This is a genomic window from Spirochaetota bacterium, assembly GCA_004297825.1.
GTDB lineage: Bacteria > Spirochaetota > UBA4802 > UBA4802 > UBA5368 > FW300-bin19.
Window position 1 is genome coordinate 1 of the sequence record SCSX01000047.1, and the last position, 112631, is coordinate 112631.

Consider the following 112631-nt stretch of genomic DNA (forward strand, 5'->3'; position numbering starts at 1 on the left):
AGAAAAATTGATCCGAGGGGGAGAATAAGGGAAATGAGAAAACGTGTCATAACAACCTCCGTAAATATCCTGTTACCGGGAATGGCGGCCGCATGAAGTTATTCGCGGCATCCGTACCAGCCCGGTTACCACAAATTAAGGCGACTTATTGGGTGCCTGTAAATGGGAGTAATTTCTCATTTTTATAAAAAAACTTTTACTGGGGGGAAATTCCCAGGCACTAGTCGACATTTTTCATACCAAGGAGCAATCCAACCAGACCGTTGCGGTTTTTTACGCCCGTTTTTTGGAAAATATTATATACGTGATTTTTTACCGTATCATCGGTGATATCCAGCGCCCGGCTTATTTCGCGGTTGGTTGAACCGCCTGCGATCATGCCGATGATCTCCTTTTCTCTGCGGGTTATCCCGTACCTTTCGCAGAGCTGGCGTAGCGCATCGGGCGGAACACGGTTTTTCCCCGATAATTCCATGTTCTTTTTCCGGAAAATGCCGCTCGCCTGCTTCAACACGATGACTGCAATGAGCGCCGCAATCATTCCGGTGGCGGCGTGAATTCCGACACGGTATGCAAGGTTGAAGGAGAGTTTTCCTGAATTCCAGAGGAGAATTACGAGTCCGACTGTCAATCCGATAAAAACGCCGTGAAGTGAAGTCTTTTCGCAAAAATCCAGGATATGCGCGGATACGGGATCTCCCCGTTTCAAGGAATCCCCGCCCAAGGCGACGCGGAAAGCGGTAATCACCCTGTCCAAAGGCCATATGGCGAGTGCCGTAATCGGGGGAAATAACAGAATGAGAAGTAACGGGGAAAGTGCGACCAGCGAGAGGATGTCGCCTCCTTCAAGGTATATCGAGAATGCAAGCACCCCTAGCACAAGTTCAAGGATGAGGATAAGTCGGCTCATGGCTGAACGTACGATGACGCGAAAATTTGTTCAAATCATATTTATTTATGACCGCAGCCTGTACTCAGCAGACAGTGATAATTAATTGACTTTTGCTTGTCGTTCGGCAATGTATAAACAACCATTCAGCATTGCATGGGCCGGCGCTGAGTGTTCATTTCATGAGCCGTGTTCTGGTTGGTGACATTATAAAGCGTTTTCTTAAACGAGGCTGAATATTTCTGGGAAATTAAGGATTTAACATGAAAATGATTCTAATAATTTGCGCCTCTTGCGCCGTCATTTATGGAGTCGCCCTGGCCATCGCTACCTTTTCAAATGCGAAGAAAACGCAGAAACCCTTCTTGAATCATCTTGCCAAATTCACCGTATCCGGCCACCGCGGCGCCTCCGTCGAGGCGCCCGGCAACACGATGGACGCCTTCAGGCTCTGCCACGAGATCGATCCGGGATCCCTGTTCGAATGCGACGTCTGGGAATCGAGCGACGGGGTCGTGATGATTTCGCATGACGGCGACCTTTCGATATGCACGAACGGGAAGGGGAATATCGGGGATTTCCCGCTGGGGGAGCTCAAGAAGCTTGATGCCGGTTACAATATAAGCTTTGACGGAGGTGCGATATATCCCTTCCGCGGAAAGGGATACGTCCTCGCGACCCTCGAAGAGCTGCTCGCGGCATATCCCCGGAAACTTCTCTCGATCGATATCAAGTACCATGCCCCGGTGTTCGCGAAAAAGGTGGTCGCACTCGTTCAAAAATATCACGCAGAAGAATATGTCGTGATCGGCTCTTTCAGCGATTCCGTTTTGTCCATGATACGCAGGGAATACCCGTCGCTGTGCAGTTCATTCGGGGTGCACGACGTCATCGTGTTCATGCTCCTGCAAAAAATCGGTCTTGCGCGCCTGTACGCGCCGGCGGGCGACGTGATCATGGTGTCCGAGTTCTCTAATACCAATTATCCCGAGGACTCGCATGGCGCGCATCGGCAGGGATTCCGGATCATCACGGAGCGCTTCATCCGCGACGCGCACGGCATGGGTGTCCCGGTGTTCGCGTGGACCATCAACAGGGCGGACAACATGAAGAGGCTCTACGGGTGGGGGATCGACGGCATCGTTACCGATAATCCGCGTTTGTTGAAACAGACGGTTCCCGGAAATAATTAATTTCGGGATTCCGGTAACCGGCACACCGGAAACGATTTCTCGCAGTGCAGGATTTTGCCCGCCTTCATCACCGCGGCGGGCGTGCGGCAGGCGGTGATGTCTTCCAGCGGATTCCTGTCGAATAGCGCCAGGTCGGCGAGCTTTCCCTCCGCGACGGTGCCGATCCTGTCCTCCATGCGCACGATCCTCGCGCCGTTCACGGTGGCGCAGCGTAGAATTTCGGCGTTCGTGAGGCCCGCGCGCGCCATGCATTCGAGCTCGCGGTAGTAGCCCCCGAAATAGCAGAAGGGCATGCCCGCGTCGATCCCCACGCCCATGGGGACGCCCGCGTCGCGCATCCTCTTCACGTTCCGCATCCCGTACTTCATGATCCCGAAATAGACCGCCGGGTCGACCAGGTAAATATGGTTCTCCCAGAGCTTTTCGAGGCCGGGGTGCCGATAATACCTGAGCACGTCCATATTTGCCGCGTGAAGATCGGGATCGCAGTGGCGCAGGGCGTCCGAACGCAGGTAGGCGCGCCGCGCGGCGAGCTCTTCGCGCATGAGGTCGTCGTCGAACCCGTCCGGAATCTTCCCGTACGCCTCGTCGAAAAGATACGACTGCGCCACCGTCAGCGTGGGCACGACCGATACGCCTTTCTTCACGAGCGTATCGAGCTCCGCGTCCGAGAGCAGGGCATCGCACACCGTGTGCTCCAGCGAGTGTATCGGGTATTTCATCATGCGGTCGAAGCCCCACTTGCGATGATGGTGGCAGGCGACGGGAAGGCCCTGCTTCGCCGCGTAGTCGAAGATCAGCGCGAGCTGTTCGTCGCTGTAGCAGGGAATGTCTCCCGTGCGCGGAAAGATCGACTTGTTGTCCACCGTGAGCTTGATGAAGGAAGCGCCCCGTGCGTTCTCGTCCATCACGCGGCGGAGCTCGGCCGTGTCCTCGAAGTTCGTCATCATCATCCCGATGAACAGCGACGCCGGTTTCGCGAAGACGGAGACCTCGGAGACCGGTATGTCGGGGTGGCTCCCGGCGATGTTCAGGATGGAGTTGCAGTGAACGACCCGGGGGCCTATCAGCCCCCCCTCGTCTATGTCCTTCATGAACCCGTGAAGAAGGGGAGGGAAGGCGCCCATGTCGCGGACCGTGGTTACGCCCGATTCGATCGAGGCGACAAAATGGCGTTTCTGCATCGTGGCGTGCTTGAACATGTCGAGCGGGCTCATCGTGAACACGGGCGAGGCCGTGGTGTGGCAGTGCGCGTCCACGAACCCGGGGGTAACGAAGCGCCCCCCCGCATCGATCACCGCGGCGCCGGGGGCATCGATATCGTCACGCTGCGAGAGCGCAAGTATCTTTTCGCCGCGAATGCGCAGCGTGGCGTTTTCCATGAGCGCGCCCGAAACGGTATCGATCACGGAACAGTTCTTAATGACGAGCCCGCGCGTATAGTCGATCCGGGGAAGCGGTTTCGCGGGAAGCGAGACGCACCCGGGGATGCCCGGCACGGCCGTATACGCCGCGAGCGCCCCGGCGAATTTCAAAAGCTCCCTGCGCGACATGCCCTTTCCGAGCTTATCTTTCATGGGTTCCTCTCCCCGTCCGCGATTCCGTTTTACCTGACACGTCATTCTCCGCCCGTCAATTCTATTTTTGCTTGCCATCGTCCCCGAAAGTATTTATGATACCGAATTCCATCCGCGGTGCACCAGTGACCGCGGCGCGCGTACGAGGGGGGACAATGCCGCCAAAATCGAAATCCGCAGCTAAGAAAAAAGATAAGCGCAGCGACGAGGCGCGGGTGTGGTGGAAGCACGGCGTGATCTACCAGATATACCCGCGCAGCTTTCTCGACGCGAACGGCGACGGCATAGGTGACATCGCCGGCATCACCCAAAAGCTCGACTATATAAAGGACCTGGGTGTGGACGGGGTCTGGCTCTCGCCCATCAACACCTCGCCCATGTACGATTTCGGTTACGATATCTCCGACTACCGCGGAATCGAACCCATTTTCGGCACGTCAGCGGATTTCGACCGGTTCATCAGGGAGGCGCATAAGCGAAAAATGCGCGTCATCATGGACCTGGTGCTCAACCACACGTCGCACATGCATCCCTGGTTCATCGAGTCGCGCTCCTCGCGATCGAGCGCGAAACGCGACTGGTATATCTGGCACGACGGGAAAAACGGGAATCCGCCCAACAACTGGATGGCCGCCTTCGGGGGGCGCGCGTGGGAGTGGGACGAGGAGACGGGCCAGTATTATTTGCATTCCTTCCTCAAGGAGCAGCCGGACGTAAACTGGCGCAATCCCGCCCTCAAGAAGGCGATGTGGGGCGAGGTCAAATACTGGCTGGACAGGGGCGTGGACGGCTTCCGGCTGGACGTCGTGAATTATTTCGTCAAGGACGACCGGTGGCGGAGCAACCCGTGCACGATCGGGGAGCACCCGCGGCCCTACGACATGCAGAGGCATATCTACGACCGCAACCGCCCAGAGATGCACGATATCGCCAGGGAATTCAGGAAGCTCCTGGACCGCTACGACGAGCGCATGTCGGTGGGCGAGGTCTACGCCGAAAAGCCCGGCGACCCGGAGCTTTCCGCGAGCTACCTGGGAAACGGGGCCGACGAGCTCCACCTCGCGTTCGATTTCTCGCTCATCTTTTCGAAGTGGAACGCGCGCGTGTTCAGGGAGCGCGTGGCCATGTACGACGCGCACGTGCCGCCGGAGGGCTGGCCGTGCTATGTGCTCTCCAATCACGACCAGCCCCGCAGCATAAGCCGTATCGGCGGCGGACGGGACGCCCAGGCGCGCGCGCGCGTTGCCGCGACGATGCTCCTCACCCTGCGCGGGACGCCGTTCGTCTACTACGGCGAGGAACTGGGCATGCGCAACGGCGCGATCCGGAAGCGCGACATACAGGACCCCGTGGGAAAAAAATACTGGCCGTTCGACAAGGGGCGCGACCCGGAGCGCACGCCCATGCAGTGGACGCCCGGCGCGCACGCGGGCTTCACGACCGGCGAGCCATGGCTTCCCGTGGGCGCGGATTACCGGTCGGCGAACGTGGAGCGCGAGGAGGGGGATCCCGGTTCGCTCCTCGAGTTCTACAAATCGCTCATCCGGCTCAGGGGGGAAAAACGCGCCCTGCATCGGGGGGCGTGGATTTCCATAACCGAGCTTCCCCGGGCAGTGATGGCGTACTACCGGATATACCGCGAAGAGGAATGCTTCGTGGCGCTCAATTTCAAGGGCTCTTCCCGCACGGTGCTTGTGGAAGACGAATCGCTCTGGAAGGTGATCCATTCTACGCACAGGCCCCATGGCGAGGTGCTGACCCAGCTATCGTTCAGCCTGGCCGGGTACGAGGCGCTTGTGCTAGAAAAGATCCGCTGAGGCGACCGCACGCGTATTCCATGATTTTTTGTAATGGTCCGATCCTTTCTATCTCGCCATCTCCCATGAAGGGCGCCTGCGGAAGCTGCATGTTAGTATGAAAGCCCGTTCTCATTCATGGCGTTTGGCGCTTCCCCTTTTCCTGAATTCTCCGGGCGTGCTGCCGGTCCATTTCCTGAACGCGCGGTTGAACGCGCTCTGCTCCGAGAACCCCAGGAGCAGGGCGATCTCGCATAACGACATCTCGCCGCGCGTCATGCAGCCCTCCGCAGTCTCGCTGAGCGCGCGGTCCCTGAGCGCGCGGAAGCCCGTTCCCTCTGCCGCGAGACGGTTCTGGAGCGTTCTTGCCCCCGTCCCCAGCGTCCTGGCCACGGCCTTGAGCGACCGGTCGTCCCCGGACAGTATCGCCGCATCTATCGCCTCGAGCGTCGCGTGCGCCCAGCGGTCCCGCGCGTACAGCTTTTCATGGAGCCCCTGGGCGTAGCGTGCGAGCGCTTCCCGCGCCCCGGCGTTCGCGAAGGGGAGGGGCCTCGCGAGCGCCTCGTGCGCGAAGCGTATTTCATTGCGTAGAGCGCCGAATTCCACGGAAGTGTTGAACACCTTCCGGTACTCGCCGCGCTCCGGCGGGGCCTCGTGGCGGAAGCGGACCGCGATGACGGCAACGGCGTTTCCCGTTATCCTGCGCAGCACCGAGACGATCATCGAGGCCGTCGATTCGGCGAGCTGGCGTCCTATCGCGGAAGGCACCGTGACGCCGATCACGGTGATGACGGCCTCGCTTCCCTCCTCCGCGAGGCGGGGTCGCACGCGGTCGGACATGAGGGCGTGGTAGCGGAAAAATATTTCCAGCGCCCTCCGGACGTCCGCCGAGTTCATCATCATCGCATGAAGGAAATGCCCCTCCATGAGCGTTCCGAACGCCGCGCCGAAATGCAGGCCAAAGAAGGGATCCTCAAGCGCGGGGCGCAGGCCGGCGAGAATCGCGTCGAACTCACCGGTGGAAACGCGCGCCCCGGGAGCGTCGAGCGCGTGCGCCTCCAGTCCGGCGGCGCGTAGGGCGCGCGCCTTTTCCGCGGGGGAAATCGCGGTATAACGCATCACCATCCTGACCAGGTCCGCCGAAACCGTCGATCCCCCGCGACGCGCGTCCGTCATAATACCCCTCCGTTTCCCGTCCATGGGGCGAAGGACACCCCCGGCAAAAAAATAGGCCGCCTTCGCGGAAAATCAAATCCTTTTCGTGATGCGTCAAGACGTTTGCGCCGTTTCATGTGATACTATCCGTATACTTTTATTGAAACGGAGGCTGAAATGAAACGCTCACGTGCTTTTATAAGGGCCTGTTACTGGGCGGGCGCGCTCGCCGACCTTATCGCGACGGCGCCGCTCGTCTCACCGCGCGCCGCATCGTTCATGTTCGGCGTGGACCCGTCCGCCGCGACCGACGCGTACTTCTACGTCGCCAGGGTGGGCGCCTCCCTCATGCTCGGATGGACCTTCCTGCTCGCGTGGGGGGCCAGGAGGCCTATCGAGCGAAGGGGCGTCCTGCTCATCACCGTATTTCCCGTTCTCGCCGGGATCATTACGGCGGGCATCCTTGCGGTGGCATCCGGGTTCGTCATGCCCGAACGCATGATACCCACGTGGATCTTCCAGGCGCTCATAACCCCGGCATATATCATCGCATGGGTCATGGCGGGAAGGATTGCGGCGCAGGGAGGCCGTGATGAATAGCCCAATCATTGAAGCATTACTGCGAAACAGGCACCATGCTCCGAACAGGGCGCACCGGCTAGGGCGCAGGGAGTAGGGGAGTCGGGGATGGAAAAAATGGGGGTACGGCCTCGATGAAGGTGCGGATCCGAATCCGCACCTTCATCGAGGCCACTATCTCCCATGAAGGGCGTCTCCAGTATTTGCATTGACGGGGATTGTTCGGTTCAGTCCCTGAGCGTCACGATCGTGACGCCGTCGCCGCCCTCGCCCATTTCACCGGGACGGAAATCCATCACGTAGCCCGAATGGGGGAGGGTGCTGCGCACCGCGGCCTTGAGCGCGCCCGTCCCGTGGCCGTGGATGACCACGGCCACGCGTATGCCGCTTCGCGTCATCCTGTCGAATTCGCTTTCCATTTTCGCGAGCGCCTCTTCCACGCGCATGCCGCGCATGTCCACGGTGTTGTAGCTCGTCTGCACCGTGAGCGGCACGAACTTTTCCTCGGGCTCCGGCTCCTTCGGCTTTTCCTTGCGGGGCGGCGCGGGGGGAGCGCCGCGCGGGAGCATCAGGTCCTTCCAGCGGTACCGGCTCTTGAGGCCCCGGCCCAGTACGACCTCCGCCGTTCCGGCGGCGCGGTCGAGCGGGCCCAGCGTCCCCTCTTTTTCGAGGGGGATTACCAGGACGCGCGCGCCCGGGATCGCAGCGTCCGGATCAAAATTCGCATAACGGTCCAGAAAGCGCGCGGGGCCCTCGTTCTGCATACGCCCGCGGACGCCCGCCTCGATCGCGAGCGCCTCTTTCTGGAGCGTGACCGCGTCCTTCATCCCCGCCTGCTGTATTTCCTTCATGCGCGAGGCTATCTTCACGCGGAAACTGCGGAGCTCGTCCAGGAACTCGACGCCGCGCTCGAACTTGAGCTCCTCGGCGGTGTGGGCCTGGCGGCGCACCTTGTCGGCGAAGGCGCGCTTCTCCTTATCGAGCTCCACCTGCGCGTCCCCGAGCCGGGCGCGCTCCTCGTCCAGCTCGCGCGCGTGCCGCTGCAGGGATTCTATCAGCCCCTCTGCGGTGGTGCTGCGCTCGTCCAGGAGCGCCTGCGCGCGGGCGAGCACGTCCTCGGGCACGCCGTAGTTGCGGGCTATCTCGATCGCGTAGCTCGCGCCGGGGATTCCCACGTGCAGCCGGTAGGTGGGCGCGAGCGTTTCCATGTCGAAGGATACGGACGCGTTCACGAAGCGGGCGTCGCCCGATCCGAGCTCCTTGAGCTCCCCGTAATGCGTGGTGACGATGATGCTCGCGCCGGATTCCACGAGCCTTTCGAGGAGCGCCTGCGCGAGCGCCGCCCCCTGGCGCGGGTTGGTTCCCTGCGCGATCTCGTCGATGAGCACGAGGCTTCCCGGCCGGGCGCGCTCGATCATCTCGCCCATGACCACGATTTGCCCGGAGAACGATGAGAGGGATTGGGCGATGCTCTGGTCGTCGCCGATATCGGCCATGATGTCCGTGTAAAGCCCTGCCCGCGAATCGGGACCTGCGGGCAGGTGAAGCCCGTGCATGAGCAGGAGCGCCGACAGGCCTATGGTCTTCATGAGCACCGTCTTGCCGCCCGTGTTCGCGCCCGAGATGATGAGGCAGCGGTACGGGTCCCCAAGCGAAATATCGTTGGCGACGGTGCCGCCCGGGTTCATCAGGTACAGGAGCGGGTGGCGCGCGCCATAGAGCTGCATGCGCGGCTCGTCCAGGACCTCCGGCGCGCTCCCCCGGATGTGGGCGCTCAAGGCGGCCGCGGCGCATAGAAAATCGAGGTAGGCGGCGCGCTCCAGGTTCGCCATGAGCTCGTCGGCATGAGCGCCCACAAGCTCCGAAAGCTCCCGCACGATGCGCCCTATCTCCATCTGGAGCTCGACCGAGAGCGAGATAAGCCGGTTGTTCGCCTGGTGGACGCCATCGGGCTCCATGTAGACGGTCTGCCCGCTTGAGGACACGTCCAGCGCGGTGCCCCGCACCGAGTTCTTGTACTGCGCCTTGACGAGTATCACATAACGGTCGTTGCGCGTGGTGAATACGCGTTCCTGGACGGCGCGCTCCATCGAGGGCGCGTAGACGAGCGCGAGGAGCGCCTTCTCGGTCTCCTGGCGCAGGCGAAACATTTCTCCCTTGAGGCGCGCGAGTACGGGGTAGCGCGCCTCCGAAAGCTCGTTTGCGTCCGTGAGCGCGGGGATGAGCGATGCGCCGATCTCTTTTAAGGGGCTCGTCAGGGAAAGCTCGTCCGAGAGGGAGGGTATATCGGCGCGGTGCAGGGTGAGAAACCCGCGCAATGCCTGCGAGGCAATCACGAATTCGCGCACCGCCGCGATCTCGGCGAGCTTGAGGCTCCCGCCCTTGCGCGCGAGGACGCAGGACGGGGCGATATCGGTCACCCCGGAGAACGAGGGGGCTTCACCCTTGCCCAGGAGCTCCTTGATCTCGGTGATCATGCGGAGCTGCGGCTCTATCCGCTCTTTCCCGGCCGGTGCGAGCGCGCGCACGCACTGCGCCCCCGGTTCGCTGCTCGTGCGCGCCGCAAGCTCGCCGAGCACCTGATCCCATTCGAGGATCTTCAGCACGCGCGCGGAGAGTGGGGCGTTCATGGGATGTAATGCGCGGCTACTTCTTTCCCCTGGGCGGGAAAAAGACGGAGGCGAGAATGGAAACCAGGAGTATTCCGCCTACGACCCCCAGCGCGACGCTTATCGGTATTTTAACGTCGAAATAGCCGGTAACCAGCATTTTGGCGCCCACGAACACGAGTATGGCGGATAACCCGTAGTTGAGATAATGAAAGAGGGGCATGATGCCCGCCATCGCGAAATAGAGCGCCCGCAGGCCCAGGATGGCGAAGATGTTGGACGTGTAGACGATGAAGCGGTCAAGGGTTATCGAGAGAATGGCCGGGATCGAATCGACCGCGAAGACGACATCCGTCGTTTCGATGACCAGGACCACCACGAACAGCGGGGTGGCGAAAAGCTTTCCCTTCTCCCGCACGAAAAAGCGGGCCCCGTGGTAATCCTTGGTCACGGGCATGAATTTGCGGAACAGCTTCAGCATCGGGTTGTTCTCCGGATGCACCTCCTTCTCCTTTTCGAACGCCATCTTGACGCCGATAAAAATCAGGAATGCCCCGAACACGTATATTATCCAGTGTATGCGCTCGATCAGCTCGACGCCCGCGAGAATGAACATGGCCCGCATTACGATCGCGCCCACGATGCCCCAGAACAGCACCTTATGCCGGTACTTGGGGGGGATCGCGAAATAGTTGAAGATCAGGATGAAGACGAAGATATTGTCCACGCTCAGCGAATATTCGATGAGGTAGCCCGTCAGGAATTCGAGCGCACTGTCGGCTCCACGGTAATAGTATATGCCCGCATTAAAGACGATTGCCAGGCTTATCCAGAATGCCACCCATTTGAAAGACTCCCGGACATTGATCTCGTGGTGCGTCCGGTTCAAAACCTTGAGGTCGAACACCAGCAGTGCCACGATGAAAAAGACGAACCCGCCCCAGATTAACAGCTCGTGCATGTTTAACCAACCCCGCCGCCGGAAAATTTAGATCATCTAAAACCACTTGCGCTTCTTGAAAATCGCGAGCATTCCAAGACCGATAAGGATCATGACGCCCATCGCGATGAAATATGCGTACGGATTCTCGAGCCCCGGCATGAACTTGAAATTCATCCCGTATACCCCCGTGATAAAGCTCAGGGGAATGAAGATCGTCGTGATGATCGTGAGTACCTTCATGATCTCGTTCATACGGATGTTCAGGCTCGACAGGTAAATGTCCACCATGCCCGAAAGCATATCGCGGAAAACCTCGATCGTGTCAATAATTTGTATGGTATGGTCGTAGATATCCTTGAAATATACCAGGTTCGCCTGGCTTATCATGGGCGATTCGCCCCGTCCCAGGCCGCTTACCACCTCCCGCAGCGGCCATACCGACCTGCGAAGCAGTATCATCTCGCGCTTCATGAAATGTATGTCGTTGATCGTGTCCCGGTCGGGGTGGCCGATCACCTCTTCCTCGATCGCCTCGATCTTCTCCCCCAGTTTTTCGAAAATGGAGAAGTAATTGTCCACGATCGCGTCCAGGAGCGCGTAAAACAGGAAATCGGCGCCCTGTTTCCGGATGCGTCCCTGGTCGTTCATGATGCGGTCGATCACCGGGATGAAGTCGTCGCCCGCGGTTTCCTGGAAGGTGATGACCAGGTCCCGCCCCAGGATGATGCTCACCTGCTCGGGCACGATTTCGCCGCTCTTCTCGTCAAAGTGGAGGATTTTCAGCACCACGTAGGTGTAGTCCTCCCAGACGTCGAATTTCGGCCGCTGGTTGGTGTTCAGGATATCCTCGAGTACGAGCGGGTGAATTCCAAACGTCTTGCCCAGTTCGCCAATCAGATCCACCTTGTGGATGCCCACAACGTCTATCCAGCGAATGGAATTCTCGAAAGCGCTGTCGCAGCAGGCGGAAATTTCGCCTATGTCCTTGATGTTGAACTTCTGCTCGTTGTACTCGACGAGGAGAACCCGCACCTCCTCGGTCTTTTTCTCGCCCACGTGCACCAGCGAACCGGGGGGCAGCCCCTTCTTTTTCGAAACCCGGTTGACGAGCTTTTTCATTGGCGTGTTATCCCCCCGCGCGCCTCATTTGTCAATGTTAATATGGACGATCGTCGCCCCCCAGTTCGCCTTGTCGTCGTGAAAGGATAGGACCGCCGGGTGGGCGGCGAGGGCGGCGAGGGTGATGGACTTGAGTACGGAGCGTCCCCTGCCGTGGACGATCCTCACGCGGGCAAGGCCCTTCGCGCGCGCGTCGTCGATAAAATCCACCACAAGGTTTTTTGCGTCGCGGGGGCTGAAATGGTGCAGGTCGAGCTCTTCCCCGGGTTCGATCCTGAACACGCCGGGTTCGTCCACGCGAACCCTACCAGATGAAGAGAAGCGGATTGAGGACCTTGCCGTGGCGTGTCATCATGAAATGCAGATGGGGTCCGGTTGACAGCCCCGTCGATCCCACGAGGGCAATCACCTGATCCCGGGCGACCATGTCCCCTTGTTTCGCCTTGATGGCGAGGCAGTGGCCATACATCGATTCGTATCCGTCGGGATGAATGATCTTGATCGCGTGGCCGTACCCGTCCAGCCAGCCGGTGTATGAAACGATTCCCTCGCGGATGGGATAGATCGGGGCGCCCATGCGCGATTGGATGTCCACGCCGTTATGAAACTCCATCTTGGTGTGGTAGGGCGCGACCCGGTCCCCGAAGAGCGACGAGTACAGCCCCTCGGTCAGCGGGTGCTGGTAGTTTCTCCTTATATTGTAAAGCATTTGGAGCTGCCGGCTCACGAGGTAGGGCTGCGCGCCTTTGAAAAAGGCGAGGCGCATGTCGTCCATGGAGAAAAGGCGGAAGGGGGAATGGATGTAATTGCCCAGGATGGGGCCCTTGTGGCCCAGGAGGCGTTTCATGCGCAGGGCGTCGATAAAACTGTCGCAGGGCACGAGCACGCCGGTCTCGAGCGGAACTGCGATCTCGGTCCCTTCCTTCGCCTGCATCGAGGTGAGGAACGGGTTCGCCGCGATGATCGTGTCGACGTTGATGTTATAGCGGCGCGCGATGTCCCAGAAGGACTCCCCCGACTGGACCGTGTGAAACTTCAGCTTCGTCCCCGGGTTATGCGGGTAGGATTTCAGGAACTTGATGTAGTCAGGCCCGGAGGTGAAAAAGGGAAATCCCTCCCGGATCGTGTAACCCTGGGGATCCACGACGACCTGCGTGACCACGAAGACGGCGATGATGTTGCCCACCACGAGTACGGCGGAGATCGCGATGGCTATAAGCGCCAGGGCCCACTTGACCTGTTTTAGCTGGTACTGCGTTACCGGCCATCCGTTCATGCCTTGGTGTCCCCCAATTTTGCGGCCTTAACGGTTGCGGCTTCCACGGCGTCCATGACAATTCCCGAAAAGCCTGATCTTTCAAGGATGTGCACACCCTCGATGGTAGTGCCGCCCGGCGAGGTAACCTTCCCGCGAAGTGAGATCGGGTTTTCATTCGATTCGAGCACCATCGCCGCCGCGCCCGACACGGTCTGGGCGGCGAGCATGAGCGCCTCCCTGCGGGGAATGCCCATCTTGACCCCCCCGTCGGCAAGCGCCTGAATGAACGTGAACACGTATGCCGGTCCGCTGCCGGAGAGGCCCGTGACCGCATTCATAAGCTTTTCCGGTAAAATGAGCGTCCTGCCGCTGCACGCGAATACCTCTTCTACCAGGTCTATCCCCTCCGGGGCAGTGTGCCCGTTCGGCGCGAGAACGCTCATTCCCTCGCCCAGGAGCGCGGGGGTGTTCGGCATGACCCGTACGATCTGCTGGCCGGGAAGACTCATCGCCCCGAGCGCCTCCAGCGTGACGCCCGCGGCGATCGAAACGAGTATCTTCCCCCCGAGCGCTTCCCGGATCCCGGCGACCACGGCCGGTACCGTGTCGGGCTTTACCGCGAGTATCACGATATCGGACATCCTGACGAGGTCCGTGGCGGCAGCGGCGCATGAAAGCCCGTGCTCGCGCTGCAGCGAATCGACCCGGGAGGCGTCCACGTCGAAACAGACGATGCGGCAGTTCGCGTCGCGGCGGAGCAGCCCCTGGATGAGCGCGCCGCCCATGTTTCCCGTACCGATCACGCCGACGGTTCTATTGTCCAGCCTTTTCATTCCCTAATCCCTGGTCCCGAATATGGCAGTCCCGATGCGCACCATGGTCGCCCCCTCCTCGACGGCGATACGGTAGTCCGACGACATCCCCATGGAAAGCTCCTGCATATCGGTTCCCAGCGCCGCGTTCGTCTTCGTTAGAATTTCCGCGAGCATGCGGAACGAGGCGCGGACCCTGTCTTCGTCCCCCGTAAGGGGCCCAATGGTCATAAGTCCCCGGAGATCCACGCTGGGGAGCTCCCGCACCGCACGACAGAGGGCTATCGCGTCATCGGGACGGACCCCGCTCTTGCTGTCTTCGCCCGAGGTGTTCACCTGGACGAGCACCTTTTGCACCTTATCGATTTTCCGCGCCTCCGTGTCAACCATTACTGCGGTGCCGTGTTTGTCGATGGAATGGATCAGCTCGAATAGCGCGACCGCGTCCCTGGCCTTGTTCGACTGGAGGTGGCCCACCAGGTGAAAGCCAAATTCGCCCTTAAGCAGCGGGATTTTCGCCCTGGCCTCCTGTATCCTGTTCTCGCCGAACAGCCGGATACCTTCATTTATGGCCTTTTGTATAGTATCGGCGTCATGCGTCTTGGAAATCGCTATTATCTGCACGCCGCGCGCGTCTCCCCCGCGCGCATGTGCGATCGCGTCGATCTCCTCGCGTATGCCGTGTACCTTCTCTATGTAGCTCATCGGGCGCTCGCGGGGTTATGGTGAATCCGGATAACTGCGCTCTCCACGTTATTTCCAGCTTTATGAAACCCGGGCAAGGCGATATGTCAATATCTTTTTACCGGGCGGACGGTCGGTTTTTTTGATCGCGGGCGGGCCGTCATCCAGGGATACTATGCATGGCTTTCTGTTCCTTTTACGGCCATCTACCCATTACCCACATCACACAAACTGTCTAAAGAGGCCCCCTAAATCCCCCGGAGGGGGACTTCAACAATCGGCAGAATATGCATTTTCTGTCATTGGCAGATATCGTTGCCCCCCATCGGGGGGTATGGGGGGTGTTTTTTGACTTGTGGGTAATGGGTAGTACGGCCATAGGGGTCCGATATCACCCGCTGCTGCCTCCGGTTGAGATATTTTCCTTGAGTCGAATCGGGTTTGCGAATATAATCCGATGCATTCGGTTGCGTGAGCGGCCCCGAAAGAGGCCCGATAAATATGTGTAAGAGCGGAATACATGAAAATCACCCGAAAAAGCCTGTCGGCGAAGATTACCTTTATACTCGTGCTTATTATACTCGCGGTAACCGCGGTCATGGCCGGAGTGGCCTACGTGCGGACGCGCGCGAAGGTGCTCGACGCCTATAAAGAAAAGGCCGGGGAGTTTGCGAGCATCGGCGCGGAACTGGCGCGCGAGCAGATCGAGAACGAGATCGATTCGGGAAGGCACAAACTTGCCGAATTCATTAACTTCAAATACAAGGAGCTTTCCGTGGGAGAGTGCGTGAAGCTCTGGGTGCGCCCTGAAGACAGGGAAAGGCTGCCCAAGGATTATCTCCAGAAGGTGTTCGCCTCCCGGGAGACCCGCAAGGATGGGAGCATCGACAGCTTTCAGCGCTTCATGCCTGAATACGGCGACGACGAGCAGTTTGCCGGCCGCATGCGCCGCCTGGTGGACGGCTTCCTCAAGGTGCCGGAGGTGGGAATAACCGCCCTGATGGATAAAAACGGGCTGGTTCCCTTTCATAATTCGAGAAATTCCCAGAAGCTCACCGGGGATTTGAAGAAAGACATAGAGGGGTCCCGGACGAACAGGATATGGGACTACCTGGGAAAAAACTTCGAGCCGGATCGGATCAAGTCTGCCGATTACGTGCGTGACACGGGAGAGGTCTATATAAACAGCTATGCGCCCATCCGCATCAAGGGCCAGTTCTGGGGCGGCGTCATCCTGGCGTATTACGCGAAGGACGTAAACCGCCAGATCGTGACCGAAACGATCTTCACCGTGAGCGTGATCCTCATCGGGGCGGTCATCATATTCATCGCGCTCAACCTCCTCATCACGCGAAACCTCCGGCCCATCGTGCGGGTCTCCGAAATCCTGAAAGAGGTCGCACGGGGCGATTTCACCAGGAGGGTCGATTACGAGGGCGAGGACGAGGTCGGGATGATCTCCACGAACCTGAACATCATGATCGAGCAGTCCAGCCGGACCATCGAATTCCTTAAAAACGCGGCCACCTCTCTCGCCGCGTCCAGCGAGGAGCTTACCTCCACCTCGATGACGATGGGCTCCAGCAGCACCGCGCAGGCGGGCTCCGTGCGGGAGATCACCGTGGAGCTCAACCTGGTGCTGGACTCGCTCAAGGAGACCACGGAGTACATCAACGAGCAGGTGGAGGACGTTTCCCGGGCGGCGGAGTCGATATCGAGCCTGGAGGACATGTCGAAGAAGATCGCCGGCAACATGCAGGTGGTCAGGGACCAGAGCGCGCGCTCCATGTCGATCTCCAGGGACGGGGAATCCATGGGCGAGTCCACCGCGGACGCCATGAACCTCATCGTGGAGTCCTCGAAACGGATCACCGACATGGTGAACATCATCAACGACATATCCGACAAGATCAACCTGCTCTCCCTGAACGCCTCCATCGAGGCCGCGCGCGCGGGCGACGCGGGAAGGGGTTTCGCCGTGGTGGCCGACGAGATTGGAAAGCTCGCCGACAATACCAGCCGGCAGGTCAAGGAGATCCAGACCCTATCGACCGAGATCGAGCACAACGTGGGCACCGGCAGCCAGATGGTCGGAAAAATCCGCCAGGCAATCGCCACGATCATGCAGATCATCGAGAACAATTCCAACCTTATCGAGGAGATCGCCGGCCTCTCGAACCAGCAGGCGGATAACCACAACCGCATTCGCGAGGTGATGAGCCGGCTGGAGGAAAAGGCCGCGAATATAATCAAGGTATCGGAGTTCCAGCGGTCTAACAGCGAGTCCATGAAAGACGCGATGCGCCGGATACAGGAATTCGCCTCCGAGAACGCCTCGGGGGCCGAAGAGATCGCCGCCTCATCCGAGGAGCTCTCCTCGCGCGCCGAGGGCCTGCACCAGCTCATCGAGGGGTTTAAAACCTTGACAATGGAGGAACTGGACCGCAAAGATGGCGCCGGAAATTCCTGAACCGGAGACGCGCGGCGCCCATGAGCGGCACTTTTTCCATAAAAACCCTTGGCTGCAAGCTCAACCAGTACGAATCCTCGAAGATCGCGCACGATCTGGCGCACGCGGGGTGGCGTTCCGTGCCCTTCGGGGAGCCCGCCGATCTCGTGATCGTGAACACCTGCACGGTGACGGACCGCAGCGATAAAAAATGCCGCAACTACATCCGCCAGGGGGCCGGATATTCACATTCGGGCCTCGCGCTCGTGACCGGCTGCCTCGCGCGCCGCGATCCCGGGGGGCTTCGCGCCATGCCCCAGGTGGGCGCGCTCGCCGCGGAGTCGCATCGCGCGGAACTATGGCGCGCGATCCGGGAGGTCACGGGGGAGGACGGCCCGGTACCGTACACGGCAGAGGAAATATCGGCCCCCGAAAATCCGTGCGCCCCTCTCCCGTATCTTCACACGCGCGGGTTTCTGAAAATCCAGGACGGGTGCGACGGTCACTGCTCCTATTGCGTGGTTCCGAGCGTGCGCGGGGCGCCCCAAAGCAGGGATTTCGGCGAGATACTCGACCACGCACGGGCGCTCATCGACCACGGCTGCCCCGAGCTCGTGCTGACCGGCATTACCATAGGCAAATACGAGCACGGGGGACATGACCTTTCCGTCCTCGTCGAAGCGCTGTGCGGGCTTCCCGGCGCATTCAGAGTCCGCATCACCTCCATAGAGCCCCTTCACCTCAACGACAGGCTTATCGGGCTTTTGGGCGAGGGCAAGGTGTGCCCGCATATCCATCTCCCCCTGCAATCCGGATCCGACAGGATACTCGCGGCGATGAACAGGCCTTACACCGCGCGCGAATATCTTGAAATCATCACTAATATAAGGAAGAAAACCCCCGAGATTGCGATCGGAACGGATATAATCGTGGGCTATCCGGGTGAGGAAGACCCGGATTTCGACGAAAGCCTCGCGATGATCGACCGCGCAGGATTCGCCTATGTGCACCAGTTCAGCTTTTCGGCGAGGAGCGGCACGCCCGCGTCGATTGCGTCCGGCCGGGTCCCCGCCGCAAAGGTCCGCGCGCGCTCTGGGGCGATGAAGCGCGCGGGCCGGGACGCGGGTGAGCGCTACCGGGCGCAGTTCATGGGCAGAATACTTTCCTGCGTCATCGAAAAAGGCCGCGGCAGTGAAGGGTATACCGCCGTGAGCGACAACTATATCAAGATCGGGCTGCCCGGCGGCGCCCCGGAAATCGCGCGTGCCGGAATTGCGGCGCGCGTGCTCGTCACCGGCCTCACACCGGCGGGCGCGACCGGCATTCTCGCACCCGCCCAAGACTGAATCCGCACCGTGAAGTGGTCATCGAGTGACCATAGCGGCCACTTCCCCTGAAAAAATCCTCATTTTTTTCGTGTGACATAATTTTTTTACTTGAATAATTGGGATTATTAATCTCATACTCTGCCAATTTATTCGTGATGAGCATTAATTTTTGGCCACCATCGGCCGGCCGGGATGTCGCGGGCGGTCCTGGAGGGTGAATAAAGCTCATCATAAATTGAGAGAAGTGTTACAAAATGTTTTATGTTTGTTTTTGGGAAATTTATTTCTCGGGAAACGGGGCAGGGGATAAAAAAATATTTGAAATATTTGTTTTTTCTCGGCCTAATTGATTAATGTTCTTGAAAATTTTGCTATAGTTCAGTGTATGGTTTGGAGCAATCGCAAGGGGGGGTGATATTTCTTACAGGTCGCAATACCTGTGAATTGCCAAACAACGCGAAATGAAGGGCCGGCGGGCAGGCAGAATAGACGGTACCCGCTGTAACCCCGGATAACGGCTAGAGGGATCTAAAATCCCCAGGGCATATCTTCAAGCGTGAAACAGTCTTAAAGCATACACTCACGTAAGTGTAGAAGATATTTAATGAATAGAGGTTTTGCCATGGAGGGTTTGGGGACGCACTTGATAGCGGAACTCTTCAACTGCAACGTGTTCCACATTAACGATGTAAAAAAGGTTGAGGAGGTAATGATGGCCGCTGCCGAACTCTCTAGTGCCACGATAATAAAACCCTTCTTCCACAAGTTCTCGCCCTATGGAATAAGCGGCGTAATCGTAATCGCAGAGTCGCATTTCACCATTCACACGTGGCCGGAGTACGGCTATGCCGCGGTGGATGTGTTTACATGCGGCGACCTGGACTACACCGCCGCCGTGGATCACATTAAAAACGAGCTCGAAGCAGAGCGGTGCTCCATCTTCCAATTCCAGAGGGGAATACTCTCGGAAAATACCAAGCCAAAAGAGATACTTTCCTTCAGGGAGGTCGAAAATGCAGGCTACGTTGAATAGCGAACGCATACTCAAGGCAATCCCCACGATTGACAACTTCAACGAGCTGGGCGCGTGGGGATTATACAGCAGCGTGGATATTCACAACTGCGATCCCATGATCATCAGGGATTCCGAGATGATCCGGCAGTATGTGATCCAGCTCTGCGACCTGATCGAGATGAAGCGCTTTGGGGAGACCCAGGTGGTCAATTTTGGAGAGGACGAGCGCGTGGCCGGGTATTCGATGACTCAGCTTATCGAAACTTCGCTCATATCCGGGCATTTCGCGAACCTGACGAACACCGCGTATATCGATGTGTTCAGCTGCAAGTATTACGATCCCGACGTCGTGGCCCATTTCACGCTGAGCTACTTCAAGGGCACCGATTATACGCTTAACATTACCTTGCGCAAGTAACGATTATTTGAAATTCCTGATATTAGTCGGGGGGATACTTCCCCGGCTAATATTTTTTATGGGGGGTGAAAACTATGCCCATGGAATCGCATCTGTGGTTCGAAGAAATTCTTGAATTTGACGCCGGCCGCACCCTCAAAATCAAGATTAACAGCCTGCTCGAGAAGAAAGACTCGAAATTCCAGCGGATAGAAGTCTATGACACGAAGCCGTTCGGGCGCATGCTCGTCCTGGACGGCGTAATCATGTGCACGGAGTACGACGAGCATGCCTATCACGAGATGATAGCGCACGTGCCGCTGTGCGCGCATAAGAATCCCGAAAACGTACTGGTGATCGGGGGCGGGGACGGGGGTACCATCCGTGAGACCCTCCGGCATCGCGGGGTGAAACGGGTAGACCTCTGCGAGATAGACGGCGAAGTGGTTGAAGTGTCCAGGAAATACCTCCCGAAGATGGCGTGCGGGTTCGATGATCCCAGGGTCAAGGTCTACCATGAGGACGGTGCCCGATATATCGAGGCGCATCCCGACACGTATGACGTCATCATGGTCGATTCCTCCGATCCCATTGGTCCCGCCGAGGTGCTGTTTTCGGAGGAATTCTACGTGGCGATGAAGAAGTCGCTGCGTGCCGACGGCATCGCGGTGACCCAGTCCGAGTCATTCTACTATCACGGCGATATCGTGAAGCGCCTTACGGGGTACGCGAAGAAGCACTACGCGGTTTCCGGCTATTATTTTACCGTGGTGCCCACGTATCCAAGCGGTATTATCGGATTCACCTTCTGCTCCAAGAAATATCATCCCCTGGCCGATTTCAACGAGGCGAGGGCCAGGTCTCTGGAGCCGGAACTTACCTATTACAATGCCGAAATTCACCGGGGCTCGTTCGCGCTGCCCAATTTTATCAGGCAGCGGATCGACCGGTAACGCGGGCGGCAACCCCATCGGGATGGGGTTGCGGGATCACGGGACCTCCACCTCGCAGGTGATGAGCATACGCTTTTCCTCCTGGTCGGGGCGCACGCGGTAGATGACGCCCTGCTCCCCGGCGACAAGGCTGCGCGCCTGCAAAAAGGTGCGGTATTCGGACTTCACCCCGCACACCTTCACGATAACGGCCCCCGAGAGCCGGGCGCCTCGAACGAAGATGGCATTATCGCGCGCGAACTTGTCGTCCATGGTCTCCTCGCGGTGCGGTGAGAAGGTGGGAATAAAGACGAGGCCTGCCCCGCGGCGCTTCATCTCGAGGAAGCTTTCATCCCTGAATACATCTGCGCAGATGAGAACCCCGAACGTGATACCGTACGCCTGGAAGGTGCCGAACTCCGTCCCCGGGGTGATTTTCCCCTCTTCCGCGAAAAACAGGTTCTGCTTGCGGTAGAAACCTATCTGCCTGCCGCGGTCGTACACGAAACTCGTATTGTAAAGAAGTTCCCCGGACTGCTCCGGCATCGATCCGCCGATAACAATCGTATTCAGGCACCGGGAAAGCCCGGCAAGCCGCGTGTGCTGGCGGTGAAAATTGTGCGGGGTTTGGGCATGGTTTCCCAGGCGCCGATTCACGAAGAAATACTCCGGGAAGCACACGAAGTGGGGACGGTATTCGCGCATGAATGCCGCATCGATGTGCGTTACCGTTTCGCCGAGCGGCATCTGGCACAAAACGATCCTTACGGCTTTCATGGGGGAAGTGTGTCCTTTCCCGGCCTCCCCGCAAGCATTATTTGGGGAGCCGGCAGGGAATGATCGCCCGTACGGGGGGCATGTCCCGGTGAAATTTACTTGCCCTGCGCGGACAAGTAGGCTATACCGTGGCAATCGGACAACCGCCGGCGATTATCCACGCGCGCCCGGAAGACATATATTGCAATTTATAGAAGAGGTACTATGGCACGTATCCGCAAATTCAGGGTGATTCCCTATCTGCCCGAAAAACTGAAACCCCTGGCCAAGATCACGCACAATCTCTGGTGGGCATGGAATTTCGAAGCGATCGAGCTGTTCCGGAGGCTCGACGTCGAGGCCTGGCGCGAATCGGACCATAATCCCATCGCCCTCATGGGTATGCTTTCGCAGGACGAGTTGGACGCCGCCGCGGAGTCAGAGAGCTTCATCGCGCACATGCAGCGCGTCGAGGAGGAGCTCGACTGGCACATGACGAAAAAGTCCTGGTTCGAGGAAAACTACCCCGACATGAAGGACGTGCGCATCGCCTATTTTTCCGCCGAATTCGGCATCCACGAGTGCCTGCAGATCTATTCCGGCGGACTGGGGATCCTTGCGGGCGATCACCTGAAATCGGCGAGCGAGCTCGGGATCCCGCTCACCGGCGTGGGGCTGCTTTACCGGCTGGGCTATTTCCACCAGTACCTGACGATCGACGGCTGGCAGCAGGAGAGCTTTCCGGTAACCGATTTCCACAACATCCCCGTGTCGCCCGTACGCGGCGACGGGGGCGAGCCGCTGGTCGTATCGGTAGAAATGTCGGGGAGGAAGGTTCACGCCCAGGTGTGGGAAGCGGTGGTGGGGAGGATCAATCTGTACCTCCTGGACACCAATATCGACCTGAACAGCCCCGAGGACAAGGCGATCACCGACCAGCTCTACGGCGGGGATTCCGAGATGCGCATCAAGCAGGAGATGATCCTTGGAATCGGCGGGGTCAGGGCGCTCAGGGCCCTGGGTAAAAAGGTGACCGTGTATCATATGAACGAGGGCCATTCGGCATTTCTTGCGGTAGAGCGCATCGCGAACGCGATGACGGATCACGGGCTGACCTTCAGCGAGGCCCTCGAGTTCGTGGTCCCCGGCAACGTGTTCACCACTCACACGCCGGTTCCCGCGGGCAACGACCGATTCGACCCCCCGCTCATCAACCAGTACCTGTCGAGCCATTATAAAAAGCTGGGGCTCACCGGCGAGGAGTTCCTGGCCCTGGGCCGCGAGAATCCCTCCGACCCGGATGAAAGCTTCTGCATGACGGTGCTCGCGATACGGACCGCGGCGGGGTGCAACGGGGTGTCCAAGCTGCACGGATCGGTCTCGCGGAACATGTGGAAGAATATCTGGCCCTCGCTCCCCGTGCACGAGGTGGGGATAGGGCACATCACGAACGGGGTGCAGATACTCTCCTGGACGTCGGACGAGTTCATGCGGCTTTTCAACCGGTACCTGGGACCGCGCTGGATCGACAACCCCGTGGACAAGCAGATGTGGAACAATATCGACTCCATACCCGACTCGGAGCTTTGGCGCTGCAGGGACCGGCTGCGGGAGCGCCTGGTCGCCTTCGCGCGCAAGAAGCTCTACGACCAGCTCATCGCCCGGGGCGTGCCCAGGAGCGAGGCCGAAAAGGCGAATGCCGCCCTCGATTCCGAGGCGCTCACCATTGGGTTCGCCCGGCGCTTCGCCACGTACAAGCGCGCGACGCTCATTCTCCGGAACATGGAGAGGCTCGAGCGGCTGCTCCTCAATAAGGAGCGCCCCATCCAGATCGTGTTCGCGGGCAAGGCGCATCCCCGCGATACCGAGGGCAAAAACCTCATCAAGCACATCATCAACCTCGTACGTGACGACCGGTTCCGCAACAAGATCGTCTTCGTGGAAGACTACGAGATGAATATCGCACGCTACCTGGTCCAGGGGGCCGACGTCTGGCTCAACACACCCATAAGGCCCAAGGAAGCGTCGGGAACGAGCGGCATGAAGGTGCTTCCCAACGGCGGCCTCAACATAAGCACCCTGGACGGCTGGTGGATGGAGGCCTATAACGGCGAGAACGGGTGGGCGATTGGCAAGGGCGAGGAATACGAGGACCTCGAGTACCAGGACGAGATCGAGAGCCTCTCCCTTTATAATATTCTCGAGAAGGAAGTGGTGCCCGCGTTCTACGATCGCGGCGCCGACGGGCTTCCACGGCAATGGATCGCCAAGATGAAGGAATCCATGAAAACCAACTGCCCGCGGTTCAATACGAACCGCATGGTCCACGAATACTCGGAAAAGTTTTACATCCCCGCGCACATGAATTCGACGGGCTTCACCTCGCATCATTTCGCCCGCTCAAAGGAATTCGCGGAATGGAAACGGTGCATCAACTCACAATGGGGAAAGGTCTCCATCAAGGACCTTCTTTTCGGCGAAGAGCGGGAGGTCACCGTGGGTTCGAAGGTAAAGGTCCGCGTCGAGGTGGGCCTGGGAGATCTCACCCAGGAAGACGTGCAGGTGGAGCTCTACTTTGGCGGCCTGAATCCCGTGGGCGAGATCATCGAGGGTGCCGCCCTTCCCATGCAGGTCGCGGAGACCAGGGAGAACGGCCTCTACGTATACGAAGGCCAGATGCTCTGCCTGAAATCGGGCCAGTTCGGCTTTACGGTGCGGGTAATCCCCGTCCACAAGCACCAGGTGAGGAAATTCGAGCCCGACCTGAGTATTATGTGGGCATAAAAATAAAAAAGGCGCGTCGCCCGATATGAAATTATCACCCTCACCGGTTTCCGGGAGAGCGTTGCCGACGCTCCTGGCGGGTATCCTTTTCGCGTCCGTGATCGTATCCGGCGGCGCCGGGTTCCTCTGGATGAGCCGGCTGGTCGATGAAACAGGCCGCCAGGCGGAGGTGATCCGGCTGAGCGTCGAGGCGCTGGACGGAAGCGTCGACGCGCAGGGGCGGGGGAGAATGAACGACGCCCTGGCAGCGCAGGCGGCGGCGTGTGCGCAGGGACGCGCGAAGATCATCGCGAGCTTTGCGCTCATGGCGGGGGGGCTCGTCGCGCTCATCGCCCTGGCCGCGTTCCTGGGACGGCGGCACGCGCGCACGATCATCCGGCCGCTCGTGGAAATCGACAAGCTCATAGACGCGTATTTTCCCTCCGGGAAATCGGGGGAGGAGGAAAAGGGCGATTTCAGCCCCATGCGTATCGCCGCGAAGCTCGACGAGTTCATAACCTTCACCCTGACCGCGATCAAGGAGCTCAAGGACACCACCGGCAAACTGCTCGAATCGGTGGACACGATGTCGCAGGTGCTCGACTCCCTCTCCAAGCAGGCCTCGAAGCAGTCCGAGGCGGCAGACGGCGACCTCGCCACCATCCAGCGCATCAGCGCGATGATCGTGGAGATATCCGAAGGCGCCGACGAGCAGCAGATCAACCTGGGGATCCTTATAGTGCGCATACTGGATTTCACGAAGATCATACAATCGATAAATACGGATCTGAAGCAACAGATCGTGCTCATCAACCGGATTTCGGAGGTTTCCGGAGCCGGGAAATCGTACCTCGACCAGCTTTCGGGAAACATGGAGAAGATCAACACGAGCTCACGCCAGATGACCGAGATACTCGAGCTGATCAACGACATATCGGACCGGATCAACCTGCTCTCACTAAATGCCGCGATCGAGTCCGCCCGGGCCGGGGAGCACGGGCGCGGGTTCGCCGTCGTCGCCGACGAGATATCGAAGCTCGCGGACCAGACCGCGCGCAGCATCAAGGATATCGACTCCCTGATAAAACGGAACAGCGTGGAGATCGCCGACAGCATGGACAACGCGGCGAACACGGTGAAGACCATCGCGACGATGGTCGAAGGCGTGGGGACGATACGCGAAATGATGGACAAGTCCTACACACGTATCGAAGCCCAGATACAGAATAACTACATGGTGACCCAGGAGTCCAAGGAGATCGGGGAGCGCGGGCGTGAGGTCAACTTCGCGATCGCGCGTCACAAGGAGGAGCTCGACCTGCTGGTAAGTTCGATTTCGAATATCAAGGAATCGTCCCAATATTTTTCCTACCTCACCGGCCGCATCGTCAACAATTCACAGGACCTCATCTCATCGGCGAGCACCCTGAAGGGGACCATCGATTCCTTCCTCAAGATCAAGTCGTAAGTCGGCTATACATATATTTCTGGACAGTTTATTTGAACTTGTTTAATTTCATTGAAAAAAGTGATAAAAACGCCTCATTTTGACGTTGCTTTATAATTTGTGATCCGCAATATCTATATCTTTGCAGAGAGCGGGGCATACGGGAAAAGGGTCCTGCGCCCCGGGGAGGCGGCTGTATGCATATAAAAAATGAGATCGCGGTGGGGGTTCTCTTCACCACGGCCCTGATCATACTCGGGTATTTCACCATCATGGTGAAAGATGAGATTTTTCAGCCCAGGGACTATTATGTCATGCATGTGAAGTTCGACAACGTCGAGGGGCTTGAATCCGGGGACGATGTGAAGGTGAACGGGGTCAAGGCGGGCGTTGTGGACAAGATAGCCCTGGAGGCGGAATCCATAGACGTCCAGCTCAAGATGTTCAGCTCCTTCAGGATGTTCGAGAATTACCGCATTAAGATCGCGAGCCAGTCCGCGCTGGGGGGAAAGTATATCAGTATCTACCCGGGGGCGCGGATGCTGCACGGCACGATACACAAGGAAATTTCCGATCGCAGCGAGCTTACGGGCATTTCCGGGGACGACCCGATAGCGCTGATATCGGACCTGGTGTCGGAGAACCGGGAAGGCATATATCAGACCATTAAAAACATAGAGATGATCACCGGCAAGCTGAATTCGGGAAGCGGTACGCTCGGCAAGCTCCTGACAGATACCAAGGTCCACGACAACGCGAACGACCTGGTCAAGGAGCTCCGCGATACCGTCGAAGACGCGCGTGAACAGGCCCCCATCACGAGCTTCATCCGCGCCGCGCTCACCGTATTTTAAAGGGATGGGGCGAGTTCGGCCGGGCAGCGGTTCTCGTTATTGGGATGGGTGACATCACGCGGCGATTCGCGGCGGGGGAGCGGCTGCGCCCCGTTTTTCTCCATACTATACGCCTGCCCGGCGGCGTGGTCTGAATTTAAAAGGGGCGCATTTTTAGTATTGACTTTTTGCCCGGTTTAAATAGTCTTTGCACCAAAATTTTTTCTTCCCGGAACGCCGTTTCCTCATACTCTTTCTTCATATGGGATGTGATTTATGAGACACTGGAAAAAACTGATGATCGCCATACTTCCGCTGCTGGTGATCGTATCGTTCATTTCATATTCGGCCGCGTACAAGTTCGATTTTACGACGGTGAGCGACGTGGTAAAGAAGGTGAGGGACAAGTTCTCGTCCATTGACTCCTACCAGGCGAATTTCAAGATCAATTCCGATAAGATGGGCAAGCGCTCCGCGCAGAGCGGCACCGTCCGCTACAAGTCCTCCAGCAGGCTGCTCGTCGAATTCGACCAGCCCTACGGCCAGAAGATCATAACGAGCGGGAATACCATGTGGATATACATCCCCTCGATGAACGTGGTGGCCGAGCAGGATCTCAAATCGTCATCGGACTCGCTTTTCACCTCCAACACGGCCAGCGGCCTGCAGAGGCTTTTTTCCAAGTATCACTATAAATTCGCATCCCGGGAGCAGCCGGAGCCCCAGGCTGACGGATCGAAGAAATATACCCTCATGCTCCAGCAGAAGGAGAGCCGCAGCGGCTTCCGTACGCTCAAGCTCTGGATTTCCGAGGATTACCTGATAACGCGCGCTTCCGGAGAGACCTCCAACGGCAAGAAGGTCGATATCGATTTCTCCAATATCAGGACGGACGTGGACCTGCCCAACGGCCTGTTCAAGTTCGATATTCCCTCGAAGGCGCGCGTCATCAAGAACCCCATGATAGCCGAGGAGTAAGAGCGTGGAAAGCATTGGCGAAAAAATGCGGATGGCCCGCGAGGCGCGGAGACTGACGCAGAAAGACGTTGCGAAAGAGACAAACATCGTACTGAAATATATCGAGGCCCTCGAGGACGAGGATTTCGAGAAGTTTCCCAGTGAAACCTACGCCATGGGCTTTCTCCGGAGTTACGCCGAGTACCTTAAGCTCGACGCCGACGAAATGATCCAGTATTACAAGGCCTACAAGATAGGAGAGAGCGCGACGCCGCTGGAGGAGCTCACGCGGCCCACGCGCACCCCGGTCATGATGACGGTGCAGTCCCTCTATAACCAGTACCGGAATTACGTGGTGATCGCCGGCGGGGTCCTGGGCGCGATCATCGTCATCATGCTCTTCCGCTCGATATTCCTTTCGAATATAAACGTGGATAAAAACGACTCGGTGAAGAGCATCAAGGACGAGTACAACCTCTCCAAGCACAACCTGGGAATCGACAACATCCGGACACTGCAGCTCGCGAACGACGCGGGATTTATTCTCCTGTACGGCAACGAGGCTGTGCAGTTCATGGTGGACAACAAGGAAGTGCTGCTCATCCTGAAAGAGATTAAGAAGGAGAAGGTATACGTCGAGCTGCTCCCGGGTGAGAAGGACGAAACCCTGGAGATGGAGAGGGCCTTCACGGTCAAGCTCCCCGAGATCCGGCGCGAGATCACCTTCACCCTGAAGGGCCTCACGGAGAATCGCGCCAAGGTGCAGATCGTACTCGGCCAGAAGGGCGAGGTCGAGAAGGAAGGCGCAGACGGCGAAAAAGTCGCGGACACCACGACGGTAGTCGCCCAGAACAAGAAGAACCTGAAAATCGTGTTCGAGGCCGAGTTTCTGCAGAACACCTACATAGAGCTGTACCTTGACGGCGCGGACAAGCGCAAGGGCTTCGTCGAGGCGGGCACCCGCGAACGATGGGAGGCCGCGTCCATGCAGGTCAAACTCGGGAACGCCGGCGGGGTGCGGGCGCGCATCAACGGGAAGGACTTCAATTTCGGAAATCCGGGCGAGGTGGTGAACAAGGTCATCACCTGGGAGGGCGATATCAACAATCCAAACCTGTACCGGGTGGTGGTAAGAGACGGCAAGTAGGTGTTTTCCCCCGACGATATTTCATATCACATCGTATCCCTTGGCTGTTCCAAAAATCTCGTAGATTCCGAGCGGATCAACGGCGGCATGTCCGCCGCGGGTTTCCGCGCGTCCGCCGCGGCCGAATCGGCGGACATTGTCATTATTAATACGTGCGGGTTCATCGAGGACGCGAAGCGCGAATCGATTGACGCGATCCTCCAGGCGGCCGATCTGAAAGACGATAGTACGACCTGCGCGGAAGGGGCCCCGCTTCGCGCAGGCGCGCGTTCCTTCCCGAAAAAGCTTGCGGTTGTCGGATGTCTCTCGAAAAGATACCGGGAAGACCTCGCGAGGGACATGCCGGAGATCGATTTTCTCTATGGCGTCGTGGACGATGATCTGGTGCCCTCGCTCTGCCGCGCAATGGGCATACGGCCTGCGGCTGCGGGCAGGGCGAAGAAGCCGATCGAGGAGGGGCTGCCGTACCGATATATCAAGATATCGGACGGGTGCTCCAACCTGTGCAGCTACTGCGCCATACCGCTGATACGCGGGCCTCATGTACCGTTCCCCCCCGATGCGATCATGGATGACGTCAGGGCCGCGGTCGACGGCGGCGCGAAAGAGCTCGTCATGGTCGCGCAGGATACCGCCGCGTATCGCCACGGGCGGACGGGGCTCGCGGACCTGGTCTACGATGCGGCCCGGGTCCCCGGCGTCGAGTGGATACGCCTGATGTACTGCCACCCGGACCACATCGACCGTTCGATTATCGAACTTGTCCGCGACTGCCCCGCCGTGGTGAAATATCTCGACATCCCGTTCCAGCATGCGAACGGCGAAATCCTCGCCTCCATGGGCAGAAAGGGGAACGCGGCATCCTACCTCGCGCTCGTGGAAACCCTGCGGGCCGAGATTCCCTCAATACGAATCCGCTCGACTTTTATGACGGGTTACCCCGGGGAAGGCGAGCGCGCGCACCGCGCGCTCGCGGATTTTCTGAAAAGCGCAAGGCTGGACAAGGTGGGATTTTTCACCTATTCCCCTGAGGAGGACACTCCTGCCGCGGGCTTGGGTGCGCAGGTGCCGCACAAAACGCGTCGCTCCCGTTACCGCGCGCTCATGCGCATCCAGAAAAATATTTCACTCGGAAGGATGGGGGCGCTCGTGGGTGCCACGCTCCGCGTCCTGGTGGAAGAGCGGATCGACGAGCGGACATGGTGCGGGCGTTCGGAGTATGATGCGCCCGAGGTGGACGGTGTTTTTTACTTGACCGCGGATTTTGCAGAGGTTAACACGATCGTGTCGGCGAAGGTGACCGACAGTCTCGAATACGATCTCATCGGGGTCCTGGCGTGAATCTAGGCAGCTTGTGTTCCGTTCCCAATCTCATCTCGTTGCTCCGGATCGTGCTGATACCCCTGTTCCTGTATTTCATCTTCACCCCGATCCCCGCCTACCGCATCCTGGCCCTGGTGGTATTCGCTGCCGCATCCATCACGGATTTTTTTGACGGGTGGATGGCGCGCCGCCTCAAGCAGGAGTCCGAGATGGGAAAGTTTCTCGATCCGCTCGCGGACAAGTTCCTGGTGGTATCGGGACTCATCGCGTTCCTTATCCTCGATCCGCTTATTCCGTTCTGGATGATCGTGGTCATCGTGGGCCGTGACATCCTGATCACGTTCATGCGCTACCTGGCCATAAAGAAGGGGCATACCCTTCGCACAAGCAGGTTCGGGAAGGTCAAGACCGCGTTCCAGATGGTATCAATAATCGTCATAATAATGGTGTTCGTCGTCAGAAAATCGGGCGTCTACCTTGAAATCAAGGACGATGTATTTTCAATGTACCATGTTTTCGAAATCATCACGGATTCCACCGATCCGGAAAAATGGCTTATCATCGCGCCGTACTGTCTCATGGCGCTCGTAACGCTGCTCACCGCGCTCTCGGGCATCCGTTACCTTATAACCAACTGGAGGCTGTTTTTGCCTCCCTATTCAGAAAAGAATAAAAGCGTGTCCTGATGTGGTGGAAGGAGATTCTTTTTACAGGGGCTTATAGCGGCTATTTCCCGTTCGCGTCGGGGACCGCGGGAACGCTGGTCGCCCTGGCCCTGTGTGTCCTTGAGCATCTTTTATTCGGCCAGGTTTCCTGGATTATCAACACCGCCGTCATCGCCGCGCTGCTGTATCCGTGCGTCCGGCTCTGCGGGGCGGGAGAGGCGTTCCTGGGAGTAAAAGACCCGGCGGAAGTGGTCCTTGACGAAATCATGGGATTCAAAATCGCGCTGCTCTGCCATTCATTCTGCTGGAAGACCGCGCTCGCGGCGTTTCTATTGTTCAGAATTTTCGACATCCTGAAGCCGTTTCCGGCAAAGAGGCTCCAGGAACTGGACGGCGGCATAGGTATAGTGGTGGACGATATCATCGCGGGGATTTATACCAATATCACGATCCTTGTCGCCTTGCGGCTCATCCCGGAGTGGATCCTCCGGTAATACCACGCGCGCATACGGGAAGTCCGCAAGGGCCCGTATAGGGGAGCTCGGGAAATGCTAAAAGGGAAATTCTTGTTCGCCTCAATGATGATTGCCGCTGCCCTCGCTGCCGCGGGTTTCGCGTACGCCCAGGCGGAGAAGATGCCCGTTTCAAAGCCCGCGGCGCAGGGAGAGAAGAGCCAATGCGTCGAATGTCATCGGGGCCTGAATCCCCGGCTGTCGGCGCCGGTAACGGACTGGGAATCGAGCGTTCATGCGAAGGGGGGGCGCGATTGCACCACCTGCCACGGGGGCAATCCCTCGATAAATGACGCGAAACGGTCGAAGGGAAAAGAAAACAATTTCACGGGGAAGCCCGACAGGAAAGACATCACGCAGTTCTGCGGCAGGGACGAGTGCCACGCGACCGCTGCGGGCCAGTTCAAGCGCAGCCCCCATTTCGACACGGTGAAAAAAACGGGCGAGCCGGGGTGCACGACCTGCCACGGGAAGCATAACATCCAGCGCTCGTCGGCGAATATCATCGACGAAAAGCTCTGCATCAATTGCCACCCGGCCGCGTATTCGCGCGATCTGGTCACCTCTCTCAAGGGGACGCAGAAAGACATCGAGTACATCGAGAGCGCCATGGAGTATCTGGACCGGAAGAAGGCGGACATCAAGGGCCTGGGCGAATCCCTCTCGAAAATCAAGCACCTGTTCCAGCAGATGGTGCACGTGTTCACGACACAGGAAATACAATTCACGCGGAGGATTGTCGAGACTCAGACGAAGACCCTTGTCGACGATGTCGACATCAAGACGAATATCATTCGCAGGCTCGATTACATATACCTGTTCACGGTAGTGTTCTGCTTTCTCACCACCCTGGTGATAGCCTCGTACACGCTCTTAATGATCCGCAGGCGGAGAAAAAAGTACCGGGAAGAGTAGGGCCAAAATCCAATGCGCAGGTACCTCTTCAACGCAGAGAAACTCAAGTATGTGAGGGGAGAAAAGCCCCGCGTCGAGTGCATCCTGTGCGCCATCCGGGACCGTCATCCGGACGTGGAATCCCTGGAGGTGTTCCGGGGCGAACACATGATCGTCACCGTAAACCTCTATCCCTTCAACGCAGGGCATCTCATGATTTTCCCCCGCCGTCATGTCGAAGAACTGTCGGCCCTGAGCGATGACGAGGCGCTGGAGCTGCACCGTGTCACCGTGAAGGCGATCGAGGCGCTCACGCAGGAGTTTCACCCCGCCGGTTTCAACACGGGTGTCAACCTGGGAAGGTCGAGCGGTGCAAGCATACGCCATGTGCATCAGCATATCGTCCCGCGCTATGACAACGAGATAGGGTTCCTCGACGTGCTCGCGGATACCCGCGTCATGGTCGTCGATCCCCGCGATGTCATGGAACGGCTCATCGCGCGTTTTTCCGAAAAGCGCCCATGATGCGCGCATAAAAATTTCCTGATTCGCTCTCCCCGCTCGTATTAATTTCATTATGCCGCGTTCCACGGTTTCATGAACCGGGAACGGCCATGCGGGCATGAAGGGGAGGGGCGGTCTGCCGTCCGGCGGAACGGGGACTATGCCATGCAGGGCATGCGGGAACGCTGTCCGGGACGGGGAACGGTACATGGATGAGCTGACATGCGCGGTCGCGCTTTCGATTATTTCTTCACCGGCGACGCACGGGGTATGGGCGGCCCTCGCGCGGCCCTCCGCTGGCGAAGCATTCGCCCGGGTATACGGCGCGGCGCAGCCGGAGGCGCAGGAACACCTGCACGTACAGTATCACCGTGATGTGCGCGAGGCGGCGATAATGATCGCGGCAAGGAGCGCGGCGGCCGGGTCCGATATTATCAGTTTCTGGGATGAGTCTTACCCCGCGATTCTTCGCGAGATCGCGCAGCCGCCCGTCGTGCTGTATGTCCGGGGACGGATTCTCGCGCGCGAGCGGATCGCCGTGGTGGGGACCCGCAAGGCGGATCCAAATGCGCGGGAGCACGCGCGCCGCATATCGGGAGAGCTCGCCGATCACGGGTTCGTCATCGTGAGCGGCATGGCCGCGGGAATCGACCGCGAGGCTCACTGCGCGGCCCTCGCGCGCGGTGCACCTACGATCGGTGTGCTCGCGAACGGGATAGACCTGGTGTATCCGGCGGGAAACAGGGACGTGGGGGCCGCGATACTCGCTTCCGGAAACTCGGCGCTGGTATCCGAGCACCCCCCGGGGATTAAGGGGATTCAATGGGGTTTCGTACGGCGGAACCGGATCGTGAGCGGCCTCGCGCGGGCGACCGTGGTGATCCAGGCCGGGGAGGGGAGCGGGGCGCTCATTACGGCGCGCCACGCGCTTGAGCAGAATCGCGAGGTATTTGCCTGCCCCGGGCCCGCGTTCGACCAGGGATACGCCGGATGCCATGCGCTTATAAAAAATGGGGCCAACCTCGCGGCGGCGACCGATGATATACTCAGGGAGCTCGCGTCCCTGATCCCCGGGATACGGCTGCCGGAGCCGGTAAAGGCCGTTCGGCCCGGCGAAACCGATACGCCGCGTGAACCGGGGAAACCGGCCGGATACCCGGAAGGCACGCCCGAAGCCGGGATAATCGAGGCGCTGCGGGCGGGGGCGATGGAAACCGACAGGCTCATCCGCGTGCTGGAATTTTCCGCCGGGCGGATACAGGAGGCCCTCATGGGACTGGAGCTCGAGGGGCGGATCGAGCGGTTTGGAACCGAGGTGCGCGTGCGCCAAAGGTAATTCAGACGCCGGAACCGGCGCCATTACGGGAATACAATCATGAAGATCAAATTTGCATTCGCGTCCGTGCTCGCAATGTTGCTGCTGCTCACGGGGGCCCAGATGTTCTCGATCCCTCCGTACGCGGGGGACATACATGAAATATACCGATCGGGCTATTTCGTCGAGATCGAGCGGGGGTTTGGCGTGATCCGGGACTCGTTTATCGGTACCAAGATGATGGCGAAGGACCCGGCCTATGCATGGATGCTTCTTCAAGACATAGGCGAGAGCCAGGGGACCGATATCGCGGTCTATACTACAAGCGCTTACCGGGTAACCGCGCCGGGAAAGATCGAAAGCTCCCAGGATCCGGAGGTCGTGCGCCTGCTGAATTCCGTGGAACCGCGTCCCCAGTGCCGCGCCGGGCAGAGACGCTATTCCTGCCTCATCCCTGTACGTTTCGAGGAGAAATGCCGCTTTTGTCATGAATCCGCGCGCAAAAAGCCCATTGCCGGGGTGATGCGATTCGAGCGGGACTATGACGCCACGGTATACTACAGGGCCGAACGCATGGTACTTTTCGGGGTATTATCGGCGATATTCGCCCTGCTGCTGTATTATGTGCTAAAATGGGAGCCGGGACGGGGTGTAAAAGAATTGTTTGACAAATGAACATGGTGCGATGAGTGTGCACTAGATTTTAGCGCCCGGAGAGAGTATGCCTTCCAAAACTGGAAAAAAACCCGTACGACACGATACAACCCTGGTAATCGTCGAGTCGCCTTCCAAGGCTAAGACTATTCACAAGTACCTGGGAAAAAAATACGTTATTTCATCCTCGATGGGGCATATAATCGACCTCCCCAAGTCGAGGCTGGCGGTGGATGTGGGCAACGGCTTCACCCCCGAGTACATCACCATACGCGGCAAGGCGAAGATACTCAACGACCTGAAAAAGAAGGCCTCCCAGTCGGCGAACGTGCTACTCGCGACCGACCCCGACCGCGAGGGCGAGGCGATATCCTGGCACCTGGCGAACGCCCTGCGTCCGCTGAACGACAACATACGCCGCATCGAGTTCAACGAGATCACCGAGTCCGCGATCAAGGCCGCCGTGGAGCACCCGCGCGATATCGATATGAGCCTCGTAAACGCGCAGCAGGCGCGCAGGATCCTCGACCGTATCGTGGGCTATAACATAAGCCCCATACTCTGGAAGAAGGTGAAGAAGGGGCTCTCCGCCGGGAGGGTGCAGTCCGTGGCGCTACGGGTCATCTGCGAGCGCGAAAAGGAGATCGAAAACTTCAATCCCGAGGAATACTGGACCCTTCAGGCCGAGTTCTCCGTGGGCGGGAAAAAATTCAAGGCCTCACTCTACAGCATTGACGGAAAAAAGGTGCGGCTTAAAAACCGGCTGGAAGTGGACGAGGTGCTCGCGCGCATCGAATCGAAGCAGTTCGTCGTGCAATCCGTGCAGCGCCGCGAGAGGAAGCGCAACCCGCTGGCGCCCTACATCACGAGCAAGCTGCAGCAAGACGCGGCCAACCGGCTGGGATTCACTACGAGCAAAACGATGATGATCGCCCAGCAGTTGTACGAGGGCATCGACCTGAAAGGCGAAGGCCCCGTGGGCCTTATCAGTTACATGCGTACCGACTCGACGCGCGTGGCCGAATCGGCGCTGTCGATGGTGCGCGGGTATATCGGCGCCCATTACGATTCCGCGTACATGCCCGAAAAGCCGAACGTATACACGAACAAGAAAAACGCGCAGGACGCGCACGAGGCCGTAAGGCCCACGGACGTGATGCGCGTCCCCGAATCCATAAAGGCGGACCTCTCGCGGGACCAGTACCGCCTCTACAGCCTCATCTGGAGGCGTTTCGTCGCCTCGCAGATGACGCCCGAGATATCCGAGGTGTGCACGGTCTCCCTGGACGCGGAGGGCGTCGTCTTTCGCGCAACGGGAAGCCGTGTGCTCTTCGACGGATTCACCGCGGTCGAGAACGAGGACAAGACCCAGAAGCTGGACCTGCCCAAGATCGAAGAGGGCGATAAGGTCCAGACCGTCGAGTACGCGCCCGAGCAGCATTTCACGACGCCCCCCCCGCGCTACAACGACGCCTCGCTGGTCAAGTTCCTTGAGGAATCGGGGATCGGGCGGCCCTCGACCTACGCCCCCACGGTCAATACGCTCATCAACCGCTACTATGTCACGCGTTCCGGACGCCAGCTCGTGCCCACGGTACTGGGAAGGCTGGTGAACGAGATCATGATCGTCCATTTCGCGCACCTGGTATCGATCGATTTCACCGCGAACATGGAAGAGAAGCTCGACCTTGTCGAAGAGGCTCACACCAACTGGGTCGACATGCTCCAGGAGTTTTATAATCCGTTCCAGAAAGCGGTCAGCGACGCCGAGGTCAACATCGAGGAGATGAAGAACATCCTGGACGAGAAGACCGACGTCGTGTGCGAACGCTGCGGCCGGGGTATGCTGAAAAAGCTCGGCAAGTACGGATTTTTCCTCGCCTGCTCGGGATTCCCGGAATGCAGGAACGCCAAGCCGCTCCCGCTGGGAAAATGCCCGGTCGAGGGATGCGACGGGAACGTCGTGAAGCGCCAGTCGAAGAAGGGGCGCCCCTTCTTCGCGTGCACGAACTATCCTACGTGCACCTTCCTGACGCGCGAGGCGCCCTCCGACAAACCGTGCCCCAAATGCGGCAAGCTCCTCTTTACCAAGAGGGTGAAGGGGCGCGGGGAAATGCTTCTTTGCCTGAACGAAACGTGCGGGTACAAGATCGAGCTCCTTGACGAGGAGGCGAAAGCGGCGGAAAACGGCGCTCAGGCGGAAGCAGAGGCCGAGGCGAACCGTGATTGGTGAGATAGACCGCTTTCTCGACCACCTCCGGTTCGAGAAGAACGCCAGTCTCAAAACGATCGAAGCCTACCGTGACGACCTGAGCCAGTTCAACGCGTTTCTTATCGACGAGCTGATCGATTGCACGGAGGAACGCGCCGGCACGGCGAAGGGTTCCGATGCGCACCTCCCCGTATCCGGCGTACGTACCGACGATATCCGCGCCTTCGTGGAATCGTGCTACGACCGGGGACTCAAGAAAACCTCGATATCGAGGAAGATCGCCACTCTGAAATCCTTTTTCAAGTACCTCCACTATAACGATTTCATTCCTGTCGATCCCTCCCGCGCGGTCAGATTCCCCCGGAAGGGCAGCACTATTCCGCGGTTTCTGTACCTGGAACAAATGAACGCCATACTCGATTTTCCGCTTGAAAGCTTTATCGACTACCGCGACCGCGCGATCCTGGGAACCTTTTATTCCTCCGGGGCGCGCGTCTCGGAGCTCGCGTCCGCGGACCTGTCGGGAATGGACCTGGAGAGCGGAAGATTACGCGTGTTCGGCAAGGGCTCGCGCGAGCGCGTGGTATTCCTTACCGCCGAGTGCGCCCGGTGGATTCGCGCGTACCTTGCGCAGCGCGAAAAGCGCTTTGGTGAATTGACCGATGTGCTTTTCGTGAACAATAACGGTAAAAGGATCACGGAGCGCGGGATTTTCGGAATCGTATCCGCGCGGGCGCGCGCTTCGGAGGTGCTTGCGAAGGTTTCCCCCCACGTGATTCGGCACAGTTTCGCGACCGAGCTTCTCAACCGCGGGGCGGACATCCGCGCGGTCCAGGAAATGCTGGGCCACAAGAATATCTCGACCACCCAGATCTACACACATACCACGAAGGAGCGCCTCAAGAAAACCTACCTGCGTTTTCATCCGCACTCCGGGAAGAGCAAAAAGGACTAGGCGTATCGGTCCCCGGTTCCCCGCCGGGTAAAAATCGAGGGTGAATTATTTCCGGGAAATGGACGGCGGAAAGACACACCTCGCCCCCGGATAGGGCGTGCATCTTGTCGGGAGTGACTAGAGGGAGGCGGTGCGGCGGTGGATTTTCGTGTTTCCTCCGCCTTTCAAGGTGGGTGTGGGGTCTCCCCAGTACATTTCCCAGCAAAGGATGCCATTTTCGACCCTTTGACCGATTGTATAGTGGGTATACGCTGTATTGTTATGCTCCTCCTCAGCCTCATTGAGCAGATCATCCAAGTACCGCTCCGTCGCAATCGTGATTAGAAAGGAGACCGAGAACTTGGAGAGCCTACGAATATCCGAAAAGAACTCATATTCATCCTTCTTAAAAGAAATCCCCACACAACGCCACTGTTTCTCAGGATTGCGCTCCTGATACCTCACCAGGGTGAATCCGCCCTGGAATCTCCCGATATTGTCCATGATCCGCATGAGAAGCTTCACGATCACCTCGCGGCGGGGTTTTCCCAATCGCTCGGCGGCAGCGTTCAGGGTGTGAAGAATATCGGGCCTCATGTTCGCGCTTGTTCGCAGCATTCCGTATCCCCTGGGGAAAAGTGAAGTGTCCAAAATGGATACGAATGAGGAGCGGAAAATAAAAATAATTTTACCGCCCTCCGATCCTGATTGCAGATCTTTTCCGGAAAAATTCTTGACAATCCCGGGGCATGTCTTTACAGTACTCACACAAAGGATTCACGTAGAGCGCGATGAATATACCTGTTAACAACATTTTTTCTCAGGTTTGGGGGTGGCGCACCGGACATAAAGATCCGTGTGCTTCCCGGCGCGTTTAGGCGAAACGTCAGAATTGAATGCCAAAGGGCTGCGGATTAAAAAACCGCAGCCCTTTTTTATTGCCAGGTGAATGTGCTCGGGGAATACGGCAATTTGGCGCCCCGGGAGAAAATATCAGGGAAAAGGAGGAGTCTATGCCTAAAGAATCGTACAAGATATTGTTACCCGAAAAGGAAATGCCCCGGCAGTGGTATAACGTTATTCCGGACCTGCCCAAGCCCTTGAACCCGCCGTACAGTCCCCAGACCGGAAAGCCCGTAACGCCCCAGGAACTGGCGGTGCTTTTTCCTATGGGTCTCCTGGAACAGGAGATGAGCGGCGAACGTTACATCGATATCCCCGAGGAGGTCCTGGAAATATACAGGCTATGGAGGCCCTCGCCGCTTTTCAGGGCGCGTCGCCTGGAGCAGAAGCTGGGTACTCCCGCGAAGATCTATTACAAGTACGAGGGTGTGTCCCCCGCGGGCAGTCACAAGCTCAACACCGCAGTACCGCAGGCATATTACAACAAGAAAGAGGGCATAACCAAAATCGCAACGGAAACGGGCGCCGGCCAGTGGGGGAGCGCCCTTGCCCTTGCGTGCGACATGTTCGGCATCGATCTCCATGTTTTCATGGTCAAGGTAAGCTATGACCAGAAACCATACCGGAAATTCATGATGGAGACGTGGGGGGCGAAGGTTACGCCGAGTCCCAGTCCCCTCACGAACGTGGGCCGCGGCCTGCTCGCGGCGAATCCGGACAATCCGGGGAGCCTCGGCATCGCCATAAGCGAGGCGGTCGAGGTGGCGGCCATGAACGCCGACACGCACTATGCCCTGGGAAGCGTACTCAACCACGTGTGCCTCCACCAGACGATTATCGGGCTCGAGACGAAAAAGCAGCTTGCAATGGTCGACGACTATCCGGATGTCGTGATAGCCTGTGCGGGCGGGGGCTCGAATTTTGCCGGGATAGGCTTTCCGTTCGTCCAGGACAAGATCAACGGCAAGAAGGTCCGCATCCTCGCCGTGGAGCCCTCGGCATGTCCCAGCCTCACCAAGGGCAAGTTCGTGTACGATTACGGCGACGAGGCGAAGATGGCGCCCATCGTGGAAATGTACACGCTGGGCCACGGATTCATCCCGCCCACGATCCACGCGGGAGGACTGCGCTACCACGGCATGTCACCTCTCGTGAGCTTGCTTAAACACGAGAACGTGGTGGAAGCGATTTCCGTGCCGCAGAAGGGGTGCTTCGAGGCCGCGATACTTTTCTCGCGGACAGAAGGAATCATTCCGGCGCCGGAGTCGTCGCACGCGATTCGCGCCGCCATCGACGAGGCTATCAGGGCGAAGGAGGAAGGGAAGGAACGTACCATCGTCTTCAACCTGAGCGGTCACGGTCATTTCGACCTTGCGTCGTACGATATGTTCCTGGCCGGAAAACTCGAGGATTACGAGTATCCCCGGGAGCTGATCGAGCAGGCTCTGAAAAACGTGCCGAATATGGGGTAAGGATCGGCTGCGGAATGCGGTACGGTAGAGACGTCCCGTCGGGACGTCTCTACCGTACCGCATTCCGTTTTACCTGCCGTATGTCCGGCTTTAACGCCTTGTACCTGCGTCCCCAGAACTTATACTTTGTGAGCGAAGTGTAGACCATGATCCTTTCAATGAATCTGAATCGCATAAAGAAGTGAACGAGCCGATACCACACACCCAGAAGCGCGAGCATCAGAAGGGTTTCCAGCACGAACCTGACCGCCGCGGTTTCAATTTTGAAAAAGAATGATTCAAAATACCCGTAAAACAATACCAAGACTACCGAAGAAAAAAACACCATGAATCCGATAATGAAGCCGTGGGCGGTCTCGATCGCCTTTTTCGGGCAATTGCCCATGCATTTCATGCAGCTTTCGCATTTAAACGTCCAGTAGGGTCTTTTATCCAGCCGGATAATCGCCTTTACCGGACAGCCTTCGATACAAACCCCACACTCATTACAGTCTCCCGACGCGTAATAGGTCCTGGCGAACACGAAACGGCCGCAGAAGTAATAAAAAAAGGCAATGGGCGATGCCACGGCATCTTGAAGAATTTCACGCAGGGACCTGAAATCGCTTTTTCCCGATAAAACCCTCCGGGCGAAGGCGGCAACCCGTTCCTCATTTTTTTCATGAAGGTAGCGTATCGTCCGCTGATTCAGGCCGGGGTGCACGGATATCCAGTTTGAGGGCATATCGACGGGAAACATCGCCTTGATGGAGTAGCCCTTGAGCCTGAGCACGAGCGCCGATAAATAAAACGCGATCCCCGTCAGGCCGGGCGTGATATATTTTCCGACCAGCATCCCGGCCCTCGTATTCATCAGGAGCACCCTGTTCTTACCTTTCGGGAACCGCATGATGAAACGCAGCATCACCGGCGGGTAATTGAACCCGTGTATCGGCGAGACGAAGGCGATCAGGGAACCGGGATCCGGTTTTTCGATGGAAAGCCTGTCGATGCGGGCGATATCGATTAATCGGGATTCAATTTTACTTTCAACGGCGATATCGGACAGCCACGAGGAGACATTTCTCGAATTGCCGGTTCCGGAAAAATAGTACACGGTAAGTTTTTCATACGCGGGCATTATTGACGGCCTCGTTTCGAAATTATGGAGATGGATTTCATCAAGGATGACCTTTCCTGTAGGTGTGTATGAATGCCTCTTCGTAACAGTCTATCGCGCGGTCCGGTGAAAGCGTGTCATCCATAACTATGTATGCCGTGATCCCGTCGAGTGCGGCCATGAGCGCAAGGGAAACCGCGCCGTAGTCGAATTCACGGAACTCGCCGGCCTGGACCCCGGAACGGTAGAGTTCCTCGAAAAAACCGGTGCAGTGCGCCGTGTAGCCGCTGTAGAGCCGCCACAGTCCGGGTTCCGCCATGGTCTTGGTGAGGGTGAGGAATATGAAAATCAGCTCGCGGTGGTGCCCGGTCCAGTATTCCAGGTAATTCCGGATGTAGCGCGCGAGCCCATCGGCGGGCGAGGGGAGGGACCGGGCGTCCGCCATGAACGAGATGATGGGCTCCATGAAGCGCTCGTTCGCCTTGATGAGAATATCGTCCTTGCCCTTGAAATGGTAGTATACCCCGCCCTTGGTGATGCCTGCGCGCGCGGCGATGGATTCCATTGAGGCGCTCTCGTATCCCTTGTCGACGAACTCGGTTATTGCGGCGTCCAGTATATCGGACACCCTTTTATCCTTTGTCTCTTTCCTGGTCATACGCAAATAATACCTACGGTCGGTATTTTTTCAACAATTTTTTATACAATGCGGTAAAAAGCACGGCTATGGAGAAGGGGTGGGGGCCGATACGAAATTTTTGTTTGCATTATGCAGGTTTTTGGGGGATGAATCGGCATATCCTCATATATAACTATGCAGAGGTTCACCATGGCAAAAAGCACCAAGAACGCGCTCGTACTATGCCTCGCCTTCAGCGCTGTTGCCGTACTCGCCGCTCTACTGGGATACTGGAAGTCGCTCCCGCTGGCAATCCTCGCGGGCATGCTCCCCGCCGTCGCGTACGAAACGTATCGGACCGAGGGGGCAACGACGACGCTTGCCTCCTGGGGAATCGCGGCGGCCATCGTCGTGGAGGCGGTGCTGATCATTTTCAAACTCCAGCTCAACATCATGCAGTACCTGGGTTCCTTTGCCGCTTCATTTCCCGCAGTCGACGTCAGGATGGCGGGACCGATAGTTATCGGCATCCTCTCGATTACGCTGCTGAAGCGCACCGCCGGGATATACACGAAGTGGCTGGCGGTAGTCATATTCCTCGCCGCCTGCGCGCTCTTCTACGTGCTCGATCCCGACCTCTTCTCAAGGCTTTTCAAGTCCGGTTTGAGCGAGGGGGCGAAACATATTCCCCGGCCGTAACTTCCCCTGATTCTTTGCGCAACAAAGAACCGCGCGCGGTTGGGCGCATCTCGAACGGGGGTCTCTCGAATCAGGTTTTGCTGGACATAAGTATCCGGATCATGTAGTATTCCGGTGTGACGGCGCCGATATCGCCGGGATACTTCGGTTATTGTCCGGGAGTGGACACTTGAGGTAACGGCGCATGGCCACGCGGGAGGGATTTTTTTACAGGAACCGGAGGGTGCGATGACCTTGAGGATACTCTTTCTCGATGACGACGAAAACCTGTTGAAGGGAATCGCGCGGGTTCTCAAGGCGCAGCGCGCGGATATCGGCTTTTCAATGTGCGCCACCTGCGACGAGGCGCTGCGCGCGCTCGAGGAACAAAGCTTCGACGCCGTTGTCGCCGATTACCGGATGCCGGGCAGGGACGGGCTCGATTTCCTGGAAGAGGTAAAGGCGCGTTTTCCGAATACGAAGCGCGTCCTCCTCACGGGACAGTCGGAATCGGAAGTGCGCGAAAAGGCGTCTCCGATAGTGGACAGGTATTTTACAAAGCCCTGTGAGACCCTCGCGCTGCTGGAAGCCATCGAGTCGCTGACACGATAGGCAAAGGGGAGAATCGGGAGAGAGGCGATGAAGGGTACGGATATTCTGCTCGTTGACGACGAAAAAAACGTTCTCGAAGGATATATGAGAAATCTTCGAGGCCACTTTAACGTCATCACCGCCGATTCGGGAAAGGCCGCGCTGGAACTGATACGCGGGGGCACGGTCCCGCCCGTCATCGTGAGCGATTACAAGATGTCGGGAATGAACGGCGTGGAGTTACTGGCCGCAGTGGGCGAACTTTCACCCGATACGGTGCAGATCATGCTCACCGGGCAGGCCGACATGCAGGCGATAATAGACCTGATAAACAAGGGGAAAATATTCCGGTTCCTCACCAAGCCCTGCGCCCCCGAAGACCTGATCGCCGTCATCAACACCGGCATCCGCCAGTACGAACTGATCACCGCCGAGCGGGAACTCCTGGGGAAGACCCTGGGCGGAAGCATCCGGGTGCTCACCGACCTGCTCGCGCTCGCGAAACCCCTGGTTTTCAACCAGTCGATGCGCGTAAGGGCGCTTGCCAGGAAAATGCATTCCGCCCTGAAGGCCGAAAATACGTGGCAGATCGAAATCGCCGCGCTGCTGTCGCAGATAGGCTGCGTGACCATCCCCGACGCGGTGCTCAAGTCCGCGTACCAGGGCGTGACGCTCAGCGAGGATGAAGGCGTCATGTTCAATAATCATACCGTCATCGCTTCGGAAATGATCAAAAACATCCCGCGCATGGAGAAGGTTGCGGAGATCATCAAGTACCAGGAAAATCATTACGAGGGCGGCGGCATATCGATAGATGGTCTCACGGGGGAACAGCTTCCTCCCGGTTCCAGGATTCTGAAAATCGCGAACGATTATTGCAGGCTCATGAACCGGGGTCTCGATGAGATTAACGCACTGTATGAGATGAAGAAGCGGCAGGGATTATATGATCCGGCGATGCTCTCAATCCTGGAAACCGGAATGCTGCGCGAGGGTGAGAGCAATAAGGTGTACCTTACCAAAGAATTGCCGATACACCGGCTTCGCGAGGGAATGTATCTGGCGGAGGACATCGCGACCGCATCCGGATCGTTACTGGGAAACCGCAACCAGCCGGTCAACCGGGCACTTATCATTACGCTCAATAATTACGCAAAGAACGACCAGATCAGGGACATGGTGAAGGTTATTATGCGGTCGGAGTGAGGGCCCTGCACTGGCTCCGCCGCCCCGTTTAATATTCCCCAACCTCCGCCGCGACAACCCGCAGATACGGCTGGTCAAGGGACCCCCTCCCGCTGCCTGGTGCGTACATAACTATGTATCCGCTCTGCGATATTCTCCGCGGTAAATCCGAAACGCTCCCGGAGCGCGCGCTCGGGCGCGGATTCCCCGAACCCGTCCATGGTGAAATAGAGCGCATCGGTCCCCGCAAAGCGCTCCCAGCCCATGCGTGAACCGGCCTCGATCACCACGCGGGGGATCCCGGGCTTGAGCACCTCCTTTTTGTAATGCTCCCCCTGCGCGTCAAAAAGCTCCCAGCAGGGGAACGAGACGACCCGCGCGGCCACACCCCTTCCCGCAAGCAGGTCCGCGGCCGCGAGGGCCAGGGAAACCTCCGAACCGGAGGCGAGAAGCAATACGTCCGGCCCCCGGTCGGGCTCCTTTAAAATATATGCCCCCCGGTGCAGGAATTGCGCCCGCGTCCCATCCGCGATAGTCGGCACGCCCTGGCGCGTGAGGACGATCATCGTGGGCCCGGAGGCGCGGTGAAGGGCGTGTATCCACGCCTCGGCGGTTTCGCGCGGGTCGGCGGGACGCACGACGTGAAGGTTCGGGATCGCGCGTGCCGCGGCGAGATGCTCCACGGGCTGGTGGGTGGGTCCGTCCTCCCCGAGAAACAGCGAGTCGTGCGAGAAGAGGTATATCGTCCGGAGACCCTGCAGCGCCGCGAGCCTCATGGACGGGCGCATGTAATCCATGAAGATGAAGAACGTGGAGGAGTAGGGGATGTGCATCCCGTAACAGGCGATCCCGTTCTGGATGGCCGCCATGGCGTGTTCCCGGACGCCAAAGTGAATATTGCGCCCGATCCTGTTCCTGCCCGATTCCCCGTACCCCTTCGCATACGCCTTCACGCTCGTCCCCAGGTCCGCTGATCCCCCCACGAGGTTCGGGACGAGCCCGAACAATCGCTCCAGGACCCTGCCGCTCGCCTCCCTGGTGGGGATGGGGCGCGTGTCGTCCAACGCGGGAAGGCCGGCACGCAGGGCCTGCGCGTCCGGGAGAATGGTATAGCTTTTCCAGCGTTCCCCCACGGGACCGGTGGTGAACCGTGCGAAGCGGGCGTCCCACTCATCGTACGTTTCGCGAAGCTCGGCGTCCCTGCGGCGGAAAAGCTTGTAGACCTCTTTGGGGACGAAAAAGCGCCCGGCGGGATCAAGTCCCATCGCGTGCTTCGTGGCTGCCACCTCGTCCGGGCCCAGCGGCGCGCCGTGCGTGCGGGCATCGCCTTCCATGGCGGCTGCGCCCTTCGCGATCCTGGTCGCGGTGATGACGAGCGAGGGCCGGGTTTTCTCCGCGACGGCGGCGGCCAGCGCGCGCGCAATGTCCGCGTAATCGTGCCCGTCCGCCTCCTCGACGTGCCACCCGTACGCCTCGAATCGACTGCGCACGTTCTCGCCCAGGGCGAGCGCGGTGCTTCCTTCTATTGAAATGCCGTTGGCGTCGTAGATGTAGACAAGGCTCCCCAGCCCCAGGTGCCCGGCGAGCGAGGCCGCCTCGGCGCTCACGCCTTCCATGATGTCCCCGTCGCTCACGAGGGCGAACACCCGGTGGTCCAGTATCCCCTCCAGTTCCGGGAACTCGTTCAGGAGCAGCTCCCGCGCGATCGCCATGCCCACACCGTTCGCGAAACCCTGCCCGAGCGGCCCGGTGGTAGCCTCCACCCCCGGCGTTTTTCCTCGCTCCGGGTGGCCGGGCGTCCTGCTCCCCAAGCGCCGGAAGTTTTTCAGATCTTCGATACTCATTCCGCAGCCCGCGAGGTGCAGCATTGCGTACAGGAGCATGGATCCGTGACCCGCGGAGAGCACGAACCGGTCACGGTTGAGCCAGGAGAGGTCATGGGGTCGATACGCGAGAAATTCCGTCCATAAAACCGCGGCTATATCGGCGCATCCCATGGGCATGCCGGGATGCCCGGATTGGGCCTCCTCGACGGCATCCATGGCGAGCGTCCGTATCGTGCGGGCGATGAGCGCGAGCTCGGTATTTTCAAGGCGCATGATGATCTCCGGACAGTTGTATCGGACCCCCTTATTCTTACCATAGGTATGCGTCGCTGTCAGCAAAGATAATTGGAGGCGGCGAATTCCCTCCGGGTGTCGTGGTTGACTCCATGCAGGGCGCGGTATATACTCCGCTCATGGTCCGGCCTGTACTACCCATTACCCACAAGTTGAAAAACTCCCCCCACACCCCCCGCGGGGGGGCAACGACATCTGCCAATGGTAGGAAATGCATATTCTGCCGATTGCTGAAGTCCCCCTCCGGGGGATTTAGGGGGCCTTCTGAGGCAGTTTTTGTGATTGGGTAATGAACAGCGGCGCGTGAGGGGTCGGGACCGGCCCCAGGTAAAAGTCAATTCCGGAGGGATGCCATGAAAAAAATAATGTTGGCGGGAACGCTCGCGATTTTATGGGCGATCGCACCCGATGAGACGGGCGGGGCGCTCGCGCAGGGGGCGCCCGTGTTCGGCAGGGAGGGCGGCCTGGGATCGCTGCCCTATGCGCGCGATTTCGTCCGGAAGAGATTCTCGAGCTACGACCGGAGCGGCGGCAACAGCGACAGCTGGAGGTTCGCCCCGGGCGGGACGAGGACGATCGCGGAAACCCAGGCACCCGGCTGCATACGGCACATCTGGTGCACGATCGGCCCGGCCGGCAGGGACGGGAGGCCGGAGGAACACTATCTCCGGAAGATCCTCGTCCGCATGTACTGGGACGGCGCGGCGAGCCCCGCCGTCGAGGCGCCTATTGGCGATTTTTTCGGGATGGGGCACGGCATCAGCCATAACTTCACGAGCGCGCCCCTGCAGATGAGCCCCGAGAACGGGACCGGCTTCAACTGCTGGTTCCCCATGCCCTTCGCGCGCGGCGCGAAGATCGAGGTGACGAACGAGTGCGACGAGGGCATCAAGCTCTATTTTTACGTGGACTGGGACGAGCACACCCGCGCGGACGGGGAGGCGCTCCGCTTCCACGCGTCGTGGAACCGCGCGGTCACGAAGGGAATATCCGGCGAGGGCATGGGGCCCATGGAGTTCCAGGACGCGGGGACGAACACCTCCGGCGACGATAATTACGTCATCCTTGACGCGCGCGGAGAGGGCAACTATGTGGGCTGCAACGTGAACATCCACAACCAGAAGCTCTCGTGGTACTGGGACTGGCCGGGCGAGGGCGACGACATGATCTTCGTGGACGGCGAGACCTGGCCGCCCGCGATACACGGCACCGGGACCGAGGACTATTTTTCCGGCGCGTTCTGCCCCACGCAGGAATACAACGCCCCGTTCCACGGGATCATCCTTCCCGGCGGCGTCAACTGGGCGTCAAAGATAACCTATTACCGCTACCACGTGCTCGATCCCGTGCCGTTCGGCAAATCGATACGCGTCACGATCGAGCACGGTCACGCGAACCGGCGCTCGGATGACTGGTCGAGCACCGCGTACTGGTACCAGCGGGGGACCGGCACGATCCGGCGCGTGCCCGCGGTCGCGGAGCGCCTTCCGCTCGAGGATCGCTGGACCTTCTTTCGCATCGTCGCGAACGTGCTCCTGTGGCCTATTTATACGATCTTCTACGCGATGTAGCGGGGGCGTATTCCCGGCAACCATGCGATGTGATCCATAGGCCCGCGATTCGTTTTTTCGGGGGCCGATGCGCGGCCGGGTCGTTCATCCGGGCGGCGGGCGATATCGGCGCAGCACATACAAAAAAATTCTCCACGGAGGAATGCAATGACGAACCGCGAAAGAATTCTCAGGGTCCTGAAGGGGGAAATGGTCGACGTGATTCCCTTCGTCCCGCGCCTTGATCTCTGGTGGCTGTCGAACGCGTTCAAGGGGACGCTCCCGGCAGGGTACGCGGGCAAAACTCACGACCAGGTCGCGCGCGCCGAGGGGTGGGCGATCTACCGGATGGTGCCGGATTTCGCGACCATGATTCGCGGGCCCCAGGACATCCTGCACCGATCCATAGGGCTTTTCAGCTTCGACCAGTCGGTGTACAAGTGGGAATTTTCGGGCGACGTGCGCGTCGAGACTAAAAACGAGAACGGGCTTTCGGTGGTCGAGTACCACACGCCGCTGGGCATGGTGCGCACCGCGGGCGGGCTCACGGAGGAGATGAAGCGCCGCGGCGCCTCCCTCGGGTGGACGCAGGAGCATTTAATCAAGAAGCCGGAGGACTACGCGGTCGCCGGCTACATCTTCGAGCACATTCGCGTGGAGCCCCACTACGACGGGTTCACGCGCTACCGCGACGCCTCGGGCGACGACGGGGTCGTGGCGGCCGGGGGGCCGTCGCTCGCGGCCTCGCCCTTGCACCTGATCCAGAAGGAGCTTATCGATCCCACCAAATTCTATTTCGAGTACAAGGACAACCGATCCCTCATGCGCGCCCTCGCCGAAAAAATCGAGCTCTACTACGACCGCGTTCTCGAGATCATGGAGGGCTCTCCTGCCGCGGTGGTGATGTGGGGCGCGAACTACGACGACACGATCACCTACCCGCCCTTTTTCCGCGACGAGATCATGCCCTGGCTCAGGAAGGCCGGGGAGCGCCTGGGCGCGAAGGGAAAGCTCGTCGCCACGCACACCGACGGCGAGAACTTCGGGCTCATGAACCTGGTCCGCGATTCGGGCGTGCATATCGCCGAGTCCATCACGCCCCATCCCATGACCAGGGTGACCGTGGGCGAATACTACCGGCGTTGGAGGGAGAAGCTCGTCCTGTTCGGATGCATTCCCGAATGCATCCTCCTCGAGGAGACCGCGACCAATGACGAGTTCGAGGCCTACCTGGACATGCTATTCAAAGAGATCGCGCCGGGAGACCGGATCGTGCTGGGCGTCGCGGATTCGGTGCCGCCCAACGCGGTGTTCGACCGCCTGCGCCGCATCGCCGACAGGGTCGACCGGGAGGGCAGGCTTCCCCTGAAGGCCGGCACCTTCCGGCCGCTGCCGTCCGCGGCCCCGGCGGAAAAAACGAGCGCCTCCCCCGGAACACCGGCGCTTGCGGCGGAACTTGCCTCCGTCTACCAGGGGGTGCTGGACGGCGACGCGGACGCCGTCGCGCGCCGGATCGATGAATTGTTGAATGGCGGAACCGGCGCGGGCGCGATCCTGGACGCGATGATCGCGGCCATGGAGACGATCGGGAACCTCTTCAAGGAACAGGAGGTGTTCATCCCCGAGGTCCTGCTCGCCGCGCGTGCCATGAACGCGGGACTCGCGCTTCTCGAGCCGCATCTCGCGTCGCCGGGCGCGGGCGGTCGCGCGCGCGCGAAGATGCTCCTGGGCACGGTCGCCGGGGACATGCACGACATAGGCAAGAACATGGTCGCCACGATGTTCCGCGGGGCCGGCTTCGAGGTGATGGACCTGGGAATCAACGTTACTGCCGACGAGTTCGCGCGCGTGGCGGATGAATACAAGCCGCGGATACTGGGTCTCTCGGCGCTCCTGACGACAACGATGCCCGAGATGAAAAAGGTGATCGATGCGCTCCGGGAAAAGGGCCTGCGGGACGGGCTGAAGATACTCGTGGGGGGCGCGCCCCTGAACGAGAAGTTCGCGCGCGACATAGGCGCGGACGGCTACGCCCCCAACGCATCCGACGCGGTGCGTACGGCGCGCGCGATGCTGGGTGCGGGGTAGACGCCTAGGGAAGGCGCTCCCTCCACCTGGGGCGCCTAAACGATCGGTCCGGCGGTGCTGCTTGAAATTTCCAGGGGTACACACAGGACTGGCAGCACGCGCAAGTATGGCGGATCGCCGGCAGCCAGCCGGTAATAATCTCTTACCTAACATTGCTGAAATTACCCCTCTTGTTAGGTAATTTTGCATTGACAAGTATTACCTAACATTTTAATTTAATAATAAAATGTTAGGTAATTTATCCATGGGAATCATACAAGGGGTCCTCGAAGAAGAATACAAGCGATTGCAAACCCTGGCGGAGAAGTATATTCAGGAAATATCCGCTCTCCCGGCGGGCTCCCTCTCCGTCAAAAACATTTCAGGGCATCGCTATGCCTATATCGCTAAAAGAGTGGGCGGGAAAATACATTTCAAATACCTGGGAAAAGAATCCACGCCCGAGGTAGAAAAGCTCAGGCGGCGAATAGCGGAACGAAGGGGATTACAGGCAAAACTGAAAACGATTAAAAACGATCTCGCGGAAATAGAAAGGGCCATCGGTGGAAGAAAGATATAGGCTGTTCGATGCGACCCTGGCATCCTTGAACGAGGCGGGTGCGCTCTCATCACTCATACTTGTCGGCAGTTGGTGCCAGCACTTATACAGGTTTGCATTCGGCGATCCTGAAGAAATACCCGCCCTCATCACATCCGATATCGATTTCCTGATTCCTCACCATGGACAGATCACCAGGGACATCAATATATCCGAGCTCCTGGAGTCGTTAGGCTTCGCATTGGTGATTTCCCCGGTCGAGCACTTCACAAAATATATTCGGCGCGAACTCGAAGTCGAATTTCTTGTCTCGGAAACGGGTAGGGGTCGGGACAAGCCGCATGACATTAAGAAACTTCACATCAATGCCCAGGGCCTGCGCTATCTCCTCATGCTGCAGGAAAACACTGAAACGTTACCCTACAAAACGATACCGGTAAGGCTTGCGGCTGCGGAGGCCTATGTTCTTCACAAATTCCTGATAAGCGGAAAGCGTGCAAAACCGGAAAAACGGGAAAAGGACCTTGCCGCTGCGGTACAACTGGGAGAGTACCTGGTTCGTCTTGAAGATAGAGCGATGAACATGAAAAAAATACTCGCTTCAATTCATCCCCGGTGGAGACGCGACATTTTGAAAACCATTGGCGAACAATCCGTGCAGCTCTACAAAATACTGAATATATGATACCATAACCATAGGCGCGGACGGCTACGCCCCCAACGCATCCGACGCGGTGCGTACGGCGCGCGCGATGCTGGGTGCGGGGTAGACGCCGAGGAAAGGCGCTCCCTTCACCTGGGGTGCCGCACCCCCGGCCCAGACGCAACCGTTCGCAACGACAAAAAGCGCGCGGTGCCGATACACTATTGGGTTGATGATCAAACAGTCCAGGGGATCGCAGGATGGGTGCGGAGACCGGTGAGGCGCGTCTGAGCGGGTGATGGGAATCGAACCCACGCTATCAGCTTGGAAGGCTGAAATTCTACCACTGAATTACACCCGCGGCAATTCTGATACTACCAATTCGCCAGATCGGGGCGAGCGTCAAGCAAAAAACACTGCTTTGAAACGTCGAAGCCGGGGGTGTGAATTATTTTTCGGGCGCCCGGCTCATAGCCGGGAAAACCGTCCATATTTTCCATGTCCCGTTCGTATTCACTCTGGACGCTCAGTTTTGCCCCGGAGGATACGGAATGCTTCGCACTTCTATAAACATGAGCCACATCGTCTTCGTGAATATTGCCCTTGCCGCGGCAAAGCTCAAAACAAGCCGCCAGGCGGTCGTCATCATGCTCCTGAAGCGCGTTTTGCGCGATATTGATCGGTTTCAGGGAGGGTTTACTTTGGTGAAGTATCAGCCCCGTGATCCTCTGAAGCGCTGGCATTGTTTTCCTATTTGCTTCAGGAAGAATGAGAATGAGTTTGCGTCGGATTTCCGTAAGTTGAGCCGGTTCTCGGTCGCGCATCTGGTAGCCATTGCGACGAAGCGCTACCTGCACGAGCTGCTGCACGATTCAGCTGGAAGGCATAATTATGTTCGGTTCCCCCATTATGCCATCGGCCAGAGGAGCACAGGGGGCATACTGTGCTGGGAATTCTACTGGGGGGACACCGAAAACCACCCGGAAAGAGCCTCACCCACGAAAATACTCCGCCGCACCGCCTCACATTAAGCATCTCAGTTACGCGCGCACACCAAACCAAGGCAGAGGTATGCCTATGCACGCCCATCTTCCCGGAAAATGTCACACTCTAAGCCGGTGTGACATCTTTCGGAAAAACAGCAGATTTAGAAATTTTTCCAGAAATATGCCTGTGAAGGCGCGGAAGCGTTTCCGCGCCTTCACAGGCATAACAATGCATGGCGAGGATATCCGCGAGTGATCCCAAGCGAAGCGGGACTCTTGGCGGTGTGACCCGTAGTGTATAGTGTAATGCGCTGGAAGCGAATCGGCGTCAATGGGCGTTTGTGTTTCGGAGGGCCGGCGCGTACCCCGGCGAGGCGTTCGATGCGGGCCGATACGCTCGTCCGCCGGCCCGTAATATCGGACCCCCCGGTCGCTGCCGTGTGACCGTCTGCCGCCCGTTTTCCCGCACGTGAAACCGGTCACCGCCGATTTCGGGAAAATGGAAGGAAATTAATGATTAACAGGCCAATTACCCCTATATAGGCGTTTTTTTCTTGACAGTTATGTCTCATTGTGTTTCTCTGTGGGGAAAAGTGGGGATTCGTGTTGAATTGTGTCGAGTTGAGGCCGAAATAGGGGGGTTTCCGCATGTTCATGGGTGAATTTCGCCCATCTATCGATGAAAAGGGGCGAATCGCGATCCCCGTGAGGCTGCGCAAGGCCTTCGGGGAGGAGCGCATCGTCAATACCCTCATCCTCACCCACGGCTTCGATAAGTGCATCATGGCCTTCCGGCAGGACGACTGGCGCGAGTTCGTCGAGACCAGGCTCGTGCCCCTCTCGCAGGCGGACCCCAAGAACCGGATGCGCCTGCGCTTCCTCATGGGCGGCGCCGCCGACTGCGAGCTCGACCGGCAGGGAAGGATCATCATCCCCCAGCACCTGAAGGAATACGCGGAAATCGGGAGCGAGGTGATCATCCTGGGGCTTTACAACAGGGTAGAGATATGGGCGAGCGACTTGTACGCCCGCTACAGGCCGGACGGCGAGTCCCTGAACTCGTTCGCCGGGGAGCTGGGGTTTTAAGGGGTCCGATATTCAATGCGACATAACGAGGACATCTCCCGCGAGGATTTCGCCCATCGGCCGGTGATGCTGGACGAGGTGCTCGAGTTCGCGCGCGGGGCCTCCGGCGGCGACATGCTCGTCGACTGCACGGTGGGCGAGGGCGGGCATTCCCAGGCGCTCCTTGAAAACTTTCCCGGTATCGCCCTCACCGGTTTCGAGCGCGATGCGCAGATACTCGAGGTCGCGCGTCCAAGGCTGGAGCCCCTGGGTTCTGTGACGCTTATCAACGACAATTTCGCGCACGTATCGAGCCACCTGGAGGGCGCACGGGGGCGGGTGCGGCTCTTCCTGTATGATTTCGGCATATCGTCGTACCATTTCGACCGCAGCGGCAGGGGATTCAGCTTCCGCGACGACGAGCCGCTCGACATGCGGCTGGACGACTCCTGCGAACGCGACGCGGCACAGCTCGTGAATACCCTCCCGGAAAAAGAATTGACAGAAATCATCCAGGTGTATGGTGAGGAGCGCTGGGCCCGGCGCATCGCGAGGGCGATCATCCGGGAGCGCAACAGCAAGCTCATCCGCACCAGCAAAGAGCTCGCGCAGATCGTCGTGGGGGCCATTCCGGCGCGCTACCGGGTGAAGAACATTCACCCGGCGACCCGCGTGTTCCAGGCCCTGCGCATTGTCGTGAACGACGAGCTCGAAGCGATCCGCACCACCCTGGGCGAGGCCGTAAGCCTCCTGGCCCCCGGCGGGCGGATAATCGCCATCTCCTTCCATTCGCTCGAGGACCGTATCGTCAAGACCGAGTTCCGGCGCATGGCCCGGGGGTGCGTGTGCGGCAACGAGCCGCCGCGCTGCGCATGCACCGTGGCCCCCATGATATCGATCCTGACCAAAAGGCCGCTGGTTCCGGGCGAAGCGGAGACGGCGGAGAACAAGCGCGCGCGCAGCGCGAAAATGAGGGTGTGCGAGAAATTGCCGCATCCGGGGGCGTAGCGGAGGATATATATCCTCCGGTTCAGGAGAATGCGCATCCCCCCGGGAGTCGGGATTTGACGGAGGCCGTTACGAGATATATAGGAATAGTCGTTACCATCATTGTCTTCGTGGTGCTGTACGTGTGGCAGAACATCGAGGTGATGAAGATGAAGATGGAATACCGGAGGGGCGTACGGATCGAGAAGCAGCTCGTCAAGGAAAACGACCGCCTGCATTACGAGATAGAGCGGATGCGCAGACTCGACAGGATAGAGAAATACGCGCAGGGGGCGGGGCTCAGGTACCTGGGTCCCCAGGATTTCGACGTGATCACCGTGAAGCAGAAAGGGAAATGACAGGGAAAAATCAAATTGCGCCCGTTGACCTGGATGCGCTGCTGGAGCGCTGCGGCGGCATGGTCCTGCGCGCGGACTGCGGCGCGGACCGGATAATTTCTTCCATAGAGTATAATTCCTCGAAGGTGCAGCCGGGCTCCCTCTTCGCCGCCATCCAGGGATTTCAGAGCGACGGCCACGCGTACGTCGAGGACGCTATCGGGCGCGGCGCGGCTGCGGTGCTCGTGTCGGCCTCGCGTGCGACGGAGTTTGCCCGCACGGGGGGACGCGGGGTTGCGCTCCTTCTAGCCGAGAACACGCGGGCGGGATTGTCGCGCCTTTCGGCCGCGTTCTGCGGCTTTCCCGCCCGGGGGCTCACGGTGATCGGGATCACCGGCACAAACGGGAAGACCTCCATCACCTATATGCTCGAATCGATCTGCCGGGAGGCGGGCCGCGTCCCCGGGGTGATCGGCACCGTCGATTACCGGTGGCGCGGGAAATCGGTGGCCGCCCCCAATACCACGCCGGAATCGAAGGACCTCCAGGAGCTTATCCGCGCCATGGCCGGCGACGGTGTGGACACGGTCGTCATGGAAGTTTCGTCGCACGCGCTCAAGCTCAACCGCGCGGACGATATCGAGCCCAATGTCGCGGTGTTCACCAACCTCACACGCGACCATATGGACTTCCACCCCGATTTCGAGGACTACTTCGAAGCGAAGAAGCGGCTTTTCGCGCTCGTGCAGGCGTGCGGCAAGGAGCGGAAGGCGGGCGTGGTGAACGCGGACGACGAGTACGGCGCGCGCATCCTCTCCGGGAGCGGCGCGTATACCTACCCGGTGCACGCGCTGTCGGCGCGGGGGGAGGCGGCGTACGCGGTGGAGCCGGGGAGCATCGTCAACACGATCGAGGGCGTGCGCTACGCGCTCGCCCGCCCGGTGAAGGGGGCGGAAATCCGGCTTCGCGTGCCGGGGACCTTCCAGGTGTACAATTCGCTGTGCGCGCTGGGCGCGGCCCACGCGCTGGGCCTGCCCTGGGACGCGATCGTGCGCGGGCTCGAGAAGGTCGAATCGATCCCCGGGCGCTTCGACTGCGTGCGCTCCGGCATGGGCTTCAGCGCGATCGTCGACTATGCGCACACGGGCGATGCGCTCGAGAAGCTCCTGGAATCGGCGCGCGAGCTGGCGGCGGGGAGGCTCATCACCGTGTTCGGGTGCGGCGGGGATCGCGACAGGACCAAGCGTCCCCTCATGGGCGATATCGCGTCACGGCTTAGCGACCGGGTCATCGTCACGAGCGACAATCCCCGCACCGAGGTGCCGGACGCGATCATCCGCGACATCCTCGCGGGAATCACGGGAAAGAATTTCGAGATCGAGCCGGACCGTGAAAAGGCGATACGGGAAGCGATCTTCATGGCGCGCCCGGGCGACCTGGTCGTGATCGCCGGCAAGGGCCACGAGGACTACCAGATCACGGGTACCGTTAAGCGCCATTTCGACGACCGCGAGATCGCGCGCGCGTTCATGCGCGAGAGGGAGGCGGGATGAGGGTCCCGTTCGAATCCACCGCGGGCCGCGTCGCCGCGATGTGCGGCGGAAGGCTCGTGCAGGGCGGTGCGGACACGCGCATATCCTGCGTGAGCACCGATTCCCGCGACCCCGGCTCCGGCGGCCTGTTCGTTCCGCTCAGGGGCGAGCGCTTCGACGGGCATGAGTATATCGGCGCCCTCGCGCGCGACCATGCCGTGAACGCGTTCATGACGATGCGGGACGGGGACGATGAAACCGCGCGCATCCACGGCTGCGCCTGCATCCGCTGCGAAGATACCCTCGCCGCGCTGGGAAGGCTTGCGGCCTCGCACCGCGCGGCGCTTTCCCCGGTCGTCGCGGGGATCACCGGCACTAACGGCAAGACCACCACGAAGGAAATGCTCTGGGCGCTCCTGGACGAGAACGAGAGCTGCCTCAAGAACGAGAAAAACTACAACAACGAGATCGGCGTGCCGTGCACGCTCCTGGGACTTGCCCCCCGGCACCGGCACGCGGTCATCGAGCTCGGGATGAACCACGCCGGCGAGATCGACCGCCTGGCCAGGATCGTGCGGCCCGACGTCGCCCTGATCACCAACGTGGGCGAGGGGCACCTGGAATTCCTGGGTAGCGTGGAGGGCGTCGCGCAGGCCAAGGCCGAGATCATGAACGGGATGCGTCCCGGTGCGAAAATATTCATCAACGCCGATTCCGCGTACGCCGACACCCTGCGCGCACGCGCCGTGGAACGGGAACTTCGCCCCGTGAGCTTCGGGCTCGCCGCGGGCGCGGACATACGGCCGGATTCGTATTCCCTTTCCACGGGCGAGATACGGCTCACGCTGGACGGGGAGGAGTACGCCGCGCCCGTCTACGGGATCCACAACGTGTACAACGCCCTGGGCGCGCTCGCGGTGGCGCGCGAGCTGGGCGTGACGTCTGCCCGGATGAAGGCGGCGCTTGCCGGGGTCCGGAACGTCGACATGCGCGGACAGGTCGTGCAGCGCGAATACACCGTCGTGAACGATACGTATAACTCGAACCCGCTTTCCTCGCGCTCCGCGCTCGCGTCCATAAAGGAAATCTTCCCCGGCGCGCGCAAGGTGGCGGTGCTTTCGGACATGAAGGAGCTCGGGGACCAGGCGCCGCGGTACCACCGGGAGACCGGCAAGGCGGTGGCGGATAACGGGTTCGCCCTTTTGTGCACCTGGGGGGAACTCGCGCGCCATATCGCAGAGGGGGCGCGTGCGGCCGGGATGGGGAACGGCGCCGTGCACCATTTCGAAACGAAAGACGACCTGGCCGCATTCCTGGCAGAAAACGTCCGCGGGGGCGACGTGGTCCTCGTCAAGGGTTCGCGATCGATGAAGATGGAGGAGATAGCGGAGCGCTTGCTCCGTTAAGGGGAACGATATGTTTTATCACTTACTGCTGCCGCTCAAGGAATATCTCTCGTACCTGAGGCTCTTCAAGTACATCACGTTCCGCTCGGCCCTGGCCGCGCTCACTGCGCTCGTGATCGTGCTCATTTTCGGAAGGCTCATCATCCGCGGGCTCCAGCGCCTCAAGTTCGGCGAACAGATCCGCGACCTGGGACCGGAGAGCCACAAGAGCAAGGCGGGCACGCCCACGATGGGGGGCGTCATCATCCTGGGGGCCGTGCTCGCGTCGATCCTCCTGTGGGGGAATTTTTCGAGCCATTACCTGATCATCCTGATCGTGTCCACGCTCCTGCTGGGGGCGCTTGGATTCGCGGACGACTACATCAAGTCCATAAAAAAGAACAAGAACGGCGTCCCCGCGCGCATGAAGCTTCTCGTCCAGTTCCTGGTGGCGTTAGGCGCGGCCGGCGCGGTCTACCTGTACCCCTCCGCCCGCGAGCATGTGACCGACCTCTTCGTCCCCTTCATGAACGAGGCGATCCTGGACATGGGGCTCATGTGGGTTGTGTTCGCGATGATCGTCATCGTGGGCTTCTCGAACGCGGTGAACCTCACCGACGGGCTTGACGGCCTGGCAATCGGCAACATGGCAATCGTGACGGTCGTGCTGGCGATCATGTGCTATCTCTCGGGTCATTCGAGGATCGCCTCGTACCTGCGCATACCCTACATACCGGACAGCGCGGAGCTCACCGTGTTTCTTTCGGCGCTCATCGGGGCGAGCCTTGGGTTCCTCTGGTTCAATTCGAACCCGGCATCGGTCTTCATGGGGGACACGGGGGCGCTGGCCCTGGGCGGCGTCGTGGGCGTCGTGGGCATCATGATAAAGAAGGAAATATTCCTGGTGATCGTGGGCGGCGTGTTCGTGGTCGAGGCGCTCTCGGTGATCATTCAGGTGGCGTCATTCAGGCTCAGGAAAAAGCGCGTCTTCAAGATGGCGCCCATCCATCACCACTTCGAGCTCTCGGGCATGCCCGAGCAGAAGGTGGTGGTGTGCATGTGGATACTCGGAATCGTGCTCGCGATCCTGGGATTAAGCTCGTTGAAGATATTGTAGACCCCCGCACCCCCGGAGGGGGCAAGGAGGAGGCGGATGTTGGTAAATCCGTATATGGGGTAAATAAAGTAAAGGGGTGTCTCATAACGCCCCCCAACCCCCCAAAGGGGGGCTTTAACAAACCGGAAGGCGATAAACAAGTCCCCCTCCGGGGGATTTAGGGGGCTTTGGGGTCATCTTCATATGAAAAGAAAAATGAACGGACACACGGAACATACATCGGTACTCGTCGTGGGACTGGGTTACAGAACCGGGCTCGCCGCGGCGAACTTCCTGCACGCGCGCGGCAGCCGCGTGGCGGTGAGCGACGTTAAAAGCGAAAAGGATCTGGCGCCGATAACAGGAAAGCTCGCGCGCGGGGTGCGCGTGTTCGCGGGAAACCAGGATCCCTCGATCCTGGACGAGGGCTTCGACCTGCTGGTCCTCTCTCCCGGCGTGCCGCAGACGATCCCGCTCGTCGCCGATGCGCGCCGCCGGGGTATCCCGGTCATCGCCGAGATCGAGCTTGCGTACCGATACATCAGGGGGAAAATCATCGCCATCACCGGCACCGACGGCAAGTCGACGACGACGACGCTCACCGGCCATATCCTCGCGGAGATGGGGGAGCACGCGTTCGTGGGAGGGAATATCGGCATCCCGCTCATCTCGCTCGTCGATAGGACGACCGATGAATCGGTGAGCGTGGTGGAGCTCTCGTCATTCCAGCTCGAGACCGTGGAGGAGTTCACCCCCGACGTCGCGGCCGTGCTGAACGTCACGCCCGACCACCTAGACCGCTACGACGGCATGGAGAGCTATTTCGCCGCGAAGATGCGCATCGTGAAAAACCAGGGCGTGGACGATTACCTCGTCTACAACCTGGACGACGCCAGGGTCGCCGCGTCCGCCTCCGGGGTGAACGCCCGTGCCTATTCCTTTTCGCTTTCGGACCGGCGGGCCGACGCCTATTGCGAACACGGCGCGGTGTACCTGCGCACGGGGGAACGCAGCGAGCGCGTGCTGGAAGCCTCCGCGCTCCAGATCATGGGCGTGCATAACGTCCAGAACGCGATGGCGGCCCTGCTCATGGTGCGCGCGGTGTTCGCGAAGTCGGGCAGGGCGTTCGACGCGGCGCGCGCCGCGTCGGCCTGCGCCTCGTTCAAGGGGCTCGCGCACCGCATGGAGCGGCTCGGGGATTTTGAGGGGCGTCTCTTCATAAACGATTCAAAGGCGACGACGGTGGGCGCGGTCGAGATGGCGCTCCGGAGCCTCGCCTCGCAGGGCGTGCTCATCCTGGGAGGGCGCACCAAGGGCGACGACTATTCCAGGCTCCGCGCGGTGCTTCCCGGCAGGGTGAAGGCGCTTGTGTTCATAGGCGAGTCGGCGGACGAGTTCGCGGAAATTTTCAAGGGGTTCGCGTGCGAAAAGGCATCGTCCATGGACGAGGCCGTCGCCCGGGCGATGAGGCTATCGGCCCCCGGCGACGCCGTGCTCCTTTCCCCCGCGTGCGCGTCGTTCGACTGGTTCAAAAATTTCGAGGAGCGCGGCGACGCGTTCCGCGTGTCGTTCAAAAAGCTTGGGAGGGGGGAGATCGCGTGGACCTGAAATCGGTCATCGATACCCGGCGCAGGGCCGAGCCCGACCTGGTGCTCTTCACCCTGGTGCTCGTCCTCGCGGGAATCGGCATCGCGATGAGCTACAGCGCGAGCGCCGCGTTCGCGATCAGGACGTTCGGCGACGCGCTCCATTTCCTGAAGCGCCAGCTCGCCTGGATCGTGCTGGGGTCGGCGGCGCTCTTCGTGGTGCAGGGCATCGACTACAAGATATACGCGCGCTACACGCGCCTTATGCTCCTGGGGGTGCTTCTCCTCCTCGTGATCGTGCTCATTCCGGGACTCGGGCACAGCGCGAAGGGGAGCGCGCGCTGGCTGGGGTTTGGCGGGCTGGGGATACAGCCCTCCGAGTTCGTAAAGATCGCCGTGGTCATCTACCTCGCGAAGGTATTCTCCACCGAGTACGACGGCGTCGTGAACCACGTGATCCAGATACTCGTCCCCATGATCATCGTCGCGATCATGTTCGTGCTCATCATGATGCAGCCGGATTTCGGCACCGCGATCACGCTCGTCTCGGTCTCGGCGATCATCCTGTTCGTCTCGGGATTCCCCTTCATGTATATCCTGATGCTCGGCATCATAAGCATACCCATGTTCTACCTGCTCGTCTACCAGGTGAGCTACCGGCGCGAGCGCATCTTCGCGTTCCTGAACCCGTGGAGAAACCGCTACGGCATAGGCTACCACGTGATCCAGTCCTTCACCGCGTTCAAGAAGGGCGGGTTCCTGGGCGAGGGACTGGGGAACGGCACCCAGAAGCTGGGAAGGCTCCCCGAACCTCACACGGACTTCATCTTCGCGGTGATCGCGGAGGAGGCGGGGCTCCTGGGGACGCTCGTCATCGTGGGACTTTTCTGCGCGCTCTTCTGGCGTGGCATGAAAATCGCGCTCGCGGCGCCGGACGAATTCGGCAGGCTCCTGGCCATGGGGATCACGCTCCTGCTCGTGGTGCAGGCGTTCACCAACATCGCGGTCGTGACCGGGAGCCTTCCCACGACGGGGATTCCGCTCCCGTTCATCTCGTACGGGGGCTCGTCCATGCTCACGAGCATGATCGGGGTCGGCATACTGTTGAACATATCGCGCTACCGCGAGGCGGCGCCGGAGAATCTTAAGGGCGGCATAGAGGTGTGGCAATGAAACCGGAATGTGTACTGATCACCGGAGGCGGGACCGGGGGGCATCTCTCCCCGGGTATCGCCCTCTACGAGGAATTCACGGCGAAAAACATACAGGCGTACATGCTCGCGGGGAAGAGGGACGCGCGGTTCACCTATCTCAAGGAGTTGGGGGAAGGGCACCTGCTCCTGTACGGCGCGCCCTCCTTCACGAAGAACCCGCTCAAGCTCCCGTTTTTCCTGCTCGCGTTCGGTTTCGCCGTTATGCGCGCTATGCGGATCATCCGCAAAACCGGGGCCCAGGCGGTGGTCGGCATGGGGGGATACGTATCGGGACCCGCACTCATCGCGGCGCGGTTCAAGGGGGTTCCGATATACCTGTGCGAGCAGAACACGGTTCCCGGGAGGGTCACCTCGTTCTTCGCGAAAAAGGCGGCGCGCGTGTTCACCACCTTCGAGGCGACCGCGAACTATTTCAAGAAGGACGTCGCGCAAAAACTGCTCCCCGCGGGGAATCCGATACGCAAGAAGATCCTCGCGCAGGTCGACCGGGACACGGCGCGCAGGCACTTCAACCTGCGTCACTGCAAGCGGGTCGTGCTCGCGATCGGCGGGAGCCAGGGGGCGCTCCGGATCAACGAGCTCATGCTCGGCCTCAAGCGGCAGTTCCCACGCGACTTCCAGGAGACGGGCATCATCTGGAGCACGGGGGACCTGAGCTTCCGGAAGTACAAGGACCAGGTCCACGCCTCCAACAACGCGGGCTCGGTCTATATGTCCCCCTTCATCGAGGAGGTGACGCTGGCCTACCGCGCGAGCGACCTGGCGATCAGCCGCGCGGGCTCGGGGGTCATGATGGAGATCGCGGCGATGGGGCTTCCCTCGGTGCTCATCCCGTTCCCCTTCGCGGCGCAGGACCACCAGGACAAGAACGCGGACGTGTTCGCGGAGGCGGGGGCGAGCCTCAAGATTTCCAACAGCGACGCCGCCCCTGAAAAGGCGGGCCCCGCGATCCTTGAGCTTTTAAACAATCCCTCGCGCCTGCAGCGCATGGCCGCGCGTGCGCTCGAGGTCGCGAAGCCGGACGCGGCGGCGGACATAGTCAAAACGATCATGAGCGATATCGCACAACGGTAAAGGGGCGGAAACGTGTTTCGTAAATCGAACAAAATGCATTTTATCGGGATAGGCGGGATCGGCATGAGCGGGATCGCCGAGATCCTCATCAACCTGGGGTACGAGGTTTCGGGCTCGGATCTCCGGGAATCGGAACAGACGAAGCGCCTGGCGGCGCTCGGGGCGAAAATTTATATCGGACACCGGTCCTCGAATATCGGCGACTACAGCGTGGTGGTAAGCTCGAGCGCCATCAGCGCGGCCAACCCGGAGGTCGCCGAGGCGCGCGCACGCAGGATACCGATCGTCCACCGCTCCGAGATGCTCGCCGAGCTCGTGCGTCTCAAGCACGGCGTGGGCGTCGCCGGCACGCACGGCAAGACCACGACCTCCAGCATGCTCGCCTACGTCCTCTATGCGGGCGGGATGAACCCCACCTCGGTCATAGGCGGGAAGGTGCTTAACTTCGGCACCAACGCGAAGATTGGCCAGGGGGAATACATCGTCTTCGAGGCGGACGAGTCCGACGGCTCGTTCCTGCGCCTCATGCCCACGATCGCCGTCGTCACGAATATAGACGCCGATCACCTGGACCACTACAAGTATTTCGAGGCAATCAAGGAAGCCTTCCTCACCTACATCAACAACGTGCCCTTTTACGGGTTCTCGGCCCTGTGCGCGGACGACAACGTCATCGCCGAGCTCCTGCCCCGGATCGATCGCCCCTACGTCACCTACGGGTTCTCCGAGGGCGCGGATTTCCGCGCGCGCGACGTGCGCGCCGCGAACGGCTCCACCTCCTACGACGCGTATTACAAGGACGACCCCCTGGGCACGATCACGCTGAACCTGCTGGGGCGCCACAACGTCGTGAACTCGCTGGCGGTGGTCGCGGTGGCGCTCGACCTGGGAATGAGCTTCAAGGCGATCCGGGACGGGATCGCGCAGTTCCGCGGCGTGGGCCGCAGGATGGAGAGGATCGGTGAGGAGCGCGGCGTACTCGTCATGGACGATTACGGGCACCATCCCACCGAGGTACGCGCGACGCTCGAAGCCATGAAGGGACTGGGACGGCGCATCGTCGCAATCTTCCAGCCCCACCGCTATTCCCGCACCCAGGTGCTCTGGGACGATTTCGGCCAGTGTTTTCCCAACGCCGATATACTCTTCCTCACCGAGATCTACCCGGCGGGGGAGGAGCCCGTCGAGGGCGTATCGAGCGCGCTCATCGCGGGCTCGGTGAAGAAGCACGAGGGACGCGACGTGCCCGTGATCGGGAGGCTTGACGAGATCCCGTCCGCGGTGCTTCCGGGCCTGCGCGAGGGGGACGTGGTCCTCACCCTGGGCGCGGGCGACATCTACAAGGCGGGGCCCATGATACTTGCGGCGCTCAGGGAGAGAGGCAAGGCATGAGGCGCAGATGCGCACAACGGTCCGCCGCGGCGGCTCTCATGATCGCGATGCTCTTCGCGACCGACAGCCGCGTGGACGCCTTCCGCGACGTGCGCAGGGTTAAGGCCGTGGAGTTCCGGGGCACGAAGCTTCTCTCCAAGGCCGAGCTCGTGAAGGACGTGGAAACCCGCGTCGAGGCGGACGGCATCGTGATAGACGTTGACGGGCTCCGCAGCCACCTGGACAAATTTCTCATGGTCCAGTCGTATCGGGTCTTCGAGGACGGCGACCGCCTCGTGGTCCAGGTAACCGAGAACGAGCCGGAATGGGTGCTCGCGGTGAAGAAGGAAGACGGGATCGTGCCGTTCGAGGTGGACGCGAAGCTGCGCGTCATCTCGGTGCACCGGGTACACGCCGTCGACAAGCCGCTCATCATAGTGGCGCCCGAGGAGATCGGCAGCGGCCGCCTGTCCGAGAGGCTCAGGAAGGCGATCGCGTTCATGAACGAGATGAAAACGACGGCACCCGCGCTCATGCGGGAGCTCGAGGAGATAGACCTCACCGCGCTTCCCCGCGCGCGCGTGATGCTGAAGCAGAGGCGCACCAGGTTCAACCTGCGCTTCTCGGCGGGGGGATTCGCGGTCTTGAGCTGTGTTGCCGGCTACCTGGACTCCAGGCGCTCGTACCCCGAGAGCGCGGAGATCTACGCCGGGCGCGCGGCCATGAAGTGAGACACGGAGGAACGTGCGATGACAGTTGAAAACGCGATAGTCGGACTCGACATCGGCACCACCAAGACCTGCGCGGTTATCGGGTACCTGAACGAGAACGGGCAGGTCGAGGTCGCCGGCGTGGGGGTCGCTCCCTCGCGGGGCCTCAAGAACGGGGTCATCGTCAATATCGACAACACGGTCGCGTCCATCGTGAAGGCGATCGAGGACGCGGAGCTCATGGCCGGCACCGAGGTGGGCGTCGTCTACGTGGGCGTTACCGGCCAGCACATAAAAGGGGAAAACTCGAAGGGCGTGGTCGCGATCACGAACCGGTCACGCACCATCAACCCGATCGAGATCAAGCGCGTCATCGAGGCGGCGCAGGCGATCGTGATCCCGGTGGACCGCGAGATCATCCACGTGCTTTCCAAGGAATTCGCCGTGGACGACCAGACCGGCATCAAGGACCCCATCGGCATGAGCGGCGTGCGGCTCGAGGCGGAGGTGCACATCATCACCGGCGCGACCACGAGCATCCAGAATCTGGTCAAGTCGGTGAACCGCGCGGGCTACCAGTGCGCCGACATCATATTCGCGCCCCTCGCCTCGGCGGAGGCGGTGCTCTCGCGCGACGAGAAGGAGCTGGGCGTCGCGCTCGTCGATATCGGCGGCGGAACGACCGATATCATCGTCTACATAGAAGGCGGGGTTTCCTATACCTCGGTCATCTCGATCGGGGGAATCCACGTGACCAACGATATATCTATCGGACTGCGAACGCCTATTGAGTCCGCCGAGGTCATAAAGAAGACGTACGGGTGCTCCGTGGTGGACATCGTGGACGCGTCCGAGACCATCGAGGTTCCCTCGGTGGGCGGACGCGCGCCCCGCAGGCTTTTCCGCCAGGAGCTCGCGCAGATAATCGAGCCGCGCATGCTTGAGATCATGGAGCTCATCGACCGGGAGCTCATGAAGAGCGGCAGGAAGGAGATACTCGCGGCGGGGATCGTGCTCACCGGCGGGGGCAGCATGATCGAGGGCTGCGTGGACGCGGCCGAGCGCGTCTTCAACATGCCGGTGCGCGTGGGCATTCCACGCGAGATCGCCGGGCTCAGGGACGTGGTGGGCACCCCGCAGTACGCGAACGGCACGGGGATACTCAAGTACGGCGTCAAGATGAGCCAGTTCGCCGGAAAATCCGGCGGGCGCGGTGAGTCGAAGGCTGGCATAGGCGAGCGCATAAAAAAGTTTTTAGAAAACTATTTATAGTTGATTTTTTGAAAGTGTATGTGACATAATCACAGAAAACAGGGGGGAGATGATGTTCAGACTGGAAGAGGAAAAACCATTGACGACGATCATCAAGGTGGTCGGCGTGGGCGGCGCCGGAACGAACGCCGTCAACAGGATGATCTCGACGGGTATGGAAGGGGTCGAGTTCATCGTCGTGAACACCGATTCTCAGCAGCTGCGCGATTCCCTCGCGCCCGTCAAGATCCAGATAGGGTCCAAGCTCACCAGGGGCCTGGGCGCGGGCGCCGATCCCAACGTGGGCAAGGACGCCGCGAACGAGGACCGCGACAAGCTCACCAAGGCCCTGAAGGGGGCCGACATGGTCTTCATCACCGCGGGCATGGGCGGCGGGACCGGAACGGGGGCCGCCCCCGTCGTGGCCGATGTCGCCAAGGAGCAGAACGCGCTCGCCGTCGGGGTGGTCACCAAGCCCTTCCGCGCCGAGGGCAAGAAGCGCATGGAGCGCGCCGAGGACGGCATCCGCAACCTCAAGGAGAAGGTGGACACCCTGATCACCGTTCCCAACGAGCTTTTATTGAAGATCATCGACAAGAAAACCCCGATAGACGACGCCTTCAAGCTCGCGGACGACATTCTCCGGCAGGGCGTGCAGGGAATAAGCGACCTCATCATGGTCACCGGGCTCGTGAACGTCGACTTCGCGGACGTCCGCACCGTTATGCGGGAGACCGGGGACGCGCTCATGGGCGTGGGGATAGGCTCGGGCGAGAACAAGGCGGTGGACGCGACCCGCATGGCCATCGCGAGCCCGCTCCTCGAGGAGATCAGCATCGAGGGCGCGAAGGCGGTGCTCATCAACATCGCCGGCGGGAACGACCTGTCGCTGCACGAGGTGAACGAGGTGAACAACATCATCTCGAGCCAGGTGGACCCGGAGGCGAACATCATATTCGGCACCACGATCGACCCGGCCCTGGACGAGCGCGTGCGCGTTACCGTCATCGCGACCGGTTTCGACCGCAAGAAGAACATGCTCCAGCGCAGGCCGGAGGCCGAATCCGCCCCCAGGAACGGCACATCCCTCACCCTGATCGAGGGCAAAAAGGAAGGTCAGAACAAGACCGAGCGAAGGGTTCCCGTGGACAACAAGACGTTTTCGCTCGACTACGAGCGGCGGCGCCTGCGCGAGAACGGCCGGGAGCTCTCAAGCGAGGATCTGGATATTCCGGCGTTTTTGAGAAGGCACATGGATTAATCAGAGACACTTCTTCCCTGTTGAGATAATGAAATCCCCGCGCCATGAACATGGCGGCGGGGAATTTTTTTTTGCCGTAGTGATATTATAATATGTATTGAATGTGGAATCTCCAACAAAGGATATGCCAATGCGATAACAAAAAGGCCGTATGTCAAATATCAAGCCCCTGGCTTGGGGGCTTATGCGTATGCTTGCAGATTTACCATATGTTGTCCGCGAAGGTTTGCCACATCCTTTGCCGGGGTTACGCCAAACAAGCGTTTGTACTCTCTGTTAAACTGCGAAGGGCTTTCGTATCCCACCTGTAGTGCGGCTATATTGACATTTAGTCCATCCTGAATCATAAGGGTGCGCGCCTTGTGCAGACGGACATTTTTGATATACTGCAGGGGGGAAGTATCGGTCACTGCTTTAAAGCTTATGTGAAATGTCGAGCTGCTCATGTCTATCTCTTTTGCCAGTTTTTCGATGTCGAAATTATTGCTGTATGACTCATGGATTTTCTGTAGTACCTTTGCTATCTGGAAAAAGCGCCTGTTGCGGTGGGCAAGGGCCTGGAGGATCTCTCCTTTTTCGCCCTGTAGTACCCGATAGATAATTTCTCTTTTAATCATCGGTGCCAGCACCTTTTTGTCCTGAGGGTCGGCGACAGCTAATAAGAGCCGTCCGGTTGCGTCATAAAGCGCTTCATTCATTGGAGCGCCATATATCCCCCGTGGCAGAGATTGAGTTTCCTGCCGGCTATCCCCCATATCCAATAATATCTCTCCAACTTCTATCGGGTCAATGGTAATTGTTAAGCCCAGTATGGGCTTGCCCGGCTCGGTTCTTCCTTCGCAGTCCATCGGCAAGGGAACGGGAAGAACAAGATAATGTGAAGAGTCGTAGGTATATACGTCGTTTCCAAGGCAGGCCCGTTTTTCTCCCTGCGCCAGAATAATGATTTCGGAATTATACGAGTAGGGCGTTCGGGGAAACGAACGTTCGATTCGAAATAACGAAAGCCCCTTTATTGAAGTAGTGAGGGAAGTTTCGCCGGGCATAATGTCCGTAAGCAGTGTGATTAATTCATTCTGTTTTTTATGCATTTGTAACTACCGATCATGCTGAATTTAACAGAATGGTAGTATTATGACGGCAATTGCACAACGTTTTTTTTCGCATTCCGGAAAATCAGGCAATAATAAACAGAATCATGTATTGCGAGAGATTGAGATATCAGTTAAATTTTTCCAATCACCATACAACAGAGGTCAATTTATATCAATAAGTCCTCTTTGTACTTTATGCAATATCGTCCACGTCACAAAGGAGGCTCATGTGCCAAATATTACAATTCAATTGTGGAAAATTAGCACCGAAAAAAAGAAAGCCCTCATCGAAAAGGTCAGCCGTGCGGCCGCGGAGGTGACCGAAATCCCCGTAGACAAGTTCCTGATGTACGTCGAGGAGTACGACACGGACTGCATCGGGGTGGGCGGAAGAACCCTGACCGAGTTCATGGCAAAGGATTAGTGAACCGCACGCCGCCGACTTTTGTATCATTAAAGGAGAAACGAATGTCTACTCCACACGGCAGTATCGACGAGCAGTATCCGAGCTTCACCGAGCATCACGAGCCGTACGCCGCAATCGATCCGGGGACGGGCCTGAAGGGCAGCGCATCGGGCAAAGTCATCTTCCTGTCCGGCGCGTCGCAGGGAATAGGACAGGTCACCGCCGTTGCATTCGCCCGGACGGGCGCGGCGGCGATCTATGTTGCGGCGCGCTCGGCGAAGGCGCTCGAAGAAACCAGGAGCAACGTGCTCGGTGCGAATCCGGACACGAAATGCGAATACGAGATCTGCGACGTGACCGATGAGCGGCAGGTCAAATCGGCCATCGCGGACTGAAAGACCGGATCATCAAGGACGACCTGCTGGTGAACCGTATGCGTACGAAGGCTTGAGACGGCTTTAAGCAGGAAAAGCATTATATTACAAAAAGGAGACCAATGATGAAGATATCAAAATCGACGCGCAATGGAATAGGCATGCCTCTCATGGGGTTCGGCACCTACCAGCTTTCGGTCGAGCAAGCCGAGTCCTGCGTGAAGGAGGCGCTTAAAGCCGGATTCAGACATATCGATTCGGCCGAGGGCTACAATAATGAAGAGGGCACCGGTAAAGGGATAAAGGCGGCCGGTGTTTCAAGGGACGATATTTTCGTAACCACCAAGCTTTTCCCCGGATTTAAACAGTGGGGGGCGCCCGAAAAAACCTACGAACAGACCATTGCAACGCTGAAAAATCAGCTCACGCAGCTCCAGCTTGACTATGTCGATCTTTACCTTATACATGCTCCGCTGTCGGAACTCAGGCTGGAACAGTGGAACGCGCTGGTTGCGTTGAAAAAATCTGGGCTGACCAGGCATATTGGCGTGTCGAACTACAATGAGGAGAGACTTAAAGAGATTTTGGATGCAGACCTGGCTAAACCTGAGGCAAACCAGGTTGAGTTTCATCCAATTTGCGCCCGGATTGATTTGACCAGGTACATGAAGGAGAATTCAATCGCGCCGATTGCGTATAGTCCGCTTGCTCCCCTTTCAACCTGGCGGGCTGAAGAAGGACAGGGCGGAGAAATTCTTTCCGGGATCAAAAAAGAATGCCAATTGGTCACGAATGAAATTGCGACAAAACTTAAGGTATCAAAAGCCAAATTGCTTCTCCGGTGGGGATTGCAGCACGGCTATTGTGTAGTAACGAAAAGCAGTAAACCCGAGCGTATCCGGGAAAATATGAATTTATTTGATTTTGAAATTCCTGATAACGACATGGAGCGCTTTAATCGGCTGAATCAGAACCACGCAATCGCCTGGGCAGCCAATGGTCTAGATCCGATGGAAGTCGCTCCCCCCCTCAAATGAATTTTATCATAACGGTAGGTGTGATGCAGCAGCATGATGTTGCAACGGTCGCGAGGGGTACGCCCAATCCCCGACGCCATGAGAGTGGCGTCGGGGACTTTTTTATTAAGGGGGCGGAGGCGAGTGGTCGTCTGTAGAACACCGTGTGATCCTGGCCGAAATTACTGAGTCCTCACGGGCCGTAAACCTACGAATCCATATCCATCCGTTGAGTAGCCGTAACCTATCCAACCAAGCGCCAACCATTTACGGTCATCACGCCAGCTCCCACCGCGAAACACCCGTAAGTTTGATGGGGCATTATAGGTGTTGATGCACCACTGCCAAACGTTACCGCTCATGTCGTATAAGCCAAGCGCATTAGCATTCCCGGTACATGGAGTGTTCGGAGTTAAGCTCCCGGCTGTACCTACAATTTTAGTGGAAGTACAGTTACCACCATCATATTCGTAACCCCACCAGGCATAGTTGCCAAAAACACTACTTGGAGTGGAACTAATTCCAAAATCATAACAGTAACCGCTCGTATCTCCACTGACATGATCCACCGGTGTCCAGTTTGTTCCGTTTTGATACCGCGCCGCAAGTTCCCATTCGTCGCTGGTAGGCAGACGGAAACCTTTAGCGGTTGTAGCAATAGTCAAATTCGCCCAGTCTATCACTGTATCATCGACATATGCATCTTTGACAATATCGCCGTTATATGTATATACGCAAACAAGGCTCACCTTTGATGTAGCGTTATAATACTCCGTCAAAGCATTGCACCAGACCACGGCATCCCTCCACGAGATAAATATAACTGGATATTGTGGTTCATAATCAGCCGGGTCAAAATTAGTGAAATTATAGCTATAATCCTTTGCCCAATTCCATACCGACATCCACAACTCATAGGTCACAGCAGTCCGGGCAATCCAGTAGTCATGAGAAACTGTAATCGTAGTGGGGGGGGACGTGGTCCCTTTATTAACAGTATCATCTTCTGAAGAAAAAGAGCCGCTTGGGGCATAATGCATATTGAATGATACAGCTGATGTACCGCTGCCAACGGTGTAAGCGACCGACTTTCCAGCGGTATAGGTTGTTCCATCGGAATTCCCACCCGTATCTCCCCCGTCGCATGCGGTAAGGGCAAGGGCCAGAATAAAAATAATATTCGAAAAAACTGGTGATAGCGTTTTCATCATTCCATGACTCCTTAAACATAATCAATTTAGAATTTTGCGCGGAGCTCGAGTTTCCTTTTTCCTCGATATTATATTCCACTAACAAGTATTCTCTATTTGAACATGGGTAATCGTACCCTTCTGGATCATCTTTGCCATCCGTAGGACTACGTAGGGCGTGATTATTTTCAATATTCCGGAAAAATTCCGATAGGGGCGCTTGAGGGAGCTTTTTGAGCGGGGATTTGATACCCCATGCTTAGCAAAGGAAGCCTCACGCGTCTATTTGAAGGAACTCCTGTCAAGCTCAGGCAAGGATAAAGAGTGGTAGTTGGGCGCGATCGTAACCGTGCACATATGCGGCAATGCCTGGACCTCCCAGACAGCTACCCGGTCTTCGCAGGAGCGATTATCCGCACGGAAGGGAAATAAGAGCCATAACGCGAACCGTCACGCGTAATGAGGTCCATGCCCGTGACCGCCGCATGGGCGCCGATGAAAAAATCCGGAAGCGTGGAGGTTTTAACGCCGCTTCTCCGCTTATATTTCCGGAATGCTTTTCCCGCCAGGAACAGGGCTTCGCGTGGAATGTCGACCATGCGAAATCCGCACCCATTGACCGCGTTTTCGAGATCCTCGATGCGATCGAACCCGATGGAAACCTCCGCATAAATGACCGGATTGATGCAGAGATCATGATCGCGGGCATGCGTATCGAGCGTCGACTGGGACCAACCGGCCCAGCGGGGGTCGTTCGTGAACAGGTCGAGGATTACGTTTGAATCCACCAGGACGGGGCGCATTTTATTTACGGGTGAGGGACAGGATTTCCTCGGTGCTCATGCGCGTGGTCGCCGCGCCCCGGTACTGTCCGAACCTGGAGCGGGGCCGCGCGGATTTCTGAGCGATGATGTAAATTTTCCCCCGGTCTTCCTTGAAGTCGACCTCGGACTCTACGGTTATTCCCAGGCGCCTGCGAATTTCAAGGGGGATGGTCACCTGGCCTTTGGATGTAACCTTCATGCGCAACCTCCTTTGTAAGAGTAAGGATAAGTAAGGGTAATACTATCGTCAACTAAAATATCGCAGGCCTTTTGATTTGATTGTCCTGGCGGCAGGATCTGGCGCAGAGGCTTCGAGATTGCAATTGTGTTCTTTTGAGCACGAGGGCACTTGTTCGAGGTCAATCCGAACATCTACGGCCTAACCCTTTCGGCAGTGTACTCGTTCGATATTTGACATATGATTGCATCAAACGCTTTCATCCCTTTCTCTTTAACACCAGTACCGGAATTTCCGGGCGGCAGTTGAAGCGGAATGGCAGCACGGCCCATCCGATCCCGCGTGAAATGAATACCGTCTCGCCGCGCGAATTCTTCCTGATGCCCGCGTCGAGCTCCCTGTGAATCACGGGGATAACGGGCGCGTAATCCTTTAACGGTATTCTCACCTGCCCGCCGTGCGTGTGCCCGCACACGAAAAGCGAAACCCTCCGCGAATGCCCGATCTCCGTGGAATCGGGATTGTGGGCCAGAACGATCAGGACCTGTCCCTCCGGGATCCCGCCCACTGAGTCGATGCCGTATCGGTCCTCAGTGTAATCGCCAAGCCCCGCGACGGCAATGTGTGCGTCCCCTCGGCGGATGACCCGTACCCCGTGTTCGATCGCTCTCCCGCTCTGCACGAGAAGCGTGAGCGCGTAACCGTGATCGGCCCAGTGGTCGTGATTGCCGTTGACGGCATACACCCCATCCGGAGCCGAGAGTTTTGAAAGCAGCGGGTATACCATATCGAGCTCTTTGCGCGTATCGCGGGCGTGTACATAGTCACCCAGGAGAAATATCGCGTCCTTGTGTTGAGCCTGCGCCGCGTCGATGACGCGCTCCACCCAGGATCGTGGCATCAGGGAGCCGGCGTGAAGATCGGAGATCACCATGATCCGGAAGTCCTGGAATTCGGCGGGAAGGCCTTCGACCTCGACGGGAATCTCATGGTATTCCACGAGGTAGCGCTCGATCGCGAACGAATAGACCAGCATGGAAATCACGAGAACAAGCGGTACTGACAGGATCGCGGCGGTTCTTTTTAGGTTATTCATGGTAGGCAGAGGATACACTGCATGTCTGGAAATTCAATGAAAATCCGCTCGGGGGTTTCGGGCATGTTCTGCGATGAGTCTGTCATCACGCATGCTTCCTGCAGAATATTAAGCCCTCTGCCTGGGGGATTTATGACGGGGAAGGGCAGCCTCTTTGAGGAGCTCACTTTCGAGAAAACGGTTTTGTGTCAGGAGATTTTAGGATGCAATTTCCTGGATGATCCCTATTGAGATAATGGAATCCCCGACGCCATGAGAATGACGGCGGGGATTTATTTAGTGCGCCCGGCATGGGCGCACGCATGATGGTACTGTATGCTTATTGAACAAAGCCCCGGCCTAGGACGGTTCCCACCCCCTAAAGGACGATTTACCGTCTGTCGTAATCTGGGAAGCTTCCAAATCGTTAATAGGAGTATAATAGATGTTCTTGTTTATCTCATAAAAAATAAAATTACCGTCCTTTGACCACCTGGGGTTGAATTCCGATGTGCCTGTGGTGTTCGTCACCTTCATCCTCTCCTTTGTCGTCAGGTTCAGCGTGTAAATAAAAAACTTTGGATTCGAACCGTCTAACCTTGAACTGCAGGCCATCTGGTAGGGGTTGACGGGAGACCACGTTATTTGTATTAGTGACTCATTGCCCGGGACGATCGTGTCAAAGCTGAACAGTTCGTCAGCATATGGATCGGTGCTGCTGCCGTCGGCGTTGATCCTGTATATCTTCGCGTTATAATCGTCATCGATATGGACGAAGGCGATCTGCGTCCCGTCCGGGGACCATGTGGGATAATTATCCTTTCCGCCGGTACAATTGGTGAGCTGCACGGATGAAGGATTGGTCGAGTCGGTCGGGATTATGTAAAGATAAGGACTGCCATAGACACTATACACAAGTTTCGAGCCGTCGGGAGAGAGCGCCATTGAAAAATCGCCCCAATAATTAAAGTTGGAAGGAGTAATATCCAGGGTGCCGCCTGAATCCTTGTACATTATAAAGGTGTTGAAAGGATCGCTGGTCTCAAAATACAGATATGCTGCCTTGTCCCTGTTTGTGGAAGCAGAAGGCAAAACCAGCTCTATTCCGATGGTGGAAGAAACGATATTGACCGGAGAACCTGAATCCTGCATTCTTTGAATAGCGGAATCCGAACTGCTGGTATAATACACAAATACCACATCGCTTTTTGCGAGAGATGATGATGTCGGGGTCGCGCTTCCGGAAGGACTGAACCCACTCAATTCGGTACCATATCTGGCTTTAATCCAGACATAATAAACCGTATTATTTGTCAGGTAGGTGAGCAGGCACGCTGTGCCGGAAAAATCGCCGCCATATTGGCCGGCCAGGCTTGAATCATCGGTCGTCCCATACCAGACCTGGTAGCTGTCGGCACCGGCTACAGCGGACCAGGTTATGGTTATTTGACCGGATGCTGCGGTTACAACCGGAGCAGAGGGTGCGGTCCGGACGCCGTCGCTGCTTCCGCCTCCGTCGCAGGCGGAAAGGGCAAGGGCCAGAATAAAAATAATAGTCGAAAGAACCGGTGATAGTGTTTTCATCATTCCATGACTCCTTAAACATAATCAATTTAGAATTTTGCGCGGAGCTCGAGTTTCCTTTTTCCTCGATATTATATTCCACTAACAAGTATTCTCTACTTGAACATGGGCAATCGTACCCTTCTGGATCATCTTTGCCATCCGTAGAACTACGTAGGGCGTAATTATTTTTCAATATTCCGGAAAAATTCCGAAAGGGGCGCTTGAGGGAGCTTTCAGGGGAGCAATTTAAACTTTGCGCAAAGATTGAAAAGTCCGGCTTTATTATTAATACCGGTCCTGTTATAGATGCTGGTGAGATGTGTTTCGACGGTTCTCCGGGATATCCGCAGTTTTTCACCGGTTTCCCGCGCGGATAACCCGGACAGGAATAAATCCAGTATTTCCAATTCCCTGTCCGAAATCCCGTACGCGTATTGAAATTCTTTCCTTCCGCGAATCTCTTTCGAAATCACGAGAATTGCGACGATATCCGACAGCGTATCTTTTATCTTGGAGAGGTACGTATCCGTAACTATTGAATCATCCTCGCCCTTCCTGTAGGCGAGCCGTAAGTCCATGGAATCTTCATTTCCCGCCACAAAGCGCTTTATTCTTTCCTTAAATCCGTCATCGCCATGTATAATCTCAGGGAAAAAAATGCCTTCCAGGACCTTGGGTTCGAGGGAAAGGAGCGCTTCCGCGGCCCTATTTGCCGTTACGATCCTGAGCCTCATGTCCAAGATCATGATCATATCACTGAGATGCGAAACCAGGTCTTCAGGTTTTATCAAGCTGTAATCCACCCGCAGCAGTTTGAATCTGGTTATTAGATAGAAAATTCCGGCAACGGTGAAATTGAGCGTTACCACGCCCACAAAGGGGAAGGGGATTATATTTCCGGCAGGGAGTATGAAATTAAACAGCGCAACGAGCACTATGGGAACACCCATAAAAAGTACCAGACCTTTTATCTGGATCCTGTATCGTTTTGATGTATTATATTTATTTCCTTCAAATAAGAATATCCCGCCGGAAACCAGGCAAATCATAGCCGCACTATTAGTGAGGTAATACCCCGGCAATGAGGTATTGATAATTCCAGCATTCCCGTACGGGGTGCTTACGAAATCCACGACAAACAATGTGGCCGTTGCCTGGACATATATCAGGTACAAAATAAACAGGAAGTAAAGTATACGAATGATAGAAAAAAAACGCCGGGTATTATCCTTTAAACCTGCAAATATATACAGGAAATTGAATGTGGAAAATAAAAGAAACAACCCGCCGGGAGCGGAAATCCTGTACCACAGCCAGATCGTTTCCTTGTCGTCGGCAATGAAGATGAAAATATACGCAAACGCCCAGAGCGCCGAGGACGCGGAGAGCAGGAAAAAAGCCCGGTTCAATTTCGCTTTGGAATCAAGGAACAGGTTTATTAGTCCAAGCGCTATGCAGGATATGAAGGTGAAGAACGATAGGTATGATAAAAGCATACGGACCTTCGATCGGGTAGTTTCAGCCGGGATCGATCTTCGCCCTCTCTATTTTTATGGTCAATATCTTTTTCAAGGATTTGGAGCGCGGCACTTCGAACACCCCCTCATTATGGCGCACGGCTGATTCCCGTCGTGGTGTTTGCGAATTTTGCAGAGAAAACATGTACAGTATCCGGTGTAAATGTTCGCTTTACGCGGGATATATCTGGCCCAGGAAGCGTGCGTCGTTGGGATTGCCGGTCTTCATATTGATCCTGATTTTGCGTTGACTTTTCATTACCGTTATGCACAATCCGGGGAATGGTCTGGGGTCGTTTCGTCCGGGGTTTTAAAAAAAGCGCGATTTTAGGGGTTCGCAAATTTTAAGCCCGTGCTATGGAAATACCATCCGTCACACTGCCTTCCTGAAATAGCGATGATGAAGACCTCCAGGAATCGATTTTGACCTCACCCCCGTCCCCTCCCATTGGAGAGGGGAGATATGGTGGGCGCGTCTGCGTCCGGCTTTGAGCCGAGTCCGGCGGAGCCGGCGAGGCGAGTTCGGGCGTCAGGCCCTCCGCTGAGGAGCGGGGAGAGTGGGGGCCACGAGGGAGAATGGGAATGCCCCTGTACGACCGCCCTCCCCAATGCGACAATCCCACCGGAGTAAAAGCCTCCAGTGCAGGAGCTTTTTTCCGGGAAAAACAATATCTTTGAAAAGCACACCTCCGGGAAGCGGGTTTATGCCCGGAGACTTTCTTCTTGTCAAGGTCGCGGTTTCTGTATGATTATGATTAAATCAAGTGTGATCTACACTATGAGTATCCGTCATTTTTAAACAGGAGTTTGATTTGGGAACAATTAAAATTCTGATAATTGATGATTCACCAGATGATATTATTCTCATAAGAAGACATTTCCAGTCAATAGTTGATTATAATTTTGAAATAGATTCCGATACAAGCTGGACTGAAAGCAGGGAAAAATTTACCGGCAATGGATATAGCCTGCTCCTGGTGGATTACATGCTTGGAGAATGTACCGCGTTTGACGTAGTAAGTGAAATCCGTAAAACTGATGAAATCACCCCGATTATCATTATAACCGGTCAGGGCAATGAACATATTGCAGCGGATGTAATCCGTGTCGGCGCAGACGATTACCTCATTAAAAACGAGATAAGTCCCGAGATGCTCAGGGTTGCAATTCTGTCTACTATCAAGCGCTCTTCTCACCGCGAGGCACTGCGCGAAAGCGAAGAGCGATATCGTTTGGTTTTTGATTCATCTAACGATGCAATTCTTCTCACATCCCTTGATGGGTCTGTTTATAAAGTTAATGAATCCGCATGCCGTATGTTTAAACGATCAGAACATGAGATAAAACAGATCGGACTAAACGGAATAGTTAATAATTCCGATTCGGAATTAGCGGCCGCATTGGAAGAGGGCAATAGAACTGGAAGATTTCATGGCGAACTAACCTATATTCGTAAAAGCGGGGAAAGTTTTCCCGGGGAGGTTTCTATTTCCAGATTCAAGGATAGTTATGGAAACATCAGGACAAGTATGATAATTCGAGATGTTTCTGAACGCAAAAAGGCTGAAAAAGAAATCCAGCAGCTTCTCAAGGAAAAAGATATTATTCTAAAAGAAGTACACCATCGTATCAAGAACAATATGAATGTAATTTATTCCCTTCTTCATCTTCAGGCCGATACCTTGAAAGAACAGCCGGCTGTCTTGGCCCTTGAGGATGCCGGGAACCGTGTTCTGAGTATGATGGTCTTGTATGACAAGTTATACCGGTCCTACGATTTTTATCAGGCGTATGATTTTAAAAAAATATCAGTCATGAGCTATTTATCATCTCTTGTGGACGAAATTATATCGAACTTTCCAAACGGCAAAATAGTCAAGGTTATAAAGCGCATAAGTGATTTCGAGGTAAAAACGGAAAAAATACAGACTCTCGGATTAATAATCAATGAGCTTATAACCAATATAATGAAATACGCTTTTAAAGGCAGGGACAGGGGGTTAATTACAATATCTGCGTCAATGACGGGCACTAAAGCCAGCCTGATTATTCAAGATGATGGAATCGGTATTGATAATTCAATTGATTTCGAAAATATAACAAGTTTTGGTCTTCGGATGGTCAAGTTTTTGCTTAAAGATCTGGACGGTACTATCCGGATACAAAGCGAGAAAGGTACAAAGATTTCACTTGAATTTAAACCAGAATAGTATTTAATCTTTAAAGCTAATCTTCTGGGCATGACGCCGTTTCAATCAGGGACGGGCTTTCAGGCACGGGCGCGCTTGGGATGCTACAATACCCATTTCGTTTTAATGAACTCAACGGGATTATGACCCCATGGCAATTTGAAAAGGAGAGGGTTAATGTGAAGAACAAAAACGATTCCGATTCAAAACTGAAACCATCCAAAATTCTTACGGAAGATGCGCAGAAACAGGCATCGCAGTACGCGAGAAGCCTCATTGAGGCATCCCTTGACCCCCTGGTCACCATAAGCCCCGAAGGGAAAATTACGGATGTCAATGAGGCGACGATATCAGTAACAGGCATATCCCGCGACAGGCTGATAGGAACGGACTTTTCGAATTACTTTACCGAGCCGGACAAGGCGCGCGAGGGGTACAAACAGGTTTTTGCAAAAGGCGCAGTAACCGACTACCCACTTACAATAAGGCATAAAGACGGAAGGTTAACCGATGTTCTCTATAACGCGTCTGTTTACCGCGACATAGAAGGCAAAGTTCTTGGCGTGTTTGCTGCAGCCCGGGACGTTACCGCGCAGAAACAGGCGTCGCAGTATGCCCGAAGCCTTATCGAGGCATCCCTTGATCCCCTGGTAACGATCAGCCCCGAAGGAAAGATAACCGATGTCAACGAGGCAACGGTTAATGTAACAGGAATTCTGCGCGACAGGCTGATCGGCACAGACTTTTCGGATTACTTTACCGAGCCAGTCAAGGCGCGCGAGGGATACCAGCAGGTCTTTGCCATGGGTTCCGTTACAGACTATGCTCTCACCATAAGACATAAAGACGGTCGCTTGACAGATGTTCTCTATAACGCGTCTGTTTACCGCGACATCGAGGGGAAAGTTCTTGGCGTGTTTGCTGCAGCGCGGGATGTTACAGAACAGAAGCAGGCGTCGCAGTATGCGAGAAGCCTAATAGAGGCCTCTCTTGACCCTCTTGTAACGATCAGCCCCGAAGGAAAGATAACTGATGTCAACGAGGCTACGGTTAATGTAACAGGAATTCCGCGCGACCGGCTGATCGGCACAGACTTTTCGGATTACTTTACCGAGCCGGTCAAGGCGCGTGAGGGATACAAACAGGTTTTTGCAAAAGGCGCAGTAACCGACTACCCACTTACAATAAGGCATAAAGACGGAAGGCTAACCGATGTTCTCTATAACGCGTCTGTTTACCGCGACATCGAAGGTAAGGTTTTGGGTGTGTTCGCTGCGGCCCGGGATGTTACAGAATCCAAACGCATTATGCGGGAATTTTCCGAGACGAAAATATTTCTGAATAACATCCTGGAGAGTTCTACCAAATACTCGGTTATCGGTAAAGACCTTAACCGCAAGATTCTCTCGTGGAACGAGGGCGCGCGCAGAAATTACGGATATGAGGCGGAAGAGATTATAGGCCTGGACTCCGGCATACTTCATACGCCGGAGGATATCAAGTCCGGGGCTGTCGACAGGATGCTTGACACAGCCTATGAAAAAGGCCTTGTTGAGGGGGAGTACCTGCGGGTCAGGAAGAATGGTTCACGTTTTGTAGCGAGCGTTGTTGTTACACGCAGAAATGATGCTTCCGGGAATCCGATCGGTTATCTGCTTATGAGCAATGACATTTCGGATAAGAAAGAATCTGACAAGCAATTACTGCAGGCAGCCCAGTATGCCAGGAGCCTGATAGAAGCATCCCTTGACCCCCTGGTAACAATCAACCCGGAAGGGAAAATTACCGACGTCAACGAGGCAACGATAAAGGTAACAGGCGTTCCGCGCGAGAACCTGATAGGCACGGACTTTTCGGATTATTTTACGGAACCGGACAGGGCCCGTGACGGATACCAGCAGGTATTTGCCAGGGGATCGGTTACCGACTATCCCTTGAGCATCAGGCGTAAAGACGGCAGCCTTACAGACGTTCTCTACAATGCCTCTGTTTACCGGGATACTCAAGGGAAGGTATTAGGCGTATTCGCTTCCGCCCGGGATGTTACTGCCCAGAAGGAAGCGGAATCCAGAATTGCTGAACAGCGCGCGAGAGAAGAACAGCGGACACGGGAGCTGGAAAAAATCGCCGAGCTGGAGAGATTCCAGAAACTCACTGTGGGCAGGGAGCTTAAAATGATTGAATTAAAAAAAGAGATAGAAGAGCTGAAAAAAGAGATTAATTCTATTCGCCCGGCAGTTTGAATGTGAGGGACAAATAATGAGTGTTAAAACCGGACATGCAATACAACATAACCCGGCTTCAACGAAAATCGCTGACTATTCAACTGCGTTACTGAATATACTTGAGGATTTTTCCGTAGAGAAGGAACGACTTGAAAGAACACAGCGGGCTGCTATAAATATACTTGAGGATTTTTCTGTAGAAAAGGAACGACTTGAAGGAACACAGAAAGCAGCATTAAATATTCTTGATGATTTTTCTGTAGAGAAGGAACGACTTGAGGGAACACAGCGGGCAATGTTGAATCTTCTCGATGATTTTAACGCCGAGAGGACAAAAACCGAGACTGCCAACCGCGAACTTCAGGAGACAGTTGAGTCCCTGCGTATTGCAAAAGAGACCGCTGAAACAGCCAACCGGGAACTTGAGACTTTCAGCTATTCTGTCTCACACGACCTGCGCTCTCCCCTGAGAAGCATCGAAGGATTCAGCCTTGCTATTCTCGAAGACTATGCGGACAAGCTTGACGAAAAAGGCAAAGATTACCTTAACCGCGTACGGAACGCTACAATACGGATGGGGAGCCTCATAGACGATCTTCTCAAGCTGTCGCATGTAAACCGAAGTGGAATAAACCGTGAAAGCGTCAATTTAAGTACAATAGTAAAAGGAATCGCTGCTTACTTAATCAGCCAATACCCGGAACGTTCTACAGAGTTTATCATACCTGACAATCTGATATCCGAATGCGACAGCAGGCTTCTCAATATTGCACTTGAGAATTTATTATCCAATGCCTGGAAATTCAGTGAAAAATGCAATCGAATCGTAATAGAATTCGGTGAAACGTACAGGGAGAATGCAAGGGTATTTTTCGTGAGAGATAATGGCGTGGGGTTCGACATGGCCCATGCAGGAAAGCTGTTTAATCCTTTCCAGCGGCTGCATAAGACCGAGGATTACCCTGGAACAGGTATAGGTCTTGCGACTGTTAAACGTATCATTAACCGTCATGGAGGTCAGGTGTGGTTCGAAAGCGGAATAAATAAGGGTACAACGGTATACTTTACATTGTAATAAAAACTTTATTTCTGGAGTATAAAAATGAATAATAAAGTTATTCTTCTGGTAGAAGACAATCCGGATGATGTGCAGCTCACACTCCGCGCTCTTGAAAAAAGCAGAATACTTAATGATGTAATCACTGCTGAAGACGGGGTGGAGGCCTTGGACTATCTTTTCGGGACAGGTAAATATGAAGGCCGTAATACAAGGGAACAGCCTCAGGTAGTGCTCCTGGACCTCAAGCTGCCGAGAATGGATGGATTGGAAGTGATTCAGAATATCCGTAAAGATGAACGGACGAAACTCGTCCCCGTCGTAATACTTACAACATCGAATGAAGAACAGGATCTTGAAAAAGCTTATAGTTATGGAGCAAACAGTTATATCCGCAAACCTGTGGACTTCCATCAGTTCGCTGATGTAGTAAAACAAATCGGGCTTTATTGGCTGGTTTTGAATGAAAATCCGTTTTAAAAACTATTATTTAGTAATACCGTATGAAACGCACCAGAATCAGGACCCGGCGCGAGCTCAGGGATCTCATCTTGACGACAGGCTTCCTTCCGTTTTTCAGTAATGAAATAGACGGTTATTCCGTCATGGACGTCACGAGCGGCCTGTACTGGTGGACCGGAGACGAGCGGTCCGATCCATGGGCATGGCGCATGTTCCTTGCCGAGGAGCCGGATATAGCCTATTGCAAGATATTCAGGGGCAGGGCGGGATTCGTGTCGAAGGAGTGGGTGCCGTACTTCGCGTCGTACAGGCGCGACGGCTATGACTTCGATACGCGTTACGAGGTCGGCAAGGCTTCGCAAAAAAGTAAGGCCATAATGGACCTCTTCGAAAAACAGCCCCTGATCGAATCGTATCGCATGAAATCCATGGCGGGTTTTTCTAAAAACGGCCGCACGGGCTTCGAACAAACGATTGCGCTGTTACAGATGCAAACCTATATTATCATGCGAAGCTTTACGCGAAAGTTGAGCAAAACGGGGAATCCCTATGGATGGCATATTGCCGTTTTCTCCTTAAGCGAGGACAAGTTCGGATATAAGCATATGACCAGTGCGTACCGCCTGGGTGCGGAGGGATCGAAGGATAAGCTCGTTGGGCAAATGCTGAAGGTTAATCGGGGGATCGAACCTTCCGAGGCGGAAAGGTTTTTAAAGTAAAAATCGCCACGACCGGGAGACTATTGCAGGCCATGCAGCCTGTACTTTCCCCTTGATTATACGTTGACTTTTCATTACAGTAATATAGAATCGAGGGGAGAAATGGACGCCGGCCCGAGGCATTCTCCGGGGAGGTGACCGTTTGAAGGGGCAGATACTCCAGGGGATCAACAATGGGGAGACGTCCTCTTCAGGGATTATAAATTAATGAAGCTCGACAATAACCAGCAATTAGAGGAAATCATTCATTTCAGCGAAGAGCTGAATACGACCCAGGATCTCGATTTGCTCCTGGAAAAAATACTCCTCGAAGCGAGGAGCTTCCTCAACGCCGATGCGGGATCCATCCAGATCAAGGAAGGGGACGAGTTGGTATTCAGCCATGTACAGACCGATTCGATGCAGCGCAAGCTGCCCCCGGGCCAAAAGCTTATATACACGACATTCAGGACCAGAATAAATAAAAATTCCATATCCGGCTACGCCGCCATCACGGGCGAAATTCTCAACATTATGGACGCGTATAAAATATCCGGGGACTCGCCCTATAAATTCGATCCAACAAACGATAAGAAATCCGGGTACGTGACCAAGTCGATACTGACCATTCCGCTAAAGAACAACAGGAATGAAATTCTCGGGGTAATGCAGATAATAAATTCCCTTCGTACGGTCGAGGAAGGGAAAGGGATCGACGACGGTTTCGAATACGTGGGGAGCTTCGACTCCCGCGACGAGCACCTGGCGCTCCATTTCGCCAGTGCGGCGAGCATGATTTTGCAGCGGGCCCAGATGACCAGGGACCTCATCCTGCGCATGATCAACATGGCGGAACTGCGCGATCCCAAGGAAACGGGGCCCCATGTAAACAGGGTCGCCACGCTTGCGATAGAGATATACGAACGCTGGGCCGGCAGGAAAAATATTTCCCCGAAGGAGATCGATCACAACAAGGATATACTGCGCATGTCCGCCATGCTGCACGATGTCGGCAAGGTGGGGATATCGGACCTGATCCTGAAAAAGCCGGGAAAGCTCTCGCCGGAAGAATACGAAATCATGAAAAGCCATACGTATATCGGCGCCCAGCTGTTTAAAAACAAGCATTCCGAATTCGACGAAATGGCGACCGTGGTGGCGCTCAACCACCACGAGAACTGGGATGGGACAGGATACCCGGGATATATCAACCTTGGGACCGGCCTGCCGGAGAAAACCGACGGAAAGGGAAAGCCCGTTCCCAAAAAGGGTGAAGAGATTCCAATTTACGGCCGTATCGTCGCGCTGGCGGACGTGTATGACGCGCTCTCCTCCAGGCGCGTGTACAAGAGCGCCTGGACGCAGGACGACGTCTTCAACGAAATCAAAATACTAGCCGGCCGGAAGTTCGATCCGGAACTCGTTGAAATATTTCTCGAAAATTTCGATTACTTCAAATCGATTTCGAGCCGTTACCCGGATGAATGATCGCCGGCAGGACACGGCTTACGCGTCCCGATACTTCTCCCACCGACGCCGTTCCCTCTCGAGAACGGCGTCGAATTTCACCGGCTCGTCGATCTTGACCACGACCGGCAACCCGCTCGCGGGATGGGTGAACGACACCTCGACCGACCATAGGAAGAGCCCCTTGCTTCTCAATACGTTCCCCGCCGTCCCGTAAAGCGCGTCGCCCAGGATAGGGAAGCCCTCATCCGCCATGTGGATTCTAAGCTGGTGCGTCCTTCCCGTATGCGGAACGAGATCCAGCAGCGACAGCCATTCGTTGCGCAGCGACGGCACGCGGCTGAGCGTACAATATTCCGTCAATGCCTCGCGTCCCTCCAGTAGCCTGTCGATACTTCCCCTTTCCGGGGTTCTCCCCATGACGATCGCGCGGTAGCGTTTTGTTATTTCGCGTTTTTCGAATTGATGCCCCAGCGCCACGAGCGCCCGCGAGGTTTTCGCGATGAGGAGCAGACCGCCGGTGGAGGCGTCCAGCCGGTGGACCGGGCGGGGGCGGCGCAGCGCGCCGGCCGCCGCAGAAGGCTTGAGGTTACCGGGGAGGGCGTTCTCCACGGACTTGAACCTGTTGCCGTTGACCGCGATACCGGCGGGCTTGTTGATCACCGCGAGGTGATCGTCTTCATGCACCACATCCAGCGGAAAGCGGTATATCCTGGAAATTATCGTATCGGATTCGACGAGCTCGATCCTTTGGCCGGGTTGTATCCATGCGCCGGTTCCCGATTCGTTTCCGTCGATACGTATGTCCCCGCGCTTTATCGCGTTCTTTATACCCTTGCGCGAGGGAATGGTCCGGATTATTTCGCACGCATAATCGCTGAACCGCCTCCCGCCTGCCCCCTCCGGGACGATATGTGATTCAAGTATGTTCATGCTTTCATCAATTAAAGCGCGGCCGGCGCTGCGTCACTACAATTTCATTCGAGCTCGATCGCGACCTTTTCGGCGCGCGCGGCGTCGCCCTCGTAATAAAAGGAGCCGATGAAAAAGAGTACCGCGGCCAGGATCGAGAACGCGGGAAGCACGGAAAGCGCCGTGATGATATCGTAGCGGTCCGATACCGCGCCCACGAACACCGGCCCCAGGGCGCTTCCCAGGACGTGCTGGACGATCACGTTGATGCTGAGCGACATCGCCCTGAGACCGGGATGGACGACGTCCTGCGTCACGGCGACCGCGGACGGAACGAAGGCGACGGCGGTTATTCCCACCATGAGAAGCGTGATATACTGCGCCGTTCCCTCGAAAAAGGCAAAGGCTGAAAAAAGTATCACCGCCGTCAGCACGCTCGTTATCGCGGGTACGAGCATTCGCGCCGCGGGGCGCCCAGGATCGCGAGAAACATGATGAGCCCGCTTTTGGTTCCCGCCTGGCTCATGGGGATTCCCTCGGTGCGCTGGAAATACGAGGGGAGCCAGCTCATCATGGACGTCGTCACGAATACGCTCGCGGCGAACCCGAAATTGGTGAAGATGAGCGATTTGCTCCTCATGAAATGCGCGGCGATCTCGCCGGGGCGCATCCTCGCGCGAACGGCGGTATCGGACCCCGTGCCCCTGGTCGTTACGAGCTCGATCGTTTTATAGTCCCTGACGCGAAAAAACAAAAGCGCGACGAACATGCCGGGGACGGCGACCAGTCCCAGGGCGTGGCGCCAGCCGAAGTGCTCGGCGATGATGCCGCCTAACGCGATTCCCAGCGCGCCTCCCAGGGGGATCGATGCGTTCCAGAGACCCAGGACGCGCGCGCGCTTTTCCAGCGGAAAGAGCGCGGATATCATGGCGGTCCCGCCGGCCGCGTACCCGGCCTCGCCGATCCCGATCGCGGTGCGCGCCGCGAAGAGCTGGCCAAAGTTGCGGCCCAGGGCGCAGGCGGCCGTCGCCAGGCTCCACAGGAGCGCCATGATTCCTATGGTTTTTTTCCTGCTCCACCGGTCTATCAGGATGGACACGGGGAAGGTGAACAGGAGTATCGACCAGTAGACGGCGGAGACGAGCAGCCCGCAGCTCGCGTCGCTTATTCCCCATTCGGCCTTGATGAAGGGAAAGAGCGAAACGATGATCAGCCTGTCGATGTAATCGAACATGTATAGCAGAAACAGCAGCGTGAACACGTAGTACGAGTATCCCGGGGAAGGGTTTGCGCCCGCAACGGTGCCGGATTGTGCCATCGATTTCTCCCTTGCCCGGAATGCGGGGCGTAAAGAATTATTGTCCGATACGACTACGCGCACATCGTACCCGGTATATAATTAAAATGAAATCCCTTTTTTCATGATGCATCCGGAGAATCCGCTTATTGGCTTGACGATTCACGTCCTTGAACGACAGTAATTCATCCGTGTCCGATACGATTACGGGGGCGTACGACGCCTGCGCCCCGGCAGGTGCGGGCATGGGAAATGCGGGGAGGTGAATATGAACGGCAGGGAACGCATAATCGCCGCGCTCGAAATCCGCGAGGCGGACAGGGTGCCGCTCTACATCCACGGGATCAACGAGGGACCCATCATAGGCATCGGCAGGCACATCACCAACGGCCTCCCCGAACCCATGGAATTCCAGCAGATGCAGCCGGCCGAAAAGATGAAGCTCCTCGACACGCTGTTCCTCATCCATGAGCATTACGAGGTCGACGGCTTCACCGCGTTCGAGATCGGGGACACCCAGGCTGTCGATGAACAACATGTGCGCGACGATTTCGGCGTCGTGTACGTGCGCAGCGCGCACGGCATCCCCGTTCCGCGCGGTTACCCCGTAAAGGAGAGGGCCGACCTCGCCGGGTACCGTCCGCCGGTTCCGAAAAAGGAGCATCTCGCGCTCCTTGAGCTCGCAAAGGCCCGTTTCGGCGACGCGAAGGCGCTCTTCTGGATGATGCGCGGAAGCTTCGTCAAGTCGTGGCGGCTCGCCGGGATGGAAAACCTCATGATCAAGATGTTCGACGACCCCGGGTTCGTCCACGAGATCGCGAAGATGGTGCTGGACTACAACCTTGCCCAGCTCGAGCTTGTGGCCGCGGCCGGCGCCCACGTGTTGATCGTCGAGGACGACATAGCGGACAAAAGCTCCACGCTCATATCGCCGGCGCACTTCGTGGAATTCGTCAACCCGTACAACAGGAAGCTCGTCGAGGCGGCGCACGCGAAGGGGATGAAGGTCGTGCGACACAGCGACGGGAACCTCTGGCCCATCATGGATATACTCATCGACACGGGCTACGACGGTCTGAACCCACTGGAGCCGCAGGCGGGGATGGATCTCAAGAAGGTGAAGGACTATTGCGGCGACCGGCTGTGTCTCATCGGGAACATAGACTGTGTGGACCTTCTCCCCGGCGGCACCGTCGCCCAGGTCGATGAAGCGGTACGTCGGGCCATCCTCGACGCGGCCGCGGGCGGGGGGCTCATTATCAGCGACTCGAATTCGCTCCATCCCGGGGTGAACCCGGAAAACTGCATCGCCATGTTCCAGGCCGTGAAAAAGTATGGGGTATACGGCGGCTCATGATCCGGGACGGGGAGGACGCCCCGGGAAGGGAAGAACGATTTCGCGGCGGTAACCTGGAAAACGGGATACGAAATCAGAAAAGCTTCCGCGCGTACCTTCCGGCCTTAAAAATGCTCGATGGCTTCCCGATCGAGCGCTACAATGCGCCCAGGGCTTACGTGCCGATGGTGTCAGCGTTTACAACGAGGTAGTAATGAATTACAGGGTGCATGTCCAGGCAGGAGTATCCGGACGCAAAGGGTTCTTCCTTGACAAAAAGGGGGTAGTATACTGGATAGTTGAGCAGGGCTTAATTTACGGGGCTTTTCAGAAAAAGGCATGACGATGCGATTCTTGCGAATCGAAAGGTGGGTGTTACTACCCCTGGTAATTCTGTTATTCCTTTCCTTTATTTCCAGCATCATCTACATATTAACCGCCGATGCGCGGTCCGATGATGCGCTCGGACAGAAAGCGGAGCGCATCGCCGAAATCATTATGACCTCCGGTACCGATAATCTTTCAAGCTACGACGTGCCCGCGCTTAAAAAAAGCATGGAATCCCTGTTCTCGAACCGCGATATCTCCTCGCTCAAGATACTGGATAATTCCGCGATCGAATTGGTTAATCTATCACGCCCCGAAAAGGGGACGCGGGAAACGGTGATCACCAGGAAAATCCTGAAGGGCGGGCAGCAAATGGGCACGCTTTCGCTCATCCTGACTAATTATTCCATGTGGGAGGGGACGGACCGGCTCGCCGATCTCATAATCGATTCGAACCTCGATAATATCTGGGATTACAATATGGAAGCCCTGACCAACAGTATTGAAACCTTTTTGAAGGATAAAAGCATTGAAAAGATAACCCTCAGGGAACCCAGCGGGCATGTGCTGTTTGAGCGCGACAGGTTTACGATCGGAAGCGAGAAGTTGCGGGTATTCAAGTATATGCGGCGCGAAGGCAAAGCCCTGGGCACCATCGAAATCATTTTTACCAACTATACTTACGAGATGTCAAGGAGGGAGCACTTGGCCGTCATGGCCGCGGTTTCCGTTGTGCTCGGAGTGCTCATGACATTCGCTTTTGCAGTGATGAGCGGAAAAATAGGTTCTGTTCGCATGAGTGAATCAGAAGGCGAGACCGCGCCTTCACATGCGCCTTGGTCGGTTTCCGCCTCCACCGAGGATAAGCTTAATAAGGCCATCGATTATATTAATGCTAACTTTAATCGTGAAATCTCGCGCGAGGGACTTGCCTCCATGCTTGAGATCAACCCGGACAACTTGGGAAGGTATTTCAAGCTTTATACCGGTGAAAAGCTAAGTGATTTCGTGACCAAGCTGCGTGTCGATGCAGCGGCGCACATGCTGGCGGAAACCGACGCCACAATACTCAATATCGCGTTCGAAGCCGGGTTCGAGAATATCAGCACTTTTAACCGTGCATTCTGGAAGGTCAAATCCGTAACCCCGTCCGAATATCGCAAGCGGCACCGTTGATATACTCCTCGCAATTGCTGATATCAAGAACCGCACATAAGCTATATCTGATGTATCAATCATTTATGAGACAGTCCGCGTAAACGAAGCCATAAATATCCCCAGTCGATTAAGATTCCGTATTGTATGGAGCGAAGCGGATCATCCTATTGAGCGGGAGATATGGCGCCGATATGCGGGGTATCGCAAGCAATGGCCTTGTCAGTTTTTCCGAATCCCTTTGTATAAATGGACTACCGAGGCTCCTGCCGCGGGTGGAAATCCGTCTGAGGATACTCTTGCTTGCCTCACTTTTCTCGGCTTTCGTGGTCAGTAGCGTGATGTTGCTTTCGCTCGATCCCCAGAGAATGCCGGTTCCCGGTTGGAAAACGGAGCGCCTGGCCGAGCTCATCGTCTCAGCCTGTGCCGATAACCTCGCACACTACGACATGCCTTCCCTAACGAGGAGCATGGAGTCTTTCTTTGCGAACAGGGATATCGTCTCGATGCGTGTTACTGACAGCGCCGGGAACAAGGTAGTCAGCCTCGCGCGGCCGATGGGTCGCATGGAGAAATTGCCTGTGACGAGAAGCATCGAAAAAAACGGGCAGATACTTGGCACGCTCTCGCTCATTCTCACTAATTTCGAGGAGCGAGAGCTCGCACACAGGATATCCGGCCTCATCGTAGAAGCAAATATGGAGAACATATGGGATTATAACATTGAAGCGCTGAATAACAGTATTGAATCCTTCCTAAAAGGCGACAACATCCGGAGAATCGTCATCAGGGAAACGAGCGGGTTCGTGCTTCTCGATCGGGAGCAGGGAGCGCGGGATGTCGCCACGCTTACCGTGAAAAAAGACATTCGACGCGAAGGCTGGATTATCGGCACAATTGAGATCGACTTTTTTAGCTTTAAGTCCGATGCGTCGGTTTCCATGATTAGCGGAAACGCCCGTCCCGTCGTGATGGCGGCGCTTACTGTCGCGCTTGCCGTCTGCATGACTATTGCGTTCATATTTCTGAAAAAAAGTGGCGAAGCGGCTCCTTCTTCACTCGCCGACCTTGACGGATCCCGCGCTTCTCCCACGACACACTGGACGGTGTCGTCTTCCATCGAAGAGAAGCTTAATAAGGCTGTCGAATATATAGAGAATAACTATAACCGCACAATCTCCCGCGAGGGGCTTGCCGTCATGCTGGAGCTTAATGCCGATAACCTGGGTCGCTACTTCAAACTTTATATGGGCGAGAAGATCAATGATCGCGTCAATAGGCTGCGCGTTGATGAAGCAGGGCGTAAGCTCGCCTCCACCAAAGACACTATCGTGAGCATTGCCTTCGACGTTGGGTTCGAGAATATCTGCACCTTTAACCGCGCGTTTTGGAAAATCATGGGCGTGACCCCGACTGAATACCGAAAGAAGACGCTTCATGGTGGTTGAGCGATTTCTGATACCAGTATTTTTGCATGAGCGAAAACTGATCTATCAGCAAGTTATGAGATTTAAACGGGAAAGCTGTATTAGGATGCGCACAGCGTTCGATGAAATTAGCAAGGAGGGTTACATGAAAAGGCTCTTAACGTTTTTCCTCATTGTATTCATGGTTTCAGTCTTTATTTTCCCGGGATGCTCAAAGTCGTCAAATGACGACAAGAAAGGCTCCATCGAGCAGCCTGTCATCCAGGTCGGCGATGGAAGCAGCAAGACGATCATCACGGTCGACGGCTTGCAGTTCAAGGACCTCAGCGGCGACGGTTTGCTTGATCCCTACGAGGACTGGCGGCTTTCGGCCGAGGAGCGGGCGGCGGACCTTCTTTCGAAGATGTCGGCTCAGCAGAAAATCGGGCTTATGAGCGAAACCTCATATTTAAGCACCATTGCCGACGACGGTTCGTATAACGCGACGGCCCAGGCTAATATCGTGACCGGCCATGTCCGTCAGGGCCTTGTTCGCCTGTCTTCTGTAGACAGCGATAATAACGCGGGCATGCCCAAGGCGCAGATCCTGGCGGTTTTTCTCAATAATATCCAGACGCTGTGCGAAACACAGTCGTTGGGGATTCCTTTCATCATCACCACCGATCCGTCACACGGCATCGACGGTTCGACCAACACGTCCACAATGTTGTCGATGTGGCCTATGCCGCTTGGACTTGGCGCCATCAATGACACGGCCCTCACTAAGGCGTTTGGCGCGGTGGTCCGGAAGGAGTTTATGGCCATGGGTCTGCGTTGGGAGCTTGGTCCCATGTGCGATGTCGCGTCCGAGCCTCGGTGGCAAAGGGTGCAGAACACCTTTGGAGAGGTCGTCGATGACGTTACGGCTCATTCTGTGGCGATTATCAAGGGCTTCCAGGCAACGGACGAGGGCGGCCTCAAGAAGGGGATCGCCGCCACCATGAAGCACTTCCCCGGCGCCGGTCCGGACGAAGATGGAATGGACAGCCACTCGACTTCCGGCAGAACCAATGTTTTTCCCGGCAATAACTTTGCGGCACACCTGGAGTCTTTTCAGGCGGCAATCGATGCCGGTGTCGCATGCGTAATGCCCTGCTACAGCATCTTCAGGGATAATCCCTGGGGAACCGCCGGCCTAACGGACTATGCAACGCATCCGTTTGCGTCGAGCTACTGTCCCGGCATTATTACCGGGTTGTTAAAGAACGCGATGGGCTTTGACGGCATGGTAACCTCGGACTGGGGGGTTATCGGTTCCAAATATTGGGGTCTCGACCAGTTGAGCACAGTCCCCACCGAGTCGGAGCGTATCAAGCTCTTCCTTGACGCGGGATGCCATCAGTTGGGACAGGATTCATATACGAAGGTGTTAACCGCGTATACCGCCGGGGTAATTACCGATAGCGATCTCGACAAGGCCGCGCAAAAGATACTTGAATTGTCTTTCGCCGTGGGTATTTTCGAGAATCCCTACGTCGATTCCGATGCCGCGGCGACTATCGTCAGGTCGGAGGAAAACGCGACCGCCGGTTTCAAGGCACAGAAAAAGGCCATCGTGATCCTGCGCAACAAGGAGCATAGCCTTGCGAGCGGCGGGGACAAGTATCTTCCTATCAGCGGTTCACGCAAGAACTCTTCCAATGAGTATATCTGCGATACCAATGGAAATGATCAGGTTGAGGTTTGGTACGACGGTATCGCCGACGGTCTCACCCTGACCGGAAGCGATGTCATGTCCAATTTCCTGGGCGCATACGATTACGCTTCGTCGGGCACCGCGAGCTCGATCCCGGTCGTTGCCGCGGATTCTCTCGCGACGGCTGATATCGCGGTGATCAGGATAACGGCTCGTCCCGGCATATATATGGGTCTTGATGCCGGCATTCCGCTTTCCTTCGACAAGGTTTTTTCCGGCACTGCAACCGATTCGACCCTTGCGATAGGACAGGCAGCCAGGAACAAGATTATCGACGCCCTCCGTGTCCGTGACGGTTATACGGATTCTGCCGGAATCGCGGTCGCCGCGAGCAATTCGAACTTAAAGATCGTGGTCGTCATGTACATGACCCGGCCCGGCATTGTTGAGCCGTTCGTCAAGGGCCTCACCACGCTTGATGAAACGCTTGGCACGGCCGGAAGCTATCCGACTGTTTCCGACAGCGCGAACATCCGGTCCGACGGCCTGGGTGGTGTTGATGGACTTCTTGTCGACTTTGGCGCCATAGATCGGGCGGTACTGGACGTAGTCTTTAATACGAACCAGATCAGCGGCTATGCATACGGCACGGCGAAGCTTCCCATGGAGATTCCCTCATCGGATGGCGCCGTCAACGCGCAGTACGAGGACGTGCCCAGCGACAGCGTCAATCCCACGTTCGCCGTGGGGGCGGGCATGACCTACTGATGAGAGTGAGATTTGAGATAGAGATTTAAGGTTCACGTCGGGATCATGGGGGAGCGCGCTCCCCCATGAAAACCCTGAAATGATTGAGGGCTTTCCCGCGGACGATACCGGTCGGCGTATCGCGCACGGGAAAATCTTCGGATGATTGCGAAGATGAGAGGGCGTTATGCCCCTTTCGGCGGGCGAGCAAAGAGGGATGGTGCATCCAGGTGAAGAGAAGGAGACATTGTATGAAAAGGAAATTTTTATCGGCGCTCATGATTATACTTCTGCCCGGCTTCTTTGTCTGCGGAGGCGGAGGAGGCGGGGGCGGCGGCTCCTCGGAGGAACAACCCACGCTTGGTATTCATACGAGCGCCACGGGTAAGCAGACAATCTCCGTGGACGGATTGCAGTTCAAGGATCTGAACGGGAGCGGCTCGTTGGATGATTACGAGGACTGGAGGCTTTCCGCCGCCGAGCGGGCGGCGGACCTTGTTACCCGGATGAGCACGGCGGAAAAGATTGGCCTTATGCTGCACGTGACCACTACCGACATCCCCAGCTCATCGAGCGCGAGCGTATCCACTGCCCTGCAGACGCTCATTAATAGCGGGAACGTCCGCTTTGGCCTCACGGGCGCTCATACATCGGCGCTCACGCCACGAGCAAACTGGGCCAACAACGTGCAGGAGCTCTGCGAGGCGAGCAGCCTGGGCATCCCCTTTATCCTGAGCATGGAGCCCTGCCATTCCTCGGGCAACGGCAGGACCCTGGCGAAGGGCTATTCGCAATGGCCGCAGGAATTGGGTCTGGCAAGCGCGGGGTCAACGACGGTGGTGGAGAATTTCGGCAAATACGCGAACCAGGAATACCGCGCCATCGGTGTGAGGATGGCGCTCTCGCCCTCGGCCGATCTGCTTACCGATCCGCGTTGGTTTAACGGACAGTTCACCTTCGGCGAGGACTCCCAAACGGTCGCCGGCATGATCGAGGCGTACATAAAAGGTTTTCAGGGGACAAGTATCGGCACAACGAGCGTTGCCTGTATCGTGAAGTATTTCCCCGGGGCCGGGCCCTCTGCGGACGGCTGGGACGGCCGCCTTGCCAAGGGGCAGTATCTGACCTATCCGGGAGACAATATCGATGCGCATCTCGCGGTGTTTGAGAGGGCCTTTGAGGCCGGGGTCGCCGGAGTGATGCCTGCCTACGGCATTCCCGAAACCGGAAGCTGGAGCGGCCTTGGCGGTCTCCTGAACGGATCCACCATTGAACAGGCGGGTGCGGCCTTCAACAACGCCCTTATTACCGGCGTGCTGCGGGACCATTACGACTTCACCGGGCTGGTGCTCTCGGCATGGGGGGTTATCGGGGACGCGGGGGTGAGCCCCTTTGGAGCGCCCTGGGGCGTAGAGGCGCTGGACAAGGCGCATCGAGCCGCCAAGGCAGTGAACGCCGGGGTCGAACAGTTCGGGGGACTTGACGACAGCACCCCCATCTCCAGTGCCCTGAGCGCGGGGCTAATTACCGGGGCGCAGATAGACGCGGCCGCCGAAAAGGCCCTTCTCCTCATGTTCACGCTCGGCATATTCGAGAACCCCTATGTGGACGCGTCCAAGGCGCCGTCGCTCTGTAATACCGACAATGCGTACCAGGCGGGCCTGGACGCCCTGAACCGGAGCATGGTGCTCATCCTCAATGCCAATAAGCCATCCGGCTGGCTGAACGGCACCGGCGACGGAACGCAGACCGGGGATCCCGGGAACGCCGGCAACGGGAGCGGCAGGGTGCTTCCCGCGCCTCCGGGACAGGTCTACGTGACCCCGGGATGCAACTTCTACGTGGCGGGCAGTTTCAGCATCGACTACGTGAATAGCGTATCGGCCGGATACGGCACGCTGACGAATTTCGCCTCCTCCGTCGAAAGCCCCGTGGAATCCGGTATCGTGTACGACACGCTGGACGCGGCATCCAAGATGGCGTATTCGGACTACGTGTTCATACGCCTGGGTTCCCCCTTCTCGGCGGACGCCGACAGCGGAAGTTTCAACTACTCCGAGGAATCGCTTGAGTACGCGTCGAACGACAATGCCGCCGTTCTCGATGACGTACGGGCCGCCAGCAACGCTATTGATACCTACGGCACGCAATGCCAGATCATCGTGGGGATCGATGCGGGAAGGCTTCCCGTGGTAAGCGAGATTATGGCCATCCCCCACGTGAGCGGAATATACGTATCCTGGGGGGTCACCGACAAGGTATTCCTGGACGTCGCCTTCGGGATTGTAAAAGGCGAAGGGACGCTCCCCGCGGGATTACCGCGTGCGGATAGTGTCGTTCAGGATCAGTCGCAGCAGAAGGAAGACCTCCCGGATGACGGGCAACACGCGACGTTCGTCAGGGGATGGGGGTATACGACGGCGCCGTTTTCAAATTAACCAGGATGATCTTTTTGCTGCCGGCAGTAGTGATGGATCGAGGAGGAAGAAATGTACGGGTGTGATAAGGTAACGCGATATTTCATGGGGCTGGTACTTGCTGTGTGTGCGGGGGTTTTTTTGCTCGGCTGCTCCTCGTCCGGGGGCGGCAACGAATGTGACGAGACCCTTGCTTCAAAAGCAAACCTGAGCTGCGGCGACGCGGACGTCGAGAAAGCCATGCGGCTGTTAAAGTCCATGTCGTTGTCGGAGAAGATTCAACAGATGAGCGGCCCTGTCTATAACGCCAGCAACATGTTCGATCAGGAGGACAACGACCGTCTCGACATTCCGGGCAACAAATACATGGACGGTCCGCGCGGCGTGCGCTGGTACAACACCGACTATGGAACCACGGTCTTCCCCGTGGCCGCGGCCAGGGCCTCGGCGTGGGACCGTGAGCTTGAGAGAAGAATCGGCAAGGCCTGCGCGAAGGAGATGCGTTACCTGGGGCGGCACGTGCTGCTGGCGCCCACTGTTAACCAGGTGATGCATCCCCGCTGGGGACGCGCGCAGGAGACCTATGGCGAGGACAGCTTTCTTCTGGGGGAAATGGGCGCCTCGTTTATAAAGGGCGTACAGTACGATCCCACCGCGGCCGATCCCGACGACCCCGACCATGTTATCGAGGACACCTATCGTGTCCAGGCGTGCGCAAAACACCTTGCGGCCAATAATATTGAGGACACGCGCATCTACGTGAACGCGGTGCTGGATAAGCGCACCCTGCGCGAAGTGTATCTGCCGCATTTCCAAAAGGTCGCCGACAGCGACGTGGCGGTCTTCATGGGCGCCTACAACCGGATAAACGGCAACTATAGCTGCTACAGCACAGATATTATCAGGAACATACTCAAAGAAGAATGGGGATTCAAGGGATACGTAGTCTCCGACTGGTTTGCGAAGGGAAGCTCGGTCAACTCGCCCGCGGCGGGACTGGACGTGGAGATGCCCTTCAGCTCGGGGACCTTCCCCTCCCAGTTCGACAGTGCGTATTTCTACGGCACCAACCTGGCGAGCGCGGTGGAAAGCGGCCTTGTGGATGAGGAACTCGTGGACGAGGCGGTGCTCAGGATACTTCATCGCAAAGTTTCTTATGGGATGCTGAATTATTCAGCAGCCTGGACGCCGTATCTCACACAGTCCGACACGGCACAGGCCCTCTCCCTTAAGGCGGCGGAGGAGGGGATGGTGCTCCTGAAAAACGGCGCGACGCGCAGTCTCGCCGACGACGTGCTTCCCCTGGACAAGGCATCGGTCACGAAGATTGCGGTGGTGGGAATGTTCGCGAACATGGAGAACATGGGCGACAAGGGTTCCAGCGATGCGAAAGCCAGGGACAGCTCGCTCGTTTTTACGCCTTACGAGGGTATCGCGAGCGTCTTCTCGTCATCAGCGGTGGCAACGTACCAGAACGTTGCCGGCAACGAAACGGATATTCTAACCGCCGATTGCGTCGTGGTGGTGTGCGCGTATTTTTATGCCGACCTTAACAGGTCGCCTTCTGGAGAAGAGGGCGAATGGAAGGACCGTGAAAGCATGGCGCTTGAGTCGCGCGATCTGACGAACATCGCCAATGCCGTGGCCCTTAAAAGCGGAAAACCGTCTCTCAAGATTATCGTTGTGGTGAAAAGCGGGGGTGCCGTGATCGTGAACGACTGGATCGGCGGAGTGGACGCGCTCATCATGTCCTGGTATGGGGGGATGCGGGAGGGCATAGCCCTGGGCGAGATTCTTGCCGGCGATGTCAACCCGAGCGGAAAGCTCTGCCAGAGCTTCCCGGTGAACGAAGCGGACCTGCCCGCGTTCAATAATTCCAGCGCGGGTGACGTGACCTACAACTACTATCACGGATACCGCTGGTTGGATAAGCAGGGCATCACGCCCATGTATTATTTCGGATACGGGCAAAGCTACACGACATTCAGCTACTCGAATCTCTCCATTTCCGACGCGACGATCGGCGAGGACGATGCGCTCACAGTCACCGTCGACGTGACGAATATCGGACCGGTGACCGGCTCGGAGGTCGTACAACTCTATGTAGGGTTTGATAATACCTCAATAAGCGCGTCAGCCGACCCGCAGGGATGGGGCCGGCCGGTGAAGGAGCTCAAGACCTTCGCGCGTGCCGCGGATATCGCTCCCGCCGAGACGAGAACGGTAACCTTAGCGGTGAAGGCACGTGATCTCGCCTACTGGAACGCGGGGACGGACACGTGGGTGGTTGAGAAGATGCCGTATCAGTTATACGTGGGGCCCTCGGCGGATTCCGCGGATACGAACATGAAGACGGGTATGTTTACCGTCGAATAAAAGACTCATCAATTCCTTGACGAGAAGGGGGCACACTATGAAGGGCAAAACGAGGTTGAGGAAGGGGACGGCCGGGGTGCTTGTCATGCTATTCCTGCTTGTATCGAGCGTCTCCATCGCCGCCGAGACGGCGAAGGAGACGGCGGCGGAGGGCATGGTACTGGAGGAATCGAAACCCCTGCGCTCCGATTCGGTAGAGCTTAAAATTCCTATAAAGCTTTCCGGCTATTTCTGGGTGGATACGGGCTATATGGAGCGCAGCAACACCCAAAGCGGCCAGTATGACCAGACCGCGAACTACATGCAGGGCCGGTTCGTGCTCGCGGGCACCTACTACCGGGAATTGGGGAACTTTTTCGCGCTCGCGAAGGTCGAGCTGGTGGGATACGAGAACGAATATACCCAATCCCAGTACGAAGTGCACACCCTCGACAGCTATGTAAAATTCGGGCAGAAGTGGTGGGACATACAGGTGGGACGCTTCCTTGCCTGGGAGGTCTATTCCCGCGGCCAGGGGATCGAACTGTACACCGCGGAGGAGGCGGGCGCGCTGGACGGACCTTCCATGTATCTGCTCGATTTTACCCGGGGCCATAAGAACGAGGCCGGCCAGGCGGCCGTGCATCTGTTTCCCTTTGATTTCCTGAAATTCGAGGTCGCGGGCGTATACGGCCAGGAGTCGAATCAGAACAACATGGGGATCCGCCCCGTGGCCGATCTCAAGCTCTGGAAATTCCAGGTGGTGGGGGGATATGAATACCTGAGGCAGTCGCCCCAGACCGAGGCCGACAAGGTGGAGGTCACGTCCAGGGGATACGCCGGGAGGCTGCAGCTCAACCTCCCGGTAGTTACCACGGGCGTGGATTATTCGAGCGCGCATGTGAAATACATTAATATCAATGGAGAAGTCGACGGGGAAAAGACGACGGACACCACCAGCATTGGCGCCTTCATCGATGTCGATTTCTGGAAAAATTCCATAGGACTGGGCTACCACCACACACGGCAGAAAAACAAACAGGGAGAGGAAAACACCCATGATCAAATGTTCATGTCGTATCTCTTCCGCCTTCCGATAGAGGGTCTCAGCCTCAAGGCCGTGTACGGCTTTGCCACTGCACATATCCAGGACGTCGACGCGAATTCGGAATGGGACAACGATATGCGCTCGTTTCGCCTGAGGATTTCGTACGAGTTCAAATAACGGAGGATCCCATGTCGCACAGCAAGAAAATCCCGGACGCGGGCGCCGTCGGCGCCGCCACTACGCGACACACGAAAGAGCTCGTAATACTCACTTCGCTCTTTTTTATATGGGGCTTCCTTACCTGTCTGAATGATATATTGATTCCCCATTTAAAGGCGGTCTTCGCGCTCAGCTATGCCCAGTCGATGCTGATTCAGTTCAGTTTTTTCGGGGCCTATTTTATCGTTTCCGCCCCCTCTGGTGCCCTGGTACAGAAGGTAGGGTATAAAACCGGCATAATAATCGGGCTGGTAATAGCCGGCACAGGCTGCCTGCTGTTCTATCCCTCGGCGGGGCTGCGCTCATACGCGCTCTTCCTTGCGGCCCTGTTCATTCTCGCTTCCGGAATTACGCTTTTGCAAGTGTCCGCAAATCCGTATGTCACGGTGCTCGGAAGTCAGGAGACGTCATCCAGCCGTCTCACGCTGACGCAGGCGTTCAATTCGCTTGGAACCACCGTGGCCCCTTTCTTCGGTTCATTGATAATATTGTCGGTCGTCTTGCTGGGACCGGAAGAAACCGTGAAGCTCTCTGCGGCGGAATTAGAGGCGTACCGTATCGCGGAATCGTCCGTGGTGCAAATGCCGTATCTGGGCCTCGCGATCACGCTTTTCATTATTGCCGTTATGTTCTATTTCTTTAAACTGCCTTCGATCTCGGAGATAAACGTTGGCGAGTGCGCGGTGACCGAGCGACAGGTTTCGAAGAAGAGCGTATGGGAATACCGGCACCTCGTTCTCGGGGCCCTGGCCATATTCGTATACGTAGGCGCGGAGGTTGCTATTGGCAGCTTTATGGTGAACTTCATAAGCGATGGTTCCATAGGGGGATTATCGAAGATGAAGGCCGGCACGTTTGTGGCATATTATTGGGGAGGTGCGATGATCGGGAGGTTTGTGGGGTCTGCGGTTATGCAGAAAATAAATCCCGACCGGGTCCTGGGTTTCAACGCCGCTGGGGCGGCCCTTCTGGTCCTTGTCACTATCGTTACATCGGGTAAAATCGCGATGTGGTCGATATTACTCGTCGGCGTGTTCAACTCCATCATGTTCCCCTCGATCTTTAGCCTCTCGGTACGCGGCTTGGGCGAGCATACGTGCCAGGGCTCGGGCATTCTGTGCATGGCCATCGTAGGGGGCGCGATCCTACCGATTTTGCAGGGAGTGCTCGCCGATCATATCGGGATCCACTATTCCTTCGCGCTGCCGTTGTTGTGCTACATCTATATCCTGATCTACGCGCTCAAAGGTTCTGCCGTGCGGGAGCTGAGCACGGAAGGAGCTGGAATATGACCATGCGGTGGCTGAGCAGTGATTTAGACCAGGATTCCATTCTGCTGGCGGGGGACGTAGGGGGGACGAACACCAACCTCGCGCTTGTTGGCGAAAAGAGGGGCAGGTATACGCTCATCGCAAAGATGCAGCGACCTTCGGCCGAGGTGACCGATATTTTGGAGCCTGTGTTCCACCTGCTCTATTCCGTAGCGGAGCGATATCCCCACCTAAAGCCCCAGGCGTGCTGCATAAGCGCGGCGGGACCGGTCGAGCACAATCGCTGCCGTATGACGAACTGCCGTTGGGACGTGGACGGGAACCGCGTGCAATCGGAAACGGGGATCGAGACCGTGGTAATAAACGATTTCCTCGCGATCAGCCATGCCGTGCCCCATCTTGATGTGGAGGACGCCGAGAAGATCGTGAAGGTTCCGCATCCTGACGGATCCCTGCCGCCGGAAAGCGGGGGTGTAAAGCTCGTCATTGGACCCGGCACAGGACTTGGCGTGGGCTTTCTGGTTCCCGTGAACGGCTCATATATTCCTTTCCCGTCCGAGGGAGGGCATTCCGATTTTGCACCGTATGATTCCCATACACGGGATCTTTGCGAATTCGTGCGCGGGAGCATGCCGGTGAAGTCTGGCGTGGAGCCCTTCGTATCGGGTCAAGGCATTGTGAATATCTACCGCTTTTTGCGCCAGCGCGGACCCGTTGAAACGGACGACATACTTCGCATGGTGGACGCCGCGCCCGATACTCAGAAGCCTGCACTCATTGAGCGCTATCGTATGGAAAATGAAATCTGTCGAGAAACCGTCACGCTCTTTCTTGGCATGCTGGGCAATTTCACCGGGAGCCTTTGCGCGGTGTTCCTTCCCATGGGCGGGGTCTACATCGCCGGCGGTATGGTTGCGCGTAACGGGAACCTGATACTTGAGAACGAGGTTTTTATGAAGCACTTCAGCAGGAATTATCGCGCCTCGATTGAGGGCATTCTCAACAAAATTCCCGTTTACCTTATCAGGGACTATTCGATATCGCTGTACGGGGCCGCCGGTGCGGCTGTCCGGCTTATCCGAGATAAACAGTTCCAGGGAATAGGTTCCGTATAAGAAGATGTGGTATATTATTCATGCGAATCTTTGGGCACGGATATAACTATGTGCGGCAGGAGGCCGATCAAATGCGCGCGTTCAGATTGATGGCGGTTGTGTGTCTTGCTGCGGCTGTCATGTTGATTACTGCTCCATTAAGACCTGAAGAAAACAAAGTGAAAATCGTGTTTTTTTCGCCGCGGGGTCCAGATGATATTTTCTGGGAGCAGTTTGCCTCCTTCATGAAGGAAGCGATCGACGATCTCGGAATGGAAATGAAGGTTTATTTCGCAAACGGCAACCATGTGAAGATGGTGGAACAGGCCGAGCATGCTTTGAAAGAAGACAATCCATCGATGCTGGTGTTTCAAAACTTCAAGAAGCAGGGAAGAGTAATTCTGGAAATGGCCGAAGCCGCGCGCGTGCCCTCGTTTATCGTGAACGCAGGATTCTCGGAGCGCGACGAATTGGGAAAACCACGCGAAAAATTCAAATACTGGATCGGGGAGATGCTGCCGGACGACGAGGAGGCCGGTTTCGTCCTGGCCGATATCCTTATCCGAAACGCACCCTCCAGACCGGATGGAAGCGTCTACATGGTCGCGCTCACGGGGAACATCGCCGACAGCGCCTCTGCGGAGCGGCAGCGGGGGTTGGAGCGCGCAGTACGGATCCACCCTCATGTGAGGCTGCAGCAAGTGTTCTCTACCGATTGGAGCTCGGATATGGCCCGTATGAAATTCAATCTTCTTAAAAAGAGCAGGTACCCGGACACCTCCGTGGTGTGGGCAGCCGGTGACGCGGTGGCGCTGGGCGTCATCAGCGGTGCCGGAGATCTCGATCTGAAAGTAGGTACGGATATCATAACTGGCGGTGTGGATTGGAGTGCGGAAGGATTGCGCTCCGTCCTGGCCGGGGAGATGACCGCGACAATGGGCGGTCACTTCATGGAAGGGGCATGGGTCGCGGTGCTTGCATATGACTATTTTCACGGCAAGGATTTCGCTGCGGAAACGGTGCGGATGCGCTCTCGAATGAGCGCGGTTACAAAGGTGAATGCTGAATCGTATATCAATGCCCTGGGCCGAGAGAACTGGGGCAAAATCGATTTTCGGAAGTTTTCCAAAGCCCTGAATTCCGCCGCCCTACAATACGATTTTTCGGTGCAGTCGGTGCTCAATCAGGTCAAGTAAAGGCTTGCGAGGAGGAACGAATGAAGCGTGCGGGAGAATCGGCGCGAAAACTTCTTCAGGTGATCAAGGAGCACGCGCCGAGATATTACCGCCGGCTCTCCCTGAGGAACAAAATTATAGTTCCGGTGGGCACCGTGGTATGCCTGTCCCTGATCGTGTTCATTTATATGCTCGCGGCAGGATTGAGAAAAGAGAACGAGTCCCGTCTCAAAGATAAGGCCGAGCAAATGTCGGCGCTCATTGTATCGTCGAGTCTCGCGGCGCTGTGGGAGTATGATGCTAAGGCGCTTGCCGCGACCTCGCGCTCTTTTCTGGCCGACGAGGATGTCGAATCGATCGTGATCGCGGACAGCAAGGGGATCGAGATTGTGAGCCTGTCGAACGAGGTGGCCGGTTCGGGAACGATCCTGATCGAGAAGGATTTCCTCATGGACGGGGTGAAGATAGGTATACTGCGTGCGGTCTTCTCCGGTCGTCATAGTGAACGCACGCTGGCGCGACTGCAGTTTATCCTGTATTCTTTTACGATCGTAATCTGTATACTAATCATCGTCACTACGAAGGCGATTACCGGGTTCCTGTTCAAACCCATGCATTATGTAATGAAAAAGGTTCAGAGGCTTACGTCCGGCGATCTGAGTCACGACAAGACGGAGTTGAAAAAGTCATTCGCGTTATACGGCCTCGATGATGCGGCGCACGAGAACGGATATGTGGGCGATGAAATTATCCGGCTTCTCTCATCGTTCGACAGCTTCACGACTAGAATGGCGGACGTGGTTGCCGGGGTTCAGAAATTCAGCATGGGATTGCATTCTTCCATGAAAGGGATGCACTCGTCGGCACGAGTGTTTTCGAATAACGCACAAAATCAGGCTGCGGCGGCGGAGGAGGTAAGCGCGAGCGTCCTGCAAGTTAATGAACGAATGAGCCTGATCGCGGGCAATTCGGTGGAGCAACTCGCGCTTCTGGATGAGTTGATTCACCGGATCACCGTTCTCAGCGGGTTGGTGAGCGAGACGGACGTAATGCTGCGCGCGGTCCAGCAGGAGACGGCAAACATTCTCGAAACGGTAAGCAGTGCCGAAAAATCCCTGGAGGCGATGGGTGGCAGCATGGAGAGAATCGGCGAGAGCTCGTCCGGCATAACGAATATCGTCAACATCATCGACAACATTTCCGAGCAGATAAACCTTCTGTCGCTGAACGCCGCCATTGAGGCGGCGCGTGCAGGGCAGGCGGGACGCGGTTTTGCCGTGGTCGCGCAAGAGATAACGAAGCTCGCGGATGAGACTGCTCTGAGCATTAAAAGTATCAGCACGCTGATACGAACGAACGAGATTGAAATCGGGGAGGGGCGAAAGAAATCCCTGGAAACGGTCGCGAACGCTGGGAAAATATTGCGGGCGGTAATGGTGATAAGCCAGAAAATCGAGAATGTGTTCGACAACATGGCCGGACAAGTGAAGGCTAACGAAGCCGTTAACAGACACGCCGCCTTGCTCAGAAAGCACTCTGAAGGCATTCGCGAGGCTACGGACGAGCAGAAAAACTCGCTCGCGGAAATCGTGTCGTCCATAGAATCTATAAGCGAGATTACCCAGCGGAACGCAGAAGGCGCAGATGGTCTCACGGCGCGCGCGGGAGAGATCAGGGAGGTCAGCGCACAGCTGAACGAAAAGGTGGTTTTTTTTACCATCGGCCAGGAGGGTATCGATTAGGATGCGAAGGCCTATTTCAGTGACGGGAAGGCGCACTTCTGGATGAAGAGAGGAAGCTTCGTTAAGTGGTGGCGGCTCGCTGTGATGGAAAACCTGGTGATCAAGAGCGAAAATCGGGATCCTGATTCAGGGACGCTTCCGCGCGTACCCGATAAACGAGAAAAGCGTGAGTGGGGTGAAGGTAAACCCGAAGCCTTCTCCAACTACTCCGGTTAAGGGAATTCTTATAAGGTCTGCATTCAACCGGGGACGTATGCCCCTGATTTCCACAACATCCAGGCCGCTGCGGCGGCACATCTCCCTGATCTCCCGGGGCTTCGTGAACAGTCGCAGCACGTGCATGTGGTGTGGCGTGTTCCTGACGAACCACTCGACGCACTTGATGATGAGGAACCACGCGAACACGTTCCGGTTTATCGTGTGGAAGAAAAAAAGTCCGCCGGGCACGAGCACCCGCGACGCCTCGCGGATCACCGCCTGCCGGTCCTCCACATGCTCCAGGAAATCCATCATGCACACGACCCGGAAGCTCCCGTCCGCGAAGGGGAGACGGTACCCGTCGGCTTGGAGGTACCGAACGCTGCGCGTCGCGTCGCGCGCCGCGGCGGCGGCCAGGCTGCTGTGGGAAATATCGACCCCCGTCACCGTATGCCCCTCGGCGGCAAGCCTGTTGGCGAGAAAGCCGCCGCCGCAGGCGACGTCGAGCACGGTGATCTTTTCCTCGCCGAACTTTCCGCGGATCGTCTCCGTGATCCAGGCGTTCTTGATCCTGCCCTCGGCGCGCAGCAGCGCCACGGGGTCGTCATGGGCCGTGTACCACCGGTCACCGTAGCTATCGTAAAAATCGTTGTTGACCTTATCGCTCTTCATTGCAATAGCGCGCCCGCCATTTCCCGTGTCCCACGGTTTTCGGATCGTGAGTCCCATTCTAGAAATATAACCTCGATGATCGCCCTTGTCATCCCCGACCGGCAGACACCTTCCTGTTTCCTGTTTGACAGAAACCCACAGTCCCTGCTATGCATGACCGATCCGGTTTCGCCATAATGCCCGTGCAGCGAATAGTGCCGGCGGAACCCCGGACCAGGAAACTTCATGAACGACCCTCGACCCGCATACATGCCCGATCCCGATACCGCCTCGTTTATCCGCGACCGCTGGGGGGCGATCTCGTCCGTCGACAAGCTCATGGGCGACGCCTCGGCGCGCGAGTACTTCAGGGTGCGTGCGGAAAAGGGGACCAGCATCCTCTGCCGCGACGCGGCGCTCCGTGGGAAACCACTCGAGGATTACCACTACGCCGCGGTGCATCGCCTCTTCACCAAACAGGGGATCCCCATGGCCGATGTCTATCGCATGGATAACGCCACGGGCGTCCTGCTTCTCGAAGACCTGGGCGACCTCCTGCTCGAAGAGGCGCGCGGGACCATGAGCGTCGCGGAAGAGGAATCGGTGTATCGGCGCATAATCGACATCCTGGTGCGCATCCAGTCCGTCCCGGACGACGGCTCTATTCCCTTCGGATATCGCTTCGATTCCGCGCGCCTCATGTTCGAATTCGATTACTTCCTGGAGCACATGCTGAACGGCTACCTGGGCGCGCCGCTGTCCGGGACCGATGTCGATGCGCTGCGCGCCGATTTCACCCGCATCGCGTCGATACTCGACCGCGGGGACCTGTTCGTGTTGAACCACCGCGACTACCAGAGCAGGAACATCATGCTCGCGGGCGACGCGCCGTACGTCATCGACTTCCAGGACGCGCGCCCCGGACTCCCGCAGTACGACCTGGTGTCGCTCCTGCGCGATCCCTACGCGGTGCTCGATCCCGGCCTTGCAGGGCATCTGACATCCTATTACTTCGAGACCGCGCGGGAAAAGGGAATCCACCGGATGGGACGGGACGAGTTCGACCGCTTCTTCGACATCATGGCCTTCCAGCGCGTCGTGAAGGCGCTGGGTACCTACGGCTTCCAGTCGTCGAAGGGAGGGAAAAAATATTTCGCGGAGTACATCCCGCCCGCGACCGGATACGTGCGCGCCCTGGCGGCGCGAAGGGACGAGCTGAAGCGCGCGGGCGTGCTCATCGATAACGCGTTCGGGGGCGCGCGGTGAAGGCCTTCATACTCGCAGCGGGATACGGCGAGCGCCTGCGCCCGGTCACGGATGAAATCCCGAAGCCCCTGGTCCCCGTGGTGAACGTTCCCGCGATCTGTTATGCCCTCATGCTCTGCGCGGAGGCGGGAATACGCGAGGTCGTGGTCAACCTTCACTATCGCCCCGATGAAATCAGGAAATATTTTGACGAGAATGCCCGCTTCGGGATGGAGGTGCATTTCTCATACGAGGAGACGATCCTGGGTACCGGGGGCGGCGTGAAAAAATGCGCGGACATCCTCGCCGGCGGCGATTTCGTCCTCCTGAACGGCGACGTCATTACCGATGTGCAGCTCGCGGATATTATCGCGCGGCACCGGACGCTGGGCGCCGAGGGCACGGTGATGCTCGCGGACGGATCGGAACAGGGCGTCCCCGGGGACGCCGGGACGGACGGAACCCGCGTCGTCGATTTCAGGAATTTCCTTGAAACCGGGGAAAGGGGCCCACTCGTGAACACGGGACTCGCGGTGCTTTCCCCCCGCGTTCTCGAATTCTGCACCGCCGGATTTTCAAGCATCGTCTACACCGCCTACGTCGCCCTCATCCGTCGGCGGACGCTGCATTATTACGAGCACACGGGGCTCTGGCGCGATATCGGGTCCGTAAGCTCGTACCTGTCCGCCGGCATGGCGCTCATGGGCGGAAAAAGCGGCCTGGAGGCGCGCATGTACCGGGCGCTCGGCATTACAATGCACGACGTTTCCGGTGACACGCGTATCGGGCCGGGGGCCGATATACGGGACTCCGTGATAGGAAGCGGCGCGGAAATCGGGGCAGGGGCCCTTGTCGAGCGCTCGGTGGTGCTCCCGGGGGGCAGGGTACCGGCAGGCGACCGGGTGAGCGGTGCCGTGGTTACGCGAGACCGGGTACTTGCCGCGGGAGTGGACATTAAGTAGATTACCGGTAGAGAAAAGAGTTGATAAATTTCCGGTGTTGAAGCCACTGGTCATGCATACGGGAGGACATCCATGAATCTAGGCATACCGGAGCTGATGATCATTTTCTTCATTATACTTCTCGTCTTTGGCGCGGGCAAGATACCGAAAATCGCCAAGGACATCGGAAGCGGCATCAGGGAATTCAAGAAATCCATGAACGGGGAAGATGACCACAAAGACACTCCCACCCAGACCGGCGGCAAGACCGGGGCTTGATGTCCTGCTGGGCGAAACGCATCCCCTCGCGGGGCTTCGCGTCGCCCTCATCGCCAACCAGACCTCGATAACCTCCGGCCTTCGGTACGGGTGGGATGCGCTCGCGGACGCGGGCGTGAACCTCGTACGTGTCTTCTCCCCCGAACACGGCATCTACGGCACCGAACAGGACCAGGCGGCCGTTACGCGCGAGCCTTCGTTTCCCTGCGAGGTGGTGAGCCTGTACGGCTCCTCGCGCGACTCCCTTGCGCCGGCGGGCGCCCTGCTGGACGACATCGACGCCGTAGTGTTCGACATACAGGACATCGGCACACGCTATTATACCTTCGCGAATACCATGGCCATGTGCATGGGCGCGGCCTCCGGCCGGGACATACGCTTCGTCGTGCTCGACCGGCCCAACCCCATAGGGGGCGCGTGCGCGGAGGGACCGCCGCTCGAAGAGGGATTCGAGTCGTTCGTGGGGGTATTCCGGGTGCCCGTACGCCACGGGCTCACCGCCGGCGAGCTCGCATTTCTGTACAAGAACCGGAACGGCCTGGACCTGGACCTGCGCATCGTACGGATGGAGGGATGGCGCCGCGACATGTCCTTCACATCATGCGGGCTCCCTTGGGTCCCACCCTCCCCGAACATGCCGACGGAAGATACCGCGCTCGTCTATCCGGGCATGTGCCTGCTCGAGGGCACGAACCTCTCCGAGGGCAGGGGAACCACCACGCCCTTCGAGATGTTCGGGGCGCCGTGGATCGACCCGTATCTCTTCTGCCGGGAGATCAACGCCCTGGGGGTTCCCGGGGCGCATTTCCGCCCCTTGTTTTTCAAACCTACGTTCAACAAGTTCGCGGGATCCGTGTGCGGGGGCGCCTTTCTCCACGTGACGAAACCCGCGGAGTTCCGGTCATTCCTGGCGGGGGTGGCCGTCGTCCATACCGCGCTTCGCCTGTACCCGGGAGAGTTCGCATTCGCCCGCGGGGTGTACGAATTCAACGACATCCACCCCGCGTTCGACCTGCTCGCGGGGGGAGCAGGAATCCGTACGATGCTCCATGCCGCCCTTCCCTTGGAAGAGGTTGCGGCTTCGTGGCACGAAACCGAGGAACGCTATGTCCGCGAAAAGGGCGAATTTCATCTTTATCGTTGACGCGTCCGTGGCATGAATATATACACGGACAAAACCGAATACGCGTATTTCCCGGGATCGCACGATTGTCGCGGCGGATCCTCGCTCCGGCCCGGGCGGAGAGGCAGTTCGCGCGGGGTCGGGCTAAGGGCCCGGCGGCGCTGTACAATAAGGACGGAGAACTATGGGCGATGACTCCAGAATGAACGGGCGCTATGAGGAAAGCTTGGCACGGGTGGTCGAGGAGCTTTGCCACCCGTCTTCGTACGAAACCGTGTTCCAGAGGGCGAGCCACGAGGTGCCCATGCCCTCGGTCGAGACGCTGGGCGAGGTCGTGGAGCTTTTACGCGAGGTGATATTTCCCGGTTACTACGGCCACTCGGAGCTCACCGCGGGGACCATGCCTTACTATATCGGCTCCACAATCGACAAGGTGTTCACCCTCCTTAAGGAACAGATAAACCGCGGCCTGTGCTTCTCCTGCGACGATCCCGAATCGGTCGATTGTGCGGTCTGCGAGGTGCGCGCGCACGACATCACCCTGGGCCTGCTCGATGCGCTGCCCGGGATCCGGCGCATGCTCACGACCGACGTGGAGTCCTCGTTCGAGGGCGATCCCGCGGCCAAAAGCTACGGCGAAACCATCTACTGCTACCCGAGCGTACGCGCGGTCACCAACTTCCGCATCGCGCACGAGCTGTACCGCTTGGGCGCACCGCTCATCCCGCGCATCATCACGGAAATGGCGCATTCGGAAACGGGGATCGACATCCACCCCGGCGCGAGCATCGGCGGCCGGTTTTTCATCGATCACGGCACGGGAACGGTCGTGGGGGAAACCTGCGTCATAGGTGCGAACGTGAGGATATACCAGGGGGTCACCCTGGGCGCCCGGAGCTTTCCGCTGGACGAACTGGGCAGGCCCATGAAGGGCATACCGCGCCACCCCATCGTGGAGGATAACGTGATAATCTATTCCGGCGCCACGATTCTCGGGAGGGTGACCATAGGCCGCGGTTCCGAGATCGGAGGAAACGTGTGGCTCACGCACGACGTACCGCCGCGCAGCCGCATCTACCAGGGACGCGCCGAGGAGCATTATTTCATGGAAGGGGAAGGGATCTAACCGCCGGTCCGGGGGAGCACACATGTCGGAATCCATACTGTATTCGCTCGGCGCGGTGATCGCGGTGAGCCTCATCTCTCTCATAGGCATCCTCATCCTCCTCATCGGGGAAGAGATGCTCAGGAGGGGCCTCTTTGTGCTCGTAAGCCTCTCGGTAGGGGGACTGCTGGGCGACTCCTTCATCCATCTCATTCCCGAATCCTTCAAGCGCTCCACGTCCGCGATGGAGAGCGCGCTGCTCGTAATTGCCGGCATTTTCGTATTTTTCATCCTTGAAAAGCTGCTACAGTGGAGGCATGATCACGCCCTCCCGGGCAAGGACAACGGCATTCACCCGGTGGGCTACATGAACCTGGTCGCGGACGGTCTCCACAACCTCTTCGACGGGATGCTCATCGCCTCCTCGTTCATGGCGGGAACGCATATCGGCGTCACCACGACGCTTGCCGTCGTCCTGCATGAGATCCCGCAGGAGATCGGCGATTTCGGAATCCTTCTTCACGCGGGATTCACGAAGCGGAAGGCGCTCCTCTTCAATTTTTTATCGGCCTCCCTGGCGATTCTCGGCGCGCTGGGGGCGATACTCCTGAACACGGGGTTCGAGAACTTTTCCTCACTCATGCTCCCGCTCACCGCGGGGGGATTCATCTACATCGCCGCGTCCGACCTCATCCCCGAGCTCCACAAGGAGACGAACCCGCTGCGCTCGATCATCCAGCTCGGTGCTATGGCGGCGGGCACAGGGATGATGCTGGCGATCGCCCTCTTCGAGTAGCTGCCCATTATCTCGTCACATCTCCATCTCTCCTTTTCTAACGCGAAAACAATACTTATACTGATGGCGCCTTTCATGGGAGATAGGGAGATAACGGCTCAACGGCGATCATAGAGATAAAGACACGGATTTCTTTACCCTTTTGAAAACCCCGCCTTTATCTCCTCAATCTCTTACATCCCCCAACACGAAAATAGGCATTGTTATGCATAAAGGTGGCTAAAAAGAATTATGGTTCTTATTTTCATGCTTTCTGGATGACGGCCCGCCGTCATGCTGAACTTACACGCCCTAGCCGTAGCGTGGGAGGCGCCCGCGGTCAGATTCGCCGCAATCCCCGCAGTGAATTCGAAATCTTCTTCCCGACGAAGGCAGCGGGGAATCCGATACACGATTTCCCGTGAAGCTTCATGTACAGGTCGAACGCGCAGATCTCCCGAAACCCGATGGCACGATACACCGGTGCACCCATGGGTGTCGCCTGAAGGGTCGCGAAACCGCAACCGAGCTCTTTCGCCTTGTCGAGCGCGGTGAGGGTCAGCGCGGTCGCTATCCCCCTCCGGCGTGCTTCGGGGACCGTGATGATGTTATACAGGCCGGCCATCTTTCCGGTGACGAATACCGTGAACGTTGCCGCCGGTTTGCCGGAACAATATGCCAGGTAATGAAGAGCGGGCGGGGCGCCGTCTATAAACAGCCGCCGATACCTGGTGAAGATAAAATCGGCGAGGGAACGCGAATAATCGAACCCGTCCGCGTAGATCGCGAGCCATGCTTTTAATTCCTCCGGAGATTCAACCCTTTTTACATTCAGCCCGTGAGCAGGGACTTTCGCGATCGAGGACTCGTTGAGATTGATCGCCATCCCGCGCTGCGTCTGCGCATGCGTGAAACCGTTCTTTTTCAGGCGCGCCGCCAGGTCGTGCGGGCTCGATGACGGCCCCGTGGTGAGGAACACGGGAAGCTTCCTATCGCTGAAAGGCCGGACCAACTCGCGTATCCCGGCGTCCGCGTCTCCCGTGCCGCCAAGCGTCATTTTGTAAATGGAATTCGACTGCATGGACGGAATTCCTATTTCCGAAATGAACCTGAGTGCGTGGCGGTCCTCGAAATAATCGTTTTCCCCATGCGTCGCAAACAGCCTCACGTATGCGAAAAGATTTTCCTCCGCGGCCTTGATGGTCTCATCCTGAGACGGTTGGTTTTTCATGTAACCTCCTTTCTAAGCGGACTTGAGCAGCGAAGGAGAACAAAAAAGAGTGAGTGCTCACTCATTATTTCGGATATTCCTCTGTTTCTGTCAATTCATTTTCGGGAACACGCGATCACTCCCGGGGCACATCGGGCTGCCGTGAATGAAAAAGAGCGTGAATTATTTTCCGGGAAGCGGGGCGTAAATGGGCATACCTCGCCCCTGGTTTGGCGTGCGTGTGGACGAAAGATGCTTAATGTGAGGCGGTGCGGCGGAGTATTTTGGTGGGTGAGGCCCTTGTAGGGTGGTTTTCGGTGTCTCCCCAGTAGAATTCCCAGCACAAAATGCCCCCTGCGCTCCTCCGGCCGATGGCATAATGGGGGAACCGAACATAATTATGCCTTCCGGCTGAATCGCACAGCAGCTCGTGGAGATAGCGCTTGGTCGCGATGGCAACCAGATGCGAGACCGAGAACCGGCTCAACTTACGGAAATCCGAAGCAAACTCATTCTCATTCTTCCTATAGCGAATCGGAAAACAATGCCACCTCTTCCAGGGATCACGGGGCTGAT

At 57.4% G+C, this 112631-nt stretch carries 97 protein-coding genes and 1 tRNA gene; 70 read left to right on the plus strand and 28 right to left on the minus strand.

Features of this window, described 5'->3' with window-relative positions:
* Positions 1-220 precede the first annotated feature (220 nt).
* The gene (locus EPN93_09415; GenBank protein TAL35668.1) at positions 221-910 is read right to left on the minus strand and encodes a LuxR family transcriptional regulator; all 690 of its coding nucleotides are present in this window, start codon (positions 908-910) and stop codon (positions 221-223) included.
* Positions 911-1152: 242 nt separating this feature from the next.
* Here EPN93_09415 and EPN93_09420 point away from each other — a divergent pair, with 242 nt between their 5' ends.
* Positions 1153-2082, plus strand: coding sequence for a glycerophosphodiester phosphodiesterase (locus EPN93_09420; protein ID TAL35669.1), 930 nt, complete (start codon positions 1153-1155; stop codon positions 2080-2082).
* Here the strand turns inward: EPN93_09420 and EPN93_09425 are convergent.
* On the minus strand, positions 2079-3737 hold the full coding sequence (locus EPN93_09425; GenBank protein TAL35670.1) for a hypothetical protein: 1659 nt from the start codon (positions 3735-3737) through the stop codon (positions 2079-2081). The genes EPN93_09420 and EPN93_09425 overlap by 4 nt on opposite strands.
* Before the next feature lie 77 nt (positions 3738-3814).
* On the opposite strand from EPN93_09425, the gene EPN93_09430 reads away from it, so the two are divergent.
* Positions 3815-5476 carry an alpha-glucosidase gene (locus tag EPN93_09430; GenBank protein TAL35671.1) on the plus strand — a complete coding sequence of 554 codons (1662 nt, stop codon included), beginning with the start codon at positions 3815-3817 and terminating at the stop codon, positions 5474-5476.
* 111 nt (positions 5477-5587) lie between these two features.
* Here EPN93_09430 and EPN93_09435 read toward each other — a convergent pair whose 3' ends face one another.
* The gene (locus EPN93_09435; GenBank protein ID TAL35672.1) at positions 5588-6655 is read right to left on the minus strand and encodes an AraC family transcriptional regulator; all 1068 of its coding nucleotides are present in this window, start codon (positions 6653-6655) and stop codon (positions 5588-5590) included.
* A 132-nt stretch (positions 6656-6787) separates the two neighbouring features.
* Between EPN93_09435 and EPN93_09440 the strand changes: the two genes are divergently transcribed.
* Complete coding sequence (locus EPN93_09440; GenBank protein TAL35673.1) at positions 6788-7210, plus strand: hypothetical protein; 423 nt, start codon at positions 6788-6790, stop codon at positions 7208-7210.
* Positions 7211-7416: 206 nt separating this feature from the next.
* On the opposite strand, the gene EPN93_09445 is transcribed toward EPN93_09440, so the two are convergent.
* From EPN93_09445 to EPN93_09475, 7 genes are read right to left on the minus strand one after another with little or no spacing between them, the layout of a single operon-like run.
* Positions 7417-9819, minus strand: coding sequence for a hypothetical protein (locus EPN93_09445; GenBank protein ID TAL35674.1), 2403 nt, complete (start codon positions 9817-9819; stop codon positions 7417-7419).
* A 16-nt stretch (positions 9820-9835) separates the two neighbouring features.
* Positions 9836-10759 carry a TerC family protein gene (locus tag EPN93_09450; GenBank protein TAL35675.1) on the minus strand — a complete coding sequence of 308 codons (924 nt, stop codon included), beginning with the start codon at positions 10757-10759 and terminating at the stop codon, positions 9836-9838.
* Between the two features lie 36 nt (positions 10760-10795).
* Positions 10796-11860, minus strand: coding sequence for a magnesium/cobalt transporter CorA (gene corA, locus EPN93_09455; GenBank protein ID TAL35676.1), 1065 nt, complete (start codon positions 11858-11860; stop codon positions 10796-10798).
* Between the two features lie 24 nt (positions 11861-11884).
* A complete protein-coding gene (locus tag EPN93_09460) occupies positions 11885-12187 on the minus strand; it encodes a DNA mismatch repair protein MutS (protein TAL35677.1) in 303 nt (100 codons plus the stop codon).
* Entirely contained in the window at positions 12165-13136 is a 972-nt protein-coding gene (locus EPN93_09465; protein ID TAL35678.1) for a LysM peptidoglycan-binding domain-containing protein, read from the minus strand. Before EPN93_09465 ends, EPN93_09460 begins: the two co-directional genes overlap by 23 nt.
* Positions 13133-13951, minus strand: a complete 819-nt coding sequence (gene proC / locus EPN93_09470) for a pyrroline-5-carboxylate reductase (protein TAL35679.1) — start codon at positions 13949-13951, stop codon at positions 13133-13135. The genes EPN93_09465 and proC overlap by 4 nt, the downstream gene beginning before the upstream one ends.
* 3 nt (positions 13952-13954) lie before the next feature.
* A complete protein-coding gene (locus EPN93_09475; protein ID TAL35680.1) occupies positions 13955-14635 on the minus strand; it encodes a YggS family pyridoxal phosphate-dependent enzyme in 681 nt (226 codons plus the stop codon).
* 499 nt (positions 14636-15134) lie between these two features.
* On the opposite strand from EPN93_09475, the gene EPN93_09480 reads away from it, so the two are divergent.
* From EPN93_09480 to EPN93_09500, 5 genes are all read left to right on the plus strand, one after another.
* On the plus strand, positions 15135-17084 hold the full coding sequence (locus EPN93_09480) for a methyl-accepting chemotaxis protein (GenBank protein TAL35681.1): 1950 nt from the start codon (positions 15135-15137) through the stop codon (positions 17082-17084).
* A gap of 20 nt (positions 17085-17104) precedes the next feature.
* Positions 17105-18409, plus strand: coding sequence for a MiaB/RimO family radical SAM methylthiotransferase (locus EPN93_09485; GenBank protein TAL35682.1), 1305 nt, complete (start codon positions 17105-17107; stop codon positions 18407-18409).
* Positions 18410-19013: 604 nt separating this feature from the next.
* On the plus strand, positions 19014-19424 hold the full coding sequence (gene speD, locus EPN93_09490; protein TAL35760.1) for an adenosylmethionine decarboxylase: 411 nt from the start codon (positions 19014-19016) through the stop codon (positions 19422-19424).
* Entirely contained in the window at positions 19249-19824 is a 576-nt protein-coding gene (locus tag EPN93_09495; protein ID TAL35683.1) for a hypothetical protein, read from the plus strand. Before speD ends, EPN93_09495 begins: the two co-directional genes overlap by 176 nt.
* Before the next feature lie 80 nt (positions 19825-19904).
* Positions 19905-20756 (plus strand): polyamine aminopropyltransferase, encoded by an 852-nt coding sequence (locus EPN93_09500; protein TAL35684.1) that lies wholly within the window; start codon positions 19905-19907, stop codon positions 20754-20756.
* Between the two features lie 36 nt (positions 20757-20792).
* Here the strand turns inward: EPN93_09500 and EPN93_09505 are convergent, their stop codons facing one another.
* Complete coding sequence (locus EPN93_09505; GenBank protein TAL35685.1) at positions 20793-21512, minus strand: carbon-nitrogen hydrolase family protein; 720 nt, start codon at positions 21510-21512, stop codon at positions 20793-20795.
* 204 nt (positions 21513-21716) lie between these two features.
* On the opposite strand from EPN93_09505, the gene EPN93_09510 reads away from it, so the two are divergent.
* The 14 genes from EPN93_09510 to EPN93_09575 all read left to right on the plus strand — a co-directional run bounded on the left by EPN93_09510 (position 21717) and on the right by EPN93_09575 (position 37672).
* Positions 21717-24275 (plus strand): glycosyltransferase family 1 protein, encoded by a 2559-nt coding sequence (locus tag EPN93_09510; GenBank protein TAL35686.1) that lies wholly within the window; start codon positions 21717-21719, stop codon positions 24273-24275.
* Between the two features lie 25 nt (positions 24276-24300).
* The gene (locus EPN93_09515; GenBank protein ID TAL35687.1) at positions 24301-25722 is read left to right on the plus strand and encodes a hypothetical protein; all 1422 of its coding nucleotides are present in this window, start codon (positions 24301-24303) and stop codon (positions 25720-25722) included.
* A gap of 176 nt (positions 25723-25898) precedes the next feature.
* On the plus strand, positions 25899-26555 hold the full coding sequence (locus EPN93_09520) for an MCE family protein (GenBank protein ID TAL35688.1): 657 nt from the start codon (positions 25899-25901) through the stop codon (positions 26553-26555).
* Positions 26556-26810: 255 nt separating this feature from the next.
* A complete protein-coding gene (locus EPN93_09525; GenBank protein ID TAL35689.1) occupies positions 26811-27512 on the plus strand; it encodes an outer membrane lipoprotein carrier protein LolA in 702 nt (233 codons plus the stop codon).
* 4 nt (positions 27513-27516) lie between these two features.
* On the plus strand, positions 27517-28638 hold the full coding sequence (locus EPN93_09530) for a hypothetical protein (GenBank protein ID TAL35690.1): 1122 nt from the start codon (positions 27517-27519) through the stop codon (positions 28636-28638).
* Positions 28639-29979: a 30S ribosomal protein S12 methylthiotransferase RimO gene (rimO, locus tag EPN93_09535; protein ID TAL35691.1), complete on the plus strand. Its 1341-nt coding sequence runs from the start codon at positions 28639-28641 to the stop codon at positions 29977-29979.
* On the plus strand, positions 29952-30647 hold the full coding sequence (pgsA, locus tag EPN93_09540; protein TAL35692.1) for a CDP-diacylglycerol--glycerol-3-phosphate 3-phosphatidyltransferase: 696 nt from the start codon (positions 29952-29954) through the stop codon (positions 30645-30647). Before rimO ends, pgsA begins: the two co-directional genes overlap by 28 nt.
* A complete protein-coding gene (locus tag EPN93_09545; protein TAL35693.1) occupies positions 30647-31120 on the plus strand; it encodes a phosphatidylglycerophosphatase A in 474 nt (157 codons plus the stop codon). The genes pgsA and EPN93_09545 overlap by 1 nt, the downstream gene beginning before the upstream one ends.
* Before the next feature lie 54 nt (positions 31121-31174).
* Positions 31175-32053 carry a hypothetical protein gene (locus EPN93_09550; GenBank protein TAL35694.1) on the plus strand — a complete coding sequence of 293 codons (879 nt, stop codon included), beginning with the start codon at positions 31175-31177 and terminating at the stop codon, positions 32051-32053.
* Between the two features lie 12 nt (positions 32054-32065).
* Positions 32066-32557, plus strand: a complete 492-nt coding sequence (locus EPN93_09555) for an HIT domain-containing protein (GenBank protein TAL35695.1) — start codon at positions 32066-32068, stop codon at positions 32555-32557.
* A gap of 97 nt (positions 32558-32654) precedes the next feature.
* Positions 32655-33872, plus strand: a complete 1218-nt coding sequence (gene dprA / locus EPN93_09560; protein TAL35696.1) for a DNA-protecting protein DprA — start codon at positions 32655-32657, stop codon at positions 33870-33872.
* A gap of 39 nt (positions 33873-33911) precedes the next feature.
* Entirely contained in the window at positions 33912-34526 is a 615-nt protein-coding gene (locus EPN93_09565; GenBank protein TAL35697.1) for a hypothetical protein, read from the plus strand.
* 46 nt (positions 34527-34572) lie between these two features.
* On the plus strand, positions 34573-36738 hold the full coding sequence (gene topA, locus EPN93_09570; GenBank protein TAL35698.1) for a type I DNA topoisomerase: 2166 nt from the start codon (positions 34573-34575) through the stop codon (positions 36736-36738).
* Positions 36665-37672 carry a tyrosine recombinase XerD gene (locus EPN93_09575; protein TAL35699.1) on the plus strand — a complete coding sequence of 336 codons (1008 nt, stop codon included), beginning with the start codon at positions 36665-36667 and terminating at the stop codon, positions 37670-37672. The genes topA and EPN93_09575 overlap by 74 nt, the downstream gene beginning before the upstream one ends.
* A gap of 117 nt (positions 37673-37789) precedes the next feature.
* Here EPN93_09575 and EPN93_09580 read toward each other — a convergent pair whose 3' ends face one another.
* Entirely contained in the window at positions 37790-38269 is a 480-nt protein-coding gene (locus EPN93_09580; protein ID TAL35700.1) for a hypothetical protein, read from the minus strand.
* Positions 38270-38664: 395 nt separating this feature from the next.
* On the opposite strand from EPN93_09580, the gene EPN93_09585 reads away from it, so the two are divergent.
* Positions 38665-40026 (plus strand): TrpB-like pyridoxal phosphate-dependent enzyme, encoded by a 1362-nt coding sequence (locus EPN93_09585; protein ID TAL35701.1) that lies wholly within the window; start codon positions 38665-38667, stop codon positions 40024-40026.
* A gap of 49 nt (positions 40027-40075) precedes the next feature.
* Here EPN93_09585 and EPN93_09590 read toward each other — a convergent pair whose 3' ends face one another.
* Positions 40076-41146: a hypothetical protein gene (locus EPN93_09590; protein TAL35702.1), complete on the minus strand. Its 1071-nt coding sequence runs from the start codon at positions 41144-41146 to the stop codon at positions 40076-40078.
* A gap of 40 nt (positions 41147-41186) precedes the next feature.
* Positions 41187-41783: a TetR/AcrR family transcriptional regulator gene (locus EPN93_09595; GenBank protein TAL35703.1), complete on the minus strand. Its 597-nt coding sequence runs from the start codon at positions 41781-41783 to the stop codon at positions 41187-41189.
* A gap of 171 nt (positions 41784-41954) precedes the next feature.
* On the opposite strand from EPN93_09595, the gene EPN93_09600 reads away from it, so the two are divergent.
* From EPN93_09600 to EPN93_09610, 3 genes are all read left to right on the plus strand, one after another.
* Positions 41955-42443 carry a hypothetical protein gene (locus tag EPN93_09600; GenBank protein ID TAL35704.1) on the plus strand — a complete coding sequence of 163 codons (489 nt, stop codon included), beginning with the start codon at positions 41955-41957 and terminating at the stop codon, positions 42441-42443.
* Between the two features lie 228 nt (positions 42444-42671).
* Positions 42672-43034 carry a response regulator gene (locus tag EPN93_09605; protein ID TAL35705.1) on the plus strand — a complete coding sequence of 121 codons (363 nt, stop codon included), beginning with the start codon at positions 42672-42674 and terminating at the stop codon, positions 43032-43034.
* Between the two features lie 27 nt (positions 43035-43061).
* Positions 43062-44219 carry a response regulator gene (locus tag EPN93_09610; GenBank protein TAL35706.1) on the plus strand — a complete coding sequence of 386 codons (1158 nt, stop codon included), beginning with the start codon at positions 43062-43064 and terminating at the stop codon, positions 44217-44219.
* Positions 44220-44293: 74 nt separating this feature from the next.
* Here EPN93_09610 and tkt read toward each other — a convergent pair whose 3' ends face one another.
* Positions 44294-46297 carry a transketolase gene (gene tkt / locus EPN93_09615; GenBank protein ID TAL35707.1) on the minus strand — a complete coding sequence of 668 codons (2004 nt, stop codon included), beginning with the start codon at positions 46295-46297 and terminating at the stop codon, positions 44294-44296.
* 386 nt (positions 46298-46683) lie between these two features.
* Between tkt and EPN93_09620 the strand changes: the two genes are divergently transcribed.
* The 4 genes from EPN93_09620 to EPN93_09635 all read left to right on the plus strand — a co-directional run bounded on the left by EPN93_09620 (position 46684) and on the right by EPN93_09635 (position 51179).
* Positions 46684-47889, plus strand: coding sequence for a DUF2961 domain-containing protein (locus tag EPN93_09620; protein TAL35761.1), 1206 nt, complete (start codon positions 46684-46686; stop codon positions 47887-47889).
* Between the two features lie 1215 nt (positions 47890-49104).
* Positions 49105-49956: a cobalamin-binding protein gene (locus EPN93_09625; GenBank protein TAL35762.1), complete on the plus strand. Its 852-nt coding sequence runs from the start codon at positions 49105-49107 to the stop codon at positions 49954-49956.
* Between the two features lie 244 nt (positions 49957-50200).
* Entirely contained in the window at positions 50201-50515 is a 315-nt protein-coding gene (locus EPN93_09630) for a hypothetical protein (GenBank protein ID TAL35708.1), read from the plus strand.
* The gene (locus EPN93_09635; protein ID TAL35709.1) at positions 50499-51179 is read left to right on the plus strand and encodes a hypothetical protein; all 681 of its coding nucleotides are present in this window, start codon (positions 50499-50501) and stop codon (positions 51177-51179) included. Before EPN93_09630 ends, EPN93_09635 begins: the two co-directional genes overlap by 17 nt.
* Positions 51180-51427: 248 nt before the next feature.
* On the opposite strand, the gene EPN93_09640 is transcribed toward EPN93_09635, so the two are convergent.
* Positions 51428-51498, minus strand: a tRNA-Gly gene (locus tag EPN93_09640).
* A gap of 190 nt (positions 51499-51688) precedes the next feature.
* On the opposite strand from EPN93_09640, the gene EPN93_09645 reads away from it, so the two are divergent.
* The 14 genes from EPN93_09645 (at position 51689) to ftsZ (ending at position 66993) form a co-directional block, all read left to right on the plus strand.
* Complete coding sequence (locus EPN93_09645) at positions 51689-52168, plus strand: hypothetical protein (protein TAL35710.1); 480 nt, start codon at positions 51689-51691, stop codon at positions 52166-52168.
* 603 nt (positions 52169-52771) lie between these two features.
* Positions 52772-53209 carry a division/cell wall cluster transcriptional repressor MraZ gene (mraZ, locus tag EPN93_09650; protein ID TAL35711.1) on the plus strand — a complete coding sequence of 146 codons (438 nt, stop codon included), beginning with the start codon at positions 52772-52774 and terminating at the stop codon, positions 53207-53209.
* 15 nt (positions 53210-53224) lie between these two features.
* On the plus strand, positions 53225-54196 hold the full coding sequence (rsmH, locus tag EPN93_09655) for a 16S rRNA (cytosine(1402)-N(4))-methyltransferase RsmH (GenBank protein TAL35712.1): 972 nt from the start codon (positions 53225-53227) through the stop codon (positions 54194-54196).
* A 56-nt stretch (positions 54197-54252) separates the two neighbouring features.
* Positions 54253-54534, plus strand: a complete 282-nt coding sequence (locus EPN93_09660) for a hypothetical protein (GenBank protein ID TAL35713.1) — start codon at positions 54253-54255, stop codon at positions 54532-54534.
* Entirely contained in the window at positions 54531-56066 is a 1536-nt protein-coding gene (locus tag EPN93_09665; GenBank protein TAL35714.1) for a UDP-N-acetylmuramoyl-L-alanyl-D-glutamate--2,6-diaminopimelate ligase, read from the plus strand. The genes EPN93_09660 and EPN93_09665 overlap by 4 nt, the downstream gene beginning before the upstream one ends.
* Complete coding sequence (locus EPN93_09670; protein ID TAL35715.1) at positions 56063-57451, plus strand: UDP-N-acetylmuramoyl-tripeptide--D-alanyl-D-alanine ligase; 1389 nt, start codon at positions 56063-56065, stop codon at positions 57449-57451. The genes EPN93_09665 and EPN93_09670 overlap by 4 nt, the downstream gene beginning before the upstream one ends.
* A gap of 10 nt (positions 57452-57461) precedes the next feature.
* Positions 57462-58547, plus strand: a complete 1086-nt coding sequence (locus EPN93_09675) for a phospho-N-acetylmuramoyl-pentapeptide-transferase (GenBank protein TAL35716.1) — start codon at positions 57462-57464, stop codon at positions 58545-58547.
* 183 nt (positions 58548-58730) lie between these two features.
* Complete coding sequence (murD, locus tag EPN93_09680) at positions 58731-60134, plus strand: UDP-N-acetylmuramoyl-L-alanine--D-glutamate ligase (protein ID TAL35717.1); 1404 nt, start codon at positions 58731-58733, stop codon at positions 60132-60134.
* Entirely contained in the window at positions 59948-61285 is a 1338-nt protein-coding gene (gene ftsW, locus EPN93_09685) for a putative lipid II flippase FtsW (protein TAL35718.1), read from the plus strand. The genes murD and ftsW overlap by 187 nt, the downstream gene beginning before the upstream one ends.
* Positions 61282-62400 carry a UDP-N-acetylglucosamine--N-acetylmuramyl-(pentapeptide) pyrophosphoryl-undecaprenol N-acetylglucosamine transferase gene (locus EPN93_09690; GenBank protein TAL35719.1) on the plus strand — a complete coding sequence of 373 codons (1119 nt, stop codon included), beginning with the start codon at positions 61282-61284 and terminating at the stop codon, positions 62398-62400. The genes ftsW and EPN93_09690 overlap by 4 nt, the downstream gene beginning before the upstream one ends.
* 12 nt (positions 62401-62412) lie before the next feature.
* Positions 62413-63792: a UDP-N-acetylmuramate--L-alanine ligase gene (locus EPN93_09695; protein TAL35720.1), complete on the plus strand. Its 1380-nt coding sequence runs from the start codon at positions 62413-62415 to the stop codon at positions 63790-63792.
* Positions 63789-64502 (plus strand): hypothetical protein, encoded by a 714-nt coding sequence (locus tag EPN93_09700; GenBank protein TAL35721.1) that lies wholly within the window; start codon positions 63789-63791, stop codon positions 64500-64502. Before EPN93_09695 ends, EPN93_09700 begins: the two co-directional genes overlap by 4 nt.
* Positions 64503-64520: 18 nt before the next feature.
* Entirely contained in the window at positions 64521-65753 is a 1233-nt protein-coding gene (ftsA, locus tag EPN93_09705; protein ID TAL35722.1) for a cell division protein FtsA, read from the plus strand.
* Positions 65754-65805: 52 nt separating this feature from the next.
* Entirely contained in the window at positions 65806-66993 is a 1188-nt protein-coding gene (gene ftsZ / locus EPN93_09710; protein ID TAL35723.1) for a cell division protein FtsZ, read from the plus strand.
* Between the two features lie 182 nt (positions 66994-67175).
* Here the strand turns inward: ftsZ and EPN93_09715 are convergent, their stop codons facing one another.
* Positions 67176-68084 (minus strand): AraC family transcriptional regulator, encoded by a 909-nt coding sequence (locus EPN93_09715; GenBank protein TAL35724.1) that lies wholly within the window; start codon positions 68082-68084, stop codon positions 67176-67178.
* 232 nt (positions 68085-68316) lie between these two features.
* On the opposite strand from EPN93_09715, the gene EPN93_09720 reads away from it, so the two are divergent.
* The 3 genes from EPN93_09720 (at position 68317) to EPN93_09730 (ending at position 69904) form a co-directional block, all read left to right on the plus strand.
* Positions 68317-68511, plus strand: coding sequence for a 4-oxalocrotonate tautomerase (locus EPN93_09720; GenBank protein ID TAL35725.1), 195 nt, complete (start codon positions 68317-68319; stop codon positions 68509-68511).
* Between the two features lie 134 nt (positions 68512-68645).
* Positions 68646-68888 carry an SDR family NAD(P)-dependent oxidoreductase gene (locus EPN93_09725; GenBank protein ID TAL35763.1) on the plus strand — a complete coding sequence of 81 codons (243 nt, stop codon included), beginning with the start codon at positions 68646-68648 and terminating at the stop codon, positions 68886-68888.
* Positions 68889-69037: 149 nt separating this feature from the next.
* Positions 69038-69904 carry an aldo/keto reductase gene (locus EPN93_09730; GenBank protein TAL35764.1) on the plus strand — a complete coding sequence of 289 codons (867 nt, stop codon included), beginning with the start codon at positions 69038-69040 and terminating at the stop codon, positions 69902-69904.
* A 161-nt stretch (positions 69905-70065) separates the two neighbouring features.
* Here the strand turns inward: EPN93_09730 and EPN93_09735 are convergent, their stop codons facing one another.
* From EPN93_09735 to EPN93_09760, 6 genes are all read right to left on the minus strand, one after another.
* Entirely contained in the window at positions 70066-71094 is a 1029-nt protein-coding gene (locus tag EPN93_09735) for a hypothetical protein (protein TAL35726.1), read from the minus strand.
* Positions 71095-71459: 365 nt separating this feature from the next.
* Positions 71460-71876, minus strand: coding sequence for a PIN domain-containing protein (locus EPN93_09740; protein TAL35727.1), 417 nt, complete (start codon positions 71874-71876; stop codon positions 71460-71462).
* A gap of 1 nt (position 71877) precedes the next feature.
* Positions 71878-72096, minus strand: coding sequence for an AbrB/MazE/SpoVT family DNA-binding domain-containing protein (locus tag EPN93_09745; GenBank protein TAL35728.1), 219 nt, complete (start codon positions 72094-72096; stop codon positions 71878-71880).
* A 238-nt stretch (positions 72097-72334) separates the two neighbouring features.
* Positions 72335-73171, minus strand: a complete 837-nt coding sequence (locus tag EPN93_09750) for a metallophosphoesterase (protein ID TAL35729.1) — start codon at positions 73169-73171, stop codon at positions 72335-72337.
* Between the two features lie 339 nt (positions 73172-73510).
* Positions 73511-74737, minus strand: coding sequence for a hypothetical protein (locus tag EPN93_09755; protein ID TAL35730.1), 1227 nt, complete (start codon positions 74735-74737; stop codon positions 73511-73513).
* A 212-nt stretch (positions 74738-74949) separates the two neighbouring features.
* Positions 74950-76212, minus strand: a complete 1263-nt coding sequence (locus EPN93_09760) for a PAS domain-containing protein (protein TAL35731.1) — start codon at positions 76210-76212, stop codon at positions 74950-74952.
* 833 nt (positions 76213-77045) lie between these two features.
* On the opposite strand from EPN93_09760, the gene EPN93_09765 reads away from it, so the two are divergent.
* From EPN93_09765 to EPN93_09790, 6 genes are all read left to right on the plus strand, one after another.
* On the plus strand, positions 77046-78443 hold the full coding sequence (locus EPN93_09765; GenBank protein TAL35732.1) for a PAS domain S-box protein: 1398 nt from the start codon (positions 77046-77048) through the stop codon (positions 78441-78443).
* Between the two features lie 80 nt (positions 78444-78523).
* Positions 78524-80665, plus strand: coding sequence for a PAS domain S-box protein (locus EPN93_09770; GenBank protein ID TAL35733.1), 2142 nt, complete (start codon positions 78524-78526; stop codon positions 80663-80665).
* Positions 80666-80681: 16 nt separating this feature from the next.
* Entirely contained in the window at positions 80682-81722 is a 1041-nt protein-coding gene (locus EPN93_09775; GenBank protein TAL35734.1) for a hypothetical protein, read from the plus strand.
* Between the two features lie 27 nt (positions 81723-81749).
* Positions 81750-82184 (plus strand): response regulator, encoded by a 435-nt coding sequence (locus EPN93_09780; protein ID TAL35735.1) that lies wholly within the window; start codon positions 81750-81752, stop codon positions 82182-82184.
* 23 nt (positions 82185-82207) lie between these two features.
* On the plus strand, positions 82208-82885 hold the full coding sequence (locus EPN93_09785) for a hypothetical protein (protein TAL35736.1): 678 nt from the start codon (positions 82208-82210) through the stop codon (positions 82883-82885).
* 207 nt (positions 82886-83092) lie between these two features.
* On the plus strand, positions 83093-84352 hold the full coding sequence (locus tag EPN93_09790; protein TAL35737.1) for an HD domain-containing protein: 1260 nt from the start codon (positions 83093-83095) through the stop codon (positions 84350-84352).
* An 18-nt stretch (positions 84353-84370) separates the two neighbouring features.
* Here EPN93_09790 and EPN93_09795 read toward each other — a convergent pair whose 3' ends face one another.
* Genes EPN93_09795 through EPN93_09805 form a run of 3 tightly spaced genes read right to left on the minus strand, consistent with a single transcriptional unit; the run spans position 84371 to position 86561 of the window.
* Positions 84371-85264, minus strand: a complete 894-nt coding sequence (locus EPN93_09795; protein TAL35738.1) for an RluA family pseudouridine synthase — start codon at positions 85262-85264, stop codon at positions 84371-84373.
* A 44-nt stretch (positions 85265-85308) separates the two neighbouring features.
* Positions 85309-85701 carry a hypothetical protein gene (locus EPN93_09800; GenBank protein ID TAL35739.1) on the minus strand — a complete coding sequence of 131 codons (393 nt, stop codon included), beginning with the start codon at positions 85699-85701 and terminating at the stop codon, positions 85309-85311.
* Entirely contained in the window at positions 85683-86561 is an 879-nt protein-coding gene (locus EPN93_09805; protein TAL35740.1) for an MFS transporter, read from the minus strand. The genes EPN93_09800 and EPN93_09805 overlap by 19 nt, the downstream gene beginning before the upstream one ends.
* A gap of 247 nt (positions 86562-86808) precedes the next feature.
* On the opposite strand from EPN93_09805, the gene EPN93_09810 reads away from it, so the two are divergent.
* From EPN93_09810 to EPN93_09860, 11 genes are all read left to right on the plus strand, one after another.
* Positions 86809-87897, plus strand: a complete 1089-nt coding sequence (locus EPN93_09810) for a hypothetical protein (GenBank protein TAL35741.1) — start codon at positions 86809-86811, stop codon at positions 87895-87897.
* A 318-nt stretch (positions 87898-88215) separates the two neighbouring features.
* Positions 88216-89379 (plus strand): AraC family transcriptional regulator, encoded by a 1164-nt coding sequence (locus tag EPN93_09815; GenBank protein ID TAL35742.1) that lies wholly within the window; start codon positions 88216-88218, stop codon positions 89377-89379.
* Positions 89380-89552: 173 nt separating this feature from the next.
* Positions 89553-90806 carry an AraC family transcriptional regulator gene (locus EPN93_09820; GenBank protein TAL35743.1) on the plus strand — a complete coding sequence of 418 codons (1254 nt, stop codon included), beginning with the start codon at positions 89553-89555 and terminating at the stop codon, positions 90804-90806.
* Positions 90796-93228, plus strand: coding sequence for a glycoside hydrolase family 3 protein (locus EPN93_09825; protein ID TAL35744.1), 2433 nt, complete (start codon positions 90796-90798; stop codon positions 93226-93228). The genes EPN93_09820 and EPN93_09825 overlap by 11 nt, the downstream gene beginning before the upstream one ends.
* Before the next feature lie 230 nt (positions 93229-93458).
* Positions 93459-95645, plus strand: coding sequence for a glycoside hydrolase family 3 protein (locus EPN93_09830; GenBank protein ID TAL35745.1), 2187 nt, complete (start codon positions 93459-93461; stop codon positions 95643-95645).
* Positions 95646-95696: 51 nt separating this feature from the next.
* Entirely contained in the window at positions 95697-98000 is a 2304-nt protein-coding gene (locus EPN93_09835; protein ID TAL35746.1) for a hypothetical protein, read from the plus strand.
* Between the two features lie 37 nt (positions 98001-98037).
* Positions 98038-99204 (plus strand): hypothetical protein, encoded by a 1167-nt coding sequence (locus EPN93_09840; GenBank protein TAL35747.1) that lies wholly within the window; start codon positions 98038-98040, stop codon positions 99202-99204.
* An 11-nt stretch (positions 99205-99215) separates the two neighbouring features.
* Positions 99216-100538 (plus strand): sugar MFS transporter, encoded by a 1323-nt coding sequence (locus EPN93_09845; protein TAL35748.1) that lies wholly within the window; start codon positions 99216-99218, stop codon positions 100536-100538.
* Positions 100535-101632: a glucokinase gene (locus EPN93_09850; protein ID TAL35749.1), complete on the plus strand. Its 1098-nt coding sequence runs from the start codon at positions 100535-100537 to the stop codon at positions 101630-101632. The genes EPN93_09845 and EPN93_09850 overlap by 4 nt, the downstream gene beginning before the upstream one ends.
* 20 nt (positions 101633-101652) lie before the next feature.
* On the plus strand, positions 101653-102807 hold the full coding sequence (locus EPN93_09855) for a hypothetical protein (GenBank protein ID TAL35750.1): 1155 nt from the start codon (positions 101653-101655) through the stop codon (positions 102805-102807).
* Positions 102808-102827: 20 nt separating this feature from the next.
* On the plus strand, positions 102828-104528 hold the full coding sequence (locus tag EPN93_09860; protein TAL35751.1) for a hypothetical protein: 1701 nt from the start codon (positions 102828-102830) through the stop codon (positions 104526-104528).
* A gap of 126 nt (positions 104529-104654) precedes the next feature.
* Here EPN93_09860 and ubiG read toward each other — a convergent pair whose 3' ends face one another.
* Positions 104655-105398: a 3-demethylubiquinone-9 3-O-methyltransferase gene (ubiG, locus tag EPN93_09865; protein ID TAL35752.1), complete on the minus strand. Its 744-nt coding sequence runs from the start codon at positions 105396-105398 to the stop codon at positions 104655-104657.
* Positions 105399-105623: 225 nt separating this feature from the next.
* On the opposite strand from ubiG, the gene EPN93_09870 reads away from it, so the two are divergent.
* From EPN93_09870 to EPN93_09895, 6 genes are all read left to right on the plus strand, one after another.
* A complete protein-coding gene (locus EPN93_09870) occupies positions 105624-106643 on the plus strand; it encodes an aminoglycoside phosphotransferase (protein ID TAL35753.1) in 1020 nt (339 codons plus the stop codon).
* Positions 106640-107584, plus strand: coding sequence for an NDP-sugar synthase (locus tag EPN93_09875; protein ID TAL35754.1), 945 nt, complete (start codon positions 106640-106642; stop codon positions 107582-107584). The genes EPN93_09870 and EPN93_09875 overlap by 4 nt, the downstream gene beginning before the upstream one ends.
* Positions 107585-107656: 72 nt before the next feature.
* Entirely contained in the window at positions 107657-107842 is a 186-nt protein-coding gene (locus tag EPN93_09880) for a twin-arginine translocase TatA/TatE family subunit (protein ID TAL35755.1), read from the plus strand.
* The gene (locus EPN93_09885) at positions 107793-108986 is read left to right on the plus strand and encodes a DUF1343 domain-containing protein (protein TAL35756.1); all 1194 of its coding nucleotides are present in this window, start codon (positions 107793-107795) and stop codon (positions 108984-108986) included. The genes EPN93_09880 and EPN93_09885 overlap by 50 nt, the downstream gene beginning before the upstream one ends.
* A 163-nt stretch (positions 108987-109149) precedes the next feature.
* Positions 109150-110091, plus strand: coding sequence for a serine acetyltransferase (locus EPN93_09890; protein TAL35757.1), 942 nt, complete (start codon positions 109150-109152; stop codon positions 110089-110091).
* Between the two features lie 22 nt (positions 110092-110113).
* Positions 110114-110866, plus strand: coding sequence for a ZIP family metal transporter (locus EPN93_09895; GenBank protein TAL35758.1), 753 nt, complete (start codon positions 110114-110116; stop codon positions 110864-110866).
* 319 nt (positions 110867-111185) lie between these two features.
* On the opposite strand, the gene EPN93_09900 is transcribed toward EPN93_09895, so the two are convergent.
* The gene (locus EPN93_09900; GenBank protein ID TAL35759.1) at positions 111186-112076 is read right to left on the minus strand and encodes a GNAT family N-acetyltransferase; all 891 of its coding nucleotides are present in this window, start codon (positions 112074-112076) and stop codon (positions 111186-111188) included.
* Between the last annotated feature and the right edge of the window lie 555 nt (positions 112077-112631).

Coding starts and splice junctions, on each gene's coding strand:
- EPN93_09415 (TAL35668.1), bottom strand. CDS start 910: ATGAGCCGACTTATCCTCATCCTTGAACTTGTGCTAGGGGTGCTTGCA.
- EPN93_09420 (TAL35669.1), top strand. CDS start 1,153: ATGAAAATGATTCTAATAATTTGCGCCTCTTGCGCCGTCATTTATGGA.
- EPN93_09425 (TAL35670.1), bottom strand. CDS start 3,737: ATGGCAAGCAAAAATAGAATTGACGGGCGGAGAATGACGTGTCAGGTA.
- EPN93_09430 (TAL35671.1), top strand. CDS start 3,815: ATGCCGCCAAAATCGAAATCCGCAGCTAAGAAAAAAGATAAGCGCAGC.
- EPN93_09435 (TAL35672.1), bottom strand. CDS start 6,655: ATGGACGGGAAACGGAGGGGTATTATGACGGACGCGCGTCGCGGGGGA.
- EPN93_09440 (TAL35673.1), top strand. CDS start 6,788: ATGAAACGCTCACGTGCTTTTATAAGGGCCTGTTACTGGGCGGGCGCG.
- EPN93_09445 (TAL35674.1), bottom strand. CDS start 9,819: ATGAACGCCCCACTCTCCGCGCGCGTGCTGAAGATCCTCGAATGGGAT.
- EPN93_09450 (TAL35675.1), bottom strand. CDS start 10,759: ATGCACGAGCTGTTAATCTGGGGCGGGTTCGTCTTTTTCATCGTGGCA.
- corA (TAL35676.1), bottom strand. CDS start 11,860: ATGAAAAAGCTCGTCAACCGGGTTTCGAAAAAGAAGGGGCTGCCCCCC.
- EPN93_09465 (TAL35678.1), bottom strand. CDS start 13,136: ATGAACGGATGGCCGGTAACGCAGTACCAGCTAAAACAGGTCAAGTGG.
- proC (TAL35679.1), bottom strand. CDS start 13,951: ATGAAAAGGCTGGACAATAGAACCGTCGGCGTGATCGGTACGGGAAAC.
- EPN93_09475 (TAL35680.1), bottom strand. CDS start 14,635: ATGAGCTACATAGAGAAGGTACACGGCATACGCGAGGAGATCGACGCG.
- EPN93_09480 (TAL35681.1), top strand. CDS start 15,135: ATGAAAATCACCCGAAAAAGCCTGTCGGCGAAGATTACCTTTATACTC.
- EPN93_09485 (TAL35682.1), top strand. CDS start 17,105: ATGAGCGGCACTTTTTCCATAAAAACCCTTGGCTGCAAGCTCAACCAG.
- speD (TAL35760.1), top strand. CDS start 19,014: ATGGAGGGTTTGGGGACGCACTTGATAGCGGAACTCTTCAACTGCAAC.
- EPN93_09495 (TAL35683.1), top strand. CDS start 19,249: ATGTGTTTACATGCGGCGACCTGGACTACACCGCCGCCGTGGATCACA.
- EPN93_09500 (TAL35684.1), top strand. CDS start 19,905: ATGGAATCGCATCTGTGGTTCGAAGAAATTCTTGAATTTGACGCCGGC.
- EPN93_09505 (TAL35685.1), bottom strand. CDS start 21,512: ATGAAAGCCGTAAGGATCGTTTTGTGCCAGATGCCGCTCGGCGAAACG.
- EPN93_09510 (TAL35686.1), top strand. CDS start 21,717: ATGGCACGTATCCGCAAATTCAGGGTGATTCCCTATCTGCCCGAAAAA.
- EPN93_09515 (TAL35687.1), top strand. CDS start 24,301: ATGAAATTATCACCCTCACCGGTTTCCGGGAGAGCGTTGCCGACGCTC.
- EPN93_09520 (TAL35688.1), top strand. CDS start 25,899: ATGCATATAAAAAATGAGATCGCGGTGGGGGTTCTCTTCACCACGGCC.
- EPN93_09525 (TAL35689.1), top strand. CDS start 26,811: ATGAGACACTGGAAAAAACTGATGATCGCCATACTTCCGCTGCTGGTG.
- EPN93_09545 (TAL35693.1), top strand. CDS start 30,647: ATGTGGTGGAAGGAGATTCTTTTTACAGGGGCTTATAGCGGCTATTTC.
- EPN93_09550 (TAL35694.1), top strand. CDS start 31,175: ATGCTAAAAGGGAAATTCTTGTTCGCCTCAATGATGATTGCCGCTGCC.
- EPN93_09555 (TAL35695.1), top strand. CDS start 32,066: ATGCGCAGGTACCTCTTCAACGCAGAGAAACTCAAGTATGTGAGGGGA.
- dprA (TAL35696.1), top strand. CDS start 32,655: ATGAAGGGGAGGGGCGGTCTGCCGTCCGGCGGAACGGGGACTATGCCA.
- EPN93_09565 (TAL35697.1), top strand. CDS start 33,912: ATGAAGATCAAATTTGCATTCGCGTCCGTGCTCGCAATGTTGCTGCTG.
- topA (TAL35698.1), top strand. CDS start 34,573: ATGCCTTCCAAAACTGGAAAAAAACCCGTACGACACGATACAACCCTG.
- EPN93_09580 (TAL35700.1), bottom strand. CDS start 38,269: ATGCTGCGAACAAGCGCGAACATGAGGCCCGATATTCTTCACACCCTG.
- EPN93_09585 (TAL35701.1), top strand. CDS start 38,665: ATGCCTAAAGAATCGTACAAGATATTGTTACCCGAAAAGGAAATGCCC.
- EPN93_09590 (TAL35702.1), bottom strand. CDS start 41,146: ATGCCCGCGTATGAAAAACTTACCGTGTACTATTTTTCCGGAACCGGC.
- EPN93_09595 (TAL35703.1), bottom strand. CDS start 41,783: ATGACCAGGAAAGAGACAAAGGATAAAAGGGTGTCCGATATACTGGAC.
- EPN93_09600 (TAL35704.1), top strand. CDS start 41,955: ATGGCAAAAAGCACCAAGAACGCGCTCGTACTATGCCTCGCCTTCAGC.
- EPN93_09605 (TAL35705.1), top strand. CDS start 42,672: ATGACCTTGAGGATACTCTTTCTCGATGACGACGAAAACCTGTTGAAG.
- EPN93_09610 (TAL35706.1), top strand. CDS start 43,062: ATGAAGGGTACGGATATTCTGCTCGTTGACGACGAAAAAAACGTTCTC.
- tkt (TAL35707.1), bottom strand. CDS start 46,297: ATGCGCCTTGAAAATACCGAGCTCGCGCTCATCGCCCGCACGATACGG.
- EPN93_09620 (TAL35761.1), top strand. CDS start 46,684: ATGTTGGCGGGAACGCTCGCGATTTTATGGGCGATCGCACCCGATGAG.
- EPN93_09625 (TAL35762.1), top strand. CDS start 49,105: ATGCTATTCAAAGAGATCGCGCCGGGAGACCGGATCGTGCTGGGCGTC.
- EPN93_09630 (TAL35708.1), top strand. CDS start 50,201: ATGGGAATCATACAAGGGGTCCTCGAAGAAGAATACAAGCGATTGCAA.
- EPN93_09645 (TAL35710.1), top strand. CDS start 51,689: ATGCTTCGCACTTCTATAAACATGAGCCACATCGTCTTCGTGAATATT.
- mraZ (TAL35711.1), top strand. CDS start 52,772: ATGTTCATGGGTGAATTTCGCCCATCTATCGATGAAAAGGGGCGAATC.
- rsmH (TAL35712.1), top strand. CDS start 53,225: ATGCGACATAACGAGGACATCTCCCGCGAGGATTTCGCCCATCGGCCG.
- EPN93_09665 (TAL35714.1), top strand. CDS start 54,531: ATGACAGGGAAAAATCAAATTGCGCCCGTTGACCTGGATGCGCTGCTG.
- EPN93_09670 (TAL35715.1), top strand. CDS start 56,063: ATGAGGGTCCCGTTCGAATCCACCGCGGGCCGCGTCGCCGCGATGTGC.
- EPN93_09675 (TAL35716.1), top strand. CDS start 57,462: ATGTTTTATCACTTACTGCTGCCGCTCAAGGAATATCTCTCGTACCTG.
- murD (TAL35717.1), top strand. CDS start 58,731: ATGAAAAGAAAAATGAACGGACACACGGAACATACATCGGTACTCGTC.
- EPN93_09690 (TAL35719.1), top strand. CDS start 61,282: ATGAAACCGGAATGTGTACTGATCACCGGAGGCGGGACCGGGGGGCAT.
- EPN93_09700 (TAL35721.1), top strand. CDS start 63,789: ATGAGGCGCAGATGCGCACAACGGTCCGCCGCGGCGGCTCTCATGATC.
- ftsA (TAL35722.1), top strand. CDS start 64,521: ATGACAGTTGAAAACGCGATAGTCGGACTCGACATCGGCACCACCAAG.
- ftsZ (TAL35723.1), top strand. CDS start 65,806: ATGTTCAGACTGGAAGAGGAAAAACCATTGACGACGATCATCAAGGTG.
- EPN93_09715 (TAL35724.1), bottom strand. CDS start 68,084: ATGCATAAAAAACAGAATGAATTAATCACACTGCTTACGGACATTATG.
- EPN93_09730 (TAL35764.1), top strand. CDS start 69,038: ATGGGGTTCGGCACCTACCAGCTTTCGGTCGAGCAAGCCGAGTCCTGC.
- EPN93_09735 (TAL35726.1), bottom strand. CDS start 71,094: ATGATGAAAACGCTATCACCAGTTTTTTCGAATATTATTTTTATTCTG.
- EPN93_09740 (TAL35727.1), bottom strand. CDS start 71,876: ATGCGCCCCGTCCTGGTGGATTCAAACGTAATCCTCGACCTGTTCACG.
- EPN93_09745 (TAL35728.1), bottom strand. CDS start 72,096: ATGAAGGTTACATCCAAAGGCCAGGTGACCATCCCCCTTGAAATTCGC.
- EPN93_09750 (TAL35729.1), bottom strand. CDS start 73,171: ATGAATAACCTAAAAAGAACCGCCGCGATCCTGTCAGTACCGCTTGTT.
- EPN93_09755 (TAL35730.1), bottom strand. CDS start 74,737: ATGATGAAAACACTATCACCGGTTCTTTCGACTATTATTTTTATTCTG.
- EPN93_09760 (TAL35731.1), bottom strand. CDS start 76,212: ATGCTTTTATCATACCTATCGTTCTTCACCTTCATATCCTGCATAGCG.
- EPN93_09770 (TAL35733.1), top strand. CDS start 78,524: ATGCTACAATACCCATTTCGTTTTAATGAACTCAACGGGATTATGACC.
- EPN93_09775 (TAL35734.1), top strand. CDS start 80,682: ATGAGTGTTAAAACCGGACATGCAATACAACATAACCCGGCTTCAACG.
- EPN93_09780 (TAL35735.1), top strand. CDS start 81,750: ATGAATAATAAAGTTATTCTTCTGGTAGAAGACAATCCGGATGATGTG.
- EPN93_09785 (TAL35736.1), top strand. CDS start 82,208: ATGAAACGCACCAGAATCAGGACCCGGCGCGAGCTCAGGGATCTCATC.
- EPN93_09790 (TAL35737.1), top strand. CDS start 83,093: ATGAAGCTCGACAATAACCAGCAATTAGAGGAAATCATTCATTTCAGC.
- EPN93_09795 (TAL35738.1), bottom strand. CDS start 85,264: ATGAACATACTTGAATCACATATCGTCCCGGAGGGGGCAGGCGGGAGG.
- EPN93_09800 (TAL35739.1), bottom strand. CDS start 85,701: ATGCTCGTACCCGCGATAACGAGCGTGCTGACGGCGGTGATACTTTTT.
- EPN93_09805 (TAL35740.1), bottom strand. CDS start 86,561: ATGGCACAATCCGGCACCGTTGCGGGCGCAAACCCTTCCCCGGGATAC.
- EPN93_09810 (TAL35741.1), top strand. CDS start 86,809: ATGAACGGCAGGGAACGCATAATCGCCGCGCTCGAAATCCGCGAGGCG.
- EPN93_09815 (TAL35742.1), top strand. CDS start 88,216: ATGACGATGCGATTCTTGCGAATCGAAAGGTGGGTGTTACTACCCCTG.
- EPN93_09820 (TAL35743.1), top strand. CDS start 89,553: ATGCGGGGTATCGCAAGCAATGGCCTTGTCAGTTTTTCCGAATCCCTT.
- EPN93_09825 (TAL35744.1), top strand. CDS start 90,796: ATGGTGGTTGAGCGATTTCTGATACCAGTATTTTTGCATGAGCGAAAA.
- EPN93_09830 (TAL35745.1), top strand. CDS start 93,459: ATGAAAAGGAAATTTTTATCGGCGCTCATGATTATACTTCTGCCCGGC.
- EPN93_09835 (TAL35746.1), top strand. CDS start 95,697: ATGTACGGGTGTGATAAGGTAACGCGATATTTCATGGGGCTGGTACTT.
- EPN93_09840 (TAL35747.1), top strand. CDS start 98,038: ATGAAGGGCAAAACGAGGTTGAGGAAGGGGACGGCCGGGGTGCTTGTC.
- EPN93_09845 (TAL35748.1), top strand. CDS start 99,216: ATGTCGCACAGCAAGAAAATCCCGGACGCGGGCGCCGTCGGCGCCGCC.
- EPN93_09850 (TAL35749.1), top strand. CDS start 100,535: ATGACCATGCGGTGGCTGAGCAGTGATTTAGACCAGGATTCCATTCTG.
- EPN93_09855 (TAL35750.1), top strand. CDS start 101,653: ATGCGAATCTTTGGGCACGGATATAACTATGTGCGGCAGGAGGCCGAT.
- EPN93_09860 (TAL35751.1), top strand. CDS start 102,828: ATGAAGCGTGCGGGAGAATCGGCGCGAAAACTTCTTCAGGTGATCAAG.
- ubiG (TAL35752.1), bottom strand. CDS start 105,398: ATGAAGAGCGATAAGGTCAACAACGATTTTTACGATAGCTACGGTGAC.
- EPN93_09870 (TAL35753.1), top strand. CDS start 105,624: ATGAACGACCCTCGACCCGCATACATGCCCGATCCCGATACCGCCTCG.
- EPN93_09880 (TAL35755.1), top strand. CDS start 107,657: ATGAATCTAGGCATACCGGAGCTGATGATCATTTTCTTCATTATACTT.
- EPN93_09885 (TAL35756.1), top strand. CDS start 107,793: ATGACCACAAAGACACTCCCACCCAGACCGGCGGCAAGACCGGGGCTT.
- EPN93_09890 (TAL35757.1), top strand. CDS start 109,150: ATGGGCGATGACTCCAGAATGAACGGGCGCTATGAGGAAAGCTTGGCA.
- EPN93_09895 (TAL35758.1), top strand. CDS start 110,114: ATGTCGGAATCCATACTGTATTCGCTCGGCGCGGTGATCGCGGTGAGC.
- EPN93_09900 (TAL35759.1), bottom strand. CDS start 112,076: ATGAAAAACCAACCGTCTCAGGATGAGACCATCAAGGCCGCGGAGGAA.